Source organism: Roseateles asaccharophilus (assembly GCF_004362405.1).
Classification (GTDB): domain Bacteria; phylum Pseudomonadota; class Gammaproteobacteria; order Burkholderiales; family Burkholderiaceae_C; genus Kinneretia; species Kinneretia asaccharophila.
Map to the genome: position 1 here is coordinate 134109 of NZ_SNXE01000005.1, position 113580 is coordinate 247688.

Below are 113580 nucleotides of genomic sequence, written 5' to 3' on the forward strand. Positions count from 1 at the left end.
GCTTCTTTGGTGGGCGATAACCCGGTCTTCGAGGGCCGCTTCGTCGATACCCAGTGGCTCAGTGCCAGCCGCGGCCCGGTGGGCCTGGTGCAGCGCCGCCTGCTGGCGCCGGCCGAGCGCAAGATCCAGCACCGGGTGGCCGTGCCGGGTGTGGAGCTGAGTGAGCCGACCCGCAGCGACGGCCTGCGCGAGACCGTGCTGCGCCGCCGCGCCGTGCCGCAGTTCCGCTACGACCCCCTGGTGCCGGCCGAGGACAACTACGCCGATCTGCTTGAGTGGAGCGAGTTCGAGAGCTGGAGCGAGGTAGCCGCCTGGGCCGAACGCCAGTTTGCGCCGGCCCTGCGCGAGCGCGAACCACTGGCGGCCAAGGCCGCGGAGATCCGCGCAGCCAGCAGCGATCCCGAGCGCCGCCTGGAGCTGGCCCTGGACTTTGTGCAGAAGGAGATCCGCTACTTCGGCACGGAGATTGGCGCCTCCTCACATCGCCCGGCCGGCGCGACACAAGTCATGCGCCAGCGCTTCGGCGACTGCAAGGACAAGGCGGCCCTGCTGGTCAATCTCCTGGCTCAGCTGGAGATCGAGGCCCAACCTGCCCTGGTCTCCACCACTCTGCGCCGCGGCATGGACAAGCGCCTGCCCAGCCCCTTGAACTTCGACCATGCCATCGTGGCCGTCAAGCGGGGCGAGGGTTGGCTCTGGCTGGACGCCACCCGTTCCTTGCAAACCGGACCGGCCATCGAGCGCGCGGTGTCCGGCCTGAGCCCGGCCCTGCTGGCGCGTTCCGGCGAGAGTGCGCCCCTGGCCACGCCTCTGGCGCGCGATCAGCTGCGCGCCGAAGTGCGCGATGTCTTCAGCTTTGCACGGCTGGCCGAACCTGGCGAGCTGGTTTCCGAAGCCGTGTACTACGGCGAGGTGGCCGAGAACCTGCGCATGGCGCGGGCCTCCCAGCCTCAGGAAGCTTTCGAGGCCTTGCTGATGGGCGATCTGGCCCGGGCCTATCCTGCCTACCAGCGCCAGGGGGCCGTACAGGTGGAGGATGTGCCGGGGCGCAATGCCCTGCGCATCACCCAGCGCCTGCGCGCCCATGGTGACACCTGGCGTCTGCTCAGCAAGGGCGTGATGGCCACCGATGTGGCCGTCTCTGGCGTGATGGGTCCGCTGCGTCTGCCCGATATGACGCCGCGGGAGCAGGCCCTGAACGTGAGCCTGCCCGGCAGCTACCGCCATCTGGTGCGCTTCGAGTTTTCCGAGCAGGCCTATGCGCGCGAGAGCGAGTCGCCCTTTGCCGAGAGCAATGAGTTCTACGAGCTGCGCCTGCGCAGCAAGGGCGGCCCGCGTTTCGGCGAGTTCAATGCCGAGCTGCAGCTCAAGGCCGACCGCATCGAAGCCGCGCAATGGACCCGCTACCGCGACGCGCTGCAGAAGCTCTGGCCGCGCCTGGCCACCCAGCTGACCCTGCCGGTGATGGCGCCCGAGCGGCTGGAGGACTTCCGCAGCGCCAGCAAGGTTCTGAGCGAGCGCCTGCGCAGCGGCCGGCTCAAGGTTGCGACTCAGGTGCAGGCCAATGCGCACTACGATCTGTTGGCCCAGGAACTGATCCTGGCCGGCAAGCGCCTGCCGCCCAAGCTGCAGGCGCGGGTGCAGATGGAGCACGGCCAGAGCCTGGACTATCTGGGCCAGCACCAGGCCGCACGCCAGGCCTTTGAGAGCGCCATTCAGCTGGACCCTGCTCTGAGCGAAGCGCAGGCCAGCTTTGCCGTTAACGCCCTGATCCGCGGACAAGACGCCGAGGCCCAGCGCGCTGCCGAGCAGGCATTGCGGCTGGCTCCGAATGAGCCTGCGCCCCGCTATACCCGGGCCCAAGCCCGCTACATGGCCGGTGACTATGCCGGCGCCAGCGAAGACCTGCGCGAGCTGCTGCGCGGCGGCACTGGCAGCGAGACCGAGCGCGGCTACCGCGGACTCTGGCTTTTCCTGGCCCAGCAAGCCCAGGGGCAGGACGGCCGGGCGGCCACGGCCGATTTGGTCGGCAGCAGCGACAAGCCCGCGTGGCCCATGCCCCTGTTGCGCATGCTGCGCGGCGAGCTGAGTTTGAAGGAAGTGCAAGCCCAAGTCGCGGCCGACAAGGTCGAGCAGGCGGGGCGCGAGTGCGAGCTCTACTTCTTCGCGGCCCAGAAGGCGGTGCTTGAGCGCGACACTGAGCAGGCGCGTCGCTGGCTGGACCGCAGCCTAGCTACCGGGGTTATGGAGTTCATCGAGTATGGTCTGGCACGGCGTGAACGCGAGCGCCTAGCCTCGCGCTGAGGCCTGCTCCGCCCAGGGCTGCCGTGTTAACAGGCCTTATTCGGCATCCCAGAACCTGTACTCTTCCTCGTCGGCGCCGCCCTGCATGGGCAGGCCGCCGGCCAGGGGCTGGGGCTGCATGGCTTCCAGCTGCTCGCGCAGCTTGACCACCTGGTCACTCCAGTAATTGCTGCTGCCGAACCAGGGGAAGGCGGCGGGGAAGGCGGGGTCGCCCCAGCGGCGGGCCAGCCAGGCGCTGTGGTGGATCATGCGCAGGGTGCGCAGGGGTTCGATCAGGCGCAGCTCGCGGTGGTCGAACTCGGCCATGCTCTCGTAGCCTTCCAGCACGCAGGCCAGCTGGCGGCGCATGCTCTCGGCATCGCCCGAGAGCAGCATCCACAGGTCCTGCACCGCGGGGCCGGTGACGGCGTCGTCCAGGTCCACGAAGTGGGGGCCGCGGTCCGGTGTCCAGAGGATGTTGCCGGGATGGCAGTCGCCGTGCAGGCGCAGCAGGCCCAGCTCCGGGATCTCGTCAAAGGCGCGCTGGATGGCGTCCAGGCAGCGGCGCACGGCGTCTTCCCAGCCGGGGCGTATCTCCAGCGGCACGCTCTCGTGGGCCAGCAGCCAGTCCAGGGCCTGCTGACCCGGCAGGGCGCTGGCCCAGGTCTGGCGGTGGGCAAAGGGCCGGCTGCGCCCCACGGCGTGGATGCGGCCCAGGTAGCGGCCTATCCAGGTGAGCACCTCGGGGTCTTCCAGCTCGGGCGCGCGGCCGCCCTGGCGCGGCGTGACGGCAAAGCGCTGGCCGCGGTAGTGGACCAGGCTGCTGGCGGGCTCGCCCAGGGCCCAGGGCGCGGCTACCGGGATTTCGGCGGCCTGCAGCTCGCGGGCGAACTCATGCTCTTCCAGGATCTGGGCATCGCTCCAGCGGCCGGGGCGGTAGAACTTGGCCACGGCAATCCGCCCATCGTCCAGATGAACTTGCAGCACCCGGTTCTCGTAGGAGTTGAGCTGCAACAGGCGGCCGTCGCCGTAAAGGCCCACGCTCTCCAGCGCATCGAGCATGAACTCGGGCGTGAGGTCGCGGAAGCTAGTGTCGCTGAGGCTGGGCAGGGTCAAGAGATGAAAAACGGCGCCCGCGGCGCCGTTTGCAAAGAGTGGCGGGGCAGGGCCCCAGTCTAGCGGTGCCCGTAGCGCGGTGAGTCCACCACCACGCCCACGATGTCATTGGGCGCTTCGTCGGGGTATTGCGAATCGGCGCTCAGGGGCTCGCCGAAGGGGCGGCTGTTGCGAAAGCCCGGGCGGCCACCCGCCAGGCTGTCGTAGCGACTGTCGGGGCTGAAGAAGGAATCGTGGAAGACCGCCGAGTCCTGCCAGAGGTTGTCGCGTCGGCCGGTTGTGGCGCGGCGCGGTGGGGGGCTCATCGTGCCGACATGCCGCGTGGGCAGCGGTGCCGGCTGAGGCCCGCGGTTGGCGGCGCCGGTAAACGGCACCAGCAACTGCAGTTCCGCCGCGCTGGGCAGGTTGTCGATGGGGCAGCGCAGATAGCGCACCCGGCAAGCGCCGAGCACCGATTGCTTGATCTGCAGGCTGCGACTGGAGCTCTGGCGGTCGCTGTCCAGATCAATCGCCGCCAGCACCCGGCCATTGGGGCTGCAGATGGCGAAGCTCACATGGGTGCCACCCAGCAGATCGAACCAATAACCGACCTGACGCGCTTCCGTGGGCTGGCAAAAACGCACGAGCGGCAGCTTGGAGAGGATGACGTGGTGGGGGAGTGCTTCGCGCAGCAGCCGATAGACACGCCGTTCTTCGGTGCTGAAGACCGGGCGCGGACTCAGAGACCAATCAGTGGGCAGGGGCTGGCTCGCCTTGCTGGGGCGGCGAAGCAGCCAGAGCACGACCATGACAACAAAACCCAGGCCGAACACCAGCGCGATGATCCACGGAACAGTGGTTTGCATCCCTCGTGATCTCGTTGGTTGGTGGCGCCGCCAACGGCACCCAAGCGGCAGAATGTAACTGAATATTGTGACAGCGGCGTCCGGGTCGTCCCCCAGACGCGGGGTGACAAAAGTCCTGATGCGGCGCGGGCTTGGCGGCCGTTTTTTTGGGGGGCAACGGAAGGCCCGCGACCCCACCCGGCCGAGCGGCTTACTGCTTGGCCGCCTTGCCGGCATCCTCGTACTGGGACTTCACCTCGGCCACGCCGTCGATGATGTCGCCCAGCACGCGGATATGGCGCTTGAACTGGAAGTCCAGCTCGGCCATATGACGCTCGATAGCCTCGCCGACATGGGAGGCCACGGTATCCGGCGGCAGGCGCAGCCAGGCCTCGGACTCGGCGCCGTCGCGCTCCACCGTGGCGCCCGCCTTGCGGGCGATCTTGAGCATGGGCGCGTTCTCGCTGAGCGCGTGAATGAACAAGGTTTCAATCCCGCGGTTGCGTGCGTGCAAGGCGGCTCGCTCGAACAGCCGAGCCCCGAAACCGCGCCCACGACCCTTCTCCAGCACGGAGACGCCGAATTCGGCCATGGCCGGCTTGCCCTGCCGTTGGGGCAGGGGCTCGTAGGCCAGGTGCGCCATGGCGACCAGCTGCAGGCGGCGGTTGAAGATGCCGAGCACCTCGTCGCGGGCAAAGTCCAGGCCGGCCACGTAGCGGGTGATCTGCTCGTCCGAGGCCGGGTAGCCAAAGCGCAGATAGCGATCGCGCTCCGACAGACTCAGCAGGTGATCGCGGATGCGACGGCGATGGCGCCGCGCCAGGGAGCGAATCGGCACCCAGGACGACAGACGCTGCAGCGGCGCCCAGGTGGAGGGCGACGGGGCGGTGGTGTCTGGTTCGCTCATGGTGTGCCTACGTAGTTACCCCTATGGTAGCCGAGTCCCGGCATTTTCGGGGTGTCGATACCGGGGCTTTGCCAGTTCGGCCGGTGTGCGGTACACTCGCGGGCTTTCCCGGATTTGGTTGCGGGAGAAGTCTTGCTGGACCTGAGAGGCCGCCGGTGGTCGTGAGCGCGAATATCCATGAGCGCATGAGCGATTGCTAATAAGCGGCACCGATGAGAGCGGGACCAAAAACAGTACGACCAGCCGACCGCCGGCTTCTCAAGGATGCTTTGTCCCAAGTTGCCGGCTCTTTGAAAGATCCTCATGAAGACCTTCAGCGCCAAGCCGGCCGAAGTGACGCACGAGTGGTTTGTGATTGACGCCACCGACAAGGTGCTCGGACGTGTTGCCAGCGAAGTGGCACTCCGTTTGCGCGGCAAGCACAAGGCCATCTACACGCCTCACGTCGATACCGGTGATTTCATTGTCATCGTCAACGCCGACAAGATCCGTGTGACCGGTACCAAGGCCACCGACAAGGTGTACTACCGCCACACCGGCTTCCCCGGTGGCATCTACGCCACCAAGTTCAAGGACATGCAAGCCAAGCACCCGGGCCGCGCCCTGGAGAAGGCTGTCAAGGGCATGCTGCCCAAGGGTCCGCTGGGCTACGCGATGATCAAGAAGCTGAAGGTGTACGCCGGTGATACGCACCCGCACGCCGCTCAGCAGCCCAAGCCTCTGGCCATCTAAGGAGCGGCAATGATCGGAAACTGGAACTACGGTACCGGCCGCCGCAAGTCGTCGGTCGCTCGCGTCTTCATCAAGAAGGGCACGGGCCAAATCATCATCAATGGTCGCACGATCGAGCAGTACTTCGGCCGTCAGACCTCGATCATGGTGGCGCGTCAGGCCCTGGTGCTGACCAACAATGGCGAAGCCTTCGACATCAAGGTCAATGTCCACGGTGGTGGCGAGTCCGGCCAAGCCGGTGCTGTCCGTCTGGGCATCACCCGCGCGCTGATCGACTACGACGCAGCCCTGAAGCCCGAACTGAGCCGCGCCGGCTTCGTCACGCGTGACGCGCGTGAAGTCGAGCGTAAGAAGGTCGGTCTGCACGGCGCTCGTCGCCGCAAGCAGTTCAGCAAGCGCTGATCTCCGGCCTGTCGACCTGCCCTCGCGGTGGGTCGCTTGCTCGACAAGGCCGCTGCCGCAATGCAGCGGCCTTGTTTCATTTGGGCCCGCCCCCAAATATCCCCAGGCTGCAGATATGTCCGTTTGCGTGGACAATCGCGGCAAGAACCATCCCACAGGAAATGCTATGAGCGCAGTTCTCGAGACCTCCACCGCTGGCGCTGGCGATATGCCGGTGCCGCTGATCTTCACCGACAGCGCCGCCGAGAAGGTGCGCGATCTGGTGGCCGAGGAAGGTAATCCGGACCTGAAGCTGCGCGTCTTCGTGCAGGGCGGCGGCTGCTCCGGCTTCCAGTACGGCTTCACCTTCGATGAGGCGGTGAACGAGGACGACACCCAGATGAGCAAGAATGGCGTGACCCTGCTGATCGACGCCATGAGCCTGCAATACCTCACCGGTGCCGAGATCGACTACAAGGAAGACCTGCAGGGCGCGCAGTTCGTGATCAAGAACCCGAACGCCACCACCACCTGTGGCTGCGGCTCGAGCTTCTCGGTCTGAGTGCCATCAAGGGCCCCGCTGCCCAGTGAAAAGGCCGCCCAAGGGCGGCCTTTGTCATGCTGGGCGCAGCCCCGATTACGCCGGGTGCAGGGCGCCCAGCACGCGCGGGCCGGCGGCGCCCGTCACGGCCGGCAGATTGCCGGGCAGGCGATGCACAAAGCGCTGGGCCAGCCAGGCGAAGGCGGCAGCCTCCACCTGCATGGGCGGCAGGCCGCGTGCGGCGCTGCTGAGCACGTCTTGCTGGGGCAGCAGGGCCTGCAGGCGCTGCATCAGCCGGCCATTGAGTGCGCCGCCGCCACAAACCAGTAGCTCGGCCCCGGCCTCCGCGTCCGGCCTCAGGCAGTCGGCAATGCTTTGTGCCGTGAGCTCCAGCAGCGTGGCCTGCACATGCTCGGGGCGGGCCTGGACGGCTGCGTCCAGGCGGGCGGCCAACCAGTCCGGATTGAAGAGATCGCGCCCGGTGCTGCGTGGCGCCGGGCGGGCGAAGAAGGGCTCGTCCAGCAGGCGCTGCAGCAGATCGGGCAGGACCTGGCCGCTGGCGGCCCAGGCGCCATCGGCGTCATAGGCCTGACCGCGGTGGCGCTGCACCCAGAAATCCATCAGGCAGTTGCCGGGTCCGCAGTCGTAGCCCAGGCTCTGGCCCTCGCGCTCCAGCACGCTGATATTGCTGATCCCGCCGATATTGAGCACCAGCACCTGGGCATCCGCTCGCCCGAACAGGGCGCGATGGAAGGCGGGCACCAGGGGGGCGCCCTGGCCACCGGCGGCTACGTCACGGGCGCGCAGATCGCAGACGGTGTCGATGCCCGTGAGCTCGGCCAGCAGGGCCCCGTTGAGCAGCTGCAGGGTGTAGCCGCAGCCATCGAACTCACCGGGGCGGTGGCGTATGGTCTGGCCATGGGCGCCGAGGGCGCGCACGGCGCCGGGCGCGAGCCGGTGTTGCTGCAGCAGGCGCTGCACGAGATCGGCATAGCTGCGGGCCAGGCCGTTGCCGGCCAGGGCGCAGCGGTGGACCTCATTCTCGCCGGGGCTGTTCAGGGCCAGCAGCTCGGCGCGCAGCGCGGGCTCGAAGGGCTGGTGTTCATGCCCCAGCACCTCCAGAGCCTTGCCCTGCGGGCCGGGGAAGCGTGCCAGCACCGCGTCCGCTCCGTCCAGCGAGGTGCCGGACATCAGGCCGATGAAGAGCTCGCTCACGCGCGATGGGCGGTGGGTATGCCGGGGGGGGGGCTCAGTCGGCGCCGCTGACGCCCACGCCCATGGACTCGGCGGCCGAGAGCTGGTTCTTGACGCTGGCCACGGTGGCCTGGAACTGCGTCTTGGCGCTGGCGGGCAGGGTGATGGCCTCGGAGGCGCGGGCTATCACGCGCGGATCCTGGTGCTGGCCTTTGACGCGGAATTCGAAGTGCAGATGCGGGCCGGTCGCCCAGCCGGTGGCGCCCACGGCGCCGATGCGCTGACCTTGTTCGATCCGCTGCCCCTTCTTCACATCCATGCGGCTCAGGTGGGCGTAGACCGTCTGGCGGTCGCCGCTGTGACGCACGAAGATGACATTGCCAAAACCGTTCTGCCAGCCGGCGAATTCCACCACGCCGTCGCCCACGGAGCGAACCGGGGTGCCTGTGGGGGCGCCGTAGTCTATGCCCAGATGGGCGCGCCACTTCTGCAGCACGGGGTGGAAGCGCATGGCAAAGCCCGAGGTCACCCGCGAGAACTCCATGGGGCTGGCCAGGAAAGCGCGGCGCTTGCTTTGGCCGTCGAAGCCGTAGAAATTGCCCTTGCCGCTGCTGGGATCCTTGAACCAGACCGCCGAATGGCTCTTGCCGTTGTTCACGAACTCGGCGGCGATCACGCGGCCGCTGGCCTGGCCCCAGTTGATGGGCTCGCCATCGGCGGTCAGGCTTTCGAACACCACCGAGAAGCGGTCGCCCTTGCGCAGCTCGCGGTGGAAGTCGATATCGCCCGAGAACATATCGGCCATCTGCGAGGCCACGGCGTCGGGGATGCCGGCCTCATCAGTCGCGACGAAGAGCGAGCTGCGCACCGTGCCGCTGCCCAGGCGCACCTGCGGCTGCAGCGGGGCGGTTTCCAGCTTGGCGCTGAAGCCCTGGCCCTTGCGTTCGATGCTCAGGCGGCTGAAATGCGTGGCCTGCTGCTCGGCCAGCTCGGCCGGGAAGCGCACCACCATGCTGTGCACCGTGCCATCGGGCTCGGCGCTGAGCTGCACCATCTTGCCCACGCGGCCCTTGAGCACGCGCTGGCCCAGCGGGTCATTGCGCAGAAAGGCGGCGGCGGCCGGGTCGAAGGCGCCCATGCGGCGCAGCAGGGAGTCGGCGGTATCGCTGGCGCGCGTCACGTCGTTGCGCACCAGGGTCAGGTCGTGGGCGGCCAGGGCGCTGAGCTGGTCTTCCAGATCCAGAACCTGGACCTGTTCCGTGATCACACGCTGCGGCAGATCTTCGGCATTGGGGGCCAGCGGCGCAATACCGAAGGCGGTGACGGCAAAGCCGCCCAACAGGCTCACCACCGAGGCGGTGAGGGCGCGCGGATGGCGAGCCGCGAAGGCTTCGGACCGCGCCAGGGCCTGCTTGAGTTCGTTTTTCCAGTCAATCACGCTCAAAAACCTGGGATCTTGTTGTTTTGGCGTTCTGCCAGTCACCGCTTACGGCCAGAGAGGGCCGGGGCCCTCCACTAGAATTCAGCATTGCGGCCAAGACCCGGTTCGGGTGCGAGCGCGCAAAAACAGCGGCGAGTATACCGAGGCCATCCTCGCGTCAACGCCAAGAAAACCCGATAAATCAAGGCTTTAGATCCAGCCTGCGCCCAAGTTTCAGCCATCATGTCCGAATCGCGAACCTTCACAGCCGTACCGTCTCCCGCACCGGCCGAGGCGCCGCGATATCCGGTCACCGACAAGGTGCGCGAGGCCCTGGCCATCACCCAGCGCGGCGTGGATGAGCTGCTGCCCGAGGCCGAATGGCTGAACAAGCTGGCCCGCGCCGAAGCCACCGGCCAGCCCCTGCGCATCAAGTTGGGCCTGGACCCCACGGCCCCCGACCTGCACCTGGGCCACACCGTGGTGCTCAACAAGATGCGCCAGCTCCAGGAGCTGGGCCACCAGGTCATCTTCCTGGTGGGCGACTTCACCTCCATGATCGGCGACCCCTCGGGCCGCAATGCCACCCGCCCGCCGCTGACGGCCGAGCAGATCAAGGTGAACGCCGAGACCTACTACCAGCAGGCCAGCCTGGTGCTGGACCCGGCGCGCACCGAGATCCGCTACAACAGCGAGTGGAGCGACCCCCTGGGCGCGCGCGGCATGATCCAGCTGGCCGCCAAGTACACCGTGGCCCGCATGATGGAGCGCGACGACTTCACCAAGCGCTATGCCGCCGGCACGCCCATCTCGGTGCACGAGTTCCTCTACCCCCTGATGCAGGGCTATGACTCGGTGGCGCTGAAGAGCGATCTGGAGCTGGGCGGCACCGACCAGAAGTTCAATCTGCTGATGGGCCGCCATCTGCAGGCCGAGTACGGCCAGGAGCCCCAGTGCATCCTGACCATGCCCCTGCTGGAGGGTCTGGACGGCGTCGAGAAGATGTCCAAGTCCAAGAACAACTATGTGGGCATCACCGAGCCGGCCAACACCATGTTCGCCAAGATCCTCTCGATCAGCGATGTGCAGATGTGGAAGTGGTACGAGCTGCTGAGCTTCCGCTCCAGCACCGAGATCGCCCAGCTCAAGGCCGAGGTGGATGGTGGCCGTAACCCCAAGGACGCCAAGGTGCTGCTGGCCAAGGAGATCACCGCCCGCTTCCACTCGGTCGCCGCGGCCGAGGCTGCCGAGGCCGACTTCAACAAGCGTGCCGCGGGCGGCATCCCGGATGACATTCCCGAGCTCAGCCTGGGCGGTGGCGAGATGGGCATCGGCGCTCTGCTCAAGGCTGCGGGCCTGGTGGCCTCCAACAGCGAGGGCCTGCGCATGGTGGAGCAGGGCGGCGTGAAGATCGACGGTGGCGTGGTCAGCGACAAGGGCCTCAAGGTCCAGCCCGGCCAGTTCGTGCTGCAGGTGGGCAAGCGCAAGTTTGCCCGCGTCACGCTGAGTTGACCGAGCGGGCTCCGCCGATCCGGCTGTGCCGCGCGGTCGGAGCAGCCCCCTTGAGGGGGCGCGCGTAGCGCGTAGGGGGGTTACACCGAATACGTGCTCGAGGCCGTGCGGCCGCCGCTGCCGGTCCAGTTGGTGTGGAAGAACTCGCCGCGCGGGCGGTCCACGCGCTCATAGGTGTGGGCGCCGAAGTAGTCGCGCTGGGCCTGCAGCAGATTGGCCGGCAGGCGGGCGCTGCGGAAGCCGTCGAAGAAGGCCAGGGCGCTGCTGAAGGCCGGCACCGGGATGCCCTGCTGCACGGCGGTGGCCACCACGCGGCGCCAGCTGGCCTCGCTCTGCTTGATGGCCCGCTCGAAGAAAGGTGCCAGCAGTAGGTTCTGCAGCTGCGGGTTCTGGTCGAAGGCGTCCTTGATATTGCCCAGGAAGGCGCTGCGGATGATGCAGCCACCGCGCCACATCAGGGCGATGCCGCCGTAGTTCAGCTTCCAGCCGTTCTGCTCGGCGGCCGCGGCCATCAGCATATAGCCCTGGGCATAGCTGATGATCTTGGAGGCGTAGAGGGCGCGGCGGATATCGGCCACGAAGGCGGCGCGCTCGGCGTTCTCGATGCGGCGCGAGGCGCCGCCAAAGACCTTGGCCGCCTCCACGCGCAGGCTCTTCATGGCCGAGACACAGCGGCTGTACACGGCCTCGGCCATCAGGGTGATGGGAATGCCCAGATCTGCCGAGGAGATCACGGTCCACTTGCCCGTGCCCTTCTGGCCGGCCGTGTCCAGGATCTTGTCCACCAGGGGCGCGCCGTCCTGCTCGTCCTTCTTGGCCAGGATGTCGCGGGTGATTTCCACCAGATAGGAGTCCAGCTCGTCCTGGTTCCACTCGGCGAAGACGGCGCTCATCTCGTCGGGCGTCATACCCAGCCCCTCGCTCATCAGCTGGTAGGCCTCGCAGATCAGCTGCATATCGCCGTACTCGATGCCGTTGTGCACCATCTTCACGTAGTGGCCGGCACCGCCTTCGCCCACCCAGTCGCAGCAGGGCGAGCCATCGTCCACCTTGGCCGCGATGGCCTGGAAGATGGGCTTCACATGCGGCCAGGCCGCGGCCGAGCCGCCGGGCATGATGCTGGGGCCGAAGCGCGCGCCTTCCTCGCCACCGGAAACGCCGGTGCCGATGTAGTGCAGGCCCTTGGACTCCAGGTATTTCACGCGGCGCGCGGTGTCGTCAAACAGCGAGTTGCCGCCGTCGATCACGATATCGCCCGGCTCCAGATGCGGCAGCAGCTGCTCGATGAACTCGTCCACCGCGGCGCCAGCCTTGACCATCAGCATCACGCGGCGCGGCCGCTTGAGCAGGCTCACCATCTCTTGCACGGACCGGGCGCCGATGATCTTCGTGCCCTTGGCCTCGTGGGCCAGGAACTCGTCCACCTTGGCGGTGGTGCGGTTGTAGGCCACCACGGTGAAGCCGTGGTCGTTCATGTTCAGGATCAGGTTCTGGCCCATCACGGCCAGCCCGATCACGGCGATATCGCCTTGCGCGGTTTGCATGTTTTGTTTTTCAGCTCGATGGCAAAACCCGAATCCTAGGGGAAACCCGGTCTGATTGCCGGAGCCGCGGCGCGCGAAGCGTGGTTTTTTCCGGCTCAGTGGTTCTTCACACCGGCCGCCACATGGCCGGCGGGCACATGGGCCAGGGCGCTTTCCACATGGCCGATCTGGTCGTCGAAGAAGAAGTCGGGCTCGAACTCGCGCAGGAATTCGCCCTTGGGCAGGCCGCCCAGGAACATGGCCTCGTCCACCTCGATCTGCCAGTCCATCAGGGTGCGCAGGGCGCGCTCGTGAGCCGGGGCGCTGCGCGCCGTGACCAGGGCGGTGCGTATGCTCATCGCGTCCTCGCGGTCCTGCTGCAGGGCGTGCAGGGCGGCCAGCACCGGCTTGAAGGGCCCGGCCGGCAGGGGCGTGAGCACGCGCTCGCGCTCATGGGCCTGGAAGGCGTCCAGCCCGGCGCTCTGGAAGACCTGTTCGGCCTCGTCCGAGAACAGCACGGCGTCGCCGTCGAAGGCGATGCGCAGCTCGCGCGGATGCGCCTCCGAGGCCCGGGCCGACTGCGGATGCACCCGCGCCGCCGCCACGCCGGCCGCCAGGGCCGAGCGCACATCCGCCTCATTGGTCGAGAGAAAGAGCTGGGCATTGAGCGGCCGCAGATAGCGCCAGGGGCTCTGGCCCCGGGTGAACACGCCGCGCTCGATGCCCAGGCCGTAGTGCTGGGCCGATTTGAAGACCCGCATGCCCGAGATCGGGTCATTGCGCGAGAGCACCACCACCTCCACCCGCGGCGGTCGCCCGGCCTCGTTGAAGCCCAGCAGCTTGCGCACCAGGGAGAAGGCCACGCCGGGCGTGGCGGGTGTGTCCAGGCGCTGCTGCTGCAGGGCCATATAGGCCCGGTCGTCGCCGGCCTCGAAGAGCTCGTTCTCGGCCTCGAAATCAAAGAGGGCGCGCGAGGAAATTGCCACCACCAGGCGGCCGTCCAGGGAGATGGGCATAGGCGCCCATCATAGAGACAAGCGCCTACTGGATGAAACCCATGGGGCCGCGCTTGCCGCCGGCCTCGGGCAGGTCCTCGCACAGCACCGTGCCGCGCTGCGCCAGCTTGGCATTGCCGAAGGCCGTCATCCAGGCGCGGCGCATCTCGCGCGGAGCCAGCTCGGCCATGCGTTCCAGCACCGCGTCCGAGGGCTCCTCGTCGAAGCGACGGCCCCAATCGTGCTGGGCGCGCAGGCCCTGGTACAGGCGCAGGGCGATGCGGCGGGCGGCCTCGAAGTCGGGGGCCTCGATCTCGTACACATTCACCCGGTTCAGGATGGGATCGGGAATGCCTCGCGCATCATTGGCCGTGGCCACCCAGATCACCTGGCTGGCATCCACCGCCACCTCGGCAAACTCGTCGGTGAAGCTACCCGCGGTGTCGTGCTCCAGCAGGCTGTAGAGCGAACCCAGCGGGTCGTAGGCGGCCTCGGCACCGGCCTTGTCGATCTCGTCCACCACCATCACGGGGTTGGCATAGTCGCCGTCCACCAGGGCCTCGAAGACCTTGCCGGGGCGCGCGCCCTTCCACTGGCTGGAGGCGCCGGAGAGTATCCAGCCCGCGGTCATGGAGCTCATGGACACAAAGCCCATGCCCGTGCCCAGCAGCTGGGCCAGCTGGCGGGCGAAATGGGTCTTGCCCACGCCGGGCGGTCCCAGCAGCAGCAGGGGCGTGATCTCCAGCGCGTCCCCGCTGTCCTCGCACAGGGCGATCTGGCGCCGCACATCGTCCAGCACCGGGTGGAAGTTGGGCAGATCCTCGTAGAGCTCGTTCATAGCCGGCAGGCCCGAGGGCTTGACCTGGAAGCGCTGCGGCCCTTTCTCCAGCATGCGCTGGTAGGTGCCGCGCAGGGACTCGTGCTCACGCTCCGGCAGCTTGGCGAGCTTGCGCTCGACCTCGGCAACGCTGAACACGCTGCGCATCTGCGCAATCGGGATGCGCGGGGCGATGCAGGCAATGGCATGACGGGGGCTGCTCATGGCGACTCTCCTGACCCCGTGCGGCCTCGGGGCCTGGCTCCATTCAAGCAAAAGCCGCCCGCGCGCGGTGTAGGAAAAAGCCCTGAACTGCTGAGGATTACCGGCTTTGAGGACTTGGTGTAGTCCCTACTTCACCCAGGTATTGAGCTGGATGATGGGCAGCAGCACGGCCAGCACGATCATCATCACCAGGCCGCCCATGGCCACGATGAGCAGGGGTTCCAGCAGGGTGGCGGCGGCCATGGCGCGGCGCTGCACCTCGGCGCCCAGCTGGCGCGCGGCACGCTCCAGCATCTGGGGCAGCTGACCGGTCTGCTCGCCCAGGCGGGCGAACATGGCCAGGATGCCGGGAAAGCGCTTCTTGCCCGCCAGGGCCGCGCCCAGCGGCGCGCCCTCGCGCACCTGCACCAGGGCGTCCAGTGCGTCGGCACGCATGGCGCGGTTTGACAGGGTCTCGGCCGCGGCCTGCAGGGCCTTAAGGATGGGCACGCCGGCGCCGGCCAGCATGGCCAGGGTGGCGGCAAAGCGAGCGCCGTTGTAGCCGCGGGCCAGGCGGCCCAGCAGGGGCAGGCGCAGCAGGCCGGCGTCGAAGCGTTCGCGGAAAGCCGGGCTGCGGCGCAGGGCCCAGCTCAGGCCGCTCAGGCCGGCCACCAGGGCCGCCAGCAGGGCCCAGCCCCAGTGGCGCACGAAATCGCTGAAGCCCAGCATCACCACGGTCAGCAGAGGCAGGGCGCGCTTGCTGCTGGTAAAGACGCTGGCGATCTGCGGCACCACATAGCTGACCAGAAAGATCACGATCAGCACCGCGATCAGGGAGACGATGGCCGGGTAGGCCATGGCGCCGATTAGCTTGGCGCGCAGCTCCTGGCGCTGTTCCAGATCGTCGGCCAGGCGCTCCAGCACCGCGCCCAGGGCGCCGCTCTGCTCGCCGGCGGCGACCACGGCGCGGTAGACCTCGTCGAACTCGCGCGGCGCGCTGGCCAGGGCACGCGCGAAGGGCGAGCCGGCATTGACCTCGGCCCGGAGCTGGGCCAGCAGCTCGGCCTGGCGCGGGTCCTCGGCCTCGTCGGCCAGGGCGGTGAGTGCGCGCTCGATGGGCAGGCCCGAGCCCACCAGGCCCGCGAGTTGGCGGGTCCATACGGCCAGGCCGGTGGCGCCGAAGACGCGCCGGCGCATGAAGCTCATGCCCGGCCCGGTCTCGGCCCCTTGTTGCTCCACGGCCTCCACCGCCAGTGGCACCAGGCCCTTGCTGCGCAGCTGGGCACGCGCGGCGCGGGCGTTGTCGGCTTCCAGCAGGCCGCTGCTGCTGCGGCCTTCGGGGCTCAGGGCTTCGTACTTGAAGGCGGGCATATCAATGCCCCCTCGTGGGGCCGCGTCGGCAGTGAGCGTGGGGGCGTGTACTCATGCTCAGTCCCGCGTGACGCGCAGCACCTCTTCGGCCGAGGTGATGCCGGCCTCGATCAGGCGCTCGCCGTCCTCGCGCATGGAGCGCAGGCCCTTGCCGCGGGCGGCGGCGGCCAGCGCGCCCTCGGCGGCGCGTTCGTGGATCAGGGCGCGCAGCTCCTCGTCCACCGTCATCAGCTCGTAGACGCCGGTGCGGCCGCGGTAGCCGGTGTGGCCGCAGCTGGGGCAGCCCACGGGGTGCCAGTGGCCGTCGGGGCCCTGGCGCTTGCAGTCGGGGCAGAGCTTGCGCACCAGGCGCTGGGCCAGCACGCCCAGCAGGCTGGAGCTGAGCAAGAAAGGCTCCACACCCATGTCCATCAGGCGGGTGACGGCGCTGGGCGCATCATTGGTGTGCAGGGTGGCCAGCACCAGGTGGCCGGTGAGCGAGGCCTGGATGGCGATCTGCGCCGTCTCGTAGTCGCGGATCTCACCGATCATGATCACGTCCGGGTCCTGGCGCAGGATGGCGCGCAGGGCCTTGGCGAAGCTGAGATCGATCTTGGCATTGACCTGGGTCTGGCCGATGCCGGGCAGCTCGTACTCGATGGGGTCTTCCACCGTCAGCACATTGGTGGTGCTGGTGTCCACGGTCTGCAACGAGGCGTAGAGGCTGGTAGTCTTGCCCGAGCCGGTGGGGCCGGTGACCAGCACGATGCCGTGCGGTTGCTGCACCAGCTGCTTAAAGGCGGCCAGCACATCGCCGCTCATGCCCAGGCCTTCCAGCGTGAACTTGGATTCGGTCTTGTCCAAGAGGCGCAGCACCGCGCGCTCGCCATGGGCCGAGGGCAGGGTGGAGACGCGCACATCGATGGCGCGGCCGCCGATGCGCAGCGAGATGCGGCCGTCCTGCGGCAGGCGCTTTTCGGCGATGTCCAGCTCGGCCATGATCTTCAGGCGCGAGATCAGGGCGGCATGCAGGCCGCGCTTGGGCTGCACCACCTCGCGCAGGGTGCCGTCCACGCGAAAGCGCACCGAGCTGGCGCGCTCGTAGGGCTCGATATGGATGTCGCTGGCCCCATCCTTGGCGGCCTGGGTCAGCAGGGCGTTGAGCATGCGGATGATGGGGGCGTCGTTGGCCGCCTCCAGCAGGTCTTCCACCGCGGGCAGGTCCTGCATCATGCGCGAGAGGTCCACCGCGCTCTCCACCTCGCCCACCACCAGGGCGGCGCTGGACTCGCCGCCGGCATAGGCGGCGTTGATGCGATCGACCAGGGTGGCCGGGGCTTCATGCTCCATGCGGTCCAGGGCGTACAGGCGCTGGATTTCGCCCAGGGTGGACAGGGCCACCTCGGGCGAGGCCCAGAGGGTGAGCTGGCTGCCATCGTCCTCCAGCAGTACTGCATGGGCCTTGGCGTAGGCGTAGGGCAGGGGGTGACGCATGGCCATGGCGTGCGTCCTCAGTTGCCCACCGGAGCACGCCCCGGCACCGTGGCGGGCACGGTGCCCGGCAGGGCCGGCAGCACCGGCGCGCCGGTGTCCGGCAGCACGGCATTGGCGCGCGGCTGGGCGGACTGCTGGTTGGCGCGGATGCTCTCGTAGCGGTCCAGGGTCAGCTGGTCCAGGCTCTTCTGGTCGCGCATCACCACGGGGCGCAGAAAGACCATCAGATTGGACTTCACGCGCTTGCGGTTCTGGCTCTTGAAGAGATTACCCACCAGGGGGATGTTGGAGAGGCCGGGCACCCGGTCGTCGCCGTCCTGGTACTCATCCTTGAGCAGGCCGCCCAGCACCATGATCTGGCCGTCATCCACCACCACCGTGGTCTCGATGGCGCTCTTGTCCGTGGTCGGCCCCGAGCCCGAGCTGCTGGTGCTGGCAATCACGGCGGAGTTTTCCTGGTAGATCGTCATGCGTACCGTGCCGCCTTCGCCGATCTGGCTGCGGATGCGCAGGGTCAGGCCCACGTCCTTGCGCTCAATGGTCTGGAAGGGATTGACCGCGCCGGTGCCGGTGCCGGTGTTGGTGAAGCTGCCGGTGACGAAGGGCACGTTCTGGCCGATCACGATCTTGGCCTCTTCGTTGTCCAGCGCCACCAGATTGGGTGTGGAGAGGATGTTGGCCCCGGTATTGGCCTCCAGGAAGTTGGCAATGGCACCCAGGGTGTAGAAGTCGCCGATCTTCTGCAGCACGCCGAAGTTCATGCCCTGGGGGAAACCGCCGGCACCGAGGGCGGTGCCTATGCCCGTGCGCCCCTGGGCCACGGCCGCCGAGAGATTGATGATGTTCTGGTTGCCGCTGCCGAAGTTGGTGCCGATGCCGCCAATGGTGGAGTCACCCTTGTTGCCGCTGATGCCCTGCCACTGCACGCCGAACTGGCCCATCTTGCTGGCGTCCACCTTGACGATCATGGACTCCACATAGATCTGGGCGCGGCGGCCATCGAGCTGGTCGATGGCGGCGCGGATCTGACGGTACAGCGGTTCCGGGGCGGTGATGATCAGGGAGTTGGTGGCCGGGTCGGCCTGGATGAAGCCGCCGGTGGAGGGGCTGGCCGATGCCGCCACGGGGGTGGTGGCCGCCGCCGAGCCCTGGTTGCCGCTGCTGTTGGCGCTGCTCATGCCGGTGGCCCCGCCCAGGCCCGTGCTGCCGGCATTGCCGGCCATGCCGCTCAGGCCACTCCCGCCCAGGCTGGAGCCACCAAGGCCGCCCGAACTGCTGCCGGCGCCCGCGCCACCGCCCGCGCTGCCAAAGGCGGCGCGCAGCACAGTGGCCAGCTTCACCGCGTCCGCGTTCTTGAGATAGACCACGCGGATATTGCCGGCGGCGTTGTTGTCCATGCCGGGCTGGTCCAGCTTGGCAATCATGGCGCGCAGTGCGGCCAGACGTGCTGGGTTGGGCGCGCGCAGGATCAGGGCATTGCTGCGCGGATCGGCCAGCACGCTGACGCCACCGCCGGCCGCAACGCCCGGCGCGGCCGTGCCGCCGCCGCCCTCTGCCAGCTTCTGCACCAGGGCCGCCAGGTCCGAGGCCACCGCATGCTTGAGCGGCACCACCTCCAGGTCGGTGCTGGCCGGCGTGTCCATGGCGGCGATGATGCGCGAGATCCGCTGCAGGTTCTCGGCGTAGTCGGTGATCACCAGGCTGTTGTTGCCCGGGTTGGCATTGATGGTGTTGTTGGGGCTGATCAGGGGCCGCAGCACCGCCACCAGATTGTTGGCGTTCTCGTGGTTGAGCTTGTAGACCTGGGTGAGGATCTGGTCGCCCCGCTGCTTGCTGCCCTCGTTGCCCACGACCACGCCGCCGGTCTGCAGCTTGGCATCGGCCTCGGGCACCACCTTGTAGAGGCCACCGGCCTCCACCACCGTGAAGCCCAGGCCGCGCAGGCCGGCCAGATAGCTCAGATAGGCCTCGCGCACGCTCATGGGCTGCTCGCTGTAGAGCGTGATCTGGCCCTTGACCCGCGGGTCCACCAGGAACTGGCGGTCCATCATGGCGCCCATGGCACGGGTGACGGCCTCGATGTCGGCATTCACGAAGTTCAGGGTCACCGGGGTCTGGGCCTTGAGGGCCGGGCCGCGGCTGGCCTGGGCCTGGACGGCCTGCGGCAGCGGCGCCAGGGCCGAGAGGGAAACCAGCAGGGGCAGGAGCTTGGCGTTCATGCTCTTATCCGATCGATATAAGGGAGCGCGCACCCTCGCGGCGTCCGATGATGTTCAGGAGATTGTTCAAGGCGATCTCGCGCTCGGGCGCCGCACGCGCCTCGCCCTGGAAGCGCAGTCGTGTGGGGCCCAGGCTGCCCTGGCCGCTGAGCAGCAGGGCGCCCTCCAGCGTGCTGAGTTGCAGCGAAGCCGGGCCGGCTTGGCCCAGGGGTGCGATGAGGCTGAAACGGTAGCTGCCCAGCGGCGCGAGGGTGGCCACGCGAGAGCTGAGGTTGATGAAGTCCAGATCCAGCTGGCCGCGGGGCTGCCAGCGGCCCTGGGTCCAGTCCAGGCTGAAGTCGCGGGCCGACAGGCGCAGGCCGCCGCCCAGCTGCAAGGTGTTCCAGGGCGTGCCCAGTCCGCCCAGCCAGGCGGCCGGGAAACGGGCCAGCCAGTCCCCCGCGGCGGCTTGATGGGGCAGGCTCAGGCTCAGGCGCCCGGACTCGGGCTTGAGCAGCAGCCCGAGTTCGCCCTTGATGCAGCAGGCCTGGCGCAGCTTCAGCACCACGCCCAGGCCTTGCAGGCCCAGACGCCACTCCAGCCGATCCGGCAGCACGCTGGCATCGCGGCTGCCGGCACCGCCGCCAAGCACCAGCAGGCCGGAGCCGTCCCAGACGGTGCCACGGGTCTCGGCCAGCTGCAGATGCCCCTGGCTGGCGCGGTGCAGGCCCTGGGCCAGCCAATGGGCGGGGGCCTGGGTCAGCAGGGCCAGCAGGGCGCCCACGGTGCTTCCGGCGATCACCCAGCGGCGGATCATGGCGCCCCCGTTCCCAGGGCCAGCACGATGGTGCCGCTATAGCCCTTGGGGCCGCGCTGAAGGCTGGCCTCCACCGGTCGGGCGCGCGCCGCGCTGCGCACCTCACCCAGCCAGGTCTGCAGCGACGTGGCATCGAGCCCGTTGAGTGTGAGCACCGCACGGTCGCCGGTGATGCTCAGCCGCGCGGCTTCGCCCAGATGGGCGCTGGCGGACTCCAGGGCCTGGCGCGCCTGAGCGGGCGCGACCGGGGCTTGCTGCCGCAGCTCCTGGGCTTCCAGCGCCTGAGCCTGCATCTGCTGCAGCTGGGCGTCGAGCTGGGCCAGTTGCTGGGGGGCGTCGCGCAGCACGCGCAGGGCGGGCGCCAGCAGCGCGGTCCACAGCAGCAGCAGGCCCAGGGCCAGTGCGGCCAGTTGCAGGGCCTGACGCTCTCGCGCCCCCAGGCTCTGCCAGTGGGCGCGCAGCGGCGCGAGCGCCTGTGCCAATGAGCTTTGTGCGGCGTTTCGGGGCTTGTTCATAGGGTGCGGGCCCGGCTCAGGCTCAGGCGGCCTTCGCTGACGGTGAGTTGCCAGCCCTCGCTCTCCAGCTGACGGCGGAATTGCTCGATCTGGGCCTCGGACCAGCCCTGCGCCGAGAGCTGCAGCCGGCCGGTCTCGAAGCTCAGGGCCTCCACCGGGCCACGCTCGGGCGGCCAGGCGGTGGCGGCCGCAGCCAGCAGGGTTTCCAGATCCTGTTCGCCGGGCCGGCCGGCGCTGGCGCGCAGCAGCTCGGTTTCGCGCCTCATCTGGACCGGCGCGTCGAGTATGGCGCGGACCTGCGGGTGCGCGCTGCGCAGCGTTTGTTCCAGGGCGGCGCGGCGCTCGTCGATCTGTCGGTTCTGCTGCCAGGCCCAGAGATTCAGGCCCAGCAGCTGCACGGCAGCCAGGCCGGCCAGCCCCCAGCGCACCGGGCGCCAGCGCGGTGTCATGAACTCGCGCCAGAGCTCGCGCAGGGCGCGGGTGCCGCGGGTGCGCGGGCTGAGCTCGAACTGGCGCAGATCCCAGGGGCTTTGCAGCACGCGCAGGGCGCGCTCGGCATCGGTTTGTGCCGCCACCGCGCTGCCCAGCCAGCGCTCGGCGGCCGCCACGCAGCCCGGGGCCGCCGTCCAGCGCGTGGCCTGCGTGGTTTCGGGGGTGAAGAGGTCGCGGGCCAGGCTGCCACTCAGGCTCAGGGTGCTGGCGCCCTGGGCATGGCTCCAGCGCAGCAGCAGGCCTTGGGGGCTGTCCACGAAATGGGCCTGCGCCGGCTCGCCCGGCCAGGACAGCGGCACGAGTCGGTCCACGAAGACCTGGGCTTGTTCCAGCTCGGTCAGCAGCTCCTTGAGCCAGGCGCCATGGCAGACCGCCACCCAGCAGGCTTGCTGAGGCTGGGCCTCGGCGGGCAGGGCGAAGTGCAGCTGCTCGGTATCTTCGAGCACCTGTTCCTCAAGCAGACCGCACAGCGCGGCCCGCAGCTTGCCGCGCGGCACGCGCGGCAGGGTCAGGGCTTGCCAGGAGATATCGGCCTCGGCCGGTACCGCCAGCACCATGTCGGCACGCGGCAGCTGGGCCGCTGGCGCACGGCCCTGGGCCTGCACATGGCGGCCGTCGGCGCTGAGCACAAAGCTGAATTCCCGGCCCGTGTCGGCGCGCGGCTCGCCGCTGTGACCCTGGGCTCGCAGGCGGCTGCGCTGAGGCAGGAGGAGGATGAGGGTGCTCATGATGGGTGACGCATTCTAGGAGTAGGGCGTGACGCTTGCGGGATGGCGCCCGGCTTCAGCGCCCGGCCTTGAGCTGCAGCTGGCTGCGTTCGCGGCTGATGACCTGCATTTCCAGATCCCGGCGCCGTATCAAGGAGCGCTCCTCGAGCACCCGTTCTTCCAGCCGCAGGCGCCCGCTGACGATGAAATGGCTGCTGGCCACGGAGGCGCGCTCGGCGCTCAGCACGATGCTGCTGGGCAGCTGGGTTCGGGCTTCATCGAGGCTGCGCAGCGGACTGTTCTGGCGCTGCTGCACCATGCGCTGGGCCGTGGCCAGATCCATGCCGTCGAAGAGGGCGGCGATCACCTCACGCGGCGCGGTATTGAGGTTGACCGGTGTCGGGGTGGGCAGCAGGGTCAGCAGGGGGCGCAGGCGCTCCACGCTCTCGGCGGGCAAGCCCAGCCATTGCAGCTGCTCCAGGCTCTGCGGGCGCAGGGGGGCGTCGGCCCCGGTGTTCTCGCCGCCCTCGGCAAAAGCTTGCCGCAGGGCGGTGTTGATGCGTGCGGCCGTGTCGGCAGGCAGGCCGGCGCTCTCGCACAGGCGCTCCAGCGTCCGCAGCTCCAGCGCCGGATCGGCGGCGCGCAAGAGGTTGCGCAGGTTGTACTGGGCCTGGGCGTCTGCGAGGCTGCCCGAGAGAAAGGCCTCCGGCCCCTCGTCCGCTGCGCTGTTGTTGTTGCGATCCGCCGCCAAAAAGGTGGACAGCCGGGCTTCCGCCAGGGGCACGGCCCAGATCTCGCCCAGGTGATCGACGGGCTCGCTGCGATTGGCGCGGGCGTCTTCGCGCAGGATCAGGCGCGCCCAGTCCAGGGCACCTTGCAGGATCCAGGCGGACTGGGCGCGGGCGCGTTCGGCGGCCTCGATCTGCACCGCCCGGTACTGGCGCCACACCATGGCACCGGCCAGGCTGGCCACCAGGCTGACGATGAGCATGGCCGTGAGCAGGGCTGCACCCCGCTGTTTCCGGCGCCCTGTGCCCAGGCGGCTCATGGCTGCCCCCCCAGCAAAACCTGGCGCGTCAGCTCTCCGGACTCGCTGAACTGCAGCAGCATGCGCACGCCGGCCGGCAGCACACGCACGCTGCTGCCTGCGCCGGGACCGGAGGCCGCCGTGCCGGGGGCGGGCGCCAGGTCATCGCTGGACTGGGCGTTGCTCCAGGCATTGCCGCGGAAGAAGAACATCTGCCAGGCACTCAGGCCCTCCAGCATGCGGATCTCGCGGCCCGGGCTCTCCAGGCCTTGCTGGCTGCGGCTGAAGGCTTCGATCAAGGCCTGCTGACCTTGCAGGGGCTGGCTTTCCCAGCGGTACAAAGCACCCTCGCGCAGTCGCCAGACCACCAGCTGCAGGCCCTGCGCCTGGCGGCGCGTCAGGCGCAGGGCATTGCCGTCGAAGGCCAGGGCCGGAACCCGAGCCAGCTCGCTGTCCTGCAGCAGGCGCAGGTCCAGCTCCCATTGCACCAGCACCGCCTGCAGCCGCTCGCTGCGCAGCAGGCTGGCCTGGCTGATCTCGCGGGCGCGCAGCATGCCGTCAATGCCGCGCCAGCCCAGCACGGCGATCACGGCCATGATCAGGAGGGCGACCAGCACCTCTACCAGCGTGAAGCCGCCAGGGCGCCGGAATGTGGCCGGAGCGTGCCGCATCAAAAGCGTCCCAGGATGGTCGAGATGGCGAGCAGGGGCTGGCCCTCGGCGCTTGCGATACGTGCATCCACCCGCCGGAAGTTGGGGTTGGGTGTCGGGCTGACCAGCAGGCGGCCCTGGTAATCGCGGCCGAGCTGCCGGCAAGCGAAGTCCTGTTCGCCCACGCCGGGAAACTGCCGGCTCAGGCGCAGCTCCACCAGCTGGTTTTCGGCGCACCATTGCGCGGCGCTCACCAGGGCCAGACGTTCCGCGTTGTCGGTCAATGCGCTGGCCGCCTTCAGACCCGCAGCCAGGGTGATGCCCACAATGGCCAGGGCCACCAGCACCTCAATCAGGGTGAAGCCCTGCGCGGAATGTCGGCGGCGATTCATCGGCGGCTGTCCTCGTACTGGGGGGAGAACGGCCCCAGGCCGTCGGTCGCCAGGGTCAGGCTTTGCGCACCCAAGCTCAGGCGCAGGCGCTGCGCGCCGATCACCGGCTCCGGCCCCAGCACCACGGCGCCGGCCCCGCCCAGGATGTCCACCGCGACCGGCTCGCCCAACCAGCGGCTGGGCAGGGCCATGCGCTCGGGCAGGCCCTCGAAGCGGAACTGGGCGCCGCTGCTGTCATCGGCCACCGGCCGCCAGCGAACCGCCAGGCCCGAGGCGCGCGCCTCGGCCCTGGCGCTCTCGAACAGGGCGGCCAGGCGCTCGCCCTCGCGTTCCAGCTGCGCGGTGGCCGGGTCGCGCAGGCCCAGGCTGATCGTGGCCGCCGCAATCGCGATCAGGGCCACGACTACCAGGAGCTCGATCAGGGTGAAACCTCGCTCGGCGCCCGAGCCGGTCCGGCTGCTCCGCGCGCATGCCACAGCAAGCGGCAGGGGAGATGCCACTATTGCCAGGACCCGATATCGGCGTCCTTGCCCTCGCCGCCCGGGCGGCCGTCGGCGCCCAGGCTGTAGACATCGATCTCGCCCTTCACGCCAGGATTGGCGTACTGGTAGGGGCGGCCCCAGGGGTCATTGGGCAGCTTCTCCACATAGGGCTTCCAGTTGGCCGGGATGGGGCCGCTGCTGGGCTTGCGCACCAGAGCCTCCAGGCCTTGCTCGGCGCTTGGGAAGCGCTGGTTGTCCAGCTTGTAGAGCTTGAGCGCTTGCATCAGGTTGTTGACATCGGTGCGGGCGGCGGTCACTCGGGCGTCATCGGCGCGGTCCAGCACATTGGGCACGACCAGGGCGGCCAGCACGCCGATGATGACCAGCACCACCAGCAGCTCGATCAGGGTGAAGCCGCGCGCGCGGCGGGGTCGCTCAATATGGTTTGCGTGCATTGCTGCGGGCGGGAAAGAGTAATTTCGCTGAATCATAATCGCCGCATGCTTGCGCGAATATTGGCTTTTCTGGTCTGGGCCCTGCTGGCGGGGCTGGCCGTCTTCTGGGGGCTGAGGCTGCTGTCCCGCCCCTTGCCCGTGCCGGCCCAGGCGGTGTCGGCCCAGGCTGCGCCCGCGCTGCGGGCGGACCTGGGGCGGCTGCTGGGCAGCGCCGCAGCCCCGGCAGAGATGCCGCAGGCCCAGGCGCCCGCCGATGCGCGTTTTCGCCTGTTGGGCCTGGTGGCGCCGCGTCATGCCGAACGCCATGACACCGAGGGTGTTGCCGTGATCTCGGTGGACGGTGCGCCGCCGCGGCCGGTGCGGGTCGGTGGCGTGGTCGAGGGCGATTTGCGCCTGCTGGCACTGGATCGTCAATCGGCTTCGCTGGGCAGCCAGGGGCTTGTGCGGGTGCGCCTGACCCTCAGCCCTCCGATGCCGGCGGCCACGGGCACGCTGCCTCCGGCACAGCCCGGCGCGGGCTGGCAGCCGCCCCCAGGCGGTGCCCCGCCCGCGGCCACGCCGGGTCTGGTGGATGGGCAGCCGGTGGCGCCGGCGCAGCACTCGGGCACCGAAGTGCTGCCCGCGCCGGGTCAGTCGGTGCGCGAGGCCGCGACGCGCTGAGCTTCGGTCGCCGGCGCTGCAGCGCCCCGGTTTCAGAACATGGGTCGGGGCGGGGTGACGGCCTCGGTCAGCAGGGGCAGGGGGTTGGAGTCGCTATGGCCCGGGCCGCTATGCGGCGGGTGCTCGGCGAGGTCGTGAAGATCGCTGAGCAGGGATGCGGCGCAACGGATCAGGGGCCAGGCCAGCGCGGCGCCCGTGCCATCCTGGCCTTCCATGCCCAGCTCCAGCAGGGCCGAGGCATGGAACTGGGCCAGGGCCTCATCCAGTCCGCGATGGCTGTGGCTGCGACAGAAGACCGCATAGTCCGTGACAGGGGCGGCGATCAGCGCGGCCACGCGCAGGGCTGCGCAGGCGGCCATGCCGTCGACGATGATGAGGTGGCGCTTGCTGGCGGCCACCAGCATGGCGCCGACCATCACGGCGATCTCGTAGCCGCCCACCGCTGCCAGAACGTCCAGGGGCTCCTGAAGGTCGCGGTGGCGGGCCTTGGCCACACCGAGAATCTGCAGCAGATGCGCCTGTTGCTCGGCCGGCATATCGGGGCCGGAGGTGATGAAGTCCCGCAAGGGCTGACCGCTGAGCATGGACAGCAGCAAGGCGGCACTTTCCTGTGAGCCCTGACCCAGACCGGCACAGGCAAGCACATTGCCGGCCAGATTGTCGGCAATCTCCATGCCGACGCGCAGGGCGGCATGGGCCTGTTCCATGCTCATGGCCGCGCTGCTGCGGGCGTTGCGTGTGCCATGAGCGATCTTGCGCGCCAAGAGGCGGGGGTGGGGGAGCAGGGCGTCGGCCAAGCCGCAGTCCACCACATGCATGCCCAGGCCCTGCTGCTTGGCAAACACGGCCAGGGGCAGACGTTGCTTCAGCGCCAGCAAGGCCTGGTCACGGCTGCTGCGACCATGAAGCAGACCGATGCCATCCACGGCCATGCCGTGGTCGGCCGCAAACAAGGCCAGTGCCGGGTTGCTGAAGCGCGGGGTGAGGCTGCCCTGAACCAGACCCAGCCGCACGGCCAGCGGTTCCAGCTCACCCAGTCCACCGGCCAGGGCGGCGCGGCGGTCTATGCGATCACGCAGGGCCCTCTCCAGCTCGGGATTGGCGGTGGGCGAGATCAGCGATTGGTGGATGGGCATGGCAGTCGGGATTTTGCGGTCTGCCGGGCGCTTGCGTCATCGGCATGCCCCCCAAGGCCTTGGGGGAGGCTCAGCGCAGGAAGAGCTTGTAGACCGGGTTCTGACTTTCGTCCTGATAGGGGTACTGCAGGGAGTCGAGAAAGCTGCGCAGGGCCGCGCTGTCGCCCCGTGGGACTTCGATGCCCACCAGGATGCGGCCATAGTCCGCGCCCTGGTTGCGGTAGTGGAAGAGGCTGATGTTCCAGTCCGGATGCATGCTCGACAGAAAGCGCATCAAGGCGCCCGGGCGCTCGGGGAAGGTGAAGCTATACAGGCGCTCGTGTCTGGCCTGTTCGCCCCGTCCACCCACCATATGGCGCAAATGCTGTTTGGCCAGCTCGTTGTCGGTCAGGTCCAGGGTGGGGAAGCCGTTCTTGACGAAGAGTTTGGCCAGCTTGGCGGCTTCCTCGCGCTTCTGTATGGATACGCCCACGAAGATGTGGGCTGACTCGGCATCGGCAATGCGGTAGTTGAACTCCGTCACGCTGCGCGGGCCGAGCAGTTCGCAAAAGCGCAGAAAGCTGCCGCGTTCCTCGGGGATCGTGACAGCAAAGAGGGCCTCACGCTGTTCGCCCACCTCGGCCCGCTCGGCGACGAAGCGCAGGCGGTCGAAGTTCATGTTCGCGCCGCAGGTGATGGCCACGAAGGTCTGACCCTTGGCACCGGTCTGGGCCGCGTACTGCTTGATGGCGGCGACGCCCAGGCCGCCGGCGGGCTCCAGGATGCTGCGCGTGTCCTCGAATACATCCTTGATGGCGGCGCAGACGGCGTCGGTGTCCACGATCACGAAGTCGTCCACCAGGGCCTTGGTGATGCGGAAGGTCTCCTCGCCCACCAGCTTGACGGCCGTGCCGTCGGAGAACAGGCCCACATCGGCCAGCTGCACCCGCTTGCCGGCCTTGACCGAGCGGGCCATGGCGTCGGAATCCTTGGTCTGCACGCCGATGATCTTGATCTCCGGGCGCACGGCTTTGATATAGGCCGCCACGCCCGAGATCAGGCCGCCGCCGCCGATGGCCACGAAGATGGCATCGATGGGGCCGGGGTGCTGGCGCAGGATCTCCAGCGCGATGGTGCCCTGGCCGGCGATCACATCCGGGTCGTCGAAGGGATGGACGAAGGTCAGGCCCTGCTCACGTTCCAGTTCCAGCGCGCGACCATAGGCATCGGTAAAGCTGTCACCGTGCAGCACCACCTCGCCGCCCAGGGCCTGGACGGCGTCGATCTTGACCTTGGGTGTGGTGACGGGCATCACGATCACGGCGCGGCAGCCCAATCGCTTGGCAGACAGTGCCACGCCCTGTGCGTGGTTGCCGGCCGAAGCGCAGATCACGCCCTGGGCGCGCGCCTCGGGCGAGAGATGGGCCATCTTGTTGTAGGCGCCGCGCAGCTTGAAGCTGAAGACGGGCTGTTGGTCCTCGCGCTTCAGGAAGACCTTGTTGCCCAGGCGCTTGGACAGATTGCGGGCCTGGTCCAGCGGGGTTTCAATCGCCACCTCGTACACCTTGGCATTGAGGATCCGCTGCAGATAGCTGTTGTCGCTGTGAATCAGCGCGGGGGGCTGGCTGCTGCTGGGGCTCTTGCGAGGGGTGCGGCGCGAGGGGGCGGGGCCGGCCATGGATGTTCTCCCTAGGGTCTATTGCGGCGCAGCATGATAGCCCGTGGGTGATCGTGGACATTTCCGCGCCGTGCGGGGCCGGCGCGAAAAAAAAGCCCGAGTTCTTGCGAACTCGGGCTAAATCCACCATGGAGGCGGTGGAGGAGACAATCTGTGCAAAGCTCAGCGCCGTGGTGATGGCACGCGAATGGTTCTTGGTGTTCTCAATTGGTGCAGTGCGGAAAATACTGCATCATTTTGGTAACTACCTTGTTCTGCGCGCATCCACCTTTGAACAAGGGCTGATTTCTCTGCCTGCGTAGAATTCTAATGGCAAGGCATGCTGCGCTGCAAAAAAATGTTTTGCAGGCGAGGTATCAATTCACGCCAGTCCCCGGCCCGGGGTTTGGCCCTGACCGCAAAGGACGAGGGATGGAGTGCACGATCAACTGGATGGGGGCCGATGGCATGGCCTTTGTGGCCGAAACCGGCAGTGGCCATCTGCTCAATATGGACGGCGCTCCGGATGGTGGCGGACGCAATCTGGCGCCGCGACCCATGGAAACGGTGCTGGCCGGAACCGGGGGCTGCACGGCGTATGACGTGGTCCTGATTCTCAAGCGCGGCCGCCATGATGTGCGTGGCTGCCAGGTCAAACTCAGGGCGGAACGCGCGCAGACCGAGCCCAAGGTGTTCACCGCGATCCACATGCACTTTGTGGTCAGTGGCCGGGGCTTGAATGCGGCGGCGGTGGAGCGCGCCGTGGCGCTCTCGCACGAGAAGTACTGTTCGGCCAGCATCATGCTGGCCAAGACCGCCGAGATCACGACCTCGGTCGAAATCGTCGAGGTCTGAAGCGGCGGGCTCAGATGCGGTGGGCGGTCACCGTCATGACCTTGGCCGCCAGGCGCATCAGGCCTTTGACGGGCGCGGGGAGCTCCTGGGCGCCGGCTGCCAGGGCCTCGTCGGCATGCCGGGCCTCGTCCGCCTTCATCTGGGCCACGATGGCGCGTGAGACGGTGTCATTGGCCGGCAGCTTTTCCAGATGCCCGGCCAGATGGGCTTCCACCTGACGCTCGGTCTCCACCACAAAGCCCAGGCTGCGCCGGTCGCCGGCCAGTCCCGCCAGGCTGCCGAAGGCAAAGGCACCGGCCCACCAAAGCGGGCCCAGATAGCTGGGGCGGCTGCCGAGTTGTTCGAGGCGCTCGCGGGTCCAGGCGAGATGGTCGGTCTCTTCCTGGGCGGCCTGACGCAGCTGGTCTTGCAGGGCTGGGTTGCGACTGAAGAGGGCCTGCGATTGGTAGAGCGCCTGGGCACAGACCTCGCCCACATGATTGACGCGCATCAATGATGCGGCGTAGCGGCGCTCCGCTGCATCCAGGGGCGCTCCTGGCTCCTGTTCGGGTTTCGGCGCGGGTCGGGCGGCCGCCTGATGGGCAAACACGGTGCGCAGACCCTGATCCAGGCTGGCCAGGAGCCGATCGGGCCCGCTGAGGCGAGATTGATCATTCATGCCGCCAGTGTAGGGCTTGGGGAACTGCCTTATGGGGGCCTATGGCAGCCGATTTGCCCCCTGAATTTCCTCGCAATTCATGAAGAATTGATGAGAATCCGTTGCGTTGCGCGAGGACAACGAAGTCACTGCTTTTTCCTGGCCCGACCCTGTTCAGGTGTGATCCGCTCTGGTGCAATACGGCAACTTCCGCTCAGGAGGTTGGCCCGATCAGCCCCCACCACAAGGCTTCCTGGATCGGGGCCTCTTACTCAACCAAGGAGAATCGAATGAAGAAATCCATGATTGTGCTGGCCGTGCTCAGCTCCATGGCGGGCGTTGCGGCGGCTCAGTCCTCGGTGACGCTGTTCGGCGGCGTGGACCTGAATGCCCGCTACAACAAGGGCGGCGGCAAGACCTTGAAGACCATGGGCACGGACGGCATCTACAGCAGCCGTTGGGGCCTGCGTGGCGTGGAAGACCTGGGCGGCGGTCTGAAGGCCGGTTTCTGGCTGGAGTCGGCCATCAACCCCGATGATGGCACCACCAACTCGTCGCGCTTCTGGCATCGTCGCGCTTCGGTCAGCCTGATGGGTGACTTCGGTGAAGTGCGTCTGGGTCGCTATCTGACCAACCAGTTCACCGGCTTTGCCGACTTCGATCCCTTCGGCACCAACGGTGTGGGCGACTCGAACAAGCTGACCGACACCCTGGGCAGCGGCGTTACCAGCACCGTGCGCGCTGACAATATCGTGGGCTACTTCCTGCCCTCGAACCTGGGTGGTTTCTACGGCTCGGCCGAAATCTCCGCTGGTGAAGGCCAGACCTCCCCGGCCGCGAACAACAAGTTCATGGGCTTCCGCCTGGGCTATGCCCAAGGTCCGGTGAACGTGAGCTTTGCCTTCGCCAACAGCGATCCCGACACCTCCAACACCGACTACAAGCGCACCACCTTCGGCGCTTCGTACGATCTGAAGGTTGTCAAGCTGATGGGCTTCTACCAGACCAACAAGTTTGGCGCTCGTAAGCAGAACATCGGCCTGGTCGGCGCTACCGCCCCCCTGGGTAACGGCACCATCCGCGCTTCTTACGCTCAGTCCAGCCTGGCCACCCAGCTGGCCGTGGGTTATGTCTACGACCTGTCCAAGCGCACCGCCCTGTACGGCTCGGTGGCTCGCGTGACCAACGACAACGGCACCACCTCGGCTGTCAAGGTTGCTGGTCCCTCCGCTTGGGTGATCCGTGCCGGCCAAGACAACGGCGGCGTGGAAGTGGGCGTTCGCCACACCTTCTGATGTTCGACCCGCGCAAGCGGGTTCCTCATCAGCGAAAGCCGCCCTCGGGCGGCTTTTTTCATGCCTGCTCCTTTTGTCTGTCGCGGCAGCGACAGGGTTTGTGCTTGTAGGTCTCGAGCAACATTGCCGAGGCGGGGCGTAGCCCTTGACGAGACAATTCACCCTAGCTGATACGTCATGAAAATGTCTTGGGTGCGCCCGGACAAGAAGCCAAGGAGACAAACCCGTGAAGAAGACTGCATTGATTCTGGCGCTGGCCGCCGCAAGTACCGCGAGCTGGGCCCAGTCCTCGGTAACCGTTTACGGCATCCTGGACGGCGGTGTGAGCTACACCACCGGTATCGCCGGCGGCGCGCGCAAGCAGGTGGTCAGCGGCATCATGGACGGCTCGCGCTTCGGCCTGCGCGGCAACGAGGATCTGGGTGGCGGCTACCGCGCCCTGTTCCTGCTGGAAAACCGCACCGAGCTGGATACCGGCAGCAATAGCAATGCCCCCGTGTCGGGCAACACCTTCCTGCCGGATCGCTGGGGCAAGGCCTCGGGCATCTTCACACCGACCAACTTCGTTCTGCCCAGCACGGTGCCCGCTCCGGTGGCGGCCCAGCTGATCGGCGCCGCACGCGCCGGCCTGGCCTCGGCGCTGCAGACCACCACCAACACCCTGGGCGCTCGCCTGTCGGCGGCCTCCTTCGGTGTGAATATCGGCAACGCCCGCTTCTGGGACCGTCAGGCCTATGTGGGGCTGGTCACACCCGTGGGCGCGGTTCTCGCCGGCCGCCAGTACACCCCGGCCTATGAGCTGAATGCGACCTTTGACACCATGGGTACGCAGTCCAGCCTGGCCGCAGGTCAGGTGGCTGCCGTTCCGGCGGTGATCGACATCCGTCAGAACAATGCCCTGCAGTACCGCATCCAGCAGGGTGGCCTGAGTGCCAGCCTGATGGTGGCCGCCGGTGAGGGTGAGGCTAGCCAGGGTCGCTTCGTGGGTGCCATGGCCATGTATAAGACCGATGCCTACGGCGTGGGTCTGGGCGTCAACACCAAGAAGAATGAGCTGGGTCAGCGCGCGCTGCGCACCATCACCTTCGGCGCCTCGGCCAAGGTTGGACCGGGCACGGTGAGCTTCCTTTACAACGATGTGTCCGATCCGAATCCGTCGGGCCTGTCGGCACTGCTGGGTGGCCTGAGCGGCGCCCTGAGCACCCAGATCGTGCCCGGCCTGGCTGCGCAGATCAACGCTGCCGCGCCCGGCATCGGCACTGCGCTGGCCGGCCAGATCAATGTGGCAAGCCTGGTCAACGACTACAAGCAGGCCTTCGTGCAGGACGCGACGCTGTTCAGCATTGGCTACAAGATGACGTTCGGCCCGCACACCATCTACACGGCCTACAACAGCTTCAATGACAAGGGGCGCTTCAACGGCGACACCGACTCTTATGGCGCTGTGTACACCTACGCCCTGTCCAAGCGCACCGACCTGAACTTTGTGTTCACCCATTTCGACAACAAGGCCGGTGGTCAGGCGGCGCCCGGTCAGGCGGGCTTCCTGGGCGGCTTCACCCGCGCGCCTGGCGTAGACTCCAACAATGTGGCCATGGGTGTGCGTCACCGCTTCTGATTGAAGGTGCGCGCCCGACACGGCGGCAGGTCCGCGGTGTAGGTGGCGCTCAGCAAGCCTGCTTAAGGGCCGCCGTGTGCGGCCCTTGCTGCTTTTGGAGGACTTGGTTTTGCAATCGTCTGAGGGAATCGGGCTGCGGCCGGCTCGCCTGCTGCTGATGTTGGGCCTGAGCGTGGCGGCGGCGGGCTGTGCGCACAAGGAAGCCTCGCTGGAAGCGGCGGCCCAGGCGCTTGCGGCGGAACTGCCCGATTGGTCGGCGCGCGGCCTGCCGGGCAAGCGCAGTACCTCTTACGGCCTGGCCAGCCGGGGAGGGCGCAGCTGTGTGCTGGCCCAGGCGGAGCAGTCGGCCAGCCTGTGGCGTCGGCGTCTGTCGATTGCACCGGAGGCGCTGGCGGGCCTGGAGTTCTCCTGGTGGTTGCTCAGCGCCCAGGCGGAGGCCACGGTGACCCAGGCCGAGCGCGACGATGCGCCCGCGCGACTGGTGTTGGCCTTCGATGGCGATGTGCGGCGCCTGTCGCTGCGCACTCGCAGTCTTTTTGAGCTGATGGAAACCATCAGCGGTGAGGCGCCACCCTATGCCACCTTGATGTACGCCTGGGACAGTCGCGGCGCCGCCGCCGAAACCGTGGTGACCAGCAGTCATAGTGACCGGGTGCGCAAGATCGTGGTGGGTTCCGGGCCGGCGCCAGGGCGCTGGCTGGACTTTCAGCGTGATGTGCGCGCTGATTTCGAGCGGGCCTACGGAGAGCCTCCCGGAGCCTTGATCGGCGCGGCCTTGATGACGGATGCGGACAATACGCGCTCCCGCAAGAGCGCCTGTTACGGCGATGTGGTGTTCCGTTCGGCGCAGGGGGAGGTGCTGCCCGGCAGTCTGCGGCTGCGCCGTCCGGCAGCCGGCGAGACGGTGCGTTTGACGCCAGGCTCTTAGGGCTTTCCCGTTTGCCGCTGTGGCCGGACTTCTCCATGATGGCGCCCAGCCGATTCATGCACTGCCTTGGTGCTTGGATCGATCTGCATGCGCCCCGGGGCTGCCTTGCTGTAATGACCAGCTGCCGAGCTGTGCGCCTGTTATGCGCTGCCAGAGCGCGGCGTGGCTTGTGGCGGCTGGCCCGAATCGTGCATTCAAGGAACGTGGTGATGGCCCACATTCCTCCCAATCGCTGACCGACAAGACATGCTAGTTTTCATTCTCAGACGCCTTGCCCAGGCCATCGTCGTGATGCTCACGGTGGCTTTCATCGCCTTCATGCTGTTCCAGTATGTGGGTGATCCCGTCACCAATCTGCTGGGTCAGGACGCCACGCCCGAGCAGCGCGAGCAGCTGCGCAAGGATCTGGGTCTGGATGATCCCTTCCCGGTTCAGTTTGCCAAGTTCATCGGCAATGCGGTCCAGGGCGAGTTCGGCCTGAGCCTGCGCCAGGGACGCAAGGTCTCCACCCTGATTGCCGAGCGCTTCCCGGCCACCCTGGAGCTGGCCATGGCGGCCGGCGTGATTGCGCTGGGGGTGGGCATACCGCTGGGCGTCTATGCGGCCTTGCGACGAGGGCGCTTCTCCTCGCAGCTCCTGATGACGCTATCCCTGCTGGGCGTGTCCCTGCCTACTTTCCTGATCGGCATTCTGCTGATCCTGATCTTCGCCGTGACGCTCAAGTGGATGCCCAGCTTCGGCCGCGGCGACGTGGTCACCCTGGGCAGCTGGACCACGGGTCTGCTGACCCTTGATGGTCTCAAGCACCTGATCCTGCCGGCCGTCACGCTCTCGGTCTTCCAGCTGACCCTGATCATGCGTCTGGTGCGCGCCGAGATGCTGGAGGTGCTGCGCACCGATTACATCAAGTTCGCCCGCGCCCGGGGTCTGAGCAATCAGGCGGTGTACTTCGGCCATGCGCTCAAGAACACCCTGGTGCCGGTGATCACCATCACCGGCCTGCAGCTGGGCTCGCTGATCGCCTTTGCCATCATCACCGAGACCGTGTTCCAGTGGCCGGGCATGGGCCTGCTCTTCATCCAGGCCGTGCAGTTCGCCGACATCCCGGTGATGGCAGCCTACCTCTGCCTCATCTCCTTCATCTTCGTCACCATCAATCTGCTGGTCGACATGCTGTATTTCGCGGTCGATCCGCGCCTGCGCATCGAGGGCAAGGCCGGAGGCCATTGAGATGCAGGCGCTGAGCGAGAACGGTGCCTATCGGCGCCTGTTCGCCTTGCGCGGTGAGCTGACCGCGCTGCGGCGCGAACTGCACGCCATGCCTGAGCTGGGCTTTCAGGAGACCCGCACCGCGGCGCGCGTCGTGGAGGCCTTGCGCCTGTGCGGGGTGGACGAGATCCACACCGGCATCGGCCGTACCGGCGTGGTGGCGGTGATCCATGGTCGCGGCGGGGCTGGCGGTCGCCAGATCGGCCTGCGCGCCGATATGGACGCATTGCCGCTCCAGGAAGACAACGAGGTGCCCTGGCGCTCCGCCACGCCCGGTCTCATGCATGCCTGTGGCCACGATGGCCACACCACCATGCTGCTGGCGGCCGCACGCTACCTGGCCGAGACTCGCCGCTTCGAGGGCAGCGCCGTGCTGATCTTCCAGCCCGGTGAGGAGGGCTATGCCGGCGCCCGCGAGATGATCCAGGATGGGCTCTTCGAGCGCTTCCCGGTCGAGTCGGTCTATGCCATGCACAACTGGCCGCTGATGCCGGCCGGGCGCATCGGCCTGAATGCCGGGGCCATGATGGCGGCCGCGGACCAGGTCGAGATCGTGCTGCAGGGGCGTGGCGGTCACGGTGCTCATCCGCATCTGGCGGTCGATCCGGTGCTGATGGCCGGCCATGTGATCACCGCCGTGCAGAGCCTGGTCTCGCGCAATGTGGCGCCCCTGGATCAGGCCGTGGTGAGCCTGTGCGCCATGCAGGCGGGCGACCCCGGCGCCTTCAGCGTGATCCCGCGCGAGGCCCGGCTCACCGGCACGGTGCGCACCTTCCGTCCCGAGGTGCAGCAGCTGCTGGAGGAGCGGCTCAATGCCCTGGTTGAGTCCCTGGCCCTGGGCTTTGGCGGCCATGCCACGGTGAACTACAAGCGCCTGTACCCCGCCACCATCAACAGCGCGCCCGAGGCCGCCTTCGCGGCCCGGGTGGCCGCCTCGCTTGTCGGGGAAGCCCAGGTGCAGACCGATCTGCCGCCCAGCATGGGCTCGGAAGACTTTTCCTTCATGCTGCAGGTCAAGCCGGGCGCCTATCTGCGCATCGGCCAGGCCGCGGCCGATGGCAGCGGTGCCTGCAGCCTGCACAACCCCCGCTACGACTTCAATGACGAGATCCTGCCCCTGGGCGGCGCGCTGTTCGCCGCCCTGGTGGAGCAGGGTCTGCCCCTGACTTCTTCGCTTTCGGAGTGAACCATCCATGAGCAGTTCTACCGCCCCGGCCGGTGCCGCGCCAAGCGCCCTCAAGCGCTTTTTTGACGGCGATGTCTGGCACTCATTCTGCAATTCACCCACCGCCATCATCGCGGCGGTGATCGCCTTCATCTGCATCTTCTGCGCGCTCTTTGCCGAGTTCGTGGCGCCGCACAACCCCTTCGATCTGGCCTCGCTGGAGCTGATGGATGCCCGCCTGCCCCCGGCCTGGATGGATGAGGGCAAGGCCAAGTACCTGCTGGGCACCGATGACCAGGGGCGAGACATCCTCTCGGCCCTGATGTACGGCGCCCGCATCTCGCTCTTCGTGGGCCTGGCATCGGTGGCCTTGTCGGTGCTGATCGGTGTGGGCCTGGGCCTGCTGGCCGGCTTTGTGGGCGGCAAGGTGGATGCCTTCATCATGCGCGTCTGTGATGTGATGCTGTCCTTCCCCTCCATCCTGATCGCCCTGCTGATCGACGGTGTGGGCCGGGCCATGTTCCCCAACGCGCACGACACCCTGGCCTTTGCGGTGCTGATCCTGGCTATCTCCCTGACCGGCTGGGTGCAGTACGCCCGCACGGTGCGCGGCTCCACCCTGGTGGAGCGCAACAAGGAATATGTGCAGGCCGCGCGCGTGATCGGCGTGAGCCCGCTGCGCATCATGCGCAAGCATGTGCTGCCCAATGTGCTGGGGCCGGTGCTGGTGCTGGCCACCATCCAGGTGGCGGCCGCCATCATCACCGAGGCCACCCTGTCCTTCCTGGGCGTGGGCGTGCCCCCCACCAGCCCCTCGCTGGGCACCCTGATCCGCGTGGGCAATGACTTCCTGTTCTCGGGTGAGTGGTGGATCACCATCTGGCCCGGCGTGATGCTGGTGCTGATCGCCCTGTCGGTGAACCTGCTGGGCGACTGGCTGCGTGATGCCCTGAATCCCCGTCTGCGCTGATTGACTAACGCCATGACTGCACCTCTTCTTCAAGTCCGCAATCTGCGTGTCGAGTTCCCGACCCGGCGCGGCACCCTGCTGGCCCTGGACGACATCAGCTTTGACATCGCGCCGGGCGAGATCCTGGGCGTGGTGGGTGAATCCGGCGCGGGCAAGTCCCTCACCGGCGCGTCCATCATTGGCCTGCTCGACCCTCCGGGGCGCATCGCCAGCGGGGAAATCCTGCTGGAGGGCCGCCGCATCGACAACCTGCCCTACGAGGAGATGCGCAAGGTCCGCGGCCGCCAGATCGGCGCCGTGTTCCAGGACCCGCTGACTTCGCTGAACCCGCTCTATACCGTGGGGCGTCAGCTGATCGAGACCATCACCACCCATCTGCCGCTGACCGAGGCCCAGGCGCGCACCCGCGCCATCGACCTGCTCAAGCAGACCGGCATCCCGGCGGCCGAGCAGCGCATCGACCAGTACCCGCACCAGTTCTCGGGTGGCATGCGCCAGCGCGTGGTGATTGCCCTGGCCCTGGCGGCCGAGCCCAAGCTGATCGTGGCGGACGAGCCCACCACGGCGCTGGATGTCTCCATCCAGGCGCAGATCATTTCCCTGCTCAAGCGCGTGTGCAAGGAGCAGGGAGCGGCCGTGATGCTGGTGACCCACGATATGGGCGTGATCGCCGAGACCTGTGATCGCGTGGCCGTGATGTACGCGGGTCGCGTGGCCGAGATCGGCCCGGTGCACGATGTGATCCACAAGCCGGCGCACCCGTACACGGTGGGTCTGATGGGCTCCATCCCCGCCATGGACGAGGATCGCGAGCGCCTGTTGCAGATCGATGGCGCCATGCCGCGCCTCAACGCCATCCCCACCGGCTGCGCCTACAACCCGCGCTGCCCCAAGGTGTTTGAGCGCTGCCGCGTCGAACGCCCCGAACTGATGCCGGTGGCCGCCACGCGCGCGGCCTGCTGGCTGCATCAAGCCGCCCACAAGGAAGCCGCTGTATGAGCAACGCTTTGGTCGAAGTCCGGGACCTGGCCAAGATCTTCGATGTCTCGCCGCCCTGGTTGAACCGGGTGGTGGAACGCAAGCCCAAGGCCTTTGTCCATGCCGTGGACGGCGTGAGCTTCTCCATCGAGAAGGGCAAGACCCTGGCCCTGGTGGGTGAGTCGGGCTGTGGCAAGAGCACCGTGGCGCGTCTGCTGGTGGGCCTGTACAAGCCCACACAGGGGCAGGTGCGCTTTGATGGCGCCGACACGGCCCAGACCCTGGCCGGTCCCGGGGGCCAGGCCTTGCGCCGGCGCATGCAGATGATCTTTCAGGATCCCTATGCCTCGCTGAACCCGCGCTGGAAGGTGCAGGACATCATTGCCGAGCCGCTGCGAGAGCACGGCCTGGTCAGCAAGCCAGAGGCCCTGCGTGAGCGCGTGGGCGAGTTGCTGCGTTCGGTGGGCCTGTCGCCGGTGGATGCCGAGAAGTTCCCGCACCAGTTCTCCGGCGGCCAGCGCCAGCGCATCTCCATTGCCCGCGCCCTGGCCACCCAGCCCGAGTTCCTGGTCTGCGACGAGCCGACCTCGGCCCTGGACGTGTCGGTGCAGGCCCAGGTGCTCAACATCATGAAGGACCTGCAACGTCAGCAGGGTCTGACCTACCTCTTCATCTCGCACAACCTGGCGGTCGTGCGCCATGTGGCGGATCAGGTGGGCGTGATGTATCTGGGGCGCCTGGTCGAGGTGGCCGACAAGGCCCAGCTCTTCAGCGCGCCGCGCCACCCCTACACGCGCATGTTGCTGGATGCGATTCCCGACATCCACATGACCGGCCGCGCCCGCACTCCCGTGCAGGGTGAGGTGCCCAACCCCCTGAATCCGCCCAGTGGCTGCAGCTTCCACCCGCGCTGCCCGCACGCCAACGCCCGCTGCAAGAGCGAGCGGCCGGCGCTGAGCGAGTTCAAGGGCGTGCGCGTGGCCTGCCACGCGGTCGAGGAAGGGCGGATCTGAGTCCGGCCCCGGACTCGGTGGCCGCCTAGCGCGGTGCCGGGCTGGCCGCGCTGGCCGGCTGGGCGGGTGCGGGCAGCTTGAGCGGACCTTTCTGGCCGCAGCCGGCCAGCAGCACTGGCACCAGGGTCATCAGGGCCAGGGCTAGGGCGCGCTGAGCGCGCGGGCCTACACTTGCGGACTTCTTTGTGTTCATCTTCATGCCCGCGAGTTTATGACCGCTCCTGCCGCCACGCCGCTCAGCGATGCCGACTACCACGCCCAGACCCATGCCCTGTTGGCGCGGGTGGAGGCCCAGATCGATGCCTGGCTGGAGGCCGATGTGATCGATATCGACACGCATCGCAGCGGTGGTCTGCTGGAGCTGTCCTTCCCCAATGGCAGCAAGATCGTGCTGAACACCCAGCCTCCCTTGCAGGAGCTGTGGTTGGCGGCGCGTCAGGGCGGCTACCACTTCCGCCATGTGCAGGGGCGCTGGCTGGAGCGCGAGGGGCGTGAATTCCTGGCCCTGCTGTCCGAGGCTGCCAGCGCGCAGGCGGGCCGTCCGCTGGCCTTTACACCGGCCTGAGCGCGCGCCGATAGGCTCAAGAAATGGCCCCGCGCCGCGGGGCTTTTTCGTGTGGCGCTGATCGCCGATCAGCGCTTGAAGAGGTCGAGGATGCTCTTCTTTTCCTCGGGGCTGGCTTCCTTGGGCAAGCTTGCCTCGTTGTTCAGGCTGCGCACGCCCTCGTTGCCCGCGTACTCGTCGTAGTACCACTCGCCGTTGAGCTGGACCACGCCCTCGGGCGCGGCGTACTCGGCCACCGGCACATTGCGCAGGGCGTAGCTCATGTACTCGATCCACACCGGCAGGGACAGGCCACCGCCGGTCTCCCGGCTGCCCAGCTTGCGCGGCTGGTCGTAGCCAATCCAGACCACGGCCACCACCTCGCGCTGGTAGCCGGCAAACCAGGCGTCCATGGAGTCGTTGGTGGTGCCGGTCTTGCCGTACAGGTCCGGGCGCTTGAGCGTGGATTGGGCGCGGGCCGCGGTGCCGCTGCGCGTGACCTCCTGCAGCAGCTGGCTCATCAGGAAGGCGTTACGGGGCTCAATGACCTGCGGGGTGTCCTCGGCGCTGAGCGCGGGTGCCTCGTACAGCAGTCGGCCTTTGTCGTCGGTCAGCTTGGCAATCAGCCGGGGTGTCAGCAGGTGACCGCCGTTGGCGAAGACGGCGTAGCCCTGGGCCATCAGCATGGGGGTCACGGAACCGGCGCCGAGCGCCATGGTCAGATAGGCCGGGTGCTTCTCGGCCTCGAAGCCAAAGCGGCCCACCCAGTCCTGCGCGAAATGCACGCCGGTGGACTGCAGCACCCGGATCGAGACCATGTTCTTGGACTTGGCCAGGGCCTTGCGCAGGGGCATGGGGCCGTCGAAGGTGCCGTCGTAGTTCTTGGGCTCCCAGGGCTGGCTGCCCGTGGTGCTGGCATCGAAGAACAAGGGGGCATCATTGACCACGGTGCTGGGCGTGAAGCCTTTTTCAAGCGCCGCCGAGTAGATGAAGGGCTTGAAGGCTGAGCCGGGCTGACGCCAGGCCTGGGTCACGTGGTTGAACTTGTTCTTGGCGTAGTCGAAGCCGCCCACCATGGCGCGCACATTGCCGTTGCGCGGGTCCAGCGAGACAAAGGCCCCCTCGACCTCGGGCAGCTGGGTGATGGTCCAGAAGGGCTTGTTGCCCCCGGTCTGCAGCACGCGGATCACCGCACCCCGGCGTATGCGGGTCTTGGGGTTACCCTTGTCGCTCAGGCCCGAGGTGGCGGGCTTGAGGCCCTCGCCCGTGATCTCGATGCTGTCACCGTTCTGAAGCGCGGCCACCACCTTCTTGGGCTCGGCCGAGAGCACCACGGCGGGCAGCAATTCGTCATTGGCAGGATGGTCGGACAGGGCCTCGGCCACGCGCGCATCCAGGTCGGCGGGGTCGGCCGGCAGGTCCACAAAGGCCTCGGGGCCGCGATAGACCTGGCGGCGCTCGTAGTCCATGATGCCGCGGCGCAGGGCGCGGTAGGCGCTCATCTGCTCGTCGGCACGTACGGTCAGGTAGACATTGAGGCCGCGGCTGTAGGTGTCTTCGCCGTACTGGTTGAAGATCATCTGGCGGGCGAGTTCGGCCACATACTCCGCGTGGGTGGTGTTCTCGCTCATCTGCGGCCGGTAGCGCAGCTTCTGGGCCTTGGCCTCCAGATGCTGTTCCTCGCTGATGAAGCCGTTTTCCAGCATGCGGTCGATGATGTGGCGCTGACGCACCGTGGCCCGCCGCGGATTGCTGATGGGGTTGTAGGCGGAAGGGGCCTTGGGCAGTCCGGCCAGCATGGCGGCCTCGGCGATGCTGATGTCCTTGAGCTGCTTGCCGAAGTAGACCTCGCTGGCTGCTGCGAAGCCGTAGGCGCGGTGACCCAGGAAGATCTGGTTCATATAGATTTCCAGAATCTTGTCCTTGGGCAGGGCGTTCTCGATCTTCAGCGCCAGCAGGATCTCGTAGATCTTGCGTACAAAGGTCTTCTCACTGCTCAGGTAGAAATTGCGCGCGACCTGCATGGTGATGGTGGAGGCGCCCTGGCTGCGGGAGTCGCTGACATTGGCCAGCCCGGCGCGGATCACGCCCAGGTAGTCCACGCCGCCATGCTGGTAGAAGCGGGCATCCTCAATGGCCAGCACCGCGTCCTTCATGACCTTGGGGATCTCCTGCACCGGCAGGTAGTTGCGGCGCTCCTCGCCAAACTCGCCCAGCAGTGTGCCCTCGGCCGAGAGCACGCGCAGCGGCAGCTTGGGGCGATAGTCGGTCAGGCCCTGGATGTCGGGGAGGTTGGGGTAGGCCATGGCCAGGCCCAGGCCGACCAGGATCAGCACCGCCGTGGCACCGGCGACCGCCAGCCCCAGCAGCCAAGCCAGGCTTCGCCCCAGGAAGCTCAGGGCAGGGTGGGCGGTGTGGGAGGGGTGCTCAGACTCAGACGAAGCGCGCTGAGGGGTCTTTTTCTTGGGGTCGCTCATGGGCCTCCGGATGGCTGGCGGCGATTATAGGAAGGCCCACCATCGGATTCGTGCCGAGCGTGAATACGTCACCAGGCGGGGGGCCAAGGATTCAAGTCCGGGCAAACAGGCTGTTTTTTCCGGCTTTCAATTCGCGCCCAGCGTGTATGGTTCGCAACGTGGTGTTACCTGCTGTGGCGGGAAAGCCTCGGGCCGTCAAGGGCTTTGCTGCTAGCATTCAAGTAACTTATTAATAGTCATCGGCACTCCTAAAGCGTGTTGGGGCCGGATTTGGGGGAACAAGCGTCATGGGATTTCTTGACGTGCTGTTGGGTCGCAAGCATCCGCCCATGATTGGCCTGGATATCAGTTCGTCCAGCGTCAAGCTGGTGGAGCTGAGCCAGAGTGCCAGCGGCGAGATGGTGCTGGAGCGTTTCGCGTCCGAGCCGTTTGAGCGTGGCTGGATCACGGACGGCCAGATTGAGAAGTTCGACGAGGTGGCCGATGCGGTGCGTCGTGTGGTGGCCCGCAGCGGCACCCGCACCCGCGACGCCGTGCTCGCCATGCCCCAGTCCGCCGTGATCACCAAGAAGATCATGCTGCCCGCCGGGCTGCGCGAGGAAGAGCTGGAGATCCAGGTCGAGGCCGAGGCCAACCAGTACATCCCCTTCTCGCTGGACGAGGTGAGTCTGGACTTCTGCGTCATCGGGCCGAGCCCGACCTCGGTCGGTGATGTCGAGGTGCTGATTGCCGCCTCGCGCAAGGACAAGGTGCAGGATCGCCAGGGCTTGGCCGAAGCGGCCGGCCTGCGTCCCGCGGTGCTAGACATCGAGTCGCATGCCTCCCGCATGGCCATGGGCCGCCTGATCGCCAACCTGCCCGGCGAGGGCAAGGACGCGCTGGTGGCCCTGTTCGAGATTGGTGCCGACACCACCAGCCTCAAGGTGCTGCGCGATGACGAGATGCTGTACGACCGCGATCAGGCCTTCGGCGGCTCCCAGCTGACCCAGCTGATCTCGCGCCAGTATGGTTTCTCCTTCGAGGAGGCCGAGCAGAAGAAACTGTCCGGCGATCTGCCGGAGGACTTCGAGACCGCGGTGCTGAATCCCTTTGTGGACAGCCTGTCCCAGGAAATCGGGCGCGCTCTGCAGTATTTCTTCACCAGCACCCCGCACCACAAGGTGCATTACGTGATGCTGGCCGGCGGCACGGCCACGCTCAATGGCTTGAAGGAGCGCGTGACCGAGCTCACGGGCTTTGCCTGCATGGTGGCCAATCCTTTTGAGAACATGGCCCTGGGCTCCGCGGTGCGCGAGGCCAAGCTGCGCCGCGAGGCGCCCGCCTACCTGACCGCCTGCGGTTTGGCGATGCGGAGGTTCTTCCAGTGATTCTGATCAACCTGCTTCCCCACCGGGAAGAAAAGCGCAAGCGCCGCAAGCAGGCCTTCTTTGTCGGCATGGGCATGGCGGCCCTGGCGGGTGCGGGCGTCGTGGGCGCGATCTGGATGTTGCTGATTCACCTCACCGATGAGCAGATCGCGCGCAACCAGTATCTGGGCACCGAGATTGCCCGTCTGGAACTGCAGATCAAGGACATTGCCAATCTGCGTTCGGAAATCGAAGCCCTGAAGTCGCGCCAGCGTGCGGTTGAGGATCTTCAGACCGATCGCAACACGCCCGTGCATCTGCTCAACGATCTTGCCCGCCATACGCCCGAGGGCATCTACCTGACCAGCATCCGTCAAGCTGACAAGGTGGTCACGCTCACCGGCATCGCGCAAACCAATGAGCGCGTCTCGGAGCTTCTGCGCAATACCGCCAACAGTTCCGAGTGGCTGGAGAAGCCCGAGCTGGTGGAGATCAAGCTGGCCAATCTGAGCACCAACAGCCGCGTGCGGCAGCGGCTGTTCGAATTTTCCATGCGTGTTTCGATCAAGGCGCAGCAGCCCGAGGCGCGCGAAGGCGCCGCGAGCGCGCCCAAGAAGCCGACCTGATCCGGATCTGCCATGGCGAGCAAAAAACTCCCCTCTATCAATATCGACCTGAACGCCTTGTTCGAGGACGCGGCCGATCAGTTTCGCGGCCTCAATCCCAACGAGCCGGGGCAATGGCCTTTGCTGCCTCGTCTGGCCGCCTTTGCGGCCGTGGTGGTGGCGGTGGTGGCGGTGGGCTGGTTCCTGCTGCTGTCCGATGTGCAGACCAACCTCGACGCCGAGCGCGGTCGCGAGCCGGCGCTAAAGGAAGATTTCCGCAACAAGCTGGCTCAGGCCATCAACCTGCCCGAGCTGCGCAAGCAGAAGAGTCAGGTCGAGGAATATGTGACCCAGCTCGAGAAGCAGCTGCCCGGCAAGGCCGAGATGGATGCCCTGCTGTCGGACATCAACCAGGCCGGGCTGGGGCGCGGTCTGCAGTTCGAGTTGTTCAGGCCGGGCCAGATCGTGGTCAAGGACTATTACGCCGAGCTGCCGATTGCCCTGCGCGTGTCCGGCAGCTACCACGATGTCGGTGCGTTCACGGCCGATGTGTCCAATCTCTCGCGCATCGTGACCCTGCACAACCTGAGCGTGGTGGCGCCCACGGGACGCGATGCCGACAGCGGCCATCTGAGCATGGAGGCCACGGCCCGGACCTACCGCTATCTTGATCCCACCGAAGTGGCTGAACAGAAGCGAGCGGCCGCCAAGGCCAAGGGGGCCAAGCCATGAGCGCGCGATCGATGATGAGCCGCCGTGCACGTCTGGCCTTGTTGGCCCTGCCCATAGTGCTGACGGCTTGTTCTTCCGAGATGGGAGAGCTTCAGGAGTGGATGGAGCAGCAGCGCCGCGAGGTTCGGCCCTCCATCAAGCCCCTGGTGCCCCCCACCAAGTTTCTCCCCGAGGCTTACATCGCCGAGCCCTTGGTCGAGCCCTTCAGCACCGAGAAGCTCAGCGTGGCCGTACGCCAGGATGCTGGCAAGACGAGCGCCTTGCTGAAGGCTGAGACCGCCCGTCGGCGGGAGCCGCTTGAGGCCTACCCGCTGGACAGCATGCGCATGGTGGGCAGCATCACGCGCCAAGGTCGCCGATACGCCCTGCTGCGCGTGGTGGACCTCTTGCATCAGGTGAAGGTAGGCGACTATATGGGCGAGAACTTTGGTCGTGTGACTCAGATCACCGAGACCGAAGTGAGCTTGCGAGAAGTCGTCCAGGATGCGGCGGGCGAGTGGGTTGAACGTGTCAACACGCTCACGCTGCGGGAGACGGACTGATGAAGAATTTCCAGGAGACCTTCAGCATGAGTCAGTGGCGCCGTCAGGCGGGAAACTTGGCATGGGCCCTTGGCCTGTGCGTCATGATGCCTTTGCAGGCGCTGGCGCAGAACGCCATCCGCGCCATTAACACCGTGCAGCAGGCGGGGGCGGAGGTGGTTCGCATCGAGCTGACCCAGCCGCTGACCGAGCTGCCGCGTGGCTTCACGGTCCAGACGCCGCCGCGCATTGCGCTGGACCTGCCCGGCGTCAGCAATGCGCTGGGGCGCAATCTGGTCGAGATCAACCAGGGCAATCTGCGTTCGGCCAATGTGGCCCAGGCGGGCGAGCGCACGCGCCTGGTGCTCAATCTGCGTCAACCTTCGGGCTACCGCGCCGAGTTGCAGGACAACGCGCTGGTCATCGTGCTGGATGCCGCGCCCGCCATTGCGGCCCCGGCCGCGTCTGCGACGCAAGAGCCGCTGCACTTTGCGCAGAGCCTGAACGCCCAGCCCCAGACTTTGCAGGACATCGATTTCCGCCGCGGCAATGATGGGGCCGGACGTGTGATCGTGAACCTGCCCAGCAATCAGGTCGGTGTGGACATCCAGCAGCAGGGCAAGAACCTGGTGGTGGAGTTCCTGCGTTCACAGCTTCCCGAGCGCCTGCGCCGCAAGCTTGATGTGGCCGACTTCGGCACCCCGGTTCAAAGCGTGTCCACCACCCAGAACGGTGATCGCGTGCGCATGCTGGTGGAGCCGCGCGGCAACTGGGAGCACAGCGCCTACCAGAGTGACAACCAGTTCGTCCTGGAAGTGCGGCCGCAGAAGGTGGACCCCAACAAGCTCACGCAGGGGCCGGGCTACGCCGGCGACAAGCTGAGCCTGAACTTCCAGAACATCGAGGTGCGCGCCCTCCTGCAGGTGATTGCCGACTTCACCAACTTCAATGTGGTGACCAGTGACTCCGTCGTGGGCAGTGTCACGCTGCGCCTGAAGGACGTGCCCTGGGACCAGGCCCTGGACATCATCATGCAGGCCAAGGGCCTGGGCCTGAAGAAGTCCGGCAATGTGCTCTGGATTGCGCCCAAGGACGAGTTGGCTGCCAAGGAAAAGCTGGATCTGGAGTCCAAGGCTCAGATCGCCAATCTGGAGCCCATGCGCACCCAGTCCATCCAGCTGAACTACACCCGGGCCGAGGAAGTGGCCAAGGGCCTGACCGGTCAGTCGTCCGGCCAGGGTGGCGGCAGCGGCGGGCAGAACAGTTCGCGCATCCTCTCGCCGCGTGGCAGCCTGATTTACGAAAGCCGTACCAACCAGCTCTTCGTCACCGACATCCCCTCCAAGCTGGAGGAGATCATGGCCATGATCGCCAAGATCGACGTGCCGGTGCGCCAGGTGCTGATCGAGGCGCGCATCGTCGAAGCCGATGACCGCTTCGGTCGTGCGCTAGGCATCAAGCTGGGTGCTCAGGATCTGCGCGGTTTGCAGGGCGGCATTCCGGGCTACAACCTCGGTGGCAACAACTACGTGACCATTGGCGGCAACCAGAGCGCTGTGGGGGCGCAGACCAACCAGGGCGTGGCGCAGAACTTCGCCAACAGCAACTTCGTCAATCTGCCAGCCAATGTGTCCTCGGACGCCTTCGGTGGTGCGAACGCCGCCAATTTTGCGCTCTCGCTGTTCAGTGCCACGGCCAACCGCTTCCTGAATCTGGAGCTGTCCGCGCTTGAAGCCGATGGCAAGGGCAAGATCGTCTCCAGCCCGCGCGTGGTGACGGCCGACCAGGTCAAGGCCCTGATCGAGCAGGGCGAGGAGCTGCCCTATCAGGTCGCCACCGCCAGCGGTGCCACCTCCATCCAGTTCCGCAAGGCCAACCTCAAGCTCGAGGTCACGCCCCAGATCACGCCCGAGGGCAATGTGATCCTGAATGTGGATGTGAACAAGGACAGCCGCGGTACCCTGACCCCGCAGGGCTATGCCATCAACACCAAGCATGTGCAGACGCAGGTGCTGGTGGAGAACGGCGGCACCGTGGTCATCGGCGGCATCTTCACGCTGACCGAACGCGACGATATTTCCATGGTGCCGGTGATTGGCAATGTGCCGGTGCTGGGCAATCTGTTCAAGAACAAGACCCGCATCTCGAGCAAGACCGAGCTGCTGATCTTCCTCACCCCCAAGGTCGTGACCGAGCGGGTGGTGGCGCGTTGAACCGCGGCGCTTGCTGAATTGAATTGAGGGAGAGACCGCGCAGCAGCCCCAGGCATGGCAGCGCGGCACGCAAGGAGTTTTCACGATGAGTGGTTTCTGGAACACAAAGCTTGCTGCCGCCAGAGCCGGCGCTGCGCTGGCCTTGGTGGCACTGCTGAGCGCCTGTGGCGGTGGCGGTGGTGATGCGGGCACGCCGGTGGTGGGGCCCGAGACAGGTGCTGGGGTTGCTGTTGCCGCATTGGCTGTTGCAACCAACGTTGCCACCTTGCCCAATGACGGCACGGCGACCGCAACGATCACGGTGACGGCCCTGGATGCCAAGAATGCGGCGATCAAGGGCGCAACCGTCAGCTTGTCGATCGCTCCGGACAGCAGTGGCGTGCCGGGAACCATCAGCCCGGGCTCTGGCGTAACCGACGAAAAGGGTGAGTTGAAGGCCACGCTTGGGATTGGCGATAACAAGACCAAGCGCGCCATCACGGTGACGGCCACTTCGGGCGGCATCAGCAAGACGGCGACGGTGACGGTGGTGGATTCCACGACGGCGCCGCCGGTCGCAGCGGATGCCAGCGTGTCCCTGAGCAAGACCAGTGTCCAGAACACGGGCACTGACTTTGTCGAGGTGACGGTCGCCGCCTTGGACGAGGCTCGCAACACCATCGCGAACATGCCGGTGAAGTTCCGCATGGAGGACCCGTCCAACACGGCCTTCGTGGAAACGCCGCCGACGGTCACCGACGCCAAGGGCCAGGCCAAGGCCACGGTGAAGATCGGCAATGACCGCAACAATCGTGTGATTGCCGTGGTGGCCGAGGTCGGTGCGCTGACCCGCAAGGCCTCGTTCAGCGTGACGGGGGCGAAGCTGAGCGCCTCCCCGCGCCAGAACACTCTGACGGTGGGCCAACCCGGCTCCATCGAGTACAGCTTGGTTGATGCAGCTGGATCCGCCATCAACGATGCGACTATCACCGTTTCCGGACCTGCGGGTGCGAGCGGCAGCGGCAAGACCGTGGATGGTAAGTACGTCTATTCCTACACCGCAGCCGGAGCCGGTCCGACCGTGATCAAGGCTACCGCCGCGGGCGGAGTCAGTGTGGACAGCGTGATTCAGATCGGTGCCGCCGTGTCCGATGTGCCGGCCGGCACGACGATTGATTCGGCCACCTTCACGGCCTCACCTGTGGTGGTCCGCGTGAATCAGGTTGGCAGCACGGCCAATCGGGCTGAGCTGCGCCTGCTCTTCCGCACGGCCAACAATCAGCCCATCCCGAATGTGCGTGTTCGCCTGGGTCTGGGCAGCAACGCCTCCGGCACCGATGGAACTATCTCTACGACTACGCCTGCGAACGATGTGATCATCGCCGACGCTCAGGGCGTGGCCACCAGCAGCTTCATCCCCGGACAGCTGTCCAGCCCGACCGGCGGCGTCAAGATCTTTGCATGCTTTGGCAAGACTGACGCGGTGGAACAGATTGCTGCCTGCCCGGCTGACCGTCTGCGTGAAGTTGCCCTGACGGTGGTGCAGGAGGCGGTGTCGGTCTCCATTGGTACGAACGGAACTCTGATCGTCAATCCGAACACCTATGCCCAGGACTTTGTGGCCTTGGTGGTGGATGCCGCCGGCAACCCCCAGCGCGATGTTCAGCTGGCCGCCGTGATCGACTTGCCCACTTATCAAAAGGGCTTCTGGACACGCCCTGGCAACAAGTGGATTCCGACCTTTACCGCTCAGTGCGCCAACGAGGACAACTCCCTGGGTGGCTATCGCAACAACACGATTGAAGCGGGTGAGGACGCCAATGGCAACGCTCAGCTGGACCCTCGCAAGTCCGATGTCACCGTGACCTTTGTGGGTTCGTCCAAGACCGATGCCAATGGCCAGGCCGTGTTGCGCATTGAATATGCTCAGAGCACCGGGAGCTGGGTGGAGTACTCCTTGCGGGTCAGCGCGACCACGGTCGTCAGCCCGCCTGCATGGTGGGGGCGTCAAGTCATCTCGGGTGCCTTGTCCGGTGCGGCTCAGTATCTGGAAGTCCCGGCGTCGGCTGTGTCTTCCGAAGCCAAGCCGCCCTTCCAGCAGAGCCCCTACGGCCAGATCGCCAGCTGCAGCAACCCGAACTGATGAGCAGCACGCCGGTGGGCCTCAAGCTCACCCTCGTCGCCATGCCCGGCGGTGGCAAGTCCACCGTCGGCCGCCATCTGGCGCGGCAGCTCGGTGTGGACTGCCTGGACTCGGACAGCGAGATCGAGAAGCGGATCGGCATGCCGATCCGCGAGTTTTTTGAGCGCGAGGGCGAGGACGCGTTTCGCGACATCGAGAGCGAGGTCATCGCTGAGCTGCTGGCGCGCGAGCAGGACATGGTGCTGGCCACAGGCGGCGGCGCGGTGCTGCGTGAGGTCAATCGCGAGGCCATGAAGGCGCGCTCCACCGTTTTCTACCTGCGCTCCTCACCCGAGGAGTTGTTCCGCCGCCTGCGCCATGACACGCAGCGACCACTGCTGCAGGTGCGAGATCCACTCAAGAAGCTGCGTGAGCTCTATGCGCAGCGCGACCCGCTCTACCGCCGCACCGCACACTATGTGCTCGAGACGGGGCGCCCCTCGGTCCATGCTCTGTGCAATATGGTGCTGATGCAGCTGGAGTTGGCCGGTCTGCTCAGCCCGGACAAGGTGGCCGCCACGGTGGGGGCCGAGCCTCAGCCGCGTACACTCGGGGCATGAGCAGCGCCGTTGCCGCCCCGGCATCCCATTCCGTCCCGGCCATCCGGGTTCCCATCGCGCTCGAGGAGCGCAGCTACGACATCCTGATTGGCTCCACCTTGCTGGACGATGCCGCCAGCTGGCAAGACCTGCCCCGCGCCGCGGCCGCCCTGATCGTCAGCAACGAGACCGTCGCCCCCCTTTATCTGGAGCGCCTGCGCCAGCGTCTGGCTTCGCAGTACGCCCGGGTGGACAGCGTCATCCTGCCCGACGGCGAGCAGCACAAGGACTGGGACTCTCTCAACCGCATCGTGGACCATCTGCTGGCCCGGGCCGCGGATCGCAAGACTGTGCTCTTTGCCCTGGGCGGCGGTGTGATCGGCGATATGACGGGTTTTGCGGCGGCCATCTATATGCGCGGCGTGCCCTTTGTGCAGGTGCCCACCACCTTGCTGGCCCAGGTGGATTCCTCGGTGGGCGGCAAGACCGCGATCAACCATCCGCGCGGCAAGAACATGATCGGGGCCTTCTACCAGCCGGCCCGCGTGATTGCCGATATGGACACCCTGGACACCCTGCCGCCGCGCGAGCTGGTCGCGGGCCTGGCCGAGGTGATCAAGTACGGCCCCATCGCCGATGCGGCCTTCCTGGACTGGATCGAGACCAATCTCGACGCCCTGCTGGCCCGCGACAAGTCGGCCCTGGCCCATGCTGTCAAGCGCAGCTGCGAGATCAAGGCCTGGGTGGTGGGGCAGGACGAGCGCGAGACCGGGCTGCGCGCCATTCTGAACTTCGGCCACACCTTCGGCCACGCCATCGAGACCGGCCTGGGCTATGGCGAGTGGCTGCACGGCGAAGCGGTCGGCTGTGGCATGGTGCTGGCCAGCGATCTTTCGGTGCGCCTGGGCCTGATGCCGCCCGAGTTCCTCACCCGCATGCGTGGCCTCATTCAGCGCGCCGGCCTGCCGGTCCGGGCGCCGCGCCTGGGCGTGGAGCGCTATCTGGAGCTGATGCGGGTGGACAAGAAGAACGAGGGCGGTGAGATCCGCTTTGTCGTGATCGAGGCCCTGGGCCGGGCCGGCATGCGGGGCGCGCCCGATACCCTGGTGGCCGAAGTCCTGAACGCCCACTGCGACTGAAGAAAGTCCGACGCTCACGATGCCGCTCGCCCGCTACGCCTGTGACCCTTCTCGCAGCCGTGGCCGGCGTTTCCCCGAGCCGGCCGCGCCCACCCGCAGCGAGTACCAGCGCGACCGGGATCGCATCGTGCACAGCACGGCCTTCCGGCGTCTGGTCTACAAGACCCAGGTCTTCCTCAACCACGAAGGCGATCTTTTCCGCACCCGGCTGACGCACTCCCTGGAGGTGGCGCAGCTGGGCCGCTCCATCGGCCGCAGCCTGGGCCTGGACGAGGATCTGATCGAGACCATCGCCCTGGCCCATGATCTGGGTCACACGCCCTTTGGCCATGCGGGCCAGGATGTGCTGGACGACTGCATGAAGGCCCACGGCGGCTTTGAACACAATCTGCAGAGCTTGCGCGTGGTGGACCAGCTGGAGCAGCGCTACCCGGCCTATGACGGGCTCAATCTCACGTTTGAGAGCCGCGAGGGCATTCTGAAGCACTGCAGCCGTCGCAATGCCGAGTTGCTGGAAGCGGCGGAGCCCGATGGCGTGGCGGCCCGTTTTCTGCGCGGCGAGCAGCCCGGCCTGGAGGCCCAGCTCAGCAATCTGGCCGACGAGGTGGCCTATAACGCGCATGACATCGACGACGGCGTGCGCTCCGGACTGCTGAGTCTGGAGCAGCTGGAAGCGGCCGTACCCCTGGTGCAGCGCTATCTGCGCGAGGCCCTGGCCGAATTTCCCAGCTTGACGGGCAAGCGCCTGCTGTTTGAGACCATACGCCGCATGCTCTCGGCCCAGGTCTACGACATCATCGATGCCAGCCGGGCCGAGCTTGACGCGGCGGCGCCGGCCGATGTGCAGGCCGTGCGCCGGGCGGGGCGACCCTTGCTGCGCTTCTCGACCGAGATGCGTCGCGGCAGCAGCGAGCTCAAGCGCTTTCTCTTTGCCAGCCTCTACCGCCACCCCCAGGTGCAGGAGAAGCGGGCGAGGGCGGAGCAGGTGCTGCGCGAGCTCTTTGCCATCTATCTGGGCGACCCGTCCCAACTGCCGGCCGACCATGCCGGCCAGGCTGATCTGCCGCGCGCCTGTGCCGACTATATCGCCGGCATGACGGATCGCTTCGCGCTCAAGGAACACCAGCGCCTGACGGGCCAGCAGCTGTTCTGAGGGGAGGCGCTCGCCGCCCGCCTTGAGGCTTGTGTAGATAATGGGGTCAGATTGATTTTCTGAACTGCCATGGCCCGCCTGCCTCGCCTTGTTGTTCCCGGTCTGCCGCACCATCTGATCCAGCGGGGGCACAACCGCCAGCCCATCGTGCTGGACGACGAGGACCGGCGCCAGTTCCTGGCCCTGCTGCGCGAAGCCGCCATCAACCAGCGCGTGGCCCTGCATGCCTATGTGTTGATGGACAACCATTTGCACCTGCTGGCCACGCCCGAAACGCCCGAGGGCCTGAGCCGCATGATGCAGTCCCTGGGGCGGCGCTATGTGGCCGCCTTCAATCAGCGCCATGGCCGCAGCGGCACGCTCTGGGAAGGGCGCTTTCGCGCCGCGCCCCTGGAGGCCGAGCGGCATCTGCTGGCCTGCATGCGCTATATCGAACTCAATCCCCAGCGCGCCGGCTGGCTGATGGAGCCTGGCAGCTATGCCTGGTCCAGCGGTCCCCATCATCTGGGGCACCGACGCGACCCGCTGATCACCGAGCATCCGCTGTTCTGGGCTTCGGGCAACACCCCCTTCGAGCGCGAAGCCGCCTGGCGGGCCTGGCTGGAGCAGGGGGTGAGCCCCGAGGAGCAGCGGGCACTCGGCGATTCTGCGCTCAAGGGCTGGCCCCTGGGGTCGGCAGGCTTCTTGCAAGCCTTGGCTGAAGGCTCGGAGCGCCCGGTGGCACCGCGCCAGCGCGGCCGTCCCCGCAAGCAGGTTTGACTGTGTCCCCATTTAATGGGGTCGCCTTGTTGTCCTCTCGCTATTTGATGATCTGACCCCATTTATTAGAACTTGATGCACGGAATGCATCGATCTATGCTGGCGGCATTGCTGTATTGCCAGACCGTAGATTGGAGAAACGCCATGGGCGCACCCACGCAAGCCGAGATGCAAGCCGCCGAGATCCAGGACCTGAGCGCGCATGGTCTTTACAAGCCTTCCAATGAAAAGGACGCCTGTGGCCTGGGCTTTGTGGCCCATATCAAGGGTCAAAAGGCGCATTCCATCGTCCAGCAGGGCCTGAAGATCCTGGAGAACCTGGACCACCGGGGCGCCGTGGGTGCTGATGCGCTGATGGGCGACGGCGCCGGCATCCTGATCCAGATCCCGGACGAGTACTACCGCGCCGAGATGGCCAAGCTGGGGGTTGAACTCCCCCCGCCCGGCGAGTACGGCGTGGGCATGATCTTTCTGCCCAAGGAGCACGCCTCCCGCCTGGCCTGCGAGCAGGAGCTGGAGCGCGCGGTCAAGGCCGAGGGCCAGGTCCTGCTGGGCTGGCGCGATGTGCCGGTGGACCGCGAGATGCCCATGTCGCCCACGGTGCGTGAGAAGGAGCCGGTGATCCGCCAGATCTTCATCGGCCGCGGCCCAGACATCATCGTGCCCGATGCGCTGGAGCGTAAGCTCTACGTGATCCGCAAGACGGCGTCCAGCGCCATCCAGGCGCTCAAGCTGACCCACAGCCGCGAGTACTACGTGCCCAGCATGAGCTGCCGCACGGTCATCTACAAGGGTCTGCTGCTGGCCGATCAGGTGGGCAAGTACTACCTGGATCTGGCTGATCCGCGCGTCACGTCGGCCATCGCCCTGGTGCACCAGCGCTTCTCCACCAACACCTTCCCTGAGTGGCCCCTGGCCCACCCCTACCGCATGGTCTGCCACAACGGTGAGATCAACACGGTCAAGGGCAACTTCAACTGGATGCGCGCCCGTGAGGGCGTGATGAAGTCGCCCGTGCTGGGCGAGGACCTCAAGAAGCTCTACCCCATCAGCTTCGAGCACCAGAGCGACACCGCCACCTTCGACAACGCCATCGAGCTGCTGACCATGGCGGGCTACCCCCTGGCCCATGCCGCCATGATGATGATCCCGGAAGCCTGGGAGAACCACGAGCTGATGGACGAGCGCCGCCGCGCCTTCTACGAGTACCACGCCGCCATGATGGAGCCCTGGGACGGTCCGGCCGCCATGGCCTTCACCGACGGCCGTCAGGTCTGCGCCGCGCTGGACCGCAATGGTCTGCGTCCGGCGCGCTACTGCATCACCGATGACGACCTGGTGGTGCTGGCCTCCGAGTCTGGCGTGCTGCCCATTCCCGAGAACAAGATCGTGAAGAAGTGGCGCCTGCAGCCGGGCAAGATGTTCCTGATCGATCTGGAGCAGGGCCGCATCGTCGACGACGAGGAGCTCAAGAACCAGTACGCCAATGCGCGCCCCTACCGCCAGTGGATCGAGAACGTTCGCGTCAAGCTCGACGAGATCGAGGTGGCGGACGTCCAGCCCGCGGTGTTCGAGACCCCGCTGCTGGACCGCCAGCAGGCCTTCGGCTTCACCCAGGAAGACATCAAGTTCCTGATGGCGCCCATGGCCACCCATGGCGAAGAGGGCATTGGCTCTATGGGCAATGACTCGCCCCTGGCCGTGCTTTCCAGCAAGGACAAGCCGCTCTACAACTACTTCAAGCAGCTCTTCGCCCAGGTCACCAACCCGCCGATCGACCCGATCCGCGAGGCCATCGTGATGTCGCTGAACAGCTTCATCGGTCCCAAGCCGAATCTGCTGGACATCAATGCGGTGAACCCGCCCATGCGTCTGGAGGTGACCCAGCCCGTGCTGGACTTCCAGGACATGGCTCGCCTGCGCAGCATCGAGGCCCACACCCACGGTAAGTTCAAGCCCGTCGAGCTGGACATCACCTACCCCCTGGCCTGGGGCCGCGAGGGTGTGGAGGCCCAGCTGGCCTCGCTGTGCGCCTCGGCCGTGGATGCGATCAAGACCGGCCACAACATCCTGATCATCACCGATCGCCATGTGTCGGCCCAGCGCATCGCCATCCCCGCGCTGCTGGCGCTCTCCGCCGTGCACCACCACCTGGTGCGTGAGGGCCTGCGCACCACCGCCGGCCTGGTGGTCGAGACCGGCACCGCGCGCGAGGTGCACCACTTCGCCGTGCTGGCTGGCTTTGGCGCCGAGGCCGTGCACCCCTATCTGGCCCTGGAAACCCTGGGCAGCATGCACGCCGAGCTGCCGGGCAATCTGAGCGCCGAGAAGGCGGTCTACAACTACATCAAGGCCGTGGGCAAGGGCCTGTCGAAGATCATGTCCAAGATGGGCGTGTCGACCTATATGTCCTACTGCGGCGCGCAGCTGTTCGAGGCCATCGGCCTGAAGGCCGACTTCGTGGAGAAGTACTTCCGCGGCACGCCCACCCAGGTGGGTGGCATCGGCGTGTTCGAGGTGGCCGAGGAGGCCATCCGCATGCACAAGGCCGCCTTCGGCGACGACCCGGTGCTGGAGCACATGCTGGATGCCGGCGGCGAATACGCCTGGCGCGCCCGTGGCGAAGAGCATATGTGGACCCCGGATGCCATCGCCAAGCTGCAGCACAGCGCGCGCTCGGGCAAGTTCGAGACCTACAAGGAATACGCACAGATCATCAACGACCAGAGCAAGCGTCATATGACCTTGCGCGGCCTGTTCGAGTTCAAGTTCGATCCCAGCAAGGCCATTCCGGTGGAAGAGGTCGAGCCCGCGGCCGAGATCGTCAAGCGCTTTGCCACCGGCGCCATGTCCCTGGGCTCCATCTCCACCGAGGCCCATGCCACCCTGGCCGTGGCCATGAACCGCATCGGCGGCAAGAGCAACACGGGCGAGGGCGGTGAAGACCCGGCCCGCTACCGCAACGAGCTCAAGGGCATCAAGATCACGGCCGGCACCAAGGTGTCCGATGTGATCGGCAACAAGGTCATCGCGGTGGACTACGAGCTCAAGGAAGGCGATTCCCTGCGCTCCAAGATCAAGCAGGTGGCTTCGGGCCGCTTTGGCGTGACGACCGAGTACCTGGTCAGCGCCGACCAGATCCAGATCAAGATGGCCCAGGGCGCCAAGCCCGGTGAGGGCGGCCAGCTGCCCGGCGGCAAGGTCAGCGACTACATCGGCTTCCTGCGCTACTCGGTGCCGGGCGTGGGCCTGATCAGCCCGCCGCCGCACCACGACATCTACTCCATCGAGGATCTGGCCCAGCTGATCCACGACCTGAAGAACGTGAACCAGAAGGCCGACATCTCGGTGAAGCTGGTCTCGGAAGTGGGCGTGGGCACCATTGCCACCGGCGTGGCCAAGGCCAAGGCCGACCACATCGTGATCGCCGGCCATGATGGCGGCACCGGCGCTTCGCCCTGGAGCTCGATCAAGCATTGCGGCACGCCCTGGGAGCTGGGTCTGGCCGAAGCCCAGCAGACCCTGGTGCTGAACCGCCTGCGCGGCCGGGTGCGCGTGCAGGCCGACGGCCAGATGAAGACCGGCCGCGACGTTGTGGTCGGTGCCCTGCTGGGCGCGGACGAGTTCGGCTTCGCCACCGCGCCCCTGGTGGCCGAGGGCTGCATCATGATGCGCAAGTGCCACCTCAACACCTGCCCGGTGGGTGTGGCCACGCAAGACCCGGTGCTGCGCGCCAAGTTCTCGGGCAAGCCCGAGCATGTGGTGAACTACTTCTTCTTCGTGGCCGAGGAAGCGCGCCAGATCATGGCCCAGCTGGGCATCCGCAAGTTTGACGAGCTGATCGGCCGCTCCGACCTGCTGGACACCAAGAAGGGCATCACCCACTGGAAGGCCAAGGGCCTGGACTTCAGCCGCATCTTCCACCGCCCCAGCCTGCCGCCCGCGGTGGCCCGTCTGCACAACGATCTGCAGGAGCATGGCCTGGACAAGGCCCTGGACGTGAAGCTGATCGAGAAGTGCCTGCCCGCCTTCGAGAAGGGCGAGAAGGTGCAGTTCATGCAGGAGGTGACGAATGTGCGCCGCACCGTGGGCGCCATGCTCTCCGGCGAGCTGATCCGTCGCAAGCCCGAGGGCCTGCCGGACCACACCATCTTCATCCAGTTCGAGGGTACGGGCGGCCAGAGCTTTGGCGCCTTCCTGGCCACGGGCATCACCTTCTACCTGATTGGTGACGCCAACGACTACACCGGCAAGGGCCTCTCCGGCGGCCGCGTGGTGGTGCGTCCCTCCATCGACTTCCGCGGTGAGGCCACGCAGAACATCATCGTGGGCAACACGGTGCTGTACGGCGCGACCCGCGGCGAGGCCTTCTTCCGCGGCGTGGCGGGCGAGCGCTTCGCGGTGCGCCTCTCCGGCGCCAAGGCGGTGGTGGAGGGCACGGGCGACCATGGCTGCGAGTACATGACCGGCGGCACCGTGGTGGTGCTGGGCAAGACCGGCCGCAATTTCGCCGCCGGCATGAGCGGCGGCGTGGCCTATGTCTATGACGAGGACGGCCAATTCGCCAAGCGCTGCAACACCAGCATGGTGGCCCTGGACAAGGTGCTGCCCACGGCCGAGCAGGAGGCCACCCAGGACCGCGCCATCTGGCACCACCTGGGCGACCACCAGCCGCTCGCCGACGAGGCCATCCTGAAGAAGATGGTGGAAGACCACCACCGCTGGACCGGCAGCACCCGTGCCCGCCACATCCTGGACCACTGGGCCGAGTCGCGTGCCAAGTTCGTCAAGGTCTTCCCGCACGAGTACAAGCGCGCCCTGGGCGAGATCAACGCCGCCAAGGAAACCGCCGAAACCATCGCCCAGGCCAAGGCGCCCGCCGCCCCGGTCAAGGCCTGAAGCTGTAGAAGGTAGAGAGAAGCATCATGGGAAAAGTCACCGGCTTCATGGAGTTCGAGCGTCTGGACGAGGGCTATGAGCCCGTCGAGAAGCGCGTCAAGAACTACAAGGAATTCGTCATCGGCCTGAACACCGAGCAGGCCAAGCAGCAGGGCGCGCGTTGCATGGACTGCGGCACGCCCTTCTGCAACAACGGCTGCCCGGTCAACAACATCATTCCGGACTTCAACGACCTGGTGTATCGCGGTCGTGCCGAGGACTGGAAGGCCGCCATCGCGGTGCTGCACAGCACCAACAACTTCCCCGAGTTCACTGGCCGCATCTGCCCCGCCCCCTGCGAGGCGGCCTGCACGCTGAACGTCAATGACGATGCGGTGGGCATCAAGTCCATAGAGCACGCCATCATCGACCGCGCCTGGGAAGAGGGCTGGGTCACGCCGAGACCGGCCAAGCTCAAGACCGGCAAGACCGTGGCCGTGGTCGGCTCCGGCCCGGCCGGCCTGGCGGCGGCCCAGCAGCTGGCGCGTGCCGGCCATGCGGTGACGGTGTTCGAGAAGAACGACCGTGTGGGCGGCCTGCTGCGCTATGGCATTCCCGACTTCAAGATGGAGAAGTCGCACATCGACCGCCGCGTGACGCAGATGGAGGCCGAGGGCGTGGTCTTCCGTACCGGCGTGCTGGTCGCTGACCTGGGCGAGGGCAGCAAGGTCACCAACTGGGCCAAGGAAAGCATCAGCCCCGAGGAGCTCAAGAGCCAGTTCGACGCCGTGCTGCTGGCTGGTGGCGCTGAAGCCAGTCGCGATCTGCCCGTGCCGGGCCGCGATCTGCAGGGCATTCACTTCGCCATGGAGTTCCTGCCGCAGCAGAACAAGGTCAATGCCGGCGACAAGCTCAAGGGCCAGATCCGCGCGGACGGCAAGCATGTGATCGTGATCGGCGGCGGCGATACCGGCAGCGACTGCGTGGGCACCAGCAACCGCCACGGCGCCAAGAGCGTGACCCAGTTCGAGCTGATGCCCCAGCCGCCGGAAGTTGAAGACCGCCCCCTGACCTGGCCCTACTGGCCCATCAAGCTGCGCACTTCTTCTAGCCACGAGGAAGGCTGCGAGCGCGCCTTCGCCATCGCCACCAAGGAGTTCCTGGGTGAGAAGGGCAAGCTCACCGGCGTCAAGACCGTCAAGGTCGAGTGGAGTGGCGGCAAGATGACCGAGGTGCCCGGCTCCGAGCAGGTGCTCAAGGCCGACCTGGTCTTCCTGGCCATGGGTTTTGTCAGCCCGGTCGCCACCATCCTGGACGCCTTTGGTGTGGCCAAGGACGCCCGCGGCAATGCCAAGGCCACGACCGACTTCACCGGCGGCTACGCCACCAACGTGCCCAAGGTCTTTGCCGCCGGCGATATGCGCCGCGGCCAGAGCCTGGTGGTCTGGGCCATCCGCGAGGGCCGTCAGGCCGCCCGCGCGGTGGACGAGTTCCTGATGGGCGCGAGCGAGTTGCCACGCTGACATCGGGCCCAGCTGGGTCTTTCGAGCTACAGCGCCGGCCGTGCCGGCGTGCCCAAGCCACCTGCGGGTGGCTTTTCTCATTGCGACGCCGCCCCGGAGCTCTGTAGCAGGCGCTTACGGGTGCGCTTCCGTTCGTCGCCCGCACCGACGCGCCCGTCGGCAGGGGGCTGTGAAGTGAGCAATATGCACGCTATCTTGCGGTGGCGATGTCGACAATGAAGCCCAAACAGGTTCGGTGGCCCCCCATATCGCAGCAGCCATGAACCGCCAACCGGTGCACTTTATGTCTCAAGCTCAGCGTCTCTCTTCCTCGACGGCCCGCGGTTTCACCTTGGTGGAGCTCATGATTGTGGTGGCCATCGTGGGGATTCTTGCGGCCGTAGCCTTGCCGGCCTATACGGACTATGTGCGTCGTGGCGCCCTGCCCGAAGGCATGTCCCAGCTGGCGGATTACCGAGTCAAGATGGAGCAGTACTACCAAGATAACCGCAGCTACGGCGCGGCGGCCTGCGCGGACACTGGCGCCGCACCCAGCTGGAAGAACTTCAGCCCCAATGGCGCCAAGAACTTCAGCTACGGCTGCGCCATCTCGGACAACGGTCAGGGTTTCCTGATCACGGCCACGGGCAAGACCGGCACCTCGGCGGCCGGGCATGTCTACACCGTCAATCATGCCAACCAGCAGGCCACCACCAGCTTCAAGGGTGGCTCCGTCACCAAGAGCTGCTGGCTGGTGCGCGGCAACGAGTGCTGACATGTTTGATCCGGCCTGCCTTGCCAACCCGCCGCGGCGCGGTGCTGCGAAGCGCCCGATCGAGCGTGGCGTCACCCTCATCGAGCTGGTGGTTGTGATGGTGCTGCTGGGGGCCATGGCGGCCATGGCCATGCCCAATGTCATGGTCTGGATTCGCAATACCGAAATCCGCAATGTGGCGACCTCTCTCCAGACCGGCTTGCAGCGGGCCCGTGCCGAGGCCATGCGGCGCAATGAGCTGGTGCGCTTTACCTTGGTCGATCTGGGCTCATCTCCGGTGATGAGCGACGCCTGCGGCGACAGTGCCAACGGCACGTCCTGGGTGGTCAGCCTCGACGATCCTGATGGCAAGTGCGGCAAAGCCATCTCGGACACGGTGGATCCTCGCATCCTGGATCGGCATGTGACCACCGCCAGCCCGGGCGTTCGCGTGCGCGGCACCAGTGCCGCTGCGGTGGCGGCGGATGAGGTGGTCTTCAATGGCTTTGGGCGCGTGGTCGGGGCAGGTGCCTTGACCGTGATTGATGTGGACAACGAGACCGCAGGGGATGACTACCGTGCCCTGCGCATCATGCTTGGTCCGGGTGGCACGATGCGAATGTGCGAGCCCAAGGTCAGCAGCAAGACCGATCCTCGCGTCTGCTGACGCGTGCTAGCAGAAGGTGGAAGTCGTGAAGAACAAGACCAGCATTGCAGGCAGATCGGCGCGAGGCTTTGCCATGTTCGAGGCCCTGATTGCGCTGCTGATCTGCGCCATGGGCATTCTGGGTGTGGTGGGCCTGCAGGGCTCCATGACGCGGGCCCAGACGGCCTCTACCTTTCGTGCCGAAGCGTCCTTTCTGGCCCAGCAGCTCATCGGCGAGATGTGGGGTGATATGAACAATCTGGCCACCTACAACACCGCCAGCTGTGGCGCCCGCTGCAAGGCCTGGACGGATCGTGTGGCCGCACGGCTGCCCAAGGGACAGGCCACGGTGGTGGTCACCGCACCCCGCAATGTGTCCATACAGATCCGTTGGACGGCGCCGGGCGAGGGCACCAGCAACTACAGCACGGTCACCGCCGTGGGAGCACCCTGAGCATGGCCCGCATCCACAAGACAGACGCAGCGCGGGCCCCGGCCCGGCGGCTTGCGCGCGGCGTGACGCTGATCGAGCTGATGATCGGCCTGTTGCTGGGCATGGTGGTGGTGCTGGTCGTGGCTCAAGTGCTCTCGTTCGCCGAGGGCCAGCGCCGCGCCACGACCGGAGGCTCCGACGCCCAGGTGAATGGCGCCCTGGCGCTCTACACCCTGCAGCGTGAGATCCAGATGGCCGGCTACGGCCTCATCAGTGATCGGGTCGTGCTCGGCTGCCCGATACGGGCTCAGCACACCGCCACCGGCCTGCAGAACTGGGTCCTGGCGCCGGTGATCATCACCGACGGTGCGAACGGTGCGCCGGACACCATCACCGTGATGAGTGCCGACCGCGACGCCAGCAGCACCAACACCACCTTTTACACCGTGCCCATGCAGGTGTCCCTGGACCACACACCCGCGTCCACCTTTTTTACCGTGCGCTCCGCCTTGGGCGTGCAGGCTGGCGATATGGTGATTGCGGTGCCCTTCAACACCGATTTCGATCCGGCCACCAACTGGTGCAGTGCCTACCGCGTTACCGGCATTCAGAACACCAACCAGATCGTGCACGCCGCTGCCGATCCCTGGAACACGGTAGTCCTGGCGCCTGCAGGCGACTATCTGGCTGGCAGCCAACTCCTGAATGCCGGCAGCCTGCTGCGGCGCACTTTTGCGCTGTCTGCGGACGGCCTGACGCTGCAGCAGAGCACGCTGCTGCTCAATAACGGCACCATGCAGAGCCAAGATCTGTTCCCGCAAATCGTCAACCTCCAGGCCTTCTATGGCCGGGATACCAATGGCGACGGCGTGGTGGATAAATATGACAACACCACGCCTGCCAACAACGCGGCTTGGCGCCAGGTGCTCGCGGTACGGCTGGCTCTGGTGGCGCGCAGCGCGGCCTACCAAAAGGAAGAGGTAACGAAAGCGCAGCCGCTCTGGGATGTGGGCAGCGGCGTTGATGTCAACGGTTCCGCCGACTGCGGCACGAGCAAGTGCATCACGCTCAAGATTGACGGCGTCGCCGACTGGAAGCATTACCGCTACGCGGTTTATGACGTGATCGTTCCCCTGCGCAACCGATTCTGGTGGAGCAACTGAGATGGCAGGCATGGCATTGACTCGACGCAGTTCCCGTCGGCAGCGCGGCTTGTCCCTGCTGTTCGCCCTCATGGCCATGGTGGTGATCGCGCTGGCCTCGGTGGCCCTGGTGCGCTCCGTCGACACCTCCAGCCTGGTCATTGGCAATCTAGGCTTCAAGCAGGATGCCACGGCCGCTTCTGGCCAGATGACGGAGCAGGCCTTGGTGTGGCTGCAGAACAATGCCGGCCCTACCCTGCAGCAGAACATGGCCAATGTGGGTTACTACGCGGCCAGCATGGACGCGGTTGACCTCACCGGCGCCAATCGCGCCAACGCAGCGCGGGCCCAGGTCCTGTGGAATGGGGGCAACTGCCCCGCCGGGAGCACTTGTCTGCAGGCCTCGCCCGTGCAGACGTTTGGTGGCAACCAAGCCCGCTACATCATCACCCGCTTATGTGCCACGGCAGGCAGTCCGGCGGCAGTGAACTGTGCGGTACCGCCGGGCTCGGCCGCCATGCCGGGTGGGAATCGCGGTGCGGCGGACTACAACAATCAGACGATGCAGTTGCTGGTCAATAACAGCGTCTATTACCGGGTGGTAGTTCGGGTTCAGGGGCCGCGCGGTACTGTGGCCTTTACCGAGACCATTGTTCAGCTCTGACGAGGCTCGAGACCCGCTAGGAGAAAGATCATGATCAAGACCTGGATGTACAAGAGCCGGGGTCTGGCGGCAGCGCTGCTGGCCATGCTGCTGCCCGTCGTAGCCGCGGCGCAGTCCGGCGTTGCCGATCTGGCGGATCGCCCGCTGGCCTCGACCACCACCGGCGTGACCGTGCGCAGCAATCTGATGTTTGTGCTGGACGATTCGGGCTCCATGAACTGGAACTACATGCCCGACAACGCGCCGCGCAACGATGTGTGCTTCGGCTCGGCTGACAGTAATCTCATCTTTTTCAACCCAGCAACCAAGTATCCACCGCCCCTGAACGCCAATGGCGCGTCCATGCTCAATTCGAGCTTTTCGGCCGCTTGGAATGACGGCTTTCGTGGCGACGCCAGTGGCGTAGTGAACTTGGGCAATAACAACCCTGAGACACCGTACATCTACGGTCCTCAGAAGAGCTACGACCGTACAGAGAGCCGTCGTGTCTGCGGCTCCAGAAATGATTGGGCTTGCTCACTGCCGTCGCCCAACCCCAGTTCCACGGACTCCTTCAACGGTACCGATACCCTTACCCGGACCGTGACCGTGAGCCGAGTTGCGGCTCCTGGCTTCTCGCGCTGCAGCAACACCTGGAATAGTTGTGCCTTGTTGACCGTGACCGAGGACATTGTCACTGCGGGGGCTGCGGGGCAGTTCCTCTGGGCTCAACGCAAAAGCGGCGCCTCGGCCACCAGCTGCAACGTGGCCGACTTTGATGTGGTTCGCGCTTCATCGAGTATCAGTGCCGAGCAAAAGACCAACTACGCCAACTGGTACTCCTACTACCGTACCCGCATGCTGGCCATGCGCACCGGGGCTGGCAGGGCTTTTGCCACGATCGACCCCGCACGTTTCCGTGTGGGCTTTTCCAAGATCAGCGAACATGCCAATGGAGGCGCGGACTCGACGGGTTTCCTCAATATCCGCGATTACGATGCGGACACCCAGAAGACCGATTTCTTCAGTCGTCTGTACGGCACATCAGGCAATTTCAACACGCCCTTGCGACCTGCTCTCGCGCGTGCCGGGCGCTACTATGCCAACAAGCTCAGCGGTCAGCGCGATCCGGTGCAGTACTCCTGCCAGCGCAACTACACCATTCTGTCTACCGATGGTTATTGGAACCAGGACCAATCATTGCCGCTGAATCTGCTTGGCACTGCAGGCGTGGGTAATCCCGACGGCGGCTCCACCATTGATCCGCCCATGCGCGACTCGGCCAACAATGGAGCGGGGGTGTCTGAAACCTTGGCGGACGTAGCAATGTACTACTACGTTAATGATTTGCGGACCGAGGCATTGGGCAATTGCACCGGTGGTGACATCGTGTCCAAGGATGGCAAGACGGTTAGCCGAGAGAGTGATGTCTGTACCAACGGGCCAGCCGACACCCCGCCGGAACCGCAGCATATGGTGACGTTCACCCTGGGCCTAGGCATCAGCGGCACGCTGGCCTATGACAAGAACTACCTGACCCAAACTCAGGGCGACTTCTTCGACATTCGGCAGACGACCAAGCAGTGGCCAGACCCCATTACCAACACCGGGCCCGAACGTATCGATGACCTCTGGCATGCGGCCGTGAATGGGCGCGGCATCTACTACAGCGCCAGCAATGCCGATGCCATGGCCGCGTCCCTCGTGGCGGCCCTGGAAGATATCGACAGCCGGGACGGCAGCGGCGGTGCCGCTGCGACGAGCACGCTCTCTTTGCAGACCAGCGACGACGCCAACTGGGCCTTCCTCCCGCTCTACAAGACCAAGAGCTGGACCGGCGACGTTCAGGCTTACAAACTGCGAGGCGATACCGGACAGTTGATCAGCCCGAACAAGCCTGTTTGGTCCGCGGCTGACCGGATCGCCTCACAGACCAGCCGGCGCATCCTGTTCAAGAATGGCAGCAGCCTGAGCGAGTTCACCTACAGCAATCTGCCCAGCTCCGCCAAGGCGCACTTTGATGGGATGTGTGGCGTTGCCGGCAAGCTCAGCCAATGCGCTGAGATCACCGCCGGGGCAAGGGCCGCCATGACTGGCGCGGCACTGGTCAACTATCTGCGCGGCGACAAGAGCCTGGAAATGTCCGCCAGCAACGCAGATGCCCGTCTGTTCCGCAGCCGCGCGGGCCCCTTGGGTGACATCGTGGGCGGTGCGCCGGTGTATGTGGGCAAGCCGCCCATGAGCTATGGCGACGGGTACAAGGACTTCGCGAACGCCTCCCCCCCCCGCCAGGCTGTTCTTTATGTGGCCGCCAACGACGGCATGTTGCATGCACTCAAGGTCAGTGATGACAACACCGGCGGTCAGGAGCTCTGGGCCTATGTGCCTACCGAGGTCATGAAGAATATGTACCTGCTGGCCGATAACGACTATGAGTCCCAGCATCGTTTCTTTGTGGACGGCTCTCCAGTGGTTGGCGATGTGCAGGATGGCACGAGCTGGCGCACCATTCTGGTCGGTGGTTTGGGTAAGGGAGGGCGTGCTTACTACGCGCTGGATGTGACTGACCCGCTGAATCCGCGCACGCTCTGGGAGTTCACCGACAGTGACCTGGGCTTCAGCTATGGCAACCCGGTAATCACCAAAAACAAGGCCGGTAAGTGGATCGTGGCCTTCACCTCGGGCTACAACAATGTGAGCCCGGGGTCCGGCAGGGGCTATCTGTATGTGTTGGATGCCATGACCGGCGTCGTCATTGACAAGATCGAAGCCAAGACCTCGGGTTCCACCTTTGTCGGGGATACATCGAGGCCGAGCAATCTGGGGCGGCTCAATGCCTGGGTTGATGACAGCAAGGCCAATGTGGCCCAGCGCTTCTACGCGGGCGATATGCTGGGCAACGTCTGGCGCTTTGATTTTGATGGCAACTACGGTCCCGCCGGCAAGGAGGCCTTCTTGCTGGCCCAGGTGGGGAGCAATCAACCCATCACGACCAAGCCCGTGTTGAGCGAGGTGGTTGACGGCAACTACCGCTATCAGTTGGTGTCGGTGGCGACCGGCCGCTACCTGGGCTTCAGCGATGTCGTCAACAAGGATGTGCAATCGGTCTACACCTTCAAGGACACACTGGACAGCACCTCGTTGGGGGCTCTGCGCAGCAACAGCGGCATGGTCAAGCAGACCATGAACAGTAAGCGCGATGGACTGGACAATCCCAAAGCCGTGACCTGGAGCACTCAGAATGGCTGGTATGTGGACTTGGCGGCTGGGGAGCGTGTCAACGTTGACATGGCGCAGCAGCTGAACCAGCTGATCGTGGCCAGCAATATTCCCAACCCCACCGCCTGCAATCCTGGCGGTACAGGCTGGCTGTACTACCTTGACGTCGGCAGTGGCAAGCCTTTGCTGAGCTCCTATGCCATCAGCACGCTGATTGCCGGTATTACCTCGGTTCAGACTTCCACGGGCAAGCTGGTGACCCTGGTGCAGGGGGTGGACGGCAAGAGCTCGGCCAAGGCCGGTGCTGAACCCAGCAATCTGCCCACCGGCACGCTGCGCCGCACCTCCTGGCGCGAGCTGGCGAACTGATGGCGGGGGCGGCCGCCCGGGCGGGCGGCGCCCGGCGGCGCAGGGGGCAGGCCTTGGCTGCTTCCGTGGTGGCAGCCGTGCTGCTCCACGGCGCCGTGCTCACACTGGCAGTGCTTGAGGCGCAAAGCGCCCCGGCTCGCTTGCAGCCCCAGGGGCTCAGCCAAGCCCAGACCTCGCTGCAGGTGCGTGCCGTGCCGGCGGCTGTGCTGTCCGCCCAGGGAGGCGAGGCCCCTGCGGGGCCGGCGCCCGGCCTGGTCTGGCCGGCGCGGGCGGCTTTGCCCGAGCCCGTCATGCCCTCGCCGCCACTGGCTCCCTGGACCGACCTGCCGGAGGCGCTGCTCACCCCCGAACCGATCTACCTGCCGCGGGACCTGCTCAGCGCGGGGCCCGCGCCGCAGGAGACGGTGCTTCTGGCTTGGCCGACGCAGTCATCCCTGCGTGGCAGTTTCCGCGGGGTGCTGCGCCTCTTCATTGACGATCAGGGCCAGGTCCGGCGTGTCGAGGCGGCCGATGCCGAGTTGCCCGAGCCCTTGTTCGAGGCGGCTCGCCAGGCCTTTATGGCGGTGCGCTTCAGTCCGGGGGAGCTGGACGGACGGGCCGTGCGCTCTCTCATCCGCGTGGAGGTCAGTTTTGAGAGCGAGCCTCTGCCGCTGGCGCATGAATAGGGCATGAAACCTAGGCGCGAACGTGCGCTTGGTGTTTCCCCTATGATGTCGTTTTCGTTTCAAGGGGCGCGGCCCTGCATCGCAACGGCTTATGGCCCCACCGATAGTTTCTCCATCCTCCTTGCCCCCATCGTCGCCCAGGCCGCCGCTTGTGGAGTTGCGCGATGTCAGCTGCGGCTATGGTGAGCGTCTCATTCTCGAGGGCGTGAACCTGAGCGTGCCGCGTGGCAAGGTGCTGGCCCTGATCGGGACTTCGGGCGGTGGCAAGACCACGGTGCTGCGCCTGCTGGGGCGCCAGCTCAAGCCGGTGCGCGGTCAGGTGCTCTTCGATGGGCATGACCTGGCCACGCTGGATCAGACCGGGCTTTATGCGGTGCGCCGGCGCATGGGCATGTTGTTCCAGTTCGGCGCCTTGTTTACCGACCTCTCGGTGTTCGAGAACGTGGCCTTTCCGCTGCGCGAGCACACCAATCTGCCCGAGGCCATGATTCGCGATCTGGTGCTGATGAAGCTCAATGCAGTGGGCCTGCGTGGCGCGCGCGATCTCATGCCGTCCGAAGTCTCGGGCGGCATGGCACGGCGGGTGGCTCTGGCGCGTGCGATTGCGCTGGATCCGGATCTGGTGCTGTATGACGAGCCCTTCGCGGGCCTGGACCCGATCTCGCTGGGCGTGGCCGCTCGCCTGATTCGCGACCTCAACGATGCCCTGGGTCTGACCAGTATCGTGGTGTCGCATGACCTGCACGAGACCTTTGCCATCGCCGACCAGGTTGCCATGATTGCCAATGGGCGCGTCGTGGCCCAGGGCACGCCCGATGAGTTGCGCCACAGCGAGGATCCCCTGGTCCAGCAGTTCGTGGGGGCGCAGGCCGATGGTCCGGTGCGCTTTCACCAGGCCGCCTTGCCCGTGAATGAGGATTTTGGCGTGGGCGCCATGCCGAGCCGGGAGCTTGCATGAGTGCCGCCTTTCTGGCTCGCGTGGGCCGTGCACTGCGTCTGGAACTGGCCGATATCGGCATGGGGGCGCGTCTCTTTGCCCAGATCCTGATGCGCAGCAGTCAAGTGCTGACGCGCTTCGCGCTGGTGCGCGAGCAGGTTTTCTTCCTGGGCAACCGCTCCCTGTCCATCATCGGGGTGTCGGGCCTGTTTGTGGGTTTTGTGCTGGCGCTTCAGGGCTACTACACCTTGCAGCGCTACGGTTCTGCCGAGGCCGTGGGTCTGCTGGTGGCCTTGAGCCTGGTGCGGGAGTTGGGGCCCGTGGTCACGGCCCTGCTGTTTGCCGGTCGCGCCGGTACCTCCCTGACGGCCGAGATCGGCCTGATGAAGGCCGGCGAGCAGCTCACCGCCATGGAGATGATGGCGGTGGACCCCATTCGCCGCGTGCTCGCGCCGCGCTTCTGGGGCGGCGTGATCGCCATGCCTTTGCTGGCGGCCGTGTTCTCGGCCGTGGGTGTGATCGGTGGCTGGTTGGTGGGTGTGGTCCTGATCGGCATCGACTCCGGCGCTTTCTGGTCCCAGATGCAGGGCGGGGTGGACGTGTTTGCCGATGTGGGCAATGGCGTGATCAAGAGCCTGGTGTTCGGTATCACGGTCAGTTTTGTGGCCCTCTTGCAGGGTTATGCCTGCAAGCCCACGCCCGAGGGCGTGTCGCAGGCCACCACGCGCACCGTGGTGCTGTCTTCTCTGGCGGTGCTGGGGCTGGACTTTGTCCTGACCGCCATGATGTTTTCGATTTGAGGGAGATGAGACGATGCAATCTCGTCACGATGCTTGGGTGGGTTTCTTCGTGCTCCTGGGTGGCGCGGCCCTGCTCTTTCTGGCGCTCAAGGCCGGCAATCTGCTGAGCCTGAATTTCGACGAGACCTATCAGGTCACGGCGCGCTTTGACAATATCGGCGGTCTCAAGCCGCGTGCGGCGGTCAAGAGCGCCGGCGTGGTGATCGGTCGCGTCGAGTCCATCAGCTTTGACGACAAGACCTTCCAAGCCAAGGTCGTGCTGAACCTGCACAAGGACGTGGTCTTCCCCAAGGACAGCTCGGCCAAGATCCTGACCTCCGGTCTGCTGGGCGAGCAGTACATCGGCCTGGAGCCGGGCGCGGACGAGAAGAATCTGGCCGCGGGTGATCGCATCACGCAGACCCAGTCGGCGGTGGTGCTGGAGAACCTGATCGGTCAGTTCATCAACAGCAAGGCTGCGGACATGGGCAGCACGGGAGAAAGTAAGTGAGCGGCCTGGCCAGCGGCACGGTAGCGCGTGGCTTGGTCGCCTGGCTGCTGGTGGCCCTGGCTCTGAGCCTGAGCGCCTGCGCCAGCGTCAAGGGCCCGGGCTCACCGGGCCAGCGCCAGGATCCGTGGGAGAACTGGAACCGCAAGGTGTTCAATTTCAATGAACGCCTGGATGAAGCGGTGCTCAAGCCCGTCGCCACTGCGTACAGCGAGATCATCCCCTCGCCCGTGCGCCAGGGCGTGGACAACTTCTTTGGCAACGTCAACGACGCCTGGTCCGCCGTGAACCTCTTCCTGCAAGGGCGCTTCAAGTACGGCGTGCAACAGACCATGCGGGTCGCGGTCAACTCCACCCTGGGCTTCGCGGGTGTGCTGGACATCGCGGGCGAGGCCGGTCTGGAGCGTCGCAGCGAAGATCTCGGCAAAACCTTTGCCCGTTGGGGCACGGGCTCCGGGGCCTACATCGTCTGGCCTGTTTTTGGCCCCTCCACGGTGCGCGACTCGATCGCGCTGCCCTTTGACCGCCTGGCGAGTCCGGCCCTGCTGCTGCAGGGCGGAGACAAGCAGCTCGCGATCTACGCCTTGCAAAACATCAATGCGCGCTCCAACTTCCTGCGTGCGGGCGAGATGCTGGATGGCATCGCCCTGGACAAGTACACCTTCATCCGCGACGCCTACCTGACCAAGCGCCGCACCGTGGAGGAGGACGAGGAAGACGATTACGAGGTTCTGGTGCCCGATGCGCCGCTGGTCAATCCCCAGGCCGACCGGTGAACCGCGCGGCCTGTGGCCGCGTTAGGGCCTTCAGGCGCCTGGTGCCGCCCATTCCCAATTTCATAGAAAGGAAGTTCATGTTTGCATCCAAACGTAGCCTGCTGCGCGGCGTGCTGGCCATCAGCCTGGTGGCATTGAACAGCCTGCCGCTGGCCGCCCGTGCTGCCGACGCCAGCGCACCTGACCTGCTGATCCGTCAGCTGTCGCTGGAGACCATCGAGGCCGTCAAGGCCGACAAGGCCATCCAGGCCGGAGACGTGCAGAAGATCGTGCAGCTGGTGGACAGCAAGGTCATGCCGCATGTGAATTTCCAGCGCATGACGGCCTCTGCCGTGGGCCGTTACTGGCGCCAGGCCAGCCCCGAGCAGCAAAAGCGCCTGCAGGACGAATTCAAGGCCTTGCTGATGCGCACCTATGCCGGCGCGCTGACCCAGGTGAAGGACCAGACCGTGGCCCTCAAGCCCCTGCGTGCCTCGCCGGACGACACCGAGGTTGTGGTCCGTACCGAGGTGCGCGGCAAGGGCGACCCCATCCAGCTGGATTACCGTCTTGAGAAGTCGGGCGGTGTCTGGCGGATCTACGACGTCAATGTGCTGGGCATCTGGCTGGCGGACCAGTACCGCAACAGCTTTGCCCAGGAGATCGGTGCCAATGGCATCGACGGCCTGATCAAGGCCCTGGCCGAGCGCAATGCCAAGGCCACGGGCGCGGCCAAGTCTTGAAGGCTTGACCAAGGTGCCGCAGACCATGTTGAAGCTGCCCGGCAGCGTGCTCCTGGGCGACGCTGCCCGCCTGTGGACTCAGCTTGAGGCCAGCCTGCAGGCCGAAGCCGCCCAGGTGCGCAGCGCGGCTGGCAGCCGGCTGCGGTTGCAGGCTGGGGGGTTGAGTGAGTTTGATTCCTCGGCCCTGACCCTGCTGCTGCAGGCGGCCCGCTTGTGCCACCGGGAAGGGCTGACGCTGGAAGTGCATGAGCCGCCGGCCAAGCTGCGCGAGCTGGCCCGCGTTTACGGCGTGGCCGAGCTGCTCTGGCCCGAGGCGGTGCAGAGCCAAGCCGCCTGATGACGGCCCGGCGCCGCCGCGCTCAGTTGGCGTAACGCTTGCTGCGCAGGTTGCGCTTGATTTCCTGCAAGAGGGGGCGCAGGTTCTGCTGGCCCAGCTGCAGGGCAACGCCCGTGGTCAGGATGTCGACCGCGATCAGGTGCAGCAGGCGCGAGACCATGGGGCTGTAGCGGTCGAAGTCCTCGGGGTGATCCACGGCCAGCAAGACCTGACCCGGCGCCTGCCCCATGGCGGCCAGGGGTGAGCCGCTGGCCGTGATGATGATGGTGGTCGCGCCCTTCTTGCGCGCGATCTCGGCCGCATCCATCAGGTCGCGACTGCGGCCCGAGTTGGAAATGACGACCGCACAGTCGCCCGGGCCCAGCATGGTGGCACTCATCAGCTGCACATGGCCGTCGCTGCACGCGATGGTGTTCACGCCCAAGCGGAAGAATTTGTGCTGGGCGTCCTGGGCCACGATGCCGGAGTTGCCCACGCCGTAGAACTCGATGCGCTTGCCCTGGCGTCCGGCCTCGGTCAGGGCAGCGATGGCGCGCTCAAAAGCATGGCTGGCCGCGTCATTGCGGTAGTGCAACAGGGCGGCCACGGCGTTGTCCACCACCTTGACGATCAGATCGCCGGGCTTGTCGTCCTCGTCCACCGCGCGGTGCACAAAGGGCACGCCCTCGTTCACGCTGCCGGCCAGCTTGAGCTTGAAGTCCGCCAGGCCGTCATAACCCACCGAGCGGCAAAAGCGCACCACCGTCGGCTTGGATACATGGGCCCGGTCCGCCAGCTCGCTGACCGGCAGATTGGCAAAGGCCCGCGCGTCGGCCAGCAGCAGCTTGGCCACCCGCTGCTCGGCCGGTGGCAGGGCCGGCAGGGCCGCCTTGATTCTCTCCAGCATGCTCATTACTGTTCCTCGGCCCAGCTGAAGCCCTCGCGGGCCACCAGGGCGCTGGCCGCGGGCGGGCCCCAGGAGCCGGCGCTGTAGGTGCGGGGGCCGGCAGGGTCCTGGGCCCAGGCATCCAGGATGGGTTCCACCCAGCGCCAGGCCTGCTCCTGCTCGTCGCTGCGCACGAAGAGGTTCAGGCGGCCGGCAATGGCATCCAGCAGCAGGCGCTCGTACGCGCCCACACGGTCGGCGGCAAAGGCCTTGTCGAAGTCCAGGTCCAGCGACACCGGGGCCAGGGCTTCGCCATGCGCGCCGCCCTTGGCGGCCTGCAGGCGCAGCTCCAGACCGTCCTCGGGCTGCAACTTGATCACCAGCTGGTTGGGCCGGTTGGCGCCCGGGAAGATGGGGTGGGGCACGGGGCGGAAGTTCACCACGATCTGCGCGTCGCGCGCCGCCAGGCGCTTGCCGGTGCGCAGATAGAAGGGCACGCCGGCCCAGCGCCAGTTCTGCACCTCGGTGCGCAGGGCCACAAAGGTCTCGGTGCGGCTGTCGGCCGGCACCTTGGCCTCGTCCAGATAGCCCACCACGGCCTTGCCGTCCACGGTACCGGACCGGTACTGGCCGCGCACCACATCGCGGGCCACCGAGTCCGGCGTGAAGGGCTTGAGCGCGCGCAGCACCTTGAGCTTCTCGTCGCGGATGGCATCCGCATCGTTCGAGCTGGGCGGCTCCATGGCGATCATGGTCAGCAGCTGCAGCGCATGGTTCTGCACCATATCGCGCAGGGCGCCGGTGCCATCGTAGAAGGGGCCGCGCGTGCCCACGCCCAGGCTCTCGGCCAGGGTGATCTGGATGTTGGCGATGCTCTCGCGGTGCCACAGCGGCTCGAACAGGGCGTTGCCGAAGCGCAGTGCCATCAGGTTCTGCACCGAGGGCTTTCCCAGATAGTGGTCGATGCGGAAGGCCTGGCTCTCGCTGAAGACCGAGCGCACCACCTTGTTGATCTGCTGGGCGCTGGCCAAGTCGTGGCCCAGGGGCTTCTCCAGCACCACGCGCACGCGCGGCTCGTTCAGGCCGGCCGCGCCCAGCTGTTCGCAGATCTGGGTGAAGAGATGCGGGCTGGTGGCCAGGTAGAGCACCACGGTATCGGCCTGACGCTCGCTCAGCCATTCCTTCAGGCGCTGGTAGTGCTCGGGCTGAGACAGATCCATGCGCCGGTAGAAGACCTGGGCGGCAAAGCGCTCGAACTCCTCGTCACTGGGGCGCTTGGAGCCTTCGACCTCGCGGAAGCGCTCCTTGAGCCATTCGCGGTAGCGCTCGTCGGGCATCTCGTCACGCGCCACCGCCAGAATGCGACCGCCCTCGGGCAGCTTGCCGTGGCGGAAGGCCTGGAACAGGGCCGGCATCAGCTTGCGCCAGGTGAGGTCGCCGGTACCGCCGAAGAAGACAAGATCGAATGACATGCTGCGCGCGCTTCTCTTACGAATGTTTTGTTGATGTAACGAAGTTACCGGATTTATGATGCACGAGTTTCTTGCAGGGGTCAATCCGGGCCGGCGCGGCAGGTTCTAATAAGGACTGTTTTCCCTTCACGTCACGAAGACCATGAACCAGCTCGATCAACTGAAGTCCTACACCACCGTCGTTGCCGACACCGGCAACTTCCTGCAGCTGGCCCAGTTCGCGCCGCGCGACGCGACGACCAATCCCTCGCTGATCCTCAAGGCCGTGCTGCAGCCGGAGTATGCCCCCCTGCTGGCCGAGACCGTGGTGGCCCACAAGGGCCTGGCCCTGGACGAGATCGTGGACCGGGTGCTGGTGCGTTTCGGCCTGGAGATCCTGAAGGTGGTGCCGGGCCGCGTGTCCACCGAGGTGGACGCCCGTCTGTCCTTCGACCGCGCCGCCACCGTGGCCCGTGCGCGCCGCATCATGGCGCTGTACGAGGCCGCCGGCATCCCGCGCGAGCGCGTGCTGATCAAGATCGCCTCCACCTGGGAGGGCATCCAGGCCGCCGCCGAGCTGGAGCGCGAAGGCATACGCTGCAACCTGACCCTGCTCTTCTCCTTCTGCCAGGCCGTGGCCTGTGGCGCCGCCGGCATTCAGCTGATCTCGCCCTTTGTGGGCCGCATCTACGACTGGTACAAGAAGAGCGCCGGCGCGGCCTGGGACGAGGCGGCGAGCGCCGGCCTGAACGATCCGGGCGTCAAGTCGGTCACCCAGATCTTCAACTACTACAAAAAGCATGGCGTCAAGACCGAGGTCATGGGTGCCAGCTTCCGCAATATCGGCCAGATCCAGGCGCTGGCCGGCTGTGACCTGCTGACCATCAGCCCCGAGCTGCTGGCCCAGCTGCAGGCTTCGGAGGCCGCGCTGCCACGCGCGCTGGACGCCGAAGCCGCGCGCGCCGCGGACATTCCCGCGGTGGCCTACGACGAAGCGGGCTTCCGCTTTGCCCTCAACCAGGATGCCATGGCCACCGAGAAGCTGGCCGAAGGCATCCGCCTGTTTGCCGTGGACGCCGGCAAGCTGGACCAGCTGATCGAAAAGAGTCTTTGATGCTGTATTCGCGTTGTGACCAGAGCCCGGCCTGGGCTGCGCTGCAAGCGCATTACCAGGGCGGTGGCCGCGACTTCGACCTGCGCCAGGCCTTTGCGCAGGACGCCGGGCGCTTTGCCGCCTGGTCCTTCGAGGCGCCCGAGGTCTTTGCCGACCTGTCCAAGAACCGCATCGACGCACCCACCCTGCAGCTGCTGCTGCAGCTGGCGCGCGACTGCGGTCTGGAGTCACAACGCGATGCCATGTTCAAGGGCGAGCCCATCAACCACACCGAGGACCGCGCCGTGCTGCACACGGCGCTGCGCGCCCCGGCGGGGCAGGGCCTGTTCAGCGACGAGGTGCAGCAGTCGCTCGCGCGCATGCTGGACTTTGCCGAGAGCGCGCGCGACGTGGCCGCCAGCGGCTTCCGCGATGTGGTGCATATCGGCATCGGCGGCAGCGATCTGGGGCCGGCCATGGTGGTGCAGGCCCTGGCGGCCTACACCCAGGCGGGTCAGCGCCTGCACTTCGTCTCCAATGTGGACGGCCATGATCTGGCCGCCGTGCTGCCGGGCCTGCGGCCCGAGAGCACGCTCTTCGTGATTGCCTCCAAGACCTTCACCACGCAGGAAACCCTGGCCAATGCCCAGGCCGCCAAGGCCTGGTTCCTGGCCGCGGGCGGCAGGGATGTGGCGCGCCACTTCGTGGCCACCAGCAGCAACACGCAGGCAGCCGGGGCCTTTGGCATCACCACCAGTTTCGGCTTCTGGGACTGGGTGGGCGGCCGCTACTCGCTGTGGTCGGTGATCGGCCTGCCGATTGCCATCGCCATCGGCGCGGCCAACTTCCGGGCCCTGCTCGAGGGCGCGCATGCGATGGACGAGCATTTCCGCCGCACGCCGCTGGAGCGCAATCTGCCGGTGCTGCAGGGCCTGATCGACCTCTGGTATCGCAATTTCCACGGCTTCGGCAGCCGCTCGGTTGCGCCCTACCACCAGGGCCTGCGCCGCCTGCCGGCCTATCTGCAACAGCTGGAGATGGAGAGCAATGGCAAGGGCGTGGACCGTGAGGGTCAGGCCTTGAGCTATGCCACCAGCCCGGTGGTCTGGGGCGAGGCCGGCACCAACGGCCAGCATGCCTACTTCCAAATGCTGCACCAGGGCACGGATGTGGTGCCGGTGGAATTCATTGCGGTGAAGACGCCGCAGCATGGCGCGCCCGCCGGCAGCGAGCTGGCGGCCCTGCTGCAGGACCAGCACCAGAAGCTGCTGGCCAACTGCCTGGCCCAGTCCCAGGCCCTGATGGAGGGCAAGACCGTGGAGCAGGCCCTGCAGGAGCAGGCGCCCACGGCCTCCAAGCGCCTTAGCCCGCTGGCGGTGGCGCGGCACCGCAGCTTCCCCGGCAACCGGCCCAGCAGCACCCTGGTGCTGGAGGCGCTGACGCCGCGCGCCCTGGGTGCCCTGATCGCGCTCTACGAGCACCGCGTTTTCGTCACGGGCGCGCTCTGGGGCATCAACAGCTTTGACCAATGGGGCGTGGAGCTGGGCAAGGCCCTGTGCAACCGCCTGCTGCCGCGCCTGGCCAGCGGTGACGCCACGGGGCTGGACGCGTCCACGGCCGGTCTGCTGGCCCGCCTACGCGCCTGAAGCTCTCTTTCCCGACGACGATGAATATTGTTTTCGACTTCGGCGGCGTGCTGTTCCGCTGGCACCCGCCGAGCTTTCTGGCCCGGGTCTGGCCGCACCGCGTGCCCGATGCCGAGGCGGGCCAGGCCGTGGCGGCCCAGTTCTTCCAGCAGTATGCGGGTGACTGGGGGGCCTTCGACCAGGGCCTGATCGGGGCCGACGAGGTGATCGCCCGTATTGCCGCACGCACCGGCTGGCTGGCCGCCGAGGTGGCCCAGGTGGTGGACGCGGTGGCGGACGAGCTGCAGCTGCTCTCGCCCACCGTGGCCCTGATCCAGGACCTCAAGGCGGCGGGCCACCGGCTCTTCTACCTCTCGAACATGCCCGAGCCCTATGCCGACCACCTGGAGCGCAGCCATCCGCTGCAGCAGTGGTTCGAAAACGGTGTGTTCTCCGGCCGGGTCAAGCAGTCCAAGCCCGGGGCGGAGATCTATCGCATCGCGATCGAGCGCTTCGGTGTGGCGCCCGAGAGCTGCCTCTTTCTGGACGACCACCCGGCCAATATCGAGGCGGCCCATGCGGCCGGCTGGCAGGCCCTGCACTTCACGACGGCCGATGCCGTGCGCCCTCAGTTGCGAGAACGCGGCCTGCTAGGGCTGTAGATCGGGATCTTCGGTCGGTGGCGCGGCCTGAACGCGGAAGCTCTCGCTGGCCCAGGCGCCCAGATCGATCTGGCGGCAGCGCTCGCTGCAGAAGGGCCGCCACAGATTGCTGGGCGCAAACACGCTGTCTCCGCCGCAGGTGGGACAGGGCACGATGCGCGGCGGCTTGTTGTCTGCGCCGCCCGTGACGGGCTTCATCGCGCTCATGAGCACAGCGTCAGCTCAAAGCTGGCGTCCTGATGGGCTGGCTTGAGCCGGCCCTCTTCGTCCTGCCGCATCAGGCGTATCGACACCATCAGGCGGTGGCCGCTGATCTCGGGGATCAGGCCCAGGCTGGGGTCAAGACGCATGCGCAGGAGCTGGTAAGTCTTGCCGGACGGCAGGCTTTGCTGGAACTGCCCGCCCTGGGCCGCCACCTTGTGGGGCGAGCCTGAGTCGCGCAGCAGGCCCAGCAGCACCTGCAGGGCTTCGGCCATGGGCATCAGGCATTGGGTCCACTGCATCAGGTCCTTGCGGCGGCGCACCGGCAGCAGCTGCTGCCAGCTGTAGTAGGCCGGCAGGTCGAATTCGCAGGTGCCACCCGGGATGCTGATGCGGCTGCGTATGCTCATGAGCCACTCATTGGCCGTCAGCGAATGACCGGCCTTGCCGCTGAGTGCATTGAGGCCGCTGAAGGCGTGGTCAATGCGGCGTATCACCTCGTCCAGCGCCTCCTCGGCAATGGCCGGGTTGCCGCGGTAGCCGTTGAGCTGGGTCTTGTGACGCTCCAGCTCCTTGAGCAGATCGGACTTGAGATCGGCGCGTGAGGCCACGTCCATGATCTCGAAGAGCGTGACCAGGGCAAAGTGATGGTCCAGCGGCGTCTCGCGGGCGATCAGCTGGCCCAGGCGATCGAAGAGATGCTCCAGCCGCAGCATCGTGCGGATGCTTTCGTTGAACGGGTATTCGTAGAGGACCAAGGGGGCCATTCCTTGCATGCCGGCTGACAGTGCCGCGCTTGGGGCCGATTGTTTCACAAGCTGCTGCCGATATCGGCAGCGCGTGCGCTGTGATCAGCGCTCCATGAAGCCCCAGTGCTGCATGAGGGCCAGGACTTGCCCCCGCAGGGCGACCAGATCCAGACCCTCGTTGTGGATCAGCACATCGGCCGCGGCGCGGCGCTGCGCCCGGCTGGCCTGTTTGCGAAGCACGGCCTCCACGCCCTCGCGGGTCCAGCCCGACCGCGCCATCACGCGCTGGATCTGGGTCTCGGTTTCGCAGTCCACCACCAGCACCCGGTCCACGCGTGCGCGCCAGCGGCCCGACTCCACCAGCAGGGGTACGTCGAAGACCAGCAGGGCATGGTCGGGTGCCGCCAGATGAGCCTGGCGCTCGGTCTCGGCACCGATCATGGGGTGCAGGATGGCCTCCAGACGCAGCAGGGCGGCAGGGTCTGCAAAGACGGCGCTACGCATGGCTGCGCGGTCCAGACCGCCATCGGCCGCGACCAGCGTCGGCCCGAAGGCTTCGCGCAGCGCGGGCATGGCCGCGCCCCCGGGCGCGGTCAGGGCGCGGGAGATGGCGTCGGTATCGATGATGGCAGCGCCGGCCTCGGCCAGCAGTCCGGCCACCGTGCTCTTGCCGGAGCCTATGCCGCCGGTCAGGCCCAGGCGCAGCGCTGCCTTGGGTGCTTCAGTGCTCAAGATTCAGGCCCAGCCCAGCCAGCCCATCACGCGGGGCGCGCCGGCGAACATGACGACCAAGCCACCGCCGGCCAGGAAGGGGCCGAAGGGCACATAGCGGCCTTCGCGCAGGCCGCCGCTGAGCTTGAGGCCTATGCCCACCAGGGCTCCGATCAGGGAGGCGCCCAGCACAATGGGCAGCAGCATCTGCCAGCCCAGCCAGGCTCCCAGCGCGGCCAGCAGCTTGAAGTCGCCATAGCCCATGCCCTCCTTGCCGGTGGTGAGCTTGAAAAGCCAGTACACCGACCACAGCGCCAGATAGCCGGCGATGGCGCCGATCAGGGCCTGCTCAAGGGGAAGGGTCCAGCCCAGCAGGGCGGCCAGCAGGCCGGCCCAGAGCAGGGGCAGGGTCATGGAGTCGGGCAAGAGGGTGGTGTCCCAGTCGATCAGGGCCAGGGCGAGCAAGGTCGCGACAAAGCCGCACCACAGCAGGGCCAGGGGCTGCGGGCCGACATGCCAGGCCGTGGCGGCAAAGAGCAGGCCGGTGCCGAGCTCGACCAGGGGATAGCGCAGGGAGATGCGCTGCTTGCAGCCGGCGCAGCGCCCGCCCAGGCGCAGCCAGCCCAGCAGGGGCAGGTTTTCATGCCAGGCGATGGCACGGCCGCAGTGCGGGCAGCGCGAGCGCGGCGTGGCAATGCCCAGGGGGGGCAGCTGTTCCAGATGGGTCTGCAGGGCTTGGGCACCTGCGGCCAGCTTGTCCGCCTGAGGCGCGGCGAGACCGGCGCGGCGAAGTTCCTGGGCGTCGGCCAGGTGTTCGCTGGATTCCAGCCACCAGCCGCGCTCCAGCATCAGGGGCAGGCGGTGTACCACCACATTCAGGAAGCTGCCGATGCACAGGCCCAGAATGCCCAGGGCCAGCGGCGTGAGCAGCCATTCGTAGTCTTGAATCATGAGCAAGGCGCAGGGGGAGAAGCGGGCTCAGACCACCTGGCCGAGCTTGAAGATGGGCATGTACATGGCGACCACGATGCCGCCGATCAAGCCGCCCAGGATCACGATGATGAAGGGCTCCATCAGGCTGGACAGGGCCTTCACCGCCTCGTCCACCTCGTCCTCGTAGAAATCGGCGGCCTTGGACAGCATATGGTCCAGGGAGCCCGACTCTTCGCCGATGGAGGCCATCTGCAAGACCATGGTCGGGAAGATGCCCGTGCTCTGCATGGAGGTGGTCAGGGACGCGCCGGTGGAGACATCGCGCTGGATCTTCTCGGTGGCCTCCAGAAACACGGCATTGCCCGAGGCACCGCCCACGGAATCCAGGGCTTCCACCAGGGGCACACCGGCGGCAAACATGGTGGACAGGGTACGGGTCCAGCGGGCCACGGCCGACTTGAACAGCAGTTCGCCAAACACCGGGATCTTCAGCAGGATGCGGTCCATGCGCTTTTGCATGGCCTCGGAGCGCTTCCAGCTCTGGATGAAGAAGTAGAGGCCGCCACCGATGCCGCCGAAGATGGCCCACCAGTAGCTGACGAAGAACTCCGACATGGCGATCACCGCCAGCGTGGGCGCCGGCAGGTCGGCACCGAAGGAGGTGAACACATCCTTGAAGGCCGGCACCACGAAGATCATGATCACGGCCACGACGATGAAAGCCACGCCCATCACCGCGATCGGGTAGGTCAGGGCGGACTTGATCTTGTTCTTGATGGCGACCGTCTTTTCCTGATAGGTCGCGAGGCGATCCAGCAACTGCTCCAGGATACCGCCGGCTTCGCCCGCCTCCACCAGATTGCAGTACAGCGCATCGAAGTACATCGGATGCTTGCGGAAGGACGAGGAGAGGCTGGTGCCGGTCTCCACGTCTTGACGGATGTCGTTGAGCAGGCGGGTCAGGCGCGGGTTGGTGCTGCCTCGGCCCACGATGTCAAAAGCCTGGAGCAGCGGGACGCCGGCGCGCATCATGGTGGCGAGCTGGCGGGTGAAGACGGCAATGTCCTTCTGCTTGATGGACTTGCCGCCGGCGGTGCGGCGCTTCTTGACCTTGCTGACCAGGATGCCCTGGCGGCGCAGGGTGGCGCTGACCATGGCCTCGCCGCCGGCACGCAGCTCGCCGCGCACGGTCTTGCCATTGCGGTCCTTGCCCTCCCACTCGAAGACAAATTCCTTGACGTTCTTGGCGATCGCGCCTGTTGCCATATCACCTCCAGGGCTGTGGACCCCGTCCCTTATTCATTGGTTGCCGACAGCACTTCTTCCAGCGTGGTCACGCCGGCCCGCACCTTGACCAGGCCGGACTGACGCAGATCGCGCACACCCTCGTTGCGGGCCTGCTCGGCAATGTCCATGGCGGTTCCTTCGGCCAGGATGATGCGCTGAATGGCCTCGGTGACCGGCATCACCTGGTACAAACCCACGCGGCCCTTGTAGCCGTTGTTGCAGCTGGAGCAGCCGACCGCCCGGTAAGGCTTCCAGCTGCCATCCAGATCTTCTTCGGCATATCCGGCGCGAAGCAAAGCCTCGCGCGGGTATTCCGCAGGTGCCTTGCAGTTCTCGCACAGGCGCCGCGCCAGACGCTGGGCCGTGATCAGCAGCACGCTGGACGCGATATTGAAGGGCGCCACGCCCATGTTCAGCAGGCGGGTCAGCGTGGTGGGCGCGTCATTGGTGTGCAGGGTGGACATCACCATATGGCCGGTCTGGGCGGCCTTGATGGCGATATCGGCCGTCTCCAGGTCTCGGATTTCGCCCACCATGATGATGTCGGGATCCTGACGCAGAAAGGACTTCAGGGCGGCCGAGAAGCTCAGACCCGCCTTGTCATTCACATTGACCTGGTTGATGCCCGGCAGATTGATTTCGGCCGGGTCCTCCACCGTGGAGATGTTCACCCCCGGCTGGTTAAGGATGTTCAGGCAGGTGTAGAGCGAGACGGTCTTGCCGGAACCCGTGGGGCCGGTCACCAGAATCATGCCGTAGGGCCGGTGGATGCAGGCCAGCAGGCGTTCCTTCTCGATCTTCTCGTAGCCCAGGGCGTCGATGCCCAGCTTGGCCGAGGAGGGGTCCAGGATACGGATCACGATCTTCTCGCCGAAGAGCGTGGGCAGGGTGCTGACCCGGAAGTCGATGGCCTTGCTGCCGAACTTGAGCTTCATGCGTCCGTCTTGCGGTACGCGGCGCTCGGCAATGTCCAGGCGGGAGATGACCTTGATGCGCGAGGACAGCTTGTCCTTGATGGCGATGGGCGGCTGGGTGATCTCGCGCAGCTCGCCGTCCACCCGGAAGCGCACCCGGTAGTGGTACTCATAGGGCTCGAAGTGCAGGTCGGACGCGCGCATATTGATGGCGTCCACCAGCATCTTCTGCAGAAAGCGCACCACGGGCGCGTCCTCGACGTCCGAGATATCGGCCGTCTCCTGTTCCGGGGCGGCCGTCTCCTCGGCGATATCGAAGTCGAAATCGCCCCCCGACATCGATTCCAGGGCCTCGGCGGCGCTGGCCCCGCTGCCCTGCAAGAGCTTGATGAGCTTGTCGTACTCGACGACCACCCATTCAGGAGACAGCTGGGTGGCGAACTTGATGCGCTCCACCACCTCCTGGTCGGTGGGGTCGGCGCCGCCGATGAAGAGCCGGTTACCGCGCCGCCCCAGCGGCAAGACCTGGTACTGCTGGGCCAGTTTGCCGTCGATGATGTTGGTGGGCAGACGCTGGGCGTCCATGGCGTTGAGGTCCAGCAGGGGCAGGGCCAGGGCGCCGGACAGGGTGTGGGCCAGCTCTGCCGCGGGCAGCGCGTTCGCGGCCATCAGGGTTGCGACAAAGCTGGACTTCTTCTCCCGGGCCAGGCGCACCAAATCCTCGGCGGTCTTGGCCGGCAGCTTGCCGGCGTTCACCAGCACCCGCGCCACGCCGGAGAGGCTGGAGTGAGGCGAGTCGACCAGGTTGGTATCCACGTTCATCGGGTTTATGTGCTGAGCCCGGGCTGCATGCCGCCAACGACAGTCGGCGCAGGATCATGGCCCACGGACCTTGCACTGTAAACCGAGCCGCACCCCTGGGCCCAGGGCGAACGTGGCGAAGCTCACGAATCGGGACATGGGTTTTGCAACTGATGTTTACAGGCATCGCCCCCTAGGGGCAGTGGGACGGATCTTGCCTTTTCACGCGCGAGCGCCTCGTCTTCTGTGCCGAGTCACGGCCGGATGTGGCGCAAGCCGTTGAAGTGGCGCCGTAGGTCGGCGGGGACGGCGAGCTGAAGCTTGTAGTTGGGGTGGCGTCGCGCTTGCGGATGCGGCAAGAGCTCTGTTGGCATGGCGGGTACCGAGGGTTGGAGTTGCACACCTGCGGTACACACTCTGACGCACAGCGCCGCTGCCGAAGCAATTGATTTACTTGGAAGTCCCTGCTGTGCAAGGAGAAAATGGTCGGGGTGAGAGGATTCGAACCTCCGGCCTCTACGTCCCGAACGGACGCCCCTTGCTGGAACGATGCTCCGATGAAATCGGCACTCGTTGAAAATCAATCACTTACGCCGTTCTTCGCGCAGCTGCGCGCAGCGGAACGAAGGGGCGTGGGACCGAAGTTTGGCACAGATTTGGCACAGAACAGAAGCGTGTGGCGACCCGCGTGCACGCGTAAAGCGACGCAGGTGAGCACCTTGCGCGGCTGCTTGCGCGGGCGGCTAAAACGCTTCCGCTAGACGTTGGACCTCAACTCCTGAAGCTCCAACATGACCGCCTCCACAGCCTTCAAGCCCATGTCCAAGGACGACGTGGCCGACGTGCTCGGCGTCTCTCTGCGCACCGTGGAAAACTGGGTCAACGACGGCACCCTGCCGGCGCCAGCCAAGCTCGGCAACCGTTGCTACTGGCTGCCGTCTCTCTTTTACTCGTGGCTTGAGCGGCGGCTGGGCGGCGGCGCTCCAGTTGCCGCTGACGTGGCGCCAGCGGTAGTGGCTCCCGCCGAAGCGGCGCCGGCGCAAGCGTCGCGAGCCCCAAAAGCCGGCCCGTTGCCTGAGGCTGAGCGGACCGCCAAGCCGAAGAAGCAGGCTTCGAAACGCGCTGCGTCGGTGGAACGCATGCGCGCCAAGGACGCCGCAGAAATTCAGGCGCTAATGGCTTGAAAGCCCGTGCCCCGCGTTCGGCCGTGACGCTCCGAGCTTGTCACCCGGCGCGGTAGCGTTCTCGGTCGAGGTAGCAAATGGCGCGCCGAAGTTCATCCGACAACCCAGCGTCGTTGCCGCCGTAGTGCTTCTCGAACCAAGCCAACAGCAGGGCGCGACAGTAAGCTTGGTCAATCTCGCCCAGCGGCACCGACCGGATGGCTTTTACCGCATGCCTCAGATGCGAGGCTGGCACCGAGGGTTTCACGGCGCCGGCCTTGTGTCGCTCGATGTACTCTGCCCGGAGGCGACTGCCTTCCGTGTAAGTCTCCTTCGGCGGCGGCAGATACAGCAGGTCATCGCCAGATAGGCGCTCGATGAGTCGCCTTCGGCTCGGACTTGTCGAGGGCAGCGTCGCCAGCCGGGCAACCCCGTCAGCCCGGGACAGCTTGGCCAGGTGCAGGAAGTAGTACGCAGGCAAGAACGCCGACGCCTCGAAGCAGATGCGGTCCAGGTACTCCAGCGGACCGCTGACGGCTTCCTCCTGCAGGAAGGCACGCACGATGTCCGGCGTGTTGATGGCCTTAGCGACGGTCTTCTTGGCGGGTCGGACGATGCCTGTCGGCATCGTCGATGCATCGCCAATGAGCCGGATGGTCGGCGACCCGGTCTTCTCGACGAACTCACCTTCCCTGATGAACTTCAACTGTGGGAGTAGAGCCTCGTCGATGACGAAGGACGAGCCGGGCGCCGTTCCCTTGCCCGTGGTGAGGTCCACCAGTGCCGTGTTCTGAATGCCGACCTTGGCAATCTGACGCAGCAAGCGGAACCAGGCCGCCTGCTCCGCCCTCCGCAGTTCTTCAAGAAGCTGCTGTAGCTCTGGATACCGGATGCGCTGCGTTCGCCCCCGATAGCGATAGTAGATTTCCCCCTCGATGAGATGCCGCTTGTCGCCTGTCACCGCCGCGATGACGGGCTTGCGAGCAGCCGGGAACACGTAGAACAGCAACAGCGTCTTCCCGGCGAACTCGACGGTCTTGACCTCCCAGTCGATTTCGACAGCAAAGACGTCGTTGAAGTAGCGTGAAATATCCGTCGGGTCCACGGCATCGAACTTCTTCGGGTCGATGCCGACGACGACGTGCGGCTTGTCCTTGACACCGAACACCAGATAGCCGCCCTTGTTGTTGGCGAAGGCGGCGATGGTGCGGGCGTACTCTTCACGGCCTGCCCAGTTGAAGCTGGACTTGAACTCCAGCCAGCCGCTCTCGCGCGAAACCAGCCGGTCGGGCTGCTTCGGCGACACCTGAAAAATCTGGTTCAGGTGTAGGGATGAGAACGGAGCAGACGCGGCCTGTATGCCGTCCGTGGTGGCTGCGACCTTGACCAAGGTTGTACCTCCCTGCGCTTGTGCTTTGCTAACAATGTTACGCAGACTAGGCGGCAGGGGGCGCCTCGCAGAACAAGAGGAGGTGTGGCGCACCGGCGTCGCGCCGAAGCCAAGCCGTGCGGGCCTCGTGCCCTGCACGGCTTTTCACTTCACCCACTCGCCGCGCACCGCGCCGACTTCGCGGGCCGCAGGCACAGTTGCCGCCTGTTCGTCTTCGTCGTCATAGCTGGGCAGGACAACCGAGTTCGGCAGATTGACGAACACGACCTTGATGCTGTCCCCGGCGATGCGGGCCTGGCCCTTGGCAGAGCCGGTCAGTCGCAACAGCGCGTCCTTCCAGCCGCCGCGTGCCCAGGCAGTGCCCTGGAACAGTTGACGCACGCCCAGGTGGTGCTGGGACGAGGCCACGGCCAGCGTCCAGCGCCCGGTGTCGGTATCCATGATGGTGCGCACGCCCAGCATCTCCAACTGAGTCTCAATCGGCCGGCGTGCGGCCTTGTCGCCCTTGAGAGCGGCCAGCAGGCGGACGGCATCGCGGATACGCACATGGCTCTTGACCTTCGCGCCGTCCTTCTCGGCGTGCAGGACGAACTTCCGGTCGAACAGCACGTTCAGGCAGGCTTCGCTGGGAGACTCCTTCTCGTCCGCCTTGGTCTCGCTCAATCCGAACTCGGCAATGAGCGCGGCCAGAGCATGCCGCGCCGGCATCGCGTCGTGTTTGAGCGCGATGTAGCCGGCCAGCATCGGGCTGAACGTGTCCGCCATTCGGTCCGTGTGCCCGATGTCTTGCAGCATCTGATGCACGGCCGCTCGCGCATCGCGCAGCAATTGTTGACGTTGCACCAGCAGCCGGCGAGCGCGGGCGCCAAGCTCTCGCGCCAGGTCGCCGTTCAGGTTGTTGAGCAGAGGGCTCTTCGGCTGGCCCGCTCGGTCCTTGCGGACCAGCGACAGGCGAACCGAGCGGCTTTCCAGCGCGTCGTCGAGTTCGGGCAGGTTGATGCCGCACATGGCGACACCCGCCGGCGGGTTGAGGTAGCGCAGGACTCCACCGTAGACGCGCGTGAACTTGCCTTTGCCCGGCGCCTTTGTGAAGCCGCTGTTGAACACCTCGGCCAGCTTGTCCATCTGCGACTTGCTGACCTTCAGGGGCTCGAACTCATCGCAAATCATCGCCTTGGAACTCTCTTGAACGGCGTTCAGGGCTTGGGCCACGGTGGGAACGCCGTCACGTCGCACGGCCTGCTGGCCCAGCAGTGCCGTTTGCAGGTCAGCCCAGGTGGTCTTGCCCGCGCCCTTCTCGGCGGTCACGATGAGGCTGGGGCTGTTCGGAAGAACCGCACCCATCGCCGCGCTGGCGTACCAGCCCATCGAAGCCTTCGCGCCCCAGGCCTGTTCGAACCCGAAGGACTCGAAGGTCGCTTCCAGCAGATGAATGTCGGCTACCGTGGCGCACGGCGTGTCGGGCTCGAAGCCGATGCTCGGCCCCGAGACATACACGCGCGAATGGCTGGGCGTCGTGTCGATGGGGGCGCCGCTCTCGTCGTAGACCGCGTTGCCGTAGTTGACGACCAGGCGTTCGCCGTCCAGATACAGCCCGGGGCCGCGAACGGCCTCGGGCTTTGCCAGCCCGAAGGCGTCGCACTCGTGGCGGATTTTGTCGGCCAGGATATCCGCTGCGAAGCTGCGCTTCTTGGTCTTGGGGTCGGTGACGCTGAAGTGCTCGCGGCAGTAGGCCACGCCGAGCTTGGCGAACAGGGTGGCCTCGTCGAGCTGCTTAGCGCCGAGGTCAACAATCTGGCCGGTCTTGCGCGACAGGATTCGATAGCTGCCGTCGAGGTTGAAGCCGGCGACATCGAACCCGCCTTCGTGGCGGGCAATCTCGGCGACGGAGTAGGTGAAATTGGTGCTGTTGGGTTCGGACTTGGCGGCCTTGTTGCCATTGCCGAACAGGACGGACAGAACGTTGTTTTGCATTTGGTATTCGTTTTTTTGTGCCAGGAGCCCTTTGGCTGCTGGCGAGTAGACGAAAAAAAAGCGCCTCGTGGCGCATGTTGGCTGTCGGCATCAGGTCGCCAGAGCAGCAATTACTGTGTCAATGAACCGGTAGCGCGGTGTCTCAATGCTGTGCTTCGCACGTCTCCAGCAGAGTCCACCGGCACGTGTTCATCATCGAAAATTCGAGGTAGTCCTCAATTTCCTCGGCAAAGAGCTCGAAGACGCTTTCCACTTGGTCGGCGGTCAGCTTGCCGTCACCGGGCAGCAATGCGTCGCCGACGGCAGTCGCCGTACCTGACCTGACTCGGTCGATTAGGTCGAATTCCTCGTCGTTGCCATGTGCGACCGTCTCAGGCTGAACACTGGCCAACAGGGCAGGGGAGAGCTTATAAATAATTTGCAGGACAGCAAAAATAGTGGGGTCCTGCATCATTTGAACTTTGCTTTTCATTTTTGAATAGGTAATGCGAACTGTCTTGACCTATCGCCAACAGTTCGATGAATTTGGTATGGAGGGGGGCGGCGCCAGCCCCGGGCGAGGCGGAAACTATTCCAACGCGTCGACCCCGAGACATGCCGTAAGGCGCAAAATGTTAAAGAGCACGACAACCGCGCACCACCGGTAAGGTGGGGGTCCGTCGTGCTCTTGCGCTGAGTTTTATTGCGCTGATGGATAGTTCGTTTACGCCATGCTGAAACTCTAGCAGGACTTTTGCGGTCCGGCCAAACGGCGTGCGTGAAGAAGTTCACGCGCCGCTGGCCAACCGTTCTGTGCGACCGCCTTCCAGACGCCACTGGGGAGACGGTCGACGCAGACGCTGCTATCGTCAATAAGGGGGCACGATGCATCTTCACACACAAGGGGACACGCACTCCTGTGAACTGGGTGCCCGCGCGCCCTGATGCCGCCCCGGGCCCGCTCAAATAGTCGTAGGCAGTCGCGACCGTCGAGCATCATGGGTGTGGCGTGCCGACAAGGCAGCGCGCGTCTTATCCACCGGCTTGGGCTGAACGCCTTGCGTTAGGAAGGATGCCAGTCAGCTGTGCTCACCGAGGCTGCGATGAGCTGTGCACTGCTCCCACTTCAAGCGAGTCCGTTGGCGCTGCTCTCGCGACTGTTTGGGGGAGGGGCTGCGGCACGCTAGGGAACGTGCCGACCGGTGTGGCTAGGTGCGCCTTGAATTGCTGCGGCTGCTAGCCTTGCCCCAATCTTGCGGCGTGGTCCAGCACGCAGATTGACAAAGCGGGCCGCTTCGACAATAGCAAATCCAAGGTAAGCTTGGGGGCGCTAGCTTGGTCGATATTGAACGGGAGCAAGAGCTTTGCCGAAATACTTCAGCATTCCTCAAATAAAAGCCGCTGTAGAGCACTTAAGCGCCTTTGACAGCAAATGGGTAATTCCACCACTGGTGTTCGCCTCGAATCAGGTCGACTTGGCACCAGAGTACAAGCCTCTGAATGTTCTTGGAAGTCCTGACGTCTATCTTGACAACTTCTTTTCTGGTGCACTGATTGGCTTGCAGATGCGGAGCGGGGGGAACTCCCTTCGTCCGAAATTCAGCGAGCTTCAAAGTAAAGGCAAAGTGCTTGACTCAACCGGAATTCCCATACCAGGTGCTGACTATCTGGTGCATCAAAAAGTTGTTCTGTGGGGAAGCGGATATTCTAGGAACGGCTACGAGGCGATGATTAATCGTGGTCAGCTGGAAAAGCAGCCGAATACAAGAAGTTCATTCCGACTTACTGCCGCTTTTCAACCGGCGTTCGAGGCTGGTTTGCCTGTCAGCTTTAGATTTGAAATGCTGCTTATCTGGCTATTTGCATTCCGCGAAATTCCTGATGCAGTCAATTCGTGGTCAGAGCTCTGGGGGAATTTTAAGACGACATTCCTTGGTGGTAACGATTTCCCCTTGGCGTATCGCGGCCGATTTTCGCTACAGAACCCAGCTCTGCCTTGGCCAGTGGACTTCCTTGCGCAGCGACCTACAAATCTAGATTATCAACGGGCACTAATACCAAGCGTCGTTGTTGAGCCGCTTGATGTGAATTTCTGGCAACGGATTCGAGTCGCGCTGGAAACTGAGATTCAACGTGGATATGAGGGGCTCTCCGCACAAGAACGAACGGAGCTCTCCCGGTTGGTGGTGAGTGGGCTTTCCGGTACTAAGCGTGTCTTCTTGCTCGGCGACCCCGGGACGGGAAAATCGACCTTGGCGAGGATAGTGAAAATGGCCTTCAACCAAGAGTTGGAGGCCACTCGTTTCTTTTGTATTGAATCTGAAATTACTGATAAGTCGACTGAAAGTACCTTGGTCGGGTTTACTGGGCTTGACGGCGGTTGGATTCCTGGGGTGCTTACTGCGGAGATTGATGGGCGTTCGTTGCTAAATGCCGAAGAAAGGTTGAGTGATGCTTCAGTCCGCAACCAAGTAAACTTGATAATTCTCGACGAGGCCAATCGAAAAGATATCGAAGTGTTACTGGCCCGACTCCAGACTTCCTTAGACTCTCTTTCGACAGACCCTAGAGACGATTCATCGAAAATATCGATTGGACGAGATGGTTTGCGTTACGTGTCCCCATTCACATACATCGTCATGACGGGGAATAGTCCGAAAGATGACGAGGGGCGAGTTGAGCAATCGCGGCCATTTAAACGTCGCCCATCTCTCATACGAATAACGAATCCGCTCGCAAAAGCTATATCAGGCATGAATGTGTCTGAGTTCTCAACGGTTTCCCAACGAATTTGGGAGCGGTGTGCGTCTGACTCGCAAGGATTTAGTAGAAGCGCCGATATTGTCGCCGCGCTTCATAGTGAAGTTGCCGCGATGACAGTTCTTCATTCGATATTGTGCTGCATGAACACGTTCGGGTTGGGTGTGTCATACGGGCTACTAAGAAAACTATGTGTTCTCATTGGAAACGAATGGGCCCTCGGGGCGGCTTCGTTTTCGGATGCTGTCGATGGGGCTTTGTGCGGGGGGATTTCGGCGCTGACCGGCGTAAGGACGACCGTCGATGGTGCTAGCTTGCGTGCTGCCCTCTTACAGGTGGCTAACCTGCAGGCGGCATTTCCCCGGTTCTATGATTTCGTGTCTGGCACGCTCGCCGAGACATCAGAATACGGCACTGTAGTACCGCACTTCTAATCCGCCTTTCCGCATGTCGTCCGTTTCAGTTTTAGTAACGCTGCGAGAAGTTTCGACAGGAAAGATTGTTTCCGAAGTCGGTAAGTTTGGCTTGCGTAGAATTTTCGAAAGGGATGCTCTCGTACCAATTCACTTGACACTCAGGGCTTCGAATGTACTCTTGCATTTCAAGCTGGTTGGTATTGCGGGGAAAAGTTCGATTCTCTTCATAAGGGACGGGCACGCAAGCGAGGCAATTAATACCTCTGAAGAAGCAGTAGTTAGCCAGTTTTTACTTGAAGATGATATAGAGCGCCATACTTTGGTGATAACGGTTGGGGCTAGACTTAGTCTCAGCTTCGATGTCAGTCTGCATGCGTATAGGACTTGGACAAAGGAGCGGGCCGCATATGTCTCCGCACCCAAGTGGAACGAGCTTGAGCTCGCTCTTGCCGCAGAAACATATCTTCGTGGGCGGCCAAAGAATTCTCGGAATCGGGCAACATTCGACAGCAGGCAAATGAGACTGGTCGATGAGCCTGGTCTATCGCACGCTCAGCGCCTGATGCTTCTGCATGACGAACTTGTGAAGGGCCTCGGTCTGTTGGCTCAAACCAATGCGGCCGATTTGGTTCACGATTACGGCATTCTTGAAGACGTCGATATCGACATCGAGGAAACATTAGAGTTTCTTCGCTCTCACCCCAGCATATTGCGGGAGTCCTGTAATGGACCAGTCATTTTCCGAGGTGCTCGCTATACGCCCGCGAAAGTTCTGCCGAGGGCGGAGCTAAGCCGGCGATTAGACCTCAGCGTTCCGCTGCATGTATTGGCGCAAGCTAGAGAAGCGCTGAGCCAAGATAAAGTGCTTGGATTAGCGAGTGTATTAGTCCGGGAATTATCGCAGTCGCTGATGCGATTTTCAGCAACTGGCCAAACGGCAAGCGCTGAAAAAATATCGTCTTGGTTTGCAAAGACTCCAAATACCCTAGTTGCCCGCGCTCTTAAAACCAACGTTTTCCGTATCTGGTGGTTGTGTTTAAGATTGACTTCTGTGAGCGACGCGACAACCTTGACGTCGAGGGTGTTGCGGGATGGCTTTCGGGACTTCGACTTGTTTGAATGGGCCGTGTTGCATGGAGTAGCTGAGGCCTTGAGTCTAGGAGCGCCAAGACCAAATCTGCATGAAGCAAAAATTCGATGCGGCGACTCGACGGTAATAAATCCCAATGCTTCCGGGGGTGCCCAGCTGGTTTCAGAATTGCTCCCTGGCTGGCGAGATTCAACAAGCTTCAAATCAAACTTTAGGCCCGACTTGGTTATCAACTATTATCAGCGTGCCGCTATTCCCGTAGATGCAAAATTTCGTGTTGCAGATGGATTTCTTGACCCGTGCAGCGCTGGTAGCCTGAAGGAAGTACAGGCTTACTTGAATGAATTTGGGTCATGCGGTGCCTTGATAGTCGTCCCGCTAATCCCAGCATCGCTGGATGGCAGCGGCTCTGGTGCAGTGAGGGTCGCAGGAGATATCTTCGGGCGAGAATATCGAGTTTGGATACTGGAGTACTCGCCCGCGCTCCCTGGTTTCAGCGATAACTTGTTTAGAGCGTTAGAAGATATCGCCCAGTTATCAGATTTCTACTCGGCGCCATGAGACTTTTCCGGTGATTGCCGCGTTCCCGGCTTTCTAAAGTTCATCTTGTTCCCAGGCCACTGCTCCCAAGATTTTGGTTCGTCCCGAAGTGCTGTAAAGAAAGACTCTTCCTGAATTGACGTTGCGCCGGATTTGGTCAGAAATTGCTGCACCTGTTGTAGATACATTGAGCTCATGTCAATCCCGACCGCATGCCTACCCAGGCGCAGAGCAGTGTCAACGGTAGTTCCGCTTCCGACGAAGGGGTCAAGCACCTTTCCGCCAACTGGCGATGCGGCCTCGACGCAGCGTTTTACCAATTCACTGGGAAACGCCGCATTGTGGTCGATGCGTACATTTCGTTCAATCGGGATATTCCAGACGTCTTCCTCCGGCAGCGCCGACCGGTCGAAGCTGTAGAAACGACTCTTCGTGAACATGAATAGATGTTCATACTGCCGGTGAGGACGGTCTCTTGCAGTCGGTTCGGAGAATGCGTTGCATCTGTTCCAGATGATGTCGCTGCGAAGTGTCCAGCCCCTGCTTTGCATTTCAAACGCGAGCTTCCAGGGCACACCAATCATGCTTTTCTTCGGAATATCCCAGCCGCTCTTGTCCACCGCGCGGAGCTTTTTTCTCATAAATTGACGAGAACTGCAGCGCGGGTCCTGTCCGTGTGGCTGTCCGTTTCCAGAGTAGAAAGTATCACCGATATTAAGGAAGAACACCCCCTCTGGGTGCAACGTGCGTTTGACTTCATCAAAGATGTTAGCCAATGCATTTACGTACTCGACGAGTTCGTCCTCGTGACCAATTTGCCCCTCGTATCCATAGTCCCTAGCCCAGAAATATGGGGGCGAGGTAACCGCGACATTGAACACGTCGCTGGGGAGTGTTTTCAACACCGAGAGAGAGTCACCGAGCAAGAGTGAGGCCTTCGCGCCATCACGTTCGCAGAAGAACTTAGGCGGCACAAGCGCCTTGGCCTTGGCCCCCAGGCCCTTCTTTGCCGGCGCCGCCGAATGTGTCGTCACAGACCCTTTGCCGGTACCGGTTTCGTAGTCGATGTGCTCGGTTGTCGTGAGGCTCATGCTCGGCTGCTCTGTCTGATGCATTGTCTGACTCCACACTGTGCCTGAAAGGGCGCCAAAGGGGAGGACTTGCGTAATAATAGCACTATGATGAATCAAAAAGCAAGTGTTGACAAATCAAAACGGGTGTTTTGATGGAAAAAGTAGTCTTAAAGGAGCTTGTGTCGGCTGGGGCTGTGATTTCCGTAACAGCTCGCGGAGTGCCCGGCGGGTACGTGCTCGTGGTCAACACTGAGGCAGGGGAGCGTTTGTTGTCGTTGCAGCGGGGGCAGACCCGTGTCTTCAGCAAATTGGAAACCGTCGCCAGCTTCCTTCACGACATTGGGCTCACACGCTTTTCTGTCGACACAGGGTCATGGGCTCCCCTTGGCCTGGTCTGACTCCACGCCCCGTCAGGCCAAACGCGGGACTTACTAGGCACGCCCTTCGCATTGGGTGCTTCGGAGGACGATGAGCGCTAGGTCTCGGTGCGTGCCGAGTTACGTTGCGTGACGCTTGGCATTGGCAAACGCCTGATGGTGTGTCGGCTTCCACACGAGGGACGCTGAAGCGATGCCCGCTTCCACCCACGGCTAGCACAACGCCATCGCCAATGATGGTCGATTCGCGCTTGACAAAACATCTCGCCACGCAGTCACAGGACCTGAAGCACCAACTGGACCTGCTGGCGGCAGGCTCAGTTTGGGGTGTAGCGGGCTGGCCGGTTGGTCATTCTTCGTGTCCCCTGGAGTTTGCCATCCGACTTGGCCCAGGGCACCGCCTTGCCCGTGTCGGTAACGCCGTCATGCGGTAACGGCGCCTGAGCGCTTGCAAGGCAGCGTGTTTCGGTGTGACCCAGTTCCGAGCCGGAGGGGCCGGCCGTGCTTGAACCCGGCGGCTCCGGCTAGTGCACGGTGGCCCGCCGTGTGTCTCGGCGCAGATAAAACTGTGTGCCTATACAGCTACGTCCATCAACTTCATGGAGTAGCCATATGACGCACCCCAAACTGCCCAGGCAGAGCCCTGGAACGATACACACCCCTGCAATCGTTGATTGCGGGGCCCCGAGCGCGCAAACCCGCGCCAGCATTGAGATTTTCTGGTCCACAGCGCGCCGCGAAGCGGTCCACATTTGTGGCACGCCGGCCCTGGCGCCCAGTATCTGCGCCGTTTTGCGTGCCGGAGGTCAACCGTGAGCGAGCGCAGTAGGTTCATCAAGCTGCGCGTGAGCGACGCCGAATACAAGGCACTGCGCCAGAGGGCTGACGCCCAGGGCGTGACCATGTCAGAGCACGTGCGAGTCGCCGTTACAGCGGTGCACAAGGACGTGGATGTGGCCGCTGAACTGGCCGGCCTGCGGCAGCAGCTCCGACAGACTGCCCCTGCGGCAGCCAGCGCCAACAGTGGCCCGAGCGACATCGAGCAGCGCGAAATCCTGCTTCTGTTGCGCGAGCTTGCGGCGGCACGGGACGCACAAATCCTCGCCCGCGTGCGGGCACAGCTCGGGGGCCGCGCTGGCGTACAGACCCAACAGCGGGGAGCGGCAGCGTGAGGACGAACGACCCATTCCTGCGGCACATCCTGGCCGCCATTGACCGCGCGTTGGTCTGGAGCATCCTCGCCGTAGTGCTCACGGCGTTGGTCTGGACCGCAGCGTGGGAGCGCGGGCTCGGCCAGCCTGTCATCGACGGCTGGCGCGTGCTGGGCCTGGCCCTGTTGGGCAAGCCCATCGACCGCCTGGCCCTGACGCTTCTGGCGATGTCCGCCGCGCTGGGCATCGCCGGCGCCAGCCTCTTCGGCGGATGGTTGTTCCGGCGCTGGAAGCGCCGTGCCGACGTTGACACCACGCGCCTGCGCGGCGCCCGGTGGGAGAGTGACCAATGATGCGCGAGGTCATGGAACGCTTCCGCTCGGCACGAGCGCAAGCGGCAACCCCTGAGCCCATGCCCGCAGGGCATCGGCTCCTGACGCTGGGCGGGCACCCGTGGCCCGCCGCACTGGAAACCCTGCACCTGCTGGCGGCTGGCACCACCGGTGCCGGCAAGTCAACGCTCATCGAAGAACTCTTGGAGGGCATCCGAGACCGGGGTCAGCGTGTCATCGTTTGCGACCCCAATGGTGGCTACATGCGGCAGTTCGCGAGAGATGGCGACCGACTCCTGAACCCGTTCGACACCCGTGGCGAGGGCTGGAGTGTGTTTAACGAGATGCGCGCTGACTATGACGCCGACCGTCTAGCCGGCAGCATCGTGCCTGCAGGACACGGCGAGTCGGCCCCGTGGCACCACTACGCGCAGGTACTGTTGTCAGAGGTGCTGCGGGCGTTGGTGCGCAGCGGAGAGGCATCGACCGAACGTTTGTTGCACTGGTGCACCAGCGCTCCCGCTCGCGAACTCGGTGCTCTGCTGGTCGGCACGTCGGCCGCCGGGCTTTTCGATGAGGGCGCCGACAAAGCACTGGCAAGCACCAGGTTCGTGCTGACCGCGCACTTGTCCGCGCATAGGTTCATCAAGCCCGGCGCGTTCAGCTTGAGGGATTGGCTGGAGAACGAACAGGGCAGCTTGTTCATGACTTGGCGCGCGGATATGCAGACCGCGCTGGCGCCGCTGCTTGCGAGTTGGGCCGACATCGCCACCAGCGGCGTGCTGACCCTTTCGCCCGACCCCGCGCGGCGCATCTGGTTGGTGCTGGACGAGCTGGCCGCTTTGGGCAAGCTCAACGGCCTAGAGGCCGGTCTGACGCTGGGCCGCAAACACGGCCTTGCAGTGGTGGCGGGCTTGCAGAGCACGGCCCAACTGGACCGGCTCTACGGGCGCGAGTCTGCGACGGTGCTGCGGGCGTGCTTCCGGAACTTGGTGGTGCTAGCCATTGCGAAATCCGACCCCGCGACCGCTGACGAGTTGTCCCGTGCGCTCGGCGAACGCGACGTGCTGCGCTATGAGGTCAGCCGCAGCAACGGCGCGAGCGGGCTCGGCGAGTCGCGGAGCCTGCGCCACGCGCAGGAACGGCTGGTGTTGCCGAGCGAGATTGCCAGCCTGCCCAACCTCGCGGGCTACCTCGCAATGGCCGGCGACGAGCCGGTGCGGAGGCTGCGGCTAACGCCTTGCAGCCGCGAGGAGGTCATGGATGCCTTTGTGGCGGAGGCAGCGTGCTGACGCTGGCAAAAGTGGTTTCCGCCGAGTCAGCGGCCAGCTACTACGAAGCGGCAGACGACTACTACGGCGAAGAAGGGCGGGCGCCGTCGGACTGGTGGGGGGCTGGCGCTGCGGCGTTGGGCCTGCAAGGCTGTGTGGACGCCGGCCAGTTCCGTGCGCTGCTGGATGGACAGCTGCCCAACGGTGAGACTATGCAACGGGGGGGCGAGGGGCCCAGGACGGCAGGGCTCGACCTTACCTTCAGCGCGCCGAAGTCGGTCAGCATGCAGTCGCTCATCGGCGGCGACCGTCGATTGCTTGATGCACATCAGGCCGCAGTGACTGCGGCGCTGTGCTTTGCCGAAGCCAACCTGGCAGGCTATCGAACCACGACGGAGGGAGAGACGCAGGCCGAGCTGAGCGGCAACCTTGTCGCCGCGCGCTTTGACCACGACTTGAGCCGCGAGGCCGACCCGCAGGTTCACACGCATTGCGTGGTGCTCAACGTGACCCAACGGGCTGACGGCCAGATGCGCGCGTTGGATGCGCGCCCGTTCTACGAGAGCCAGAAGCTGTTGGGCGCCTACTACCGCGCCGAGCTTGCCCGCGCCGTGCAGGAACTCGGCTACCGCATCCGCCGCACGCACGAAGATGGTCGCTTTGAGCTGTCCCACATCGACCAGCGCCAGGTCGAGGCGTTCAGCACGCGCAGCCGGGACATTGGTGCAGCGCTGGCCGAACGCGGGCGAGACCGCGCCAGCGCTTCGGCCGCCGAGCGCGAAATCGCCGCGCTGGGCACCCGGCGTGCGAAGGACCGGACGGTGGACCGTGTTGCCCTGCGTGAAGGCTGGCAGGCGAAGGCTGCGGCGCTGGGTGTCAACTGGACGCCCGAGCTGTCCGTACCCTTGCCGATGGACCCGGCCATCGCGGCACAAGACGCTGTGGACTACGCCGTGGCGCACCTAGTGGAGCGCAGCGCTATCGTTGGGCGCCTGGCACTTGTGCAAGTCGCATTGGCACACGGCACAGGTCAGGTTGGCTTCGAGGAAGTGCAACGTGACATCGGTCGCCGCATAGCAGCCGGCGAACTGGTGGCATCGGAAGACGGGAGGCGGCTCACCACGCCCGCAGCGCAGGCGATGGAACGCGAGCTGCTGAGAATTGAGGTCTGCGGGCGTGATGCCCTGCCGGCGGCCATCTCCCCACCTGCTCAGGGCGAACTGTTCAGTGCGACGAACGCAGCCGCGCCGTCGGGGGCAGCGCTGGATGCCTCACTCACGGAAGGTCAGCGAAAGGCTGCCGAATTGGTGCTGTCCACCCATAACCGCATCGTTGGCATCCAGGGCTTGGCCGGCACCGGCAAGACCTTCATGTTGCGGGCGGTCTGCGAACGCCTCGGCTCCGACTACCACGCGCTGGGGCTGGCGCCCTCAGCCGCTGCGGCGCGCGAGCTGGCAAGTGCTGGATTCGAGACGATGACCGTCGCGGGCTATTTGGCCAGCGGGCGCGCACTGGACGACAAGACGTTGGTGGTGCTCGATGAGGCGAGCATGGTCAGCCTGCGCGATATGCACGCCGTGCTGTCTGCCATCGAGCAGGCCGGCGCCCGCGCCGTGCTGGTGGGCGACACGGGGCAGCTCAAAGCAGTTGAGGCTGGCGCACCTTTCAGGCAGTTGCAGGAACACGGGATGGCGACTGTGCGGATGGCGGACATCCTTCGGCAGCAGAACCCGACCCTGCGCGCCGCCGTGGCAGCAGCGGCGGATGGCCAGGTTGCGGATTCGCTGAAGAAGCTGGCGGCGACGGTGGCCGAGGTGCCTCACGCCACCGAGCGTTACCAGCGCATCGCACGCGACTACGCCAGCCGGCTCCCAGAAGACCGGGCGCAGACGCTGGCCGTGGCCGGCACGAACCGCGCTCGCCGAGCTATCAATGAACTCGTGCGCCAGCGCCTGGGGCTGGCCGGTGACGGCGTTACCGCGACTGTCCTGGAGGGCCGCGACCTGACGCGCGCTCAAGTGCAAAGCTCGCTGAGCTACACGGCCGGCGATGTCGTCGAGGCGTTACGCCACTACGACAGCCTGGGGCTGCGACGGGGCGATACCGCCGAAGTAGTCCAAGCCGAACCGGGCTGTATCACGCTGCGCAGAAAGGACGGCGAGCTGGTGCAGTGGCGTCCGACTGCGATGCCCCATGTCGCGGTTCATCGACTCGAAGACAGAGAGCTCACTGTGGGCGACCGCGTGCGCTTCACTGCTAATGACTACACACGGGGCGTGGTGAACGGGGAGACCGGCACGGTTGAGGCCGTGGACAAGGCGGCAGGCCGGCTTGAACTGCGCGTCGATGCAGGGCAGGTGCTGACGCTGGACTTGAAGCAGCCACTGCGGCTGGACCATGCGTACTGCACTACTGTGCATGCGGCGCAGGGGCAGACATGCGACCGCGTGCTTGTGGACGCGGACGTGTCCAGCGCGACGGCAAATCAGTCGCTGTACTACGTCGCCATCAGTCGGGCGCGTAACGCGGTAACTCTCTATACGGACGACCGGGAACTACTGCCGCGAGCGATGTCGCGCTTGGACATCAAACACGCGGCGTTAGACCTGTCTCGCAACTCGCGACCTGGCATGAGCTTGTGAGCTGAATGTTCGGTGCGCGGCGCGTCTTTGACGCCGTGCGCATCGGGGAGCGAGGCGCCTGCGGGCGCCTCGCCTGCCTCTAAGGGGTCTCCCCTCGCGTCGCGCAACCGTTCGCCCGCTGTCGCGTGCCCTTCGGCCGGCCCTCCCCATCTTCCTGGCGTGCAGACGGGGTGTGCCCCTGTCCGGCCTGCGGCGGTTGCCCTTTGCTACCCCCGGTCTCGCCGACGGGCACGGGGTGCCATCCGCACCCCCAGCCCTAAAGGAGAACACAGGCATGAACGCCAGCAAGCAACCCCGCGACCTCTACGCCGAGGTCACCCATCGCATCGTCAATGCCATCGAACGAGGCGTCCGCCCGTGGTGCCGTCCCTGGACCAGCGGCCAGGCTGCTGCCGGCATGATGCCCCGGCGCCACACGGGCGAGGCATACCGTGGTGTCAACGTGCTGCTTCTTTGGGCGGCGGCCCAGGAGCGGGGCTACACCGCGCACACGTGGATGACCTTCCGACAAGCCCAGGCAGAGGGCGGCCAGGTCCGTAAGGGCGAGAAGGGCACTACTGTGGTGTTTGCGGGGCAGTTCCCGCCTGCCGTGGGCGCGAACGAGGAAAGCGATGAGGACGCGCCGACCCGCCAGGGGCGCGCCTACCTGCGCTGCTACACGGTTTTCAATGTCGAGCAGGTCGATGGTCTGCAGTCCTCGCCCGAGCCGCAGCAGGTTGAAGCGCCGAAGGTCGATGCGGCCGCGCAGGCATTCATCGCCAGAACGGGAGCAACGGTGCATCATGGCGGCGACCGTGCGTTCTACGCGCCTGGTCCCGACTTGGTGCAGTTGCCGCACGCCCGCCAGTTCCGTGACGTAGCGGCCTATCTCGGAACCGTCACGCACGAGCTAGTGCACTGGACAGGTCACCCCGGTCGTCTCGCCCGCCAGTTCGGGCAGCGCTTCGGTGACCGGGCGTATGCGGTGGAAGAGCTGGTCGCTGAGCTGGGCGCGGCCTTTGTGTGCGCCCGCCTGAACGTCAGTGCCGAGCCGAGAGACGACCACGCGGCCTACTTGGCTGAGTGGCTGGCCGTGCTGAAGGCGGATAAGCGCGCGTTGTTCACTGCCGCAGCGCATGCACAGCGCGCCGCCGACTACCTCCACGAGCTGCAAGGGGAGGCCGCAATGGCATAACGCCGAAGTGCGCCTTGTTGGCGCACTTCGGCGTCATTGGCACGGGCGGCTATCGGCGCCCGTTCGGTCCGGTCAGGCCGCGCGCAGCTCTTCGGCGAACGGGTCCACGATGGCCGGGAATGCCAGAGCGTCGGGCGCGACGGGGCTGTCGTTGGCGGAGTCCACCTCAGCCGACTCCATTGCGCCTGCTGTGACGATTTCGGTCATCGTCACACCTGCGCCCTTCTTCAGGCGACGCACGCCGCGATGTGCAACTTCCTTCGGGTTGTCGCCGAATGCCGCGTCAAGCCGCTTTGCCAGGCCGCGCGCACAGAGGTGTGCGTAGCGCAGGAGCATGCGTGTGTCACGGTGCCCGCTAAACGCCTGCAGGTCCACCAAGGAGAAGCCGACTGCGCCATTCGAATCGGCCGAACGCCCGCCAGCGTCGGCCACTCGGGAGATTGCCTCGTGGCGAAGGTCGTGAATGCGCAGCTCATGGTCGCCCACCAGCCCTCCTGCCTCGCACATGCGGGCCCATGCCTTGCGCAGGCCCTCGGGCTTTACCGGAAACACGCGGTCGCCGTCGCGCGGCAAGCCCTGAAGCAGCCGCACCAACGCCATGCGCAGCGGCAGCTTGCGGCTTCGGCCGTTCTTGGTTTCCGGAAGGAAGGCCGTCTGCTCGTCGAGGTCCACATTCGCCCAAGTCAGCGACAGCGTTTCGCCGCGTCGAGCGCCGGTCATGAGTTGGAAGTGAACGAACGTCTCGAACAGCGGCACGTGTACCATCGTCGCCTTGGCCTCGTCCATGTAGGCCTCACGCGCGTCATGAACGATTTTCTTGCGCCGGTAGGTGGTGCAAGCCTGGTCGGAGGCCTCGCGCTCCACGCTCATAAGCTCTTCCAGCCGCCGGGCGAGCGACAGCTTCTCGTCCTCGGCGCGCGCCGCAGCCAGCAGACGCTGTTCCTCGTCGCCCTTCAGCCGGCGGTCGCGCTCGTTGAAATACTTCGGGCGCTTCACGCCATCCATCGGCGACTTGGCCACCGGAATGCGCCAAGTGTCGATGGCAATGCGACACACGGCCGAGATGATGTCGAGTTCACGGTCTACCGTCGCTTCCTCGACGGCCTGGCATCGGTCGTCGATGTAGTCGTTGATGTCCTCCGGCATCAGCTCAGCGAAGCGCTTGCGCACCCAGTGGTTTGACGCCGACGGCGTGCGAACTGCCCTACCGGTGGCTTTGCGTGGCTTCCAGTCGCGCAGTTTTGGGTGTGGGTTCTTGTGAGCGGCAAAGACTTCGCTTAGGTCGATGCGGGGTAGCCCGCCGTCCTCCAGCATCGCGTTGATTTTGTAGCCCTGCACTTCAAAGCTCGCCTGTCGCGGTGCTTCTTCGCGCAGGAAGCGCGCAAGCAGGTCGCCGAACGTAACCTTCCAGCCCTTGGTGTAGTCGATGAAAAGGCCGCGACGCCGCTCGGCTTCGATGCGCTGTTCCAACTCGACTGCTTCTTCCTCACTGCCGACGGTGAGGTTCATGTCGGGATAGCCAACCGTGCGGAATCGCACGAGGTAGGCATCGTTCAGACGCCCCGCCTTGGGCTTTAGGTTCGAAGCCTTCAGCTCGGCGATGTACGCCTTGACGGCTTCTTGGGCGTCGAAGGGAAAGGTGCGGGTGAGGTCGTCGCGGTTCTTGACGCTGACGGTGAACCGGGAGCGGTTCTCGATGCGGGCCATGCTTGCTCCATGCAGTGAAGGAGCAAAGTCCAGCGAATGGGGTTTATCTGCGCTGCGCACCCGTGCCTTGAAGGCGCGCGGATTGGCACAGATTTGGCACAGACCTCTTGACCCGGAATCAAACGACTTCTGTAAGGCGTTGATTTAATTGGGAAATTTGGTCGGGGTGAGAGGATTCGAACCTCCGGCCTCTACGTCCCGAACGTAGCGCTCTACCAGGCTAAGCTACACCCCGATTTGCGATGTTGTGACCCGCAGCGGTGTCGGATCTCATCACGATTCAATCGCTTTACGCTAAAAGGAGCGGTCCACCGACTGAGCACAAAATTCTAGCAGGGTTTCGCGCCAGATGGAAGGGGGGAGTGATTGAAGGCATGCGCGAGCACTCTCGGCCTCGGCGCGTGCGGCCTCGCGCGTCGCATCCAGGGCGCCGGTGCGGCCCACGATGTCGATGATTTCGGTCAGCCCTTGTACTTCGCCATTCTGGATTGCCTGACGTATCAGGGCGCGGTCCTTGGGGCTGCCGCGCTCCATGGCAACCAGCAGCGGCAGCGTCGGCTTGCCTTCGCGTAGATCGTCGCCGACGTTCTTGCCCAGGGCTTGTGTGTCGCCGCTGTAGTCCAGTGCGTCATCGATCAGTTGAAAGGCGGTGCCCAGGGCGCGGCCGAAACCGGCGCAGGCCTCCTCGATCTCGGGCGTGCTGTCCGCCAAGATGGCGCCGAGGCGGGCGCTGGCCTCGAAGAGCTTGGCCGTCTTGTAGCGGATCACGCGCAGGTACTGCTCCACCGCGATGTCCGGGTCGTGCATGTTCATCAGTTGCAGGACCTCGCCCTCCGCAATCACATTGGTGGCGTCAGCCAGCACGTCGAGCACACGCATGCGCTGGACCGACACCATCATCTGGAAAGCGCGCGAGTAGAGGAAGTCGCCGACCAGGACGGCCGCGGCATTGCCGAAGAGGGCATTGGCCGTGGGCTTGCCGCGGCGAAGTGATGATTCGTCCACCACATCGTCATGCAGCAGGGTGGCGGTGTGGATGAACTCCACCACGGCGGCCATCTCGAAGCGGTCGCTCTTGCTGTGGCCCAGGGCGTTGGCAAAGAGCAGAACCAGCTTGGGGCGTATGCGCTTGCCGCCGGCCTGCACGATGTAGGCACCGATCTGGTTGATCAGGGCCACATCGGAATCCAGACGCCGCGCGATGACGGCATCGACCTCGCGCATCTCGGCGTCCAGCAGGGCTTGGGCCTCGACAATGGGGGATGCGGTTGCGGTCAGCACACTCAACTCTCTAAAGCCCTAGGCGGGCGAGACCGCGATTATAGAGAGGCGGTCTGCGGCATGGTTGGGCCTGGGTGCTTGGTGCTTGGTGTTTTCCCGCGGCGCTGCTATACTTTCGGGCTCTGCGCGTTTTCAGATGCGCTGGAGACCTCAGTCCGGGATGGGCCGGCGGGGTTGGTTTACTGAAAGGGCTGATATGTACGCGGTCATAAAAACCGGCGGCAAGCAATACAAGGTTGCTGCTGGCGAAAAGATCAAGGTAGAACAGATTGCTGCGGATGTTGGCCAAGAGATCGTGATCGACCAAGTTCTCGCCGTGGGTAACGGCGCTGAGCTGAAGGTTGGCACTCCCTTGGTTGCTGGCGCAAGCGTTAAGGCCACGGTTGTGGCTCATGGCAAGCACGACAAGGTGCGCATCTTCAAGCTGCGTCGTCGCAAGCACTACAAGAAGAGCCAAGGCCATCGCCAGATCTACACCGAGCTGGAAATCAGCGCGGTCAACGGCTAATCCGGCTTTCGCCAACAGTTCAAGGAGTTAATCCATGGCACAGAAAAAGGGCGGCGGTTCCACACGGAACGGCCGCGACTCGAAGCCCAAGATGCTGGGCGTGAAGGTGTTTGGTGGTCAGGCGATTTCGGCTGGTTCCATCATCGTGCGTCAGCGCGGCACCAAGTTCCATGCTGGCACCAATGTCGGCATGGGCAAGGACCACACCCTGTTCGCGCTGGTGGACGGTACCGTGTCCTTCACCACCAAGGGTGAACTGAACCGCTCGACGGTTGTTGTCACCCCGGTCTGAACGACCGTGAAATCGCTGGCGGTTCAGCAGCAGCCGCCCGCCAGCTGATCGAAGCCCCGGCTCGCCGGGGCTTTTGTGTTTCCAGGCTGCCTTAACATCGGGCCGTCAAGGCGCACACACATGAAGTTCGTAGACGAAGCCACCATCGACATCGCAGCCGGCAACGGCGGCGCGGGTTGCGCGAGTTTCCGCCGGGAAAAATTCATCCCCTTTGGCGGTCCGGACGGCGGCGACGGCGGCCGCGGCGGCAGCATCTATGCGGTGGCCGACCGCAATCTCAACACCCTGATCGACTATCGTTACGCGCGCCGCCATGAGGCTCGCAATGGCGAGGCCGGTCGGGGCTCGGACCAGTTCGGCGCGGCGGCCGAGGACATCACGCTGCGCATGCCGGTGGGCACCATCGTGCGCGATCTGGAGACCGAGGAAATCATCGCCGAGTTGCTGGAGCCCGATGTGCCGGTGCTGCTGGCCAAGGGTGGTGACGGTGGCTTCGGCAATCTGCACTTCAAGAGCAGCACCAACCGCGCGCCGCGCCAGAAGACGCCGGGCTGGCCGGGTGAGGTCAAGAAGGTCAAGCTGGAGCTGCGCGTGCTGGCTGATGTGGGTCTGCTGGGCCAGCCCAATGCGGGCAAGTCCACGCTGATCGCGGCCGTGTCCAATGCCCGGCCGAAGATTGCCGACTACCCCTTCACCACGCTCTACCCGAATCTGGGCGTGGTGCGCGTGGCGCCGGAAAAGAGCTTTGTTATTGCCGACATCCCTGGCCTGATCGAAGGTGCGGCTGAAGGCGCCGGCCTGGGGCATCAATTCCTGCGCCATCTGCAGCGCACCCGCTTGCTGCTGCATGTGGTGGACCTGGCCCCCTTCAATCCCGATGTGGACCCCGTGGCCGAGGCCAAGGCCATCGTCAAGGAATTGAAAAAGTACGACGAAGAGCTGCATGCCAAGCCGCGTTGGCTGGTGCTCAACAAGCTGGACATGGTGCAGGCCGAGGAGCGCGCCGAGCGCGTCAAGGACTTCGTCAAGCGCTACAAGTGGAAGGGCCCGGTCTTCGAGATCTCGGCCCTGACGCGCGAGGGCTGCGAGCCTCTGATCCGTGCCATCTACGAGCATGTGGCGTCCCTGCAGGTCCCGCCCGTGGAAGACCCGGATGTGCGCTTTGACGAGCCGGTGATCGATCCGCCCAAGGCCGTGCAGGAAACCCGGGCCTCGCGCGCGGCCAAGGTCAAGGCGGCCAAGGCCGCCAAGGAAGCCAAGAGCAAGGACAAGCCGGCCGAGCGCGATCCGCGCTTCGATCCCGCATCATGAGCGCGGAGTTGCTGGGTCAGGGCGTTCTTAAGGACGCGCGGCGCATCGTGGTCAAGGTGGGCTCCAGCCTGGTTACCAATGAGGGCCGGGGCGTGGATGCCGAGGCCATCGGCAACTGGTGCCGGCAGTTGGCGGCCTTGGCTGCGCAGGGGCGCGAGCTGGTGATGGTGTCCAGTGGCGCAATTGCCGAGGGCATGAAGCGCCTGGGCTGGGTCACCCGGCCCAAGGAAGTCCATGAGCTGCAGGCGGCCGCGGCCGTGGGGCAGATGGGCCTGGCCCAGATGTACGAAAGCAAGCTGCGTGAGCATGGCATGGGCAGCGCCCAAGTGCTGCTCACCCATGCCGACCTGGCCGACCGCGAACGCTATCTCAACGCCCGTTCCACCCTGCTGACTCTGCTGCAGCACCGTGTGCTGCCCGTGATCAACGAGAACGACACGGTGGTCAACGACGAGATCAAGTTCGGCGACAACGACACGCTGGGTGCCTTGGTGGCGAACCTGGTGGAGGCCGATGCCCTGGTCATCCTCACCGACCAGAAGGGTCTGTACTCGGCCGACCCGCGCAAGGATCCGAGTGCCCGCTTCATCGACGTGGCCGTGGCCGGTACGCCGGAGCTGGAGCAGATGGCGGGTGGCGCGGGCTCGTCTCTGGGGCGCGGCGGCATGATCACCAAGATCCTGGCGGCCAAGCGCGCTGCGGGCAGCGGCGCCAGCACCGTGATTGCCTGGGGGCGCGAGCCCGATGTTTTGCTGCGCCTGGCGTCGGGCGAGGCTATCGGCACGGCCCTGGTGGCCAGCACCCAGAAGCAGGCGGCACGCAAGCAGTGGATGGTGGACCATCTGCAGCTGCGCGGCGCGGTGATCGTGGATGCTGGCGCGGCCAGCAAGCTGCGTGAGGACGGCAAGAGCCTGCTGCCCATCGGCGTGACCGAGGTGCAGGGCGAGTTCCACCGCGGCGATGTGATCTCGGTGCGCGACGGCAGCGGGCGCGAGCTGGCGCGCGGCCTCACCAACTACGGCAGCGCCGAGGCCCGCCTGATCGCACGCAAGGCCTCCAACCAGTTCGAGTTGGTGCTGGGCTATGCCGCCGAACCCGAGCTGATTCACCGGGACAACCTGGTGCTCGTGTAACGAGCGCCAGGTTGCGGCGCAGGCTTATATCGCGTAGCGATGTGAGCCGAAGCCACAATCGCCGCGGCGCCAGGCAGGGCCTTCAGCCCTGCTTGTGCTCACCCGACTCCGGCCCCGCGCCTTGCGGCGCCTCGGCGCATTCGGCACCGCCCTGAGGCGCACGCGGCTCCCGATGCTGAGGTCGCATGCCACCCCGCAGATAGCGATTGTGGTGATTGATGCGCGGCAGAAAACGGGCCAGCTCGGTCAGTGCCATCTGGTAGACGCCGCGCTTGAATTCGATCACGGCCTCCAGCGGCACCCAGTACTCGTTCCAGCGCCAGGCGTCGAACTCCGGGTGGTCGGTGGCGCGCAGGTTCATATCGCAGTCGCGCGCGGTCAGCTGCAGCAGGAACCAGATCTGTTTCTGGCCCTTGTAGTGACCACGGGCATCGCGGCGTATGAAGTGCTCGGGCACCTCGTAGCGCAACCAGTCCCGCGTGCGCGCAATGATGCGCACCTGATCCGCGTGCAGCCCCACTTCTTCGTGAAGCTCACGAAACATCGCCTGCTCAGGCGTTTCGCCATGCTTGATGCCCCCTTGCGGGAACTGCCAGGAATGGGTCCGGATGCGTTTGCCCCAGAAGACCTCGTTCCTGTGGTTGAGCAGGATGATGCCGACGTTGGGCCGGAAGCCTTCACGGTCGAGCATAATCAACCCCAAATCTATAGTTAGATCGATTATTGCATCGGGGCCACACCCGGGCATTCCCCTCGCTAACCCTCACCTTGCGCCTTTGTGCTTGACCTTGGGTCACAGTGCTGAGCGCCCTCTCTTGTCCGCGCCATGAAAGCCAGCCAGTTCTTCATTTCCACGCTCAAGGAAGCCCCCGCCGACGCCGAAGTGGTCAGCCACAAGCTGATGATGCGCGCGGGCATGATCAAGCGCCTGGGCGCCGGCATCTACAACTACATGCCCATGGGTCTGCGCGTGATCCGCAAGGTCGAGACCATCATCCGCGAGGAGATGAACCGTGCCGGCGCCGTGGAGCTGCTGATGCCCGTGGTCCAGCCCGCCGAGCTGTGGCAGGAGACCGGTCGCTTCGACAAGATGGGCCCCGAGCTGCTGCGCGTGAAGGACCGTCACGACCGTGACTTCATCATCCAGCCCACCTCCGAGGAAGTGGTCACCGATATCGCGCGCCAGGAGCTGCGCAGCTACAAGCAGCTGCCCAAGAACTTCTATCACATCCAGACCAAGTTCCGCGACGAGCGCCGCCCGCGCTTCGGCGTGATGCGCGGCCGCGAGTTCACGATGAAGGACGCCTACTCCTTCGACCGTGATGTGGAGAGCGCCGGCCGCAGCTACGAGAACATGTACGCGGCCTACTGCAAGATCTTCGACCGCCTGGGCCTGGAGTACCGCGCCGTGGCGGCCGATACCGGCGCCATCGGCGGCGACCGCTCGCACGAGTTCCAGGTGATCGCCGATACCGGCGAAGACGCCATCGTCTACTGCCCCACCAGCGACTTCGCCGCCAATATCGAGCTGGCCGAGGCCGTGGCCCTGCTGGCCGCGCGTGCCGTGCCCGCCCAGGCCCAGGCCAAGACGCCCACGCCCGGCAAGAGCACCTGCGAGGATGTGGCGGCCCTGCTGGGCCTGCCCCTGGCCCAGACCGTCAAGTCCCTGGTGCTGGCCACCGACGAACTCAACGAAGCCGGCGATGTGGCCAAGACCCAGGTCTGGCTGCTTCTGGTGCGCGGCGATCACGAGCTCAACGAGGTCAAGGCCGGCAAGCTCGAAGGCCTGAAGGCGGGCTTCCGCTTCGCCACCGTGGCCGAGATCGAGGAGCACTTCGGCTGCAAGCCGGGCTACCTGGGCCCGATTGGCTTGAAGAAGCCCGTCAAGATCGTGGCCGATCGCACCGTGGCCCAGATGGCCGATTTCGTCTGCGGCGCCAACGAGGCCGACTTCCACTACACCGGCGTGAACTGGGGCCGCGACCTGCCCGAGCCCGATCTGGTGGCCGACATCCGCAATGTGGTGGCGGGCGACCCCTCGCCGGACGGCAAGGGCGTGCTGGCCATCCAGCGCGGCATCGAGGTGGGCCATGTGTTCTATCTGGGCACCAAGTACTCGGCCGCGATGAACGCCGTCTTCCTGGACGAGACCGGCAAACCCAAGCCCATGGAAATGGGCTGCTACGGCATTGGCGTGACCCGCATCCTGGGCGCGGCCATCGAGCAGAACCATGACGATCGCGGCATCATCTGGCCGGACGCCATCGCCCCCTTCACCGTGGTGATCTGCCCCATCGGCATGGACCGCAGCGACGAGGTCAAGGCCGCAGCCACCCAACTGCACGAGGAACTGCAGGCCTTGGGCGTGGACGTGCTGCTGGACGACCGCGGCGAGCGCCCGGGTGCCATGTTTGCCGACTGGGAGCTGGTGGGTGTGCCCCACCGCGTGGTGCTGTCCGACCGCGGCCTCAAGGAAGGTCAGGTCGAGTACCAGGGCCGTCGCGACGCCGAGGCCAGCAAGCTGGCTCTGGCCGATGTCGTGGCCCATCTGAAGGGCAAGCTCAAGCTTTGATGATGCACCGACGCGCTCTGCTGGGCGCGGCGGCCGTCACACTGGCCTGGCCGCGGCGAGCCCGGGCCGGGGCCCAGGTGGAGGAGCCGCTGGCGGATTCCGTGCGCTCGGCTCTGTCATCGGCCATTGGCAACCGGGCGCCGCCCAAACCGCGTTTTTCCGACGTTGAGGAGCGCTTGTCCTACCTGCGCTGGCTGGGTGAGATGAGCGAGCGCCTCAAGAAGCGGCTCTCCGAGGCCCAGACCCGCATCGAGTTTCTCGAAACGGTCTGGTACGAGAGCAAGCGTGCCGGCCTGGAGCCGGCCCTGGTGCTGGGCCTGATTCAGGTGGAAAGCGGCTTTCGCAAGTACGCGATCAGCGTGGCGGGCGCCCGGGGCTATATGCAGGTCATGCCCTTCTGGGCGCGCCTGATCGGCGATGGCAACCCCTCGCACCTCTTCCATATGCAGACGAATCTGCGCTTCGGCTGCGTGATCCTGCGCCACTATCTGGACCGGGAGAAGGGCGATATGTTCATGGCCCTGGGGCGCTACAACGGCAGCCGCGGCCGCGCCGAGTATCCCAACGCGGTGTTCAGCAACCGCAAGCGCTGGCTGATGCCCGGCGAGGCCTAGCCCCTGAGTCCGTTCCAGGACTGCGGCGCGGCGCCGGCCACACCGGCCAGCTCCAGCACCCGCTCCACCGACTCGTTCACCAGCTCCTCAATGCTCTGAGGGCGGTGGTAGAAGGCCGGCAGGGGCGGGAAGATGATGCCGCCCATCTCGGTCACGGACGTCATATTGCGCAGATGCGCCAGGTTCAGCGGGGTCTCGCGCACCATCAGTACCAGGCGGCGACGCTCCTTGAGCGTCACGTCCGCGGCGCGGGTGAGCAGGTTGTCGCCAAAGCCATGGGCCACGGCGGCCAGGGTCTTCATGGAGCAGGGCGCGATCACCATGGCGGCGGTGGCAAAGCTGCCACTGGCCACGCAGGCCCCCACATCGCCCAGGGCATGGCTGCGGCTAGCCTCGGCCTCCAGGGCCTGGCGGTCCAGCCCCAGCTCATGGTGCACATTCAGCACCCCGGCTGGGGTGACGATGAGATGCGTCTCCAGCCCCAGCTCCCGCCCGCGGCGCAGCAGGCGCAGACCGTAGGCAGCGCCGCTGGCGCCGGTGATGCCGACCACCAGTCGGCGCGGGACTTCGCTCAAGTCAGGCTCACTGGGCGGACAACACCTGCTGCAGCTCGCCGGCCTGGTACATCTCCATCATGATGTCCGAGCCGCCAACGAACTCGCCGTTCACATAGAGCTGGGGGATGGTGGGCCAGTTGGCGTATTCCTTGATGCCCTGGCGCACGGCCTCGTCTTCCAGCACGTTGAAGGTGGTCAGATCGCTGACGCCGCAGGCCTTGAGGATCTGCACCGCACGGCCGGAGAAGCCGCACATCGGAAACTGGGCCGTGCCCTTCATGAACAGCACGACGCGGTTGTTCTTCACCAGATCATCGATGCGTTGCTGGACGTTGTCGCTCATTGTCTCTACCCCATGTTCGATCACGGCGCCGCTTTGTGCGGCACCCATGCGCGGATTATCGGCCAGGCCCGGGGCTCTGGCCGGCGTGGGGAAAGAAGGCCTCAGAAGCTGTAGTTGAAGCCCAGCTGCACCACGGGACGCAGGCGTATGTCCAGCAGCAAATCTTCCAGGCTCTGGGCGCCGCCCGGGCTGCGGCCCAGGCGCAGCTGGTCGCGGTAGCTCAGCTTGATCAGGCCCAGATCGGCACTGAAGCCCCAGCTGCCGCGCAAGGACTGGCCTGTGTAGCCTATGCCCAGGTAAGGTCGGGTCGCGTAGTCGGACTCCGCGCCCGGCAGGCTGGGGCCGAGCTGACTGATGCGGCGCTGGCCCAACAGAAGGCTGGCGCGCTGGCCCAGATCAGGGTTGCGCAGCGCCAAGCCCGAGCTGCTTTCGCTCAGTGCCCTGGTTCCGATCATCAGCCCACCGGTGGTTCGCAGTCCGCCCTGGTAGCGATTGCTGGCGTCTGTGTTGTTGAAGATGTAGTAGTCGCCCAGCAGATTGGCGCTGAGCAGGCTCCGGCCGCCGCCCGTGTCCTCCAGGCTGCTGAGCTGCACCCGGGCTTGCCACCGCAGGGAATGGCTGTCCAGGGGCGGCAGGCTCAGGCCTTGGGCCGGCGCAGCGCCAGGGCTGCCGAGGGCTGCGGCAAGCAGCAGCAGGAGTCCGGCATGAACGGGGTGGGAAACAGGAACTCGGGCGGCAGCGTGGCGCATGGCGACCTCCTGAAGCGTCTGGAGCTGGCCGCTGCGGCCAGTCCTGAGAGCCATACTAATCCGGAGTGGCCGGGGGCGCTGTGGAATATGGGCGAATTCGCAGGGGCTGTTGTGGCTTTTCAGCCCGGCCGGCGGCCACCGCTGATGCGGGGCTGGCCGCCCAGGTCCCGGCGCAGGGCTATGGCCTCAAAGCCGGCTTCGGCCAGCAGTGCCGCCACCGCCTCCGCCTGGTCGTAGCCATGCTCCAGCAGCAGCCAGCCGCCGGGCACCAGGTGGTCTGGCGCCCCCGCCACCAGGGTGCGCAGGGCGGCCAGGCCGTCGCCCTCGGGCGTGAGCGCGCTGCGCGGCTCGTGGCGCAGGGCGGGCAGGTGCGGGTCGTCCCCGGCGATATAGGGCGGGTTGCTGACGATGAGCTCGAAGCGCCGGCCCGCCAGGGGCTGCCACCAGTCGCCGGCCAGGCATTCCAGGTCCAGACCCAGGCGGCGCGCATTCTCGGCCGCCATGGCCAGGGCGCCCTCGCTCAGGTCCACGGCGCTCACCGTGGCGGCGGGGTGGGCATGCTTGAGGGCCAGGGCGATGGCGCCGCTGCCCGTGCCCAGGTCTACCACCCGGGGTGTCGGGCCCAGGCCGGGCAGCAACTCCAGGGCCCAGTCCACCAAGGTCTCGGTATCGGGGCGGGGCACCAGGGTGTGGGCGTTGACGCGCAGGCGCAGGCCGTGGAATTCCTTCTCGCCGGCCAGATAGGCCAGGGGCACGTCCTGCAGGCGCTGGACCAGCCAGTCGGCAAAGCGCGCCGCCTGCTCGGGGCTGAGAGCCTGGTCGTCATGGCTCAGCAGCCAGGCGCGGTCCACGCCCAGCAGGGTGCCCAGCAGCAGCTGGCTCTCCAGCCGGTCCAGGCCGGCCAGGCGGGCCTGGGCCAAGGCGGCGGCCACGCTCAGCGGGCTGCTCATGCGCGGCCTTCCAGGGCCGCCAGCTGCTCGGCGGCCTGTGCCGCTTGCAGGCCGGCCAGCACATCGCCCAGATCGCCGTTCATGATCTGGTCCAGCTTGTAGAGCGTGAGGTTGATGCGGTGGTCGGTGAGCCGGCCCTGGGGAAAGTTGTAGGTGCGGATGCGGTCGCTGCGGTCGCCGCTGCCCACCAGGCTTTTGCGCTGGGCGGCTTCCTTGGCGGCGCGCTCGTTCTTGTCCTTGTCGCGCAGGCGGGCGGCCAGCACGGCCATGGCCTTGGCCTTGTTGCGGTGCTGGCTGCGGTCGTCCTGGCACTCGGCCACCAGGCCGGTGGGCAGGTGGGTGATGCGGATGGCGGAGTCGGTCTTGTTGACGTGCTGGCCGCCGGCGCCGCTGGCGCGGAAGGTGTCGATACGCAGATCGGCCGGGTTGAGCTGGATCTCCTCGGCCTCGTCGGGCTCGGGCATCACGGCCACGGTGCAGGCGCTGGTGTGGATGCGGCCCTGGCTCTCGGTGGCGGGCACACGCTGCACGCGGTGGCCGCCGGACTCGAACTTCATGCGGCCGTACACGCCCTCGCCCTCCAGGCGCACCACCAGCTCCTTGAAGCCGCCCAGATCGGATTCGCTGGCCGAGAGCGTCTCGCAGCGCCAGCCCTGGGTCTCGGCAAAGCGCAGATACATGCGGGCCAGATCGGCGGCAAACAGGGCCGATTCATCCCCGCCGGCGCCGGCACGGATTTCCAGAAAGGCATTGCGCTCGTCGTCCGGATCCTTGGGGATCAGGGCCAGCTGCAGCTGCTCGTGCAGATCCGCGATATCGGCCTGGGCGCTGGCGATTTCCTCGCGCGCCATCTCGGCCATCTCGGGCTCGTCCAGCAGCTCCCGGGCGGCGGCCAGATCGGCCTCGCGCTGCTGGTAGCGGCGGTAGCGCTCGACCAGTCCGCTGGCTTCGGCCTGCTCGCGGCTGAGGGCGCGGTAGCGCTTCATATCGGCGGCTACGGCGCCGTCGGCAAGAATGGTGTCGAGCTCGGCAAGGCGGAAGGCCAGGCGTTCGAACTGCTGGCGCAGGCTGTCTTTCATGGGGCGGAATCCGGGAGGCGTGAGTCAACGCGGGGCGTCAAGGCGGGCAGGGCGCGCGGGCGCTGCCGATGGGGGCCGCCGCCTGGGGCGAGGCGGCCCGGCGGGCTGACAGCGCCGCTAGGACTCGGCCGGGTTGCGCGCGCTATTGCGCAGGAACAGGCGCGACACCGTCT

The 113580-nt window shown here is 65.7% G+C and carries 104 protein-coding genes and 1 tRNA gene (2 of these 105 running past the window's edge); 59 read left to right on the forward strand and 46 right to left on the reverse strand.

The features are described 5' to 3' along the window. A protein-coding gene (locus DFR39_RS12480) for a DUF3857 domain-containing protein (RefSeq protein ID WP_133603905.1) crosses the window boundary here: on the forward strand, window positions 1–2304 show its 3' portion. 600 nt of this gene lie to the left of the window's left edge; the window shows 2304 of its 2904 coding nt (coding positions 601–2904); the start codon falls outside the window, past its left edge; it ends in the stop codon at window positions 2302–2304. Between the two features lie 36 nt (window positions 2305–2340). On the opposite strand, the gene DFR39_RS12485 is transcribed toward DFR39_RS12480, so the two are convergent. The 3 genes from DFR39_RS12485 to DFR39_RS12495 all read right to left on the reverse strand — a co-directional run bounded on the left by DFR39_RS12485 (window position 2341) and on the right by DFR39_RS12495 (window position 5130). Next, window positions 2341–3399, reverse strand: coding sequence for a serine/threonine protein kinase (locus DFR39_RS12485; RefSeq protein WP_281277243.1), 1059 nt, complete (start codon window positions 3397–3399; stop codon window positions 2341–2343). Window positions 3400–3458: 59 nt separating this feature from the next. Further along, window positions 3459–4244, reverse strand: a complete 786-nt coding sequence (locus DFR39_RS12490; RefSeq protein ID WP_162849516.1) for a DUF2726 domain-containing protein — start codon at window positions 4242–4244, stop codon at window positions 3459–3461. A 190-nt stretch (window positions 4245–4434) separates the two neighbouring features. Next, the gene (locus tag DFR39_RS12495) at window positions 4435–5130 is read right to left on the reverse strand and encodes a GNAT family N-acetyltransferase (protein WP_133603907.1); all 696 of its coding nucleotides are present in this window, start codon (window positions 5128–5130) and stop codon (window positions 4435–4437) included. A gap of 303 nt (window positions 5131–5433) precedes the next feature. Between DFR39_RS12495 and rplM the strand changes: the two genes are divergently transcribed. The 3 genes from rplM (at window position 5434) to erpA (ending at window position 6805) form a co-directional block, all read left to right on the forward strand. Further along, window positions 5434–5862, forward strand: coding sequence for a 50S ribosomal protein L13 (gene rplM / locus DFR39_RS12500; RefSeq protein WP_133603908.1), 429 nt, complete (start codon window positions 5434–5436; stop codon window positions 5860–5862). A 9-nt stretch (window positions 5863–5871) separates the two neighbouring features. After that, window positions 5872–6264 carry a 30S ribosomal protein S9 gene (gene rpsI, locus DFR39_RS12505; RefSeq protein ID WP_133603909.1) on the forward strand — a complete coding sequence of 131 codons (393 nt, stop codon included), beginning with the start codon at window positions 5872–5874 and terminating at the stop codon, window positions 6262–6264. Between the two features lie 166 nt (window positions 6265–6430). After that, window positions 6431–6805 (forward strand): iron-sulfur cluster insertion protein ErpA, encoded by a 375-nt coding sequence (erpA, locus tag DFR39_RS12510; protein ID WP_133603910.1) that lies wholly within the window; start codon window positions 6431–6433, stop codon window positions 6803–6805. Window positions 6806–6880: 75 nt separating this feature from the next. Here the strand turns inward: erpA and DFR39_RS12515 are convergent, their stop codons facing one another. Together DFR39_RS12515 and DFR39_RS12520 are read right to left on the reverse strand one after the other, a co-directional pair. Continuing rightward, window positions 6881–7999, reverse strand: a complete 1119-nt coding sequence (locus tag DFR39_RS12515; protein ID WP_162849517.1) for an anhydro-N-acetylmuramic acid kinase — start codon at window positions 7997–7999, stop codon at window positions 6881–6883. Between the two features lie 34 nt (window positions 8000–8033). Next, complete coding sequence (locus tag DFR39_RS12520; RefSeq protein WP_246030815.1) at window positions 8034–9416, reverse strand: M23 family metallopeptidase; 1383 nt, start codon at window positions 9414–9416, stop codon at window positions 8034–8036. A 225-nt stretch (window positions 9417–9641) separates the two neighbouring features. On the opposite strand from DFR39_RS12520, the gene tyrS reads away from it, so the two are divergent. Further along, the gene (tyrS, locus tag DFR39_RS12525; RefSeq protein WP_133603911.1) at window positions 9642–10910 is read left to right on the forward strand and encodes a tyrosine--tRNA ligase; all 1269 of its coding nucleotides are present in this window, start codon (window positions 9642–9644) and stop codon (window positions 10908–10910) included. Window positions 10911–10990: 80 nt separating this feature from the next. On the opposite strand, the gene gnd is transcribed toward tyrS, so the two are convergent. The 14 genes from gnd to gspG form a co-directional block, all read right to left on the reverse strand. Next, complete coding sequence (gnd, locus tag DFR39_RS12530) at window positions 10991–12454, reverse strand: decarboxylating NADP(+)-dependent phosphogluconate dehydrogenase (RefSeq protein WP_133603912.1); 1464 nt, start codon at window positions 12452–12454, stop codon at window positions 10991–10993. Between the two features lie 95 nt (window positions 12455–12549). Next, on the reverse strand, window positions 12550–13449 hold the full coding sequence (locus DFR39_RS12535; RefSeq protein ID WP_133603913.1) for a 5'-nucleotidase: 900 nt from the start codon (window positions 13447–13449) through the stop codon (window positions 12550–12552). 25 nt (window positions 13450–13474) lie between these two features. Beyond that, window positions 13475–14470 (reverse strand): AAA family ATPase, encoded by a 996-nt coding sequence (locus DFR39_RS12540; protein ID WP_133603914.1) that lies wholly within the window; start codon window positions 14468–14470, stop codon window positions 13475–13477. Between the two features lie 126 nt (window positions 14471–14596). Continuing rightward, window positions 14597–15820 carry a type II secretion system inner membrane protein GspF gene (gene gspF, locus DFR39_RS12545; RefSeq protein WP_133603915.1) on the reverse strand — a complete coding sequence of 408 codons (1224 nt, stop codon included), beginning with the start codon at window positions 15818–15820 and terminating at the stop codon, window positions 14597–14599. Between the two features lie 57 nt (window positions 15821–15877). Continuing rightward, entirely contained in the window at window positions 15878–17299 is a 1422-nt protein-coding gene (gspE, locus tag DFR39_RS12550; protein WP_133603916.1) for a type II secretion system ATPase GspE, read from the reverse strand. Window positions 17300–17310: 11 nt separating this feature from the next. Further along, window positions 17311–19512, reverse strand: a complete 2202-nt coding sequence (gene gspD, locus DFR39_RS12555; RefSeq protein ID WP_133603917.1) for a type II secretion system secretin GspD — start codon at window positions 19510–19512, stop codon at window positions 17311–17313. A 4-nt stretch (window positions 19513–19516) separates the two neighbouring features. Further along, complete coding sequence (gspN, locus tag DFR39_RS12560) at window positions 19517–20308, reverse strand: type II secretion system protein N (protein WP_133603918.1); 792 nt, start codon at window positions 20306–20308, stop codon at window positions 19517–19519. Beyond that, a complete protein-coding gene (gspM, locus tag DFR39_RS12565; protein ID WP_133603919.1) occupies window positions 20305–20823 on the reverse strand; it encodes a type II secretion system protein GspM in 519 nt (172 codons plus the stop codon). The genes gspN and gspM overlap by 4 nt, the downstream gene beginning before the upstream one ends. Beyond that, the gene (gene gspL, locus DFR39_RS12570) at window positions 20820–22043 is read right to left on the reverse strand and encodes a type II secretion system protein GspL (protein ID WP_133603920.1); all 1224 of its coding nucleotides are present in this window, start codon (window positions 22041–22043) and stop codon (window positions 20820–20822) included. The genes gspM and gspL overlap by 4 nt, the downstream gene beginning before the upstream one ends. Before the next feature lie 55 nt (window positions 22044–22098). Continuing rightward, window positions 22099–23070: a type II secretion system minor pseudopilin GspK gene (gene gspK / locus DFR39_RS12575; protein WP_133603921.1), complete on the reverse strand. Its 972-nt coding sequence runs from the start codon at window positions 23068–23070 to the stop codon at window positions 22099–22101. Next, window positions 23067–23720, reverse strand: coding sequence for a type II secretion system protein GspJ (locus DFR39_RS12580; protein WP_133603922.1), 654 nt, complete (start codon window positions 23718–23720; stop codon window positions 23067–23069). The genes gspK and DFR39_RS12580 overlap by 4 nt, the downstream gene beginning before the upstream one ends. Next, window positions 23720–24091, reverse strand: a complete 372-nt coding sequence (gene gspI, locus DFR39_RS12585; RefSeq protein ID WP_133603923.1) for a type II secretion system minor pseudopilin GspI — start codon at window positions 24089–24091, stop codon at window positions 23720–23722. Before gspI ends, DFR39_RS12580 begins: the two co-directional genes overlap by 1 nt. Continuing rightward, window positions 24088–24567, reverse strand: coding sequence for a prepilin-type N-terminal cleavage/methylation domain-containing protein (locus DFR39_RS12590; protein ID WP_133603924.1), 480 nt, complete (start codon window positions 24565–24567; stop codon window positions 24088–24090). The genes gspI and DFR39_RS12590 overlap by 4 nt, the downstream gene beginning before the upstream one ends. A 23-nt stretch (window positions 24568–24590) precedes the next feature. After that, window positions 24591–25028 (reverse strand): type II secretion system major pseudopilin GspG, encoded by a 438-nt coding sequence (gspG, locus tag DFR39_RS12595; protein ID WP_162849518.1) that lies wholly within the window; start codon window positions 25026–25028, stop codon window positions 24591–24593. A gap of 45 nt (window positions 25029–25073) precedes the next feature. On the opposite strand from gspG, the gene DFR39_RS12600 reads away from it, so the two are divergent. Next, window positions 25074–25688 (forward strand): hypothetical protein, encoded by a 615-nt coding sequence (locus DFR39_RS12600; protein ID WP_133603926.1) that lies wholly within the window; start codon window positions 25074–25076, stop codon window positions 25686–25688. A 32-nt stretch (window positions 25689–25720) separates the two neighbouring features. Here the strand turns inward: DFR39_RS12600 and DFR39_RS12605 are convergent, their stop codons facing one another. Continuing rightward, complete coding sequence (locus DFR39_RS12605; RefSeq protein WP_133603927.1) at window positions 25721–26824, reverse strand: nicotinate-nucleotide--dimethylbenzimidazole phosphoribosyltransferase; 1104 nt, start codon at window positions 26822–26824, stop codon at window positions 25721–25723. 70 nt (window positions 26825–26894) lie between these two features. Further along, a complete protein-coding gene (gene ilvA / locus DFR39_RS12610; protein ID WP_133603928.1) occupies window positions 26895–28481 on the reverse strand; it encodes a threonine ammonia-lyase, biosynthetic in 1587 nt (528 codons plus the stop codon). Between the two features lie 47 nt (window positions 28482–28528). Here ilvA and DFR39_RS12615 point away from each other — a divergent pair, with 47 nt between their 5' ends. After that, on the forward strand, window positions 28529–28783 hold the full coding sequence (locus tag DFR39_RS12615) for a hypothetical protein (RefSeq protein WP_133603929.1): 255 nt from the start codon (window positions 28529–28531) through the stop codon (window positions 28781–28783). A gap of 109 nt (window positions 28784–28892) precedes the next feature. Further along, window positions 28893–29315, forward strand: coding sequence for an OsmC family protein (locus tag DFR39_RS12620; protein WP_133603930.1), 423 nt, complete (start codon window positions 28893–28895; stop codon window positions 29313–29315). A gap of 10 nt (window positions 29316–29325) precedes the next feature. Here the strand turns inward: DFR39_RS12620 and coq7 are convergent, their stop codons facing one another. Next, window positions 29326–29973: a 2-polyprenyl-3-methyl-6-methoxy-1,4-benzoquinone monooxygenase gene (gene coq7, locus DFR39_RS12625; RefSeq protein WP_133603931.1), complete on the reverse strand. Its 648-nt coding sequence runs from the start codon at window positions 29971–29973 to the stop codon at window positions 29326–29328. Window positions 29974–30242: 269 nt separating this feature from the next. Between coq7 and DFR39_RS12630 the strand changes: the two genes are divergently transcribed. The 8 genes from DFR39_RS12630 to DFR39_RS12665 all read left to right on the forward strand — a co-directional run bounded on the left by DFR39_RS12630 (window position 30243) and on the right by DFR39_RS12665 (window position 39188). Continuing rightward, complete coding sequence (locus DFR39_RS12630; protein WP_133603932.1) at window positions 30243–31247, forward strand: porin; 1005 nt, start codon at window positions 30243–30245, stop codon at window positions 31245–31247. 226 nt (window positions 31248–31473) lie between these two features. Further along, window positions 31474–32865: a porin gene (locus DFR39_RS12635; RefSeq protein WP_133603933.1), complete on the forward strand. Its 1392-nt coding sequence runs from the start codon at window positions 31474–31476 to the stop codon at window positions 32863–32865. Between the two features lie 157 nt (window positions 32866–33022). Then, entirely contained in the window at window positions 33023–33793 is a 771-nt protein-coding gene (locus DFR39_RS12640) for a DUF3047 domain-containing protein (RefSeq protein WP_133603934.1), read from the forward strand. Window positions 33794–34039: 246 nt separating this feature from the next. Next, the gene (locus DFR39_RS12645) at window positions 34040–35023 is read left to right on the forward strand and encodes an ABC transporter permease (RefSeq protein ID WP_133603935.1); all 984 of its coding nucleotides are present in this window, start codon (window positions 34040–34042) and stop codon (window positions 35021–35023) included. Window position 35024: 1 nt separating this feature from the next. After that, window positions 35025–36248 (forward strand): M20 aminoacylase family protein, encoded by a 1224-nt coding sequence (locus DFR39_RS12650; RefSeq protein ID WP_133603936.1) that lies wholly within the window; start codon window positions 35025–35027, stop codon window positions 36246–36248. 7 nt (window positions 36249–36255) lie between these two features. After that, window positions 36256–37197: an ABC transporter permease gene (locus DFR39_RS12655; protein ID WP_133603937.1), complete on the forward strand. Its 942-nt coding sequence runs from the start codon at window positions 36256–36258 to the stop codon at window positions 37195–37197. Window positions 37198–37209: 12 nt separating this feature from the next. Next, a complete protein-coding gene (locus DFR39_RS12660; RefSeq protein ID WP_133603938.1) occupies window positions 37210–38196 on the forward strand; it encodes an ABC transporter ATP-binding protein in 987 nt (328 codons plus the stop codon). Continuing rightward, entirely contained in the window at window positions 38193–39188 is a 996-nt protein-coding gene (locus DFR39_RS12665; RefSeq protein WP_133603939.1) for an ABC transporter ATP-binding protein, read from the forward strand. The genes DFR39_RS12660 and DFR39_RS12665 overlap by 4 nt, the downstream gene beginning before the upstream one ends. A 25-nt stretch (window positions 39189–39213) precedes the next feature. Here the strand turns inward: DFR39_RS12665 and lptM are convergent, their stop codons facing one another. After that, window positions 39214–39387 carry an LPS translocon maturation chaperone LptM gene (gene lptM, locus DFR39_RS20195; RefSeq protein WP_162849506.1) on the reverse strand — a complete coding sequence of 58 codons (174 nt, stop codon included), beginning with the start codon at window positions 39385–39387 and terminating at the stop codon, window positions 39214–39216. A gap of 12 nt (window positions 39388–39399) precedes the next feature. Between lptM and cyaY the strand changes: the two genes are divergently transcribed. Then, the gene (cyaY, locus tag DFR39_RS12670; RefSeq protein WP_133603940.1) at window positions 39400–39753 is read left to right on the forward strand and encodes an iron donor protein CyaY; all 354 of its coding nucleotides are present in this window, start codon (window positions 39400–39402) and stop codon (window positions 39751–39753) included. Window positions 39754–39821: 68 nt separating this feature from the next. Here the strand turns inward: cyaY and DFR39_RS12675 are convergent, their stop codons facing one another. Then, window positions 39822–42209 (reverse strand): penicillin-binding protein 1A, encoded by a 2388-nt coding sequence (locus tag DFR39_RS12675; protein WP_133603941.1) that lies wholly within the window; start codon window positions 42207–42209, stop codon window positions 39822–39824. A 287-nt stretch (window positions 42210–42496) separates the two neighbouring features. Between DFR39_RS12675 and DFR39_RS12680 the strand changes: the two genes are divergently transcribed. From DFR39_RS12680 to DFR39_RS12800, 25 genes are all read left to right on the forward strand, one after another. Then, a complete protein-coding gene (locus tag DFR39_RS12680; protein ID WP_133603942.1) occupies window positions 42497–43576 on the forward strand; it encodes a pilus assembly protein PilM in 1080 nt (359 codons plus the stop codon). Next, on the forward strand, window positions 43573–44181 hold the full coding sequence (locus DFR39_RS12685) for a PilN domain-containing protein (protein ID WP_133603943.1): 609 nt from the start codon (window positions 43573–43575) through the stop codon (window positions 44179–44181). Before DFR39_RS12680 ends, DFR39_RS12685 begins: the two co-directional genes overlap by 4 nt. A 12-nt stretch (window positions 44182–44193) precedes the next feature. Next, the gene (locus DFR39_RS12690; RefSeq protein ID WP_133603944.1) at window positions 44194–44892 is read left to right on the forward strand and encodes a type IV pilus inner membrane component PilO; all 699 of its coding nucleotides are present in this window, start codon (window positions 44194–44196) and stop codon (window positions 44890–44892) included. Continuing rightward, on the forward strand, window positions 44889–45434 hold the full coding sequence (locus tag DFR39_RS12695) for a pilus assembly protein PilP (protein ID WP_133603945.1): 546 nt from the start codon (window positions 44889–44891) through the stop codon (window positions 45432–45434). The genes DFR39_RS12690 and DFR39_RS12695 overlap by 4 nt, the downstream gene beginning before the upstream one ends. Continuing rightward, window positions 45434–47626 (forward strand): type IV pilus secretin PilQ, encoded by a 2193-nt coding sequence (locus DFR39_RS12700; protein WP_133603946.1) that lies wholly within the window; start codon window positions 45434–45436, stop codon window positions 47624–47626. Before DFR39_RS12695 ends, DFR39_RS12700 begins: the two co-directional genes overlap by 1 nt. An 85-nt stretch (window positions 47627–47711) precedes the next feature. Then, the gene (locus DFR39_RS12705) at window positions 47712–49748 is read left to right on the forward strand and encodes a hypothetical protein (RefSeq protein WP_133603947.1); all 2037 of its coding nucleotides are present in this window, start codon (window positions 47712–47714) and stop codon (window positions 49746–49748) included. Then, window positions 49748–50347, forward strand: a complete 600-nt coding sequence (locus tag DFR39_RS12710) for a shikimate kinase (RefSeq protein WP_246030817.1) — start codon at window positions 49748–49750, stop codon at window positions 50345–50347. Before DFR39_RS12705 ends, DFR39_RS12710 begins: the two co-directional genes overlap by 1 nt. Continuing rightward, window positions 50344–51465: a 3-dehydroquinate synthase gene (aroB, locus tag DFR39_RS12715; protein WP_133603948.1), complete on the forward strand. Its 1122-nt coding sequence runs from the start codon at window positions 50344–50346 to the stop codon at window positions 51463–51465. The genes DFR39_RS12710 and aroB overlap by 4 nt, the downstream gene beginning before the upstream one ends. A 19-nt stretch (window positions 51466–51484) precedes the next feature. Next, window positions 51485–52618: a deoxyguanosinetriphosphate triphosphohydrolase gene (locus DFR39_RS12720; protein WP_133603949.1), complete on the forward strand. Its 1134-nt coding sequence runs from the start codon at window positions 51485–51487 to the stop codon at window positions 52616–52618. Between the two features lie 69 nt (window positions 52619–52687). Beyond that, complete coding sequence (locus DFR39_RS12725) at window positions 52688–53377, forward strand: transposase (protein WP_133603950.1); 690 nt, start codon at window positions 52688–52690, stop codon at window positions 53375–53377. Between the two features lie 144 nt (window positions 53378–53521). Further along, window positions 53522–58276 carry a glutamate synthase-related protein gene (locus DFR39_RS12730; protein WP_246030818.1) on the forward strand — a complete coding sequence of 1585 codons (4755 nt, stop codon included), beginning with the start codon at window positions 53522–53524 and terminating at the stop codon, window positions 58274–58276. 26 nt (window positions 58277–58302) lie between these two features. Further along, the gene (locus tag DFR39_RS12735) at window positions 58303–59778 is read left to right on the forward strand and encodes a glutamate synthase subunit beta (RefSeq protein WP_133603951.1); all 1476 of its coding nucleotides are present in this window, start codon (window positions 58303–58305) and stop codon (window positions 59776–59778) included. Window positions 59779–60037: 259 nt separating this feature from the next. Beyond that, window positions 60038–60532 carry a type IV pilin protein gene (locus tag DFR39_RS20385; protein WP_281277244.1) on the forward strand — a complete coding sequence of 165 codons (495 nt, stop codon included), beginning with the start codon at window positions 60038–60040 and terminating at the stop codon, window positions 60530–60532. A gap of 1 nt (window position 60533) precedes the next feature. Continuing rightward, window positions 60534–61178 carry a GspH/FimT family pseudopilin gene (locus tag DFR39_RS12745; RefSeq protein WP_162849519.1) on the forward strand — a complete coding sequence of 215 codons (645 nt, stop codon included), beginning with the start codon at window positions 60534–60536 and terminating at the stop codon, window positions 61176–61178. Between the two features lie 25 nt (window positions 61179–61203). Then, entirely contained in the window at window positions 61204–61611 is a 408-nt protein-coding gene (locus DFR39_RS12750) for a type IV pilus modification PilV family protein (protein ID WP_133603953.1), read from the forward strand. A gap of 2 nt (window positions 61612–61613) precedes the next feature. Further along, window positions 61614–62753, forward strand: coding sequence for a PilW family protein (locus DFR39_RS12755; protein ID WP_133603954.1), 1140 nt, complete (start codon window positions 61614–61616; stop codon window positions 62751–62753). A gap of 1 nt (window position 62754) precedes the next feature. After that, window positions 62755–63396: a pilus assembly PilX family protein gene (locus tag DFR39_RS12760; protein ID WP_133603955.1), complete on the forward strand. Its 642-nt coding sequence runs from the start codon at window positions 62755–62757 to the stop codon at window positions 63394–63396. Between the two features lie 30 nt (window positions 63397–63426). Continuing rightward, on the forward strand, window positions 63427–66963 hold the full coding sequence (locus DFR39_RS12765; protein WP_133603956.1) for a pilus assembly protein: 3537 nt from the start codon (window positions 63427–63429) through the stop codon (window positions 66961–66963). A gap of 53 nt (window positions 66964–67016) precedes the next feature. Beyond that, window positions 67017–67628 carry an energy transducer TonB gene (locus tag DFR39_RS12770; RefSeq protein ID WP_133603957.1) on the forward strand — a complete coding sequence of 204 codons (612 nt, stop codon included), beginning with the start codon at window positions 67017–67019 and terminating at the stop codon, window positions 67626–67628. Between the two features lie 91 nt (window positions 67629–67719). Further along, window positions 67720–68586: an ABC transporter ATP-binding protein gene (locus DFR39_RS12775; RefSeq protein ID WP_133603958.1), complete on the forward strand. Its 867-nt coding sequence runs from the start codon at window positions 67720–67722 to the stop codon at window positions 68584–68586. Beyond that, a complete protein-coding gene (gene mlaE / locus DFR39_RS12780) occupies window positions 68583–69365 on the forward strand; it encodes a lipid asymmetry maintenance ABC transporter permease subunit MlaE (RefSeq protein ID WP_133603959.1) in 783 nt (260 codons plus the stop codon). Before DFR39_RS12775 ends, mlaE begins: the two co-directional genes overlap by 4 nt. A 13-nt stretch (window positions 69366–69378) precedes the next feature. Beyond that, a complete protein-coding gene (gene mlaD / locus DFR39_RS12785; RefSeq protein ID WP_133603960.1) occupies window positions 69379–69855 on the forward strand; it encodes an outer membrane lipid asymmetry maintenance protein MlaD in 477 nt (158 codons plus the stop codon). Beyond that, a complete protein-coding gene (locus tag DFR39_RS12790) occupies window positions 69852–70628 on the forward strand; it encodes an MlaA family lipoprotein (RefSeq protein ID WP_133603961.1) in 777 nt (258 codons plus the stop codon). Before mlaD ends, DFR39_RS12790 begins: the two co-directional genes overlap by 4 nt. A gap of 77 nt (window positions 70629–70705) precedes the next feature. Further along, entirely contained in the window at window positions 70706–71350 is a 645-nt protein-coding gene (locus DFR39_RS12795; protein WP_133603962.1) for an MlaC/ttg2D family ABC transporter substrate-binding protein, read from the forward strand. 25 nt (window positions 71351–71375) lie between these two features. Next, complete coding sequence (locus DFR39_RS12800) at window positions 71376–71687, forward strand: STAS domain-containing protein (protein WP_162849520.1); 312 nt, start codon at window positions 71376–71378, stop codon at window positions 71685–71687. Window positions 71688–71709: 22 nt separating this feature from the next. On the opposite strand, the gene DFR39_RS12805 is transcribed toward DFR39_RS12800, so the two are convergent. Next, window positions 71710–72573: a MurR/RpiR family transcriptional regulator gene (locus DFR39_RS12805; protein WP_133603964.1), complete on the reverse strand. Its 864-nt coding sequence runs from the start codon at window positions 72571–72573 to the stop codon at window positions 71710–71712. Window positions 72574–72578: 5 nt separating this feature from the next. Continuing rightward, window positions 72579–74024 (reverse strand): glucose-6-phosphate dehydrogenase, encoded by a 1446-nt coding sequence (zwf, locus tag DFR39_RS12810; RefSeq protein WP_133603965.1) that lies wholly within the window; start codon window positions 74022–74024, stop codon window positions 72579–72581. A gap of 142 nt (window positions 74025–74166) precedes the next feature. On the opposite strand from zwf, the gene tal reads away from it, so the two are divergent. Genes tal through DFR39_RS12825 form a run of 3 tightly spaced genes read left to right on the forward strand, consistent with a single transcriptional unit; the run spans window position 74167 to window position 77383 of the window. After that, complete coding sequence (tal, locus tag DFR39_RS12815) at window positions 74167–75117, forward strand: transaldolase (RefSeq protein ID WP_133603966.1); 951 nt, start codon at window positions 74167–74169, stop codon at window positions 75115–75117. Continuing rightward, window positions 75117–76742 (forward strand): glucose-6-phosphate isomerase, encoded by a 1626-nt coding sequence (pgi, locus tag DFR39_RS12820; RefSeq protein WP_133603967.1) that lies wholly within the window; start codon window positions 75117–75119, stop codon window positions 76740–76742. The genes tal and pgi overlap by 1 nt, the downstream gene beginning before the upstream one ends. A 20-nt stretch (window positions 76743–76762) precedes the next feature. Further along, window positions 76763–77383 carry an HAD family hydrolase gene (locus tag DFR39_RS12825; protein ID WP_133603968.1) on the forward strand — a complete coding sequence of 207 codons (621 nt, stop codon included), beginning with the start codon at window positions 76763–76765 and terminating at the stop codon, window positions 77381–77383. Here the strand turns inward: DFR39_RS12825 and DFR39_RS12830 are convergent. The 6 genes from DFR39_RS12830 to pilB all read right to left on the reverse strand — a co-directional run bounded on the left by DFR39_RS12830 (window position 77372) and on the right by pilB (window position 83000). Continuing rightward, window positions 77372–77590, reverse strand: coding sequence for a DNA gyrase inhibitor YacG (locus DFR39_RS12830; RefSeq protein ID WP_246030819.1), 219 nt, complete (start codon window positions 77588–77590; stop codon window positions 77372–77374). The two genes, DFR39_RS12825 and DFR39_RS12830, sit on opposite strands and share 12 nt — an antisense overlap. Continuing rightward, complete coding sequence (gene zapD / locus DFR39_RS12835) at window positions 77587–78342, reverse strand: cell division protein ZapD (RefSeq protein ID WP_133603969.1); 756 nt, start codon at window positions 78340–78342, stop codon at window positions 77587–77589. The genes DFR39_RS12830 and zapD overlap by 4 nt, the downstream gene beginning before the upstream one ends. 93 nt (window positions 78343–78435) lie before the next feature. Further along, a complete protein-coding gene (coaE, locus tag DFR39_RS12840) occupies window positions 78436–79065 on the reverse strand; it encodes a dephospho-CoA kinase (RefSeq protein WP_211343863.1) in 630 nt (209 codons plus the stop codon). Window positions 79066–79068: 3 nt separating this feature from the next. Continuing rightward, on the reverse strand, window positions 79069–79995 hold the full coding sequence (locus DFR39_RS12845; protein WP_133603970.1) for a prepilin peptidase: 927 nt from the start codon (window positions 79993–79995) through the stop codon (window positions 79069–79071). Between the two features lie 27 nt (window positions 79996–80022). Next, the gene (locus tag DFR39_RS12850; RefSeq protein WP_133603971.1) at window positions 80023–81243 is read right to left on the reverse strand and encodes a type II secretion system F family protein; all 1221 of its coding nucleotides are present in this window, start codon (window positions 81241–81243) and stop codon (window positions 80023–80025) included. A gap of 29 nt (window positions 81244–81272) precedes the next feature. Then, the gene (gene pilB / locus DFR39_RS12855) at window positions 81273–83000 is read right to left on the reverse strand and encodes a type IV-A pilus assembly ATPase PilB (RefSeq protein WP_133603972.1); all 1728 of its coding nucleotides are present in this window, start codon (window positions 82998–83000) and stop codon (window positions 81273–81275) included. 770 nt (window positions 83001–83770) lie between these two features. Here pilB and DFR39_RS12860 point away from each other — a divergent pair. Next, window positions 83771–84163 carry a helix-turn-helix transcriptional regulator gene (locus DFR39_RS12860; protein WP_133603973.1) on the forward strand — a complete coding sequence of 131 codons (393 nt, stop codon included), beginning with the start codon at window positions 83771–83773 and terminating at the stop codon, window positions 84161–84163. A 40-nt stretch (window positions 84164–84203) separates the two neighbouring features. Here the strand turns inward: DFR39_RS12860 and DFR39_RS12865 are convergent, their stop codons facing one another. From DFR39_RS12865 to DFR39_RS12875, 3 genes are all read right to left on the reverse strand, one after another. Further along, on the reverse strand, window positions 84204–85532 hold the full coding sequence (locus DFR39_RS12865; protein ID WP_162849521.1) for an ATP-binding protein: 1329 nt from the start codon (window positions 85530–85532) through the stop codon (window positions 84204–84206). A gap of 144 nt (window positions 85533–85676) precedes the next feature. Further along, on the reverse strand, window positions 85677–87506 hold the full coding sequence (locus tag DFR39_RS12870; protein ID WP_133603975.1) for a nucleoside triphosphate hydrolase: 1830 nt from the start codon (window positions 87504–87506) through the stop codon (window positions 85677–85679). A 142-nt stretch (window positions 87507–87648) separates the two neighbouring features. After that, entirely contained in the window at window positions 87649–87978 is a 330-nt protein-coding gene (locus tag DFR39_RS12875; RefSeq protein ID WP_133603976.1) for a hypothetical protein, read from the reverse strand. A gap of 871 nt (window positions 87979–88849) precedes the next feature. On the opposite strand from DFR39_RS12875, the gene DFR39_RS12880 reads away from it, so the two are divergent. Both DFR39_RS12880 and DFR39_RS12885 read left to right on the forward strand, forming a co-directional pair. After that, window positions 88850–90679: an AAA family ATPase gene (locus DFR39_RS12880; RefSeq protein WP_133603977.1), complete on the forward strand. Its 1830-nt coding sequence runs from the start codon at window positions 88850–88852 to the stop codon at window positions 90677–90679. A 13-nt stretch (window positions 90680–90692) separates the two neighbouring features. After that, window positions 90693–92312, forward strand: a complete 1620-nt coding sequence (locus tag DFR39_RS12885; protein ID WP_133603978.1) for a hypothetical protein — start codon at window positions 90693–90695, stop codon at window positions 92310–92312. On the opposite strand, the gene DFR39_RS12890 is transcribed toward DFR39_RS12885, so the two are convergent. Next, a complete protein-coding gene (locus DFR39_RS12890; protein ID WP_162849522.1) occupies window positions 92297–93382 on the reverse strand; it encodes a DNA-methyltransferase in 1086 nt (361 codons plus the stop codon). The genes DFR39_RS12885 and DFR39_RS12890 overlap by 16 nt on opposite strands. Before the next feature lie 1171 nt (window positions 93383–94553). Between DFR39_RS12890 and DFR39_RS12900 the strand changes: the two genes are divergently transcribed. From DFR39_RS12900 to DFR39_RS12920, 5 genes are all read left to right on the forward strand, one after another. Continuing rightward, window positions 94554–94913, forward strand: a complete 360-nt coding sequence (locus DFR39_RS12900) for a plasmid mobilization protein (protein ID WP_162849523.1) — start codon at window positions 94554–94556, stop codon at window positions 94911–94913. Beyond that, entirely contained in the window at window positions 94910–95245 is a 336-nt protein-coding gene (locus DFR39_RS12905; protein ID WP_133603982.1) for a hypothetical protein, read from the forward strand. The genes DFR39_RS12900 and DFR39_RS12905 overlap by 4 nt, the downstream gene beginning before the upstream one ends. Next, entirely contained in the window at window positions 95242–96516 is a 1275-nt protein-coding gene (locus DFR39_RS12910; RefSeq protein WP_133603983.1) for a type IV secretion system DNA-binding domain-containing protein, read from the forward strand. Before DFR39_RS12905 ends, DFR39_RS12910 begins: the two co-directional genes overlap by 4 nt. Continuing rightward, window positions 96510–99137, forward strand: coding sequence for a MobF family relaxase (gene mobF, locus DFR39_RS12915; protein ID WP_162849524.1), 2628 nt, complete (start codon window positions 96510–96512; stop codon window positions 99135–99137). The genes DFR39_RS12910 and mobF overlap by 7 nt, the downstream gene beginning before the upstream one ends. 274 nt (window positions 99138–99411) lie before the next feature. Next, window positions 99412–100311 carry an ArdC family protein gene (locus DFR39_RS12920; protein WP_133603985.1) on the forward strand — a complete coding sequence of 300 codons (900 nt, stop codon included), beginning with the start codon at window positions 99412–99414 and terminating at the stop codon, window positions 100309–100311. A gap of 72 nt (window positions 100312–100383) precedes the next feature. Here the strand turns inward: DFR39_RS12920 and DFR39_RS12925 are convergent, their stop codons facing one another. The 3 genes from DFR39_RS12925 to ispB all read right to left on the reverse strand — a co-directional run bounded on the left by DFR39_RS12925 (window position 100384) and on the right by ispB (window position 103296). Beyond that, on the reverse strand, window positions 100384–102018 hold the full coding sequence (locus DFR39_RS12925; RefSeq protein WP_133603986.1) for a site-specific integrase: 1635 nt from the start codon (window positions 102016–102018) through the stop codon (window positions 100384–100386). 158 nt (window positions 102019–102176) lie between these two features. Then, window positions 102177–102253: transfer RNA gene (locus DFR39_RS12930), tRNA-Pro, on the reverse strand. 59 nt (window positions 102254–102312) lie between these two features. Then, entirely contained in the window at window positions 102313–103296 is a 984-nt protein-coding gene (gene ispB, locus DFR39_RS12935; RefSeq protein ID WP_281277246.1) for an octaprenyl diphosphate synthase, read from the reverse strand. Window positions 103297–103495: 199 nt separating this feature from the next. Between ispB and rplU the strand changes: the two genes are divergently transcribed. The 4 genes from rplU to proB all read left to right on the forward strand — a co-directional run bounded on the left by rplU (window position 103496) and on the right by proB (window position 106543). After that, the gene (rplU, locus tag DFR39_RS12940; protein ID WP_133603987.1) at window positions 103496–103807 is read left to right on the forward strand and encodes a 50S ribosomal protein L21; all 312 of its coding nucleotides are present in this window, start codon (window positions 103496–103498) and stop codon (window positions 103805–103807) included. A 34-nt stretch (window positions 103808–103841) separates the two neighbouring features. Further along, the gene (gene rpmA, locus DFR39_RS12945; protein ID WP_133603988.1) at window positions 103842–104099 is read left to right on the forward strand and encodes a 50S ribosomal protein L27; all 258 of its coding nucleotides are present in this window, start codon (window positions 103842–103844) and stop codon (window positions 104097–104099) included. Between the two features lie 120 nt (window positions 104100–104219). After that, on the forward strand, window positions 104220–105410 hold the full coding sequence (gene cgtA / locus DFR39_RS12950; RefSeq protein WP_133603989.1) for an Obg family GTPase CgtA: 1191 nt from the start codon (window positions 104220–104222) through the stop codon (window positions 105408–105410). Beyond that, window positions 105407–106543, forward strand: coding sequence for a glutamate 5-kinase (proB, locus tag DFR39_RS12955; protein WP_133603990.1), 1137 nt, complete (start codon window positions 105407–105409; stop codon window positions 106541–106543). Before cgtA ends, proB begins: the two co-directional genes overlap by 4 nt. 82 nt (window positions 106544–106625) lie before the next feature. Here the strand turns inward: proB and DFR39_RS12960 are convergent, their stop codons facing one another. After that, window positions 106626–107234: an RNA pyrophosphohydrolase gene (locus DFR39_RS12960; RefSeq protein WP_246030820.1), complete on the reverse strand. Its 609-nt coding sequence runs from the start codon at window positions 107232–107234 to the stop codon at window positions 106626–106628. A gap of 135 nt (window positions 107235–107369) precedes the next feature. Between DFR39_RS12960 and DFR39_RS12965 the strand changes: the two genes are divergently transcribed. Together DFR39_RS12965 and DFR39_RS12970 are read left to right on the forward strand one after the other, a co-directional pair. Then, entirely contained in the window at window positions 107370–109115 is a 1746-nt protein-coding gene (locus tag DFR39_RS12965) for a proline--tRNA ligase (RefSeq protein ID WP_133603991.1), read from the forward strand. Continuing rightward, window positions 109115–109729, forward strand: a complete 615-nt coding sequence (locus DFR39_RS12970) for a lytic transglycosylase domain-containing protein (protein ID WP_133603992.1) — start codon at window positions 109115–109117, stop codon at window positions 109727–109729. Before DFR39_RS12965 ends, DFR39_RS12970 begins: the two co-directional genes overlap by 1 nt. Here DFR39_RS12970 and DFR39_RS12975 read toward each other — a convergent pair. The 6 genes from DFR39_RS12975 to hemA all read right to left on the reverse strand — a co-directional run. After that, a complete protein-coding gene (locus tag DFR39_RS12975) occupies window positions 109726–110304 on the reverse strand; it encodes a UbiX family flavin prenyltransferase (protein ID WP_133603993.1) in 579 nt (192 codons plus the stop codon). The genes DFR39_RS12970 and DFR39_RS12975 overlap by 4 nt on opposite strands. A 7-nt stretch (window positions 110305–110311) precedes the next feature. After that, the gene (gene grxD, locus DFR39_RS12980; protein WP_133603994.1) at window positions 110312–110629 is read right to left on the reverse strand and encodes a Grx4 family monothiol glutaredoxin; all 318 of its coding nucleotides are present in this window, start codon (window positions 110627–110629) and stop codon (window positions 110312–110314) included. Window positions 110630–110730: 101 nt separating this feature from the next. After that, window positions 110731–111378 (reverse strand): hypothetical protein, encoded by a 648-nt coding sequence (locus DFR39_RS12985; RefSeq protein WP_133603995.1) that lies wholly within the window; start codon window positions 111376–111378, stop codon window positions 110731–110733. Between the two features lie 119 nt (window positions 111379–111497). Next, window positions 111498–112328 carry a peptide chain release factor N(5)-glutamine methyltransferase gene (prmC, locus tag DFR39_RS12990; RefSeq protein WP_211343864.1) on the reverse strand — a complete coding sequence of 277 codons (831 nt, stop codon included), beginning with the start codon at window positions 112326–112328 and terminating at the stop codon, window positions 111498–111500. Continuing rightward, on the reverse strand, window positions 112325–113407 hold the full coding sequence (gene prfA, locus DFR39_RS12995; RefSeq protein ID WP_133603996.1) for a peptide chain release factor 1: 1083 nt from the start codon (window positions 113405–113407) through the stop codon (window positions 112325–112327). The genes prmC and prfA overlap by 4 nt, the downstream gene beginning before the upstream one ends. 117 nt (window positions 113408–113524) lie before the next feature. After that, on the reverse strand, window positions 113525–113580 hold the 3' end of the coding sequence (hemA, locus tag DFR39_RS13000) for a glutamyl-tRNA reductase (protein ID WP_133603997.1). 1237 nt of this gene lie beyond the right edge of the window; 56 of the gene's 1293 nt are visible here — the last part of the coding sequence; its start codon lies off the right edge, out of view — the gene reads right to left on this strand; its stop codon occupies window positions 113525–113527.

Coding starts and splice junctions, on each gene's coding strand:
- DFR39_RS12920 (WP_133603985.1), top strand. CDS start 99,412: ATGAACGCCAGCAAGCAACCCCGCGACCTCTACGCCGAGGTCACCCAT.
- DFR39_RS12805 (WP_133603964.1), bottom strand. CDS start 72,573: ATGCTGGAGAGAATCAAGGCGGCCCTGCCGGCCCTGCCACCGGCCGAG.
- DFR39_RS12540 (WP_133603914.1), bottom strand. CDS start 14,470: ATGAGCAGCCCCCGTCATGCCATTGCCTGCATCGCCCCGCGCATCCCG.
- gnd (WP_133603912.1), bottom strand. CDS start 12,454: ATGCAAACCGCGCAAGGCGATATCGCCGTGATCGGGCTGGCCGTGATG.
- rpmA (WP_133603988.1), top strand. CDS start 103,842: ATGGCACAGAAAAAGGGCGGCGGTTCCACACGGAACGGCCGCGACTCG.
- DFR39_RS12970 (WP_133603992.1), top strand. CDS start 109,115: ATGATGCACCGACGCGCTCTGCTGGGCGCGGCGGCCGTCACACTGGCC.
- DFR39_RS12660 (WP_133603938.1), top strand. CDS start 37,210: ATGACTGCACCTCTTCTTCAAGTCCGCAATCTGCGTGTCGAGTTCCCG.
- DFR39_RS12675 (WP_133603941.1), bottom strand. CDS start 42,209: ATGAGCGACCCCAAGAAAAAGACCCCTCAGCGCGCTTCGTCTGAGTCT.
- DFR39_RS12600 (WP_133603926.1), top strand. CDS start 25,074: ATGCTTGCGCGAATATTGGCTTTTCTGGTCTGGGCCCTGCTGGCGGGG.
- gspK (WP_133603921.1), bottom strand. CDS start 23,070: ATGAGCCGCCTGGGCACAGGGCGCCGGAAACAGCGGGGTGCAGCCCTG.
- DFR39_RS12620 (WP_133603930.1), top strand. CDS start 28,893: ATGGAGTGCACGATCAACTGGATGGGGGCCGATGGCATGGCCTTTGTG.
- DFR39_RS12925 (WP_133603986.1), bottom strand. CDS start 102,018: ATGGCCCGCATCGAGAACCGCTCCCGGTTCACCGTCAGCGTCAAGAAC.
- DFR39_RS12490 (WP_162849516.1), bottom strand. CDS start 4,244: ATGCAAACCACTGTTCCGTGGATCATCGCGCTGGTGTTCGGCCTGGGT.
- pgi (WP_133603967.1), top strand. CDS start 75,117: ATGCTGTATTCGCGTTGTGACCAGAGCCCGGCCTGGGCTGCGCTGCAA.
- prmC (WP_211343864.1), bottom strand. CDS start 112,328: ATGAGCAGCCCGCTGAGCGTGGCCGCCGCCTTGGCCCAGGCCCGCCTG.
- DFR39_RS12960 (WP_246030820.1), bottom strand. CDS start 107,234: ATGCTCGACCGTGAAGGCTTCCGGCCCAACGTCGGCATCATCCTGCTC.
- DFR39_RS12645 (WP_133603935.1), top strand. CDS start 34,040: ATGCTAGTTTTCATTCTCAGACGCCTTGCCCAGGCCATCGTCGTGATG.
- DFR39_RS12965 (WP_133603991.1), top strand. CDS start 107,370: ATGAAAGCCAGCCAGTTCTTCATTTCCACGCTCAAGGAAGCCCCCGCC.
- DFR39_RS12985 (WP_133603995.1), bottom strand. CDS start 111,378: ATGCGCCACGCTGCCGCCCGAGTTCCTGTTTCCCACCCCGTTCATGCC.
- rpsI (WP_133603909.1), top strand. CDS start 5,872: ATGATCGGAAACTGGAACTACGGTACCGGCCGCCGCAAGTCGTCGGTC.
- proB (WP_133603990.1), top strand. CDS start 105,407: ATGAGCGCGGAGTTGCTGGGTCAGGGCGTTCTTAAGGACGCGCGGCGC.
- aroB (WP_133603948.1), top strand. CDS start 50,344: ATGAGCAGCGCCGTTGCCGCCCCGGCATCCCATTCCGTCCCGGCCATC.
- DFR39_RS12700 (WP_133603946.1), top strand. CDS start 45,434: ATGAAGAATTTCCAGGAGACCTTCAGCATGAGTCAGTGGCGCCGTCAG.
- DFR39_RS12825 (WP_133603968.1), top strand. CDS start 76,763: ATGAATATTGTTTTCGACTTCGGCGGCGTGCTGTTCCGCTGGCACCCG.
- rplM (WP_133603908.1), top strand. CDS start 5,434: ATGAAGACCTTCAGCGCCAAGCCGGCCGAAGTGACGCACGAGTGGTTT.
- DFR39_RS12760 (WP_133603955.1), top strand. CDS start 62,755: ATGGCAGGCATGGCATTGACTCGACGCAGTTCCCGTCGGCAGCGCGGC.
- DFR39_RS20385 (WP_281277244.1), top strand. CDS start 60,038: ATGAACCGCCAACCGGTGCACTTTATGTCTCAAGCTCAGCGTCTCTCT.
- mlaE (WP_133603959.1), top strand. CDS start 68,583: ATGAGTGCCGCCTTTCTGGCTCGCGTGGGCCGTGCACTGCGTCTGGAA.
- DFR39_RS12680 (WP_133603942.1), top strand. CDS start 42,497: ATGGGATTTCTTGACGTGCTGTTGGGTCGCAAGCATCCGCCCATGATT.
- pilB (WP_133603972.1), bottom strand. CDS start 83,000: ATGAACGTGGATACCAACCTGGTCGACTCGCCTCACTCCAGCCTCTCC.
- gspI (WP_133603923.1), bottom strand. CDS start 24,091: ATGAATCGCCGCCGACATTCCGCGCAGGGCTTCACCCTGATTGAGGTG.
- DFR39_RS12720 (WP_133603949.1), top strand. CDS start 51,485: ATGCCGCTCGCCCGCTACGCCTGTGACCCTTCTCGCAGCCGTGGCCGG.
- DFR39_RS12640 (WP_133603934.1), top strand. CDS start 33,023: ATGTTGGGCCTGAGCGTGGCGGCGGCGGGCTGTGCGCACAAGGAAGCC.
- DFR39_RS12745 (WP_162849519.1), top strand. CDS start 60,534: ATGTTTGATCCGGCCTGCCTTGCCAACCCGCCGCGGCGCGGTGCTGCG.
- DFR39_RS12650 (WP_133603936.1), top strand. CDS start 35,025: ATGCAGGCGCTGAGCGAGAACGGTGCCTATCGGCGCCTGTTCGCCTTG.
- DFR39_RS12860 (WP_133603973.1), top strand. CDS start 83,771: ATGACCGCCTCCACAGCCTTCAAGCCCATGTCCAAGGACGACGTGGCC.
- DFR39_RS12875 (WP_133603976.1), bottom strand. CDS start 87,978: ATGAAAAGCAAAGTTCAAATGATGCAGGACCCCACTATTTTTGCTGTC.
- cgtA (WP_133603989.1), top strand. CDS start 104,220: ATGAAGTTCGTAGACGAAGCCACCATCGACATCGCAGCCGGCAACGGC.
- DFR39_RS12705 (WP_133603947.1), top strand. CDS start 47,712: ATGAGTGGTTTCTGGAACACAAAGCTTGCTGCCGCCAGAGCCGGCGCT.
- gspM (WP_133603919.1), bottom strand. CDS start 20,823: ATGAACAAGCCCCGAAACGCCGCACAAAGCTCATTGGCACAGGCGCTC.
- DFR39_RS12755 (WP_133603954.1), top strand. CDS start 61,614: ATGGCCCGCATCCACAAGACAGACGCAGCGCGGGCCCCGGCCCGGCGG.
- DFR39_RS12910 (WP_133603983.1), top strand. CDS start 95,242: ATGATGCGCGAGGTCATGGAACGCTTCCGCTCGGCACGAGCGCAAGCG.
- DFR39_RS12630 (WP_133603932.1), top strand. CDS start 30,243: ATGAAGAAATCCATGATTGTGCTGGCCGTGCTCAGCTCCATGGCGGGC.
- DFR39_RS12795 (WP_133603962.1), top strand. CDS start 70,706: ATGTTTGCATCCAAACGTAGCCTGCTGCGCGGCGTGCTGGCCATCAGC.
- gspG (WP_162849518.1), bottom strand. CDS start 25,028: ATGCACGCAAACCATATTGAGCGACCCCGCCGCGCGCGCGGCTTCACC.
- DFR39_RS12665 (WP_133603939.1), top strand. CDS start 38,193: ATGAGCAACGCTTTGGTCGAAGTCCGGGACCTGGCCAAGATCTTCGAT.
- DFR39_RS12605 (WP_133603927.1), bottom strand. CDS start 26,824: ATGCCCATCCACCAATCGCTGATCTCGCCCACCGCCAATCCCGAGCTG.
- DFR39_RS12845 (WP_133603970.1), bottom strand. CDS start 79,995: ATGATTCAAGACTACGAATGGCTGCTCACGCCGCTGGCCCTGGGCATT.
- DFR39_RS12800 (WP_162849520.1), top strand. CDS start 71,376: ATGTTGAAGCTGCCCGGCAGCGTGCTCCTGGGCGACGCTGCCCGCCTG.
- coq7 (WP_133603931.1), bottom strand. CDS start 29,973: ATGAATGATCAATCTCGCCTCAGCGGGCCCGATCGGCTCCTGGCCAGC.
- DFR39_RS12735 (WP_133603951.1), top strand. CDS start 58,303: ATGGGAAAAGTCACCGGCTTCATGGAGTTCGAGCGTCTGGACGAGGGC.
- gspE (WP_133603916.1), bottom strand. CDS start 17,299: ATGGCCATGCGTCACCCCCTGCCCTACGCCTACGCCAAGGCCCATGCA.
- rplU (WP_133603987.1), top strand. CDS start 103,496: ATGTACGCGGTCATAAAAACCGGCGGCAAGCAATACAAGGTTGCTGCT.
- DFR39_RS12655 (WP_133603937.1), top strand. CDS start 36,256: ATGAGCAGTTCTACCGCCCCGGCCGGTGCCGCGCCAAGCGCCCTCAAG.
- DFR39_RS12775 (WP_133603958.1), top strand. CDS start 67,720: ATGGCCCCACCGATAGTTTCTCCATCCTCCTTGCCCCCATCGTCGCCC.
- gspD (WP_133603917.1), bottom strand. CDS start 19,512: ATGAACGCCAAGCTCCTGCCCCTGCTGGTTTCCCTCTCGGCCCTGGCG.
- DFR39_RS12725 (WP_133603950.1), top strand. CDS start 52,688: ATGGCCCGCCTGCCTCGCCTTGTTGTTCCCGGTCTGCCGCACCATCTG.
- DFR39_RS12765 (WP_133603956.1), top strand. CDS start 63,427: ATGATCAAGACCTGGATGTACAAGAGCCGGGGTCTGGCGGCAGCGCTG.
- mlaD (WP_133603960.1), top strand. CDS start 69,379: ATGCAATCTCGTCACGATGCTTGGGTGGGTTTCTTCGTGCTCCTGGGT.
- DFR39_RS12890 (WP_162849522.1), bottom strand. CDS start 93,382: ATGAGCCTCACGACAACCGAGCACATCGACTACGAAACCGGTACCGGC.
- zwf (WP_133603965.1), bottom strand. CDS start 74,024: ATGTCATTCGATCTTGTCTTCTTCGGCGGTACCGGCGACCTCACCTGG.
- DFR39_RS12830 (WP_246030819.1), bottom strand. CDS start 77,590: ATGAGCGCGATGAAGCCCGTCACGGGCGGCGCAGACAACAAGCCGCCG.
- gspF (WP_133603915.1), bottom strand. CDS start 15,820: ATGCCCGCCTTCAAGTACGAAGCCCTGAGCCCCGAAGGCCGCAGCAGC.
- gspN (WP_133603918.1), bottom strand. CDS start 20,308: ATGATCCGCCGCTGGGTGATCGCCGGAAGCACCGTGGGCGCCCTGCTG.
- DFR39_RS12690 (WP_133603944.1), top strand. CDS start 44,194: ATGGCGAGCAAAAAACTCCCCTCTATCAATATCGACCTGAACGCCTTG.
- ilvA (WP_133603928.1), bottom strand. CDS start 28,481: ATGGCCGGCCCCGCCCCCTCGCGCCGCACCCCTCGCAAGAGCCCCAGC.
- DFR39_RS12580 (WP_133603922.1), bottom strand. CDS start 23,720: ATGCGGCACGCTCCGGCCACATTCCGGCGCCCTGGCGGCTTCACGCTG.
- gspL (WP_133603920.1), bottom strand. CDS start 22,043: ATGAGCACCCTCATCCTCCTCCTGCCTCAGCGCAGCCGCCTGCGAGCC.
- cyaY (WP_133603940.1), top strand. CDS start 39,400: ATGACCGCTCCTGCCGCCACGCCGCTCAGCGATGCCGACTACCACGCC.
- DFR39_RS12695 (WP_133603945.1), top strand. CDS start 44,889: ATGAGCGCGCGATCGATGATGAGCCGCCGTGCACGTCTGGCCTTGTTG.
- DFR39_RS12535 (WP_133603913.1), bottom strand. CDS start 13,449: ATGCCCATCTCCCTGGACGGCCGCCTGGTGGTGGCAATTTCCTCGCGC.
- erpA (WP_133603910.1), top strand. CDS start 6,431: ATGAGCGCAGTTCTCGAGACCTCCACCGCTGGCGCTGGCGATATGCCG.
- DFR39_RS12710 (WP_246030817.1), top strand. CDS start 49,748: ATGAGCAGCACGCCGGTGGGCCTCAAGCTCACCCTCGTCGCCATGCCC.
- DFR39_RS12495 (WP_133603907.1), bottom strand. CDS start 5,130: ATGAGCGAACCAGACACCACCGCCCCGTCGCCCTCCACCTGGGCGCCG.
- prfA (WP_133603996.1), bottom strand. CDS start 113,407: ATGAAAGACAGCCTGCGCCAGCAGTTCGAACGCCTGGCCTTCCGCCTT.
- DFR39_RS12870 (WP_133603975.1), bottom strand. CDS start 87,506: ATGCAAAACAACGTTCTGTCCGTCCTGTTCGGCAATGGCAACAAGGCC.
- tyrS (WP_133603911.1), top strand. CDS start 9,642: ATGTCCGAATCGCGAACCTTCACAGCCGTACCGTCTCCCGCACCGGCC.
- DFR39_RS12850 (WP_133603971.1), bottom strand. CDS start 81,243: ATGGCAACAGGCGCGATCGCCAAGAACGTCAAGGAATTTGTCTTCGAG.
- DFR39_RS12730 (WP_246030818.1), top strand. CDS start 53,522: ATGGGCGCACCCACGCAAGCCGAGATGCAAGCCGCCGAGATCCAGGAC.
- lptM (WP_162849506.1), bottom strand. CDS start 39,387: ATGAAGATGAACACAAAGAAGTCCGCAAGTGTAGGCCCGCGCGCTCAG.
- tal (WP_133603966.1), top strand. CDS start 74,167: ATGAACCAGCTCGATCAACTGAAGTCCTACACCACCGTCGTTGCCGAC.
- DFR39_RS12885 (WP_133603978.1), top strand. CDS start 90,693: ATGTCGTCCGTTTCAGTTTTAGTAACGCTGCGAGAAGTTTCGACAGGA.
- grxD (WP_133603994.1), bottom strand. CDS start 110,629: ATGAGCGACAACGTCCAGCAACGCATCGATGATCTGGTGAAGAACAAC.